The sequence below is a fragment of the Streptococcus panodentis genome, from assembly GCF_017884005.1.
In the GTDB taxonomy this organism is placed as follows: domain Bacteria; phylum Bacillota; class Bacilli; order Lactobacillales; family Streptococcaceae; genus Streptococcus; species Streptococcus panodentis.
Genome location: NZ_QFAY01000007.1, coordinates 1 through 104823, shown reverse-complemented (window position 1 = coordinate 104823; position 104823 = coordinate 1). Strand labels below are relative to the sequence as shown.

Below are 104823 nucleotides of genomic sequence, written 5' to 3'. Positions count from 1 at the left end.
TTTTATACGGTATCTTCCCGAAGATAGCTCCCTCTGTGGGTGAGGGCGCAGCCATCATGGGAGTCTGTCTCAGCCTCACTATTAGAAGCAAACTAAAAGACTATAAATCCGCATGTCAGAGGTTTCAGATAAGGGGAAGGCAGTTTCCGGTTTTCCTTAAGTCCGGGAGACTGTTTCAGCTGCGGATAAAAGATAGACTAAATAGCGGTACAAGTACATTTGGGAAAGGAAAGAGACAGAACATGGATAAAAAGAAAGAGCGGAAGCAGCGGATTTGGAAAGCTGGCCTCCTTCTGTGCTTGCTGGCGCTTGCAGGGATTTTGCTGTATATGGTCCAGTCAGACAGTTTTTCCTTTGCCTTGGGCAGCAAGGAGAAACAGCATCTTCGGATTGGAATTGTCAACCAGGATGAGGGCGGACAGCTGAATGGCACCCGCTATCAATTAGGTGAAGAGTTTGCCAGACTTCTGACTGGAAAAAAGGACAAGGAAGCCTCCTGGAGGGTCATGTCAAGAGATCAGGCAGAAAGCCGCTATCAGGACGACTCTCTGGAAGCAGTCATCTATGTTCCCAAAGACTTTTCCCGCAGTGTCCTGCAGCTGAACAGCTTTAACCCGGAGAAGGCAAAGATTTCCTATAAGGTAAAAAAATCTGTCAAAAAAGAAGAGAGCTTGGAAATGTCCCAGCAGGTTGGGGAGTACGTCCATGCCTTAAATCAGGAGATGATCCGCCTCTACTTTACAAGTGTTATCAACAATCTCGATGATGCTAAAAATCAGATGAGAACCATTGTTGGCGATGAGACAGATATCTACAATGCCCTGTCAACCTCCATTTATCAGCCGGCCAGTCAGGGCATTCAATCGCTGGATTCCCTGGCTTCGCTGGCCGACGGTATGAAGACCAGCCAGCAGGCTTTTGAGCAGTCAACAGCCAGTTTTAAGGATTCAACGGCTGGGCTGCTGAGACAGAATGCCGGCACTCTGTTTGACCAGTCGGGCTCCATTTTACAGGAGGAGCAAAACCTGTCGCGCATCATCCAGCACAATGCGCAGACGGCCAATGATGCCCTTAAGAAGCAGTATGCTAAGGACAAAGATGCCTATGTCAGTCTCTTCAATAACTTTTCTGCTTCTTTATATCTTTTCGGCCATCCCCAGAAAGAGGATGATAAAAATGAGACCAAGTCCCAGCTGCAGCTGCTGTCTCAGAGCGTGGCCGATTATAATGAAAAAATCAAGCATTATCAGAAGCGGCTGGAAGAGACCCAAAAAGAGCTGGAGGCAATCAGCAGTTCAGTTGCAGCTTCGCGGGAGCAAGTGGGTCAGAATTATTTTAACGGCCAGCAGATTGATACTTCTTCTCTCGGAGAGGATGAGGGAGCGATTTTAAAAGCTGTTGATGAAGGGGTGGATTTGGGCAGTGCTCGGCAGGCTTTGGCCCAGCAGGTTATCCATACGCTGTCAAATACGGATCAGCTGCCTGCTGACTACACCAGCCAAATCAACCGCACTCTGGCTTCTATCAGTGTCGACGCTGGGGATTATGCAGCTTTGTTTAGCAAGCTGCAGGCCATGGGAGCGCTGACAGACCAGCAAGTCAGTGACTATACTGCAAAACTGCATTTATTGGCTCAGTATGCCAGTGTGAAAGGAGTGACGACAGGGTCTCTGCCTGCTTATTCGGTCTTAAGTGCTGAAAATGACAAACTGCCAGCTGCGGAATCCAAAACCATTACCCTGGAACATGTCTATCCTGAGATGACATCAGAAGGAGAAGGCGGCGGCCATTACACTGCCACTCCGATTCGGGTGGCCAATGTGAGCAGCCAAGGTGCAGAAAATGCGGCTGTCAGTCCGAGCACAGACAGTATTTCAGAGCCGTCCACAGTTCAGTTTCAGCTTCAGTTCAGCCCGGTGTATGGGGTTAATACCATTGACTTTGAGATTGTGATTGGCAGGGAGAAAATCCCGCAGCAGTACACGTTCTTTTATGACGGCAGCAAGGAAAGCAATGCCTTGATTAAGGCGGATCTGCCTGCTATTTTTGCCCAGCTGTCTCGCATTGATACAGCCGCCACTAGCGTAAAAAATCTCTACGGCAGCCCGGATGCTTCCTATGATGTCAATGTTGCTGATCCATCCAGTGATTCCGTCGCCAGGATGTACGGCAATCTATTGCCGGCCTCCGTCGCCGATAAGCTGCACCAAGAGGATGTAGAGCAATACCGGCAGACCGGTATTGAGCTTTATGTGAAGCTCAGCAAAGAGGTCAATCAGCTTCGAAAAACCGCGGCCAGTCTGCCGCAGCTGCAGGAGGAAGATTTGCCGGCAAATTATTTTGCCAAAAATCTGACCGACCTGACCGACTGGTACCAAAAAGCTTCGGAGGAACTGAATAATCAGTATCAGCAGTGGAAAGACAAAGAGCCTGAACTTCTGGAAGTATCTCCTGATGATTCCGCTGATCAGTTGGACGGACATCGCCTCTATACACCAGCCGGTACCAGCAACCGGCTCTACCAAATCATAACCGGTCTGGCAAGCAACACCCAAACCGTCTCGGATACAGTCACCGGCAATGGAAATGCTGTCGGTTCGATGGATACCCAGTTTAGTAATCTGTCAGACCAAGCCAAGCGGGTCCAGGGGGATGTCAGCAAGGTCCATCAGGAGACTGCATCACTCATCAAAGATCAAGCCAAAAATATTGAAGATACGAATACCTTCAATCATCGTTTCCAGGGAGTCCTGGCCAATGCCCGCTCAAACGGCACTGACAACCAAGCGGTCTTGGACTTCCTGTCCAATCCGATTCAAGCTGAAAAAACAAAGCAGTCCAGCTTTTTCTCCACTGCCCCAATCTGGGTCTATCTGCTGCTGATCCTGCTGCTGACCAATACCGCGACAGCTATCGCTGTCAGACTGTCCGGCCGGAAAAAGCAAAAACTGCCAGAGGCCGATGAGGACCGCTTTGAGTAAGAAGCAGCATGTATGGGATGGCGCAGTCATTTAGTTTATCTTTTATTACTTTGTTAGCTAGCCTTGCTTTAACAACCCGGGGGAGTCTGTCCCACCGCCATCAGCCCTATTTTTAAGACTTCCTCACGGCCTTTTATCCGTAACCTCAAAGCAGTGCTTTGAGCGGCTCGCTGCCCTATCGTCCTGTCCGTTAAGTGATAGGCTGAAACTGTCCCCCGGACAGTTTCACTGCTAAAAGCAAACTAAAAGACTATAGCAGTGAATGACTGTAGCTTCCTAGCATTTTCTTGAGTACAAACATAAAAAAGCTCCGCCATTTCTGACGGGGCTTTTTCTTTCTATTCTATGCGGAGGAAGGGATTTGAACCCTCACACCCGATGGGCACATGCGCCTGAAGCATGCGTGTCTGCCGTTCCACCACCTCCGCTTGAGATTCTATTATACCCTATTTTTTTGAAAATGCCAATAGGGAATTCAAATATTTTTTCACAAAGTGAAAAGAAAGTTGCAGGAAGGCCGGTTTATGCAGGTCTAGACAAGGGAATGAAAGGCTGCCTCAGCCTCTTTGAGAGGCTAAAAGACGAATGAAAATGAGAGGAGTTTGCTTGGCCAGTATGATTCGTCACTTTCAGAGTCTGCCTCACTCGCTATCGAGTGTAAGTTTTCCCGGTTTGAGTATCCGGTGCCTGAAAAAGCGGAAAAAGAAAATTTCCTGAAAAATAATTCTATTGCCTTGCTATTGGGCAGAGCTTTTGTTATACTGGAAATAGTTATTTATTTAGGTTTAAAATAAAGGGAGTTACTGATGAAGTTGAAAAAATGGCTGATGATTTGTTTGCTGCCGCTTTTATTTGTCTTGGGAGCCGGTTATGCGCTGGCCGATGAAGGGGCTTTATTAAAAAACGCCATCACAGAGATTAAAATCTGGGACCATACAAACGGCCGGGAGGCAACCAAGGTCAATGATGCCTACAATCTGACGCAGGGCGGCAATTACCGCTATGAGCTGACCTTTGACCTCAGTGCTTATGATGGAAAGTTAAAGGATGGGGATCGTTTTATTTTTACAGTGCCCAATGGTGCCACCATTGCCAACGGAACGGCCTTTACCCTGACTGACAGCGAAACCAAGGTGGAACTGGGAGCTGCAAAAATGACTTCCAATGGTTCTGGCAAGGGCGGTATCATCACCGTTACGATTCAAAATTTGGAAGACTATAAGTCCAAAACAACTGCCAGCGGGGTCAAGGGAAGTTTCTTCTTTGATTTCCAGGCGACGACAGTAGGAGCCAATCAGGACTGGTCTTACAAATCGGATGAGACTCAAGGGGCTATGAGCCACAAGGTGACTGTCAATGAGCGCCGGCAGAGCAGCTTTTCAACGGCCGGTGAAAACTACGCTAAGGTTGGAGGCGTTATCGCTAAAAAACCTTATAACTCTGCTATTCTGGGCAAGAGCGGTGACTACTCGCATAATTGGACAGTGCGGGTCAACACCCAGCAAAAGACCTATAACTCCCCGATTGTCATCAAGGACACAATCCCAGACAGCAGTGCGCCGATGCAGTTTGTACCGGAGCAGCTGGTCCTGAGGCAGGGAGCATATAAGACCAGCCTGTCCAGTATTTCCGATGCTGTCATTTTGAAAAAAGATCAGGACTATACTGTCACCTATAATGACACCTATACAGAGTTCACGCTGACCATCAATCATCCAGACAATCATGCCTTTATGCTGACTTATATGACGACTTCTCCGGCGGATGGTTCGCTTGTAGCCAATACAGCTCAGATGGAAGTTAATAACGAAACACTGCCGTTTAGAGACGATCGGCCTAGTCAGAAGAGTTCGACAGTAGAGCGCAGCAGCCGGATTACCGAGGGCGGCGTCATTACTGCTGATATCAGCAACAGTCTGGTCCTCTACAAGCAGGATGCCAAGACTGGCCAGATGCTGGAGGGGGCTGTCTTTAAAGTAAGGACTCCGAGCGGTCGGGAAATTACTCTGCCGCCGACAGACGCCAACGGCCGGACTGCTACGGAAGCTTTCACTGCTGAAGAAATCAAGAAAGGCTCGTTCACTGTTGAAGAAGTGACGGCTCCGGAAGGCTATATCCGGGACAGCAAGCAAATGCAAGTGACCATCAAGTCTGATGGTGCAGTCAAGACGGTCAAGAATAGTCTGGATCCAAATGCCAGCAAAACCCTGACCATCAAAAAAATCTGGGATGACGCCGGCAATCAAGACGGCAAACGCCCGGCTTCGATTGCTGTGGACATTTACGCAGATGGTCAAAAGCTGGCTGATAAGACTGTCACCGTGACGGGAGACAGCACTGCTGCTGAATGGACAGCTCAGACGGCGGATTTGCCGATATTTGATGCCAATGGCAAGAAAATCACTTATACGATTGGCGAAGAGCAGGCCGCCGGTTACGAAGCGCCAGTGCTGGATCAGGAAAAGTACACGGTCACCAACAGCCGGACATCTGAAAAACTGACCATTAAAGCCAGCAAAACTTGGGACGATGCCAACAATCAGGACGGCAAACGTCCAAATCAAGTCACAGTGAAACTCTATAAAGAAGTCGGCGGTCAGAAGTCAGAAGCTGCCAGTCGGACTCTGACGGCAGCTGATCAATGGGCGACAGCCTTCACTGACTTGGACAAGTATGAAAAAGGCCAAGAAATCGTTTATTCTCTGGAAGAAGAAACCGTTGAACATTATCAATCTCAGGTAACAGGCAATGCTGCGGACGGTTTTGTGGTGACCAATAGCTACAAGCCAGAAACAGTCAAAATTTCTGGGCAGAAAATCTGGGATGATGCGGACAATCAGGACGGCAAGCGCCCTGACAAGGTGACGATTAAGATCTTGAAAGGTTCCGATATTGTCGATGTGCAGGAAGTGACAGCGGCACAGGACTGGAAGTACGAGTCCAATGCCCTGCCTAAGTACGCCGCCGGTCAAGAAATCACCTACACAGTCAGCGAAGAGGCTGTAGCCGGCTATACCAGCAAGGTAGCCGGCACAAACATCACCAATTCTTACACGCCAGAGACGGTCAAGATTTCCGGTCAGAAGAAGTGGGATGACGCGGATAACCAAGACGGCAAGCGTCCGGCTTCTGTTAAGGTTAAAATCCTGAATGGTGATACGGTTGTTGATGAGCAGGTTGTGACAGCTGCCAACGAATGGAAGTATGAGTCTAAGTCTCTGCCTAAGTATGCCGCCGGTCAAGAGATTGCTTATACCGTAAGTGAGGAATCCGTTCCGGGCTACACCAGCAAGGTGGACGGCAGCAACATCACCAACACCTATACGCCAGAGACGACGACTGTTTCGGGAAGCAAGACTTGGGATGACAATGACAACCAAGACGGCAAGCGTCCAGCTTCCATTACCGTCAATCTGCTGGCTGATGGTCAGAAAGTCCACAGTCAGACAGTCAGTGAGGCAGAAGGCTGGTCTTACAGCTTTGCCAACCTGCCGTCTTACAAAGAAGGCAGCCGCATCACCTATACGGTGACAGAGGAAGTGGTACCCGGCTATTCAACGACTCTCAACGGCTATAACCTGACGAACTCCTATACACCAGAAAAGACGGAAATTACAGTCAGCAAGACTTGGAATGACAGCGACAACCAAGACGGCAAACGTCCGACTAAGATCAACATCAAGCTGATGAAGACAGTCGGCGGTGTCAAGACAGAAGCGGCCAGCAAGGAAGTGACAGCTGCGGATCAGTGGCAAGCCAAATTTGAAAATCTGCCTGTCTATGAAAATGGTCAGAAGATTGATTATTCTATCGAAGAAGACGACGTCGCTGGCTATACCAAGGAAATCAAAGATTTCACCGTCACCAACACCTACACACCAGAGATGGTGAAGATTTCCGGCCAAAAGGTCTGGGATGATGCAGATGACCAAGACGGCAAGCGTCCAGCTTCTGTTAAGATCAAGGTGAAAAACGGTGCTGAGGTTGTGGATGAGATCGAAGTAACAGCCGCTGCTGACTGGAAGTTCACCTCCAAAGCACTTCCTAAGTATGCTGCCGGTCAAGAGATTGCCTACACCGTTACAGAAGAAGCGGTTGCGGAATATCAGACCAAGATTGACAACTTCACCATTACCAACTCCTACACACCTCAGACGACAGAATATGCAGTCACCAAGGTCTGGGACGATGCCAATAATCAAGACGGCAAGCGTCCGGCATCCATTACTGTACAGCTGTATCGCTCGGTCAATGGCCAGGCTCCAGTTGCTGTAGCAGGGACGACGCTGACCTTGACAGCTGCCAACCAGATAGATGACAATACTTGGAAAGCAAGCTTTACCAACCTGCCACAGTTTGATAAGGGACAGCAGATCACTTACTCTGTCCAAGAGGACGACGTGACAGCTGCCGCGCTGAAAGAAAAAGGCTACAGTCCAAAAGTAGAAGGGCAAACCATCACCAACTCTCATACACCAGAGCAGGTAAAGGTTTCCGGTCAGAAAGTCTGGAACGATGGAGATGATCAAGACGGCAAGCGTCCGACCTCTGTCAAAGTAAAAGTGATGGACGGTACCACTGTTGCAGACGAGTTGGAAGTGACAGCGGCTGCGGACTGGAAGTTTGAGTCCAAGGATTTGCCGAAGTACAGAAACGGTCAGGAAATTGCCTACACTCTCGCAGAAGAGGCCGTGGCACAGTACGAGACCAAGATTGACAGATTTACTGTAACCAATACCTATACTCCGGAAACGATCAAAATCTCTGGTCAAAAGGTCTGGGATGATGCCAATAATCAAGACGGCAAGCGTCCGACCTCTATCAAGGTCAAGATTTTGGATGGCGATACGGTTGTGGACGAGTTGGAAGTGACAGCGGCTGCGGACTGGAAGTTTGAGTCTAAGGATTTGCCTAAGAATAAAAAAGGCAAGAAGATCAACTACACCGTTCAGGAAGAAGTGACGGTTGCTGGCTACAGCAGCAGTCAGCAGCAGGGAGCAGACGGCACTTACACCTTGACCAATAGTTATCAGCCAGCGCTTGTTTCTGTAAAAGGAACGGCTGTATGGTCAGATGCTGACAATCAAGACAAGGTCCGTCCTTCACAGATCACGGTCCGTCTCTTGGCAGACGGCCAGCCGATCAAAGAATTGATCGTGTCAGAAGCCAATGGCTGGCAGTATGATTTTGCGGATCTTCCTAAGTACAAGGACGGTAAGGAAATTGTTTACAGCATTGCAGCGGACCCGATTGCTGGCTATGAACTGGCTGTCAATGGCACTCAGCTGACCCTGAGCCATGTTCCGTCCAAGAACTCTGGAGGCACTGCGAAGAAAAACATTCAGAAAGCAGAGGCAAGTCAGGGAGCAGCTGGCAAGCGTGCTCTTCCGAAGACAGGAGAAAAGCTTTCCTATCTGATCTCTCTTTTGGGCCTTCTTATCTTTGGTTTGGCCGGCGGACTCACAGCTAAAGCTAAGAGAAACTAACCATGGTTTCCGCCTGAGCGAAAACTAAAACGAGGAACTATACGAGCCTAATAAAAAGCAGCCATTTATGAGCAATGGCTGCTTTTTTATACTCAAAGAAAAATGAAGTTAACAAAGGAATCAGCAGTTGCCTTCAGCGTTTTTACCAGAACAGGGCGAGACGGAAACGCTTTTGCCTCAGCTTCCTTATCCTAAGCTCTCTGCATCGCTGAATATTTGGACTCGGGCTGTCGGAGCAAGCCGGGCTAAAAGACTATAAAAGGCAAACTGAATGACGATAACGATGTGCAGAGTTAACAACAGAAAGGAGATTAGGCCGCTGCGTCTAAACTTTCGTCCTCCTCTCTGCTTTTGAGGATAAAGATAGCCCAAAGCAGAGCCAGACTGAGAATCAGGAGTCCCGGAAGGCCGCCCTCAGGTCCAAATTTGCCGCCGGTAATTAGGGTGTTATCGGAGGTAGAGAAGTACATGAGTGAGGATTCACTGTCAAAGCCGCTGACGTGAAAGCCGTAAAGGTTTCCCTGCAGGAAGTTCCAGGCAAAGTGGAAACCGCAGGGACCCCAGAGGCTGCCGCGTTTGAGAGCATAGACGGCTGCGAAGAGACCGAAGATAACCAAGTGAATAGTGGACAGGACGGAGGCCCCATTGTTGTCCAAGTGGTAGTAGGAAAACATAGCCGATGAAATCAGCAGGGCCACGAAAAGATTGGTCTTGTTGGAGATAACTGGGAGCAGCCAGCCCCGGATGTAAATTTCTTCGGCAGAGGTCTGAATGATATAGCCGATGAGTACCAAAAGCCAGGAAATCAAGAAAGGACCGCTGAACTGGATGCGATCCAGTTTTGCAGCTCCCAATAGGAGAAAAATAAGCAACACACTGCTAATCATGACCGCGCCAACCAGCACCCCTTTGGCAAATTCTGACAGATTGCTCTTCTTAGGAAAGCCCATAGATTGGATAGGCCGTCTTTCCACAAATTTAACCCAGATAAAGAAAACCAGAATGGTGTAGCTGAAAGAGAAGAGATCCAGAATGTTCCACCAATCTGGAATTCCCAGATTAAAGCCCAGAAAGAAATGAGTTGAGGCAGTTCTGACAGGTCCCATCAGCTTCAGAATCAGGTGCAGGATAAAAGGTGCCAGAAACCAAGGCGTCAAAAATTTTCCCTGCCGTACACCGGCCACGAGAGGGTTGTTTTTAGAGAAAAACTTAGTGTCCATAAGCCGCCTCCTTATATGGATGATATGCTAGATTCACATCCTTTTCTCAAGTGATGCGGATGTCAGCGACTTCCTTTGGAGTTTCATGACCAGCTATTGAGTCCGGAGGCCAGCAGCTTCGCTCTGCTTAGCATTTCATCGCTGAGACAAGGCAGGAATCTTTTTGGTGCAGATATAGAATGGTTTTTGAAAAATTTTAGACTTTAGAATGGAAATAGCATCCGCAGTTTTGTATCCGCTTTCATTATAAAGCTTTTAAGGTATAATATCAATAGTATATGCGCGAAATCTCCGAAAACGTTTAAGGAGCCCTGTACGGAAACGAATGATGGTTTTCTCTTTTGCATTCATTGGGCAGTGAAGGGGGCTTGATTGCCTATGACGAACTGACTCAAGACGATGTTTCTTAACAAGTATGTTGTTTTCTGGACAGGCTCTGCTCCGCTGTTTGCTGTCAGTTGACAGAAAAACTGTCCTCTATGGATAAATCTCTCATCATAGCGGGAATATCCATGATACAAGCAAGCTAAATCTGATATTTTTTGTTATAATGAGTGTATTAACTTTTAAGGAGCAATCTTGCAAGGAACAATCATCAAGGCCTTGGCCGGCTTCTACTATGTGGAGTCAGACGGCCGGGTCTACCAGACCAGAGCCCGCGGGAATTTTCGTAAAAAAGGCCAGACCCCTTATGTAGGGGACCGAGTCGAATTTTCAGCAGACAAAGATTCAGAAGGCTATATCTTAAAAATAGCTGAGCGGAAAAACAGCTTGGTGCGGCCGCCGATTGTCAATATTGATCAGGCCGTTGTCATGATGAGTGCCAGAGAACCGGACTTCAATGCCAATCTTCTGGACCGCTTTTTAGTGCTGTTGGAGCACAAGCAGATCCACCCCATCATCTATCTCAGCAAGCTGGATTTGCTGGATGATCCCGGAGAGCTGGATCGCTATGTGCAGGTTTATCAGCAAATCGGCTATGCCGTTGTGACAAGCATAGCGGACCTCCTGCCCCTCTTGACCGGCAAGATAACGGTTTTCATGGGGCAGACAGGGGTCGGCAAGTCCACTCTGCTCAATAAGATGGCGCCTGACTTACAGCTGGAAACCGGAGAGATTTCTGAGAGTCTGGGCCGGGGGCGGCATACGACGCGGGCGGTCAGTTTTTACAGTCTCAACGGCGGCAAAATCGCGGATACACCGGGCTTTTCCTCGCTGGATTATGAGGTGGATACTGCTGAAGCCCTCAATCAGGTCTTTCCGGACATTGCTGAGATCAGCCAGAACTGCAAGTTCCGAACCTGCACCCACACGCATGAGCCGGCCTGCGCGGTCAAGCAGGCCCTTGGCGCCGGACAGATAGCAGCTTTCCGCTTTGATCATTACCTGCAGTTTCTCAGTGAGATTGAAAACCGCCGGGAGACCTACAAGAAGGTTGCCAAAAAGAACCCAAAATAAAGGAGAAAACATGAAATCATATAAAATCGCCCCTTCCATCCTCAGTGCAGACTATGCTAACTTTGAAGCAGAGCTGAAAAAGTTAGAAGCGACCGGTGCGGAGTATGCCCATATTGATATCATGGACGGTCATTTTGTGCCCAACATCAGCTTTGGTGCCGGTGTGGTAGCCAGCCTGCGTCCCCACAGCAAGCTGGTCTTTGACTGCCATCTCATGGTATCCAATCCTGAGCACCATATCGAAGAATTCGCCCGGGCCGGAGCCGATATTATCAGCATTCATGCTGAAGCGACACCGCATATCCACGGAGCCCTGCAGAAGATCCGGGCGGCCGGTGTCAAGGCCAGCGTGGTTCTCAACCCCGGTACCCCGGTGGAGGCTGTGAAAAATGTTCTCAATCTGGTTGATCAGGTGCTGGTCATGACGGTCAATCCCGGATTCGGAGGTCAGGCTTTCCTGCCTGAAACCATGGACAAAATCCGGGAGCTGGCGGTGCTGCGCGAGGTCAATCAGCTGGACTTTGATATTGAAGTAGACGGCGGTATTGATAACAAGACCATCAGCATTGCCAAGGAAGCCGGAGCCAATGTTTTTGTGGCTGGCAGCTATGTTTTCAAGGGGGACGTCAGCCATCAGGTCCAGACCCTGAGGGATGCCCTGCATGACTAGGATAGCTCTTTTTGCCGGCGGCCGTCTGGATGACTTCAGTCTGGATTTTGATGTACTGGTCGGTGTGGACCGCGGCAGTCTTTTCCTTCTGGAGCAAGGGGTCTGTCCTGATTTGGCGGTAGGAGATTTTGATTCGGTTTCTGAGCAGGAATTGCTAAGAATCAAGGCGGCGGCCAAGGAGGTCATTCAGGCTCAGCCTGAAAAAAATGATACGGACTTGGAATTGGCTGTGTTGGCATGTTTTGAGCGGTATCCAGATGCCAGCCTGACCATTTTCGGTGCCTTTGGCGGCCGTCTGGACCACGCGCTGGCCAATGTTTTTCTGCCCAGCAATGAAAAGATAGCTCCCTACATGCAGCAGCTGTCTCTCTTGGATGCGCAGAATCGGCTGACCTATGTTCCCCAGGGCAGGCATGAAATCAAACCGACCGCCGGCATGCGCTATCTGGCCTTTCTGCCGGCAGAGGATACGGTCCTCACCATTGAAGGAGCCAAATATCCGCTCAATGAACAGAACTTTTTTTTCAAAAAAGTCTATGCTTCTAACGAATTTATAGATGAGCCCCTTTTTTTGGAGGTGGCTTCCGGCTATGCAGTCGTCATTTACAGTAGAGACAGGAGCTGATATGGAAATTATCATCATTCTCCTCCTTTTGGCCAATCTTGCCCTGACCTTCTTCCTCTGGCAGAAGAGCGGTCAGCAGAGGGAGGAGCTAAAGCAGGTCTTGGACAGTCAGGCAGACAATCTGTCCGATCAGCTGGACTACCGTTTTGGGGAGGAAAGGCAGAGAAATCAGACAGTTCAAAAAGAACTGGAGCTGGCGCTGGGCGACCGTCTGACCGAGATGCGGACCGATCTGCATCACAATCTGACGGATCTCCGCTCGGACATCAGCGAGCATTTGACTAAAAATCGGGATAAAACCGATGAACGTATGCGGCAGATTCAGGAATCCAATGAACGGCGGCTGGAACAGATGCGGCAGACGGTGGAGGAGAAGCTGGAGAAGACCCTGCAGACCCGGCTGCAGACCTCTTTTGAGACAGTGTCCAGACAGCTGGAATCTGTCAACCGCGGCCTGGGGGAAATGCAGAGCGTGGCGCGTGATGTCGGGACCCTCAACAAAGTGCTTTCCAACACCAAAACCCGCGGTATTCTTGGCGAGCTGCAGCTGGGTCAGATTATCGAGGATATTATGACCCCCAGCCAGTATGAGCGGGAATTTGTGACAGCAGCGGGCTCCAGCGAGCGTGTGGAATATGCTATTAAGCTGCCGGGGCAGGTCGATCAGGACTATGTCTACCTGCCGATTGACTCTAAGTTTCCGCTGGCTGACTACTACCGTTTGGAGGATGCCTACGAGTCGGGCAGCAAGGAAGAGATTGATGCCTGCCGCAAGGCCCTTTTGGCCAGTGTCAAGCGTTTTGCCAAGGATATTAAGTCCAAATATCTGGCTCCGCCGGCTACGACTAATTTTGGTATTATGTTTCTGCCGACAGAAGGACTTTATTCCGAAGTGGTCCGCAATCCGGCATTTTTTGACAGCCTGCGGCGGGAGGAGCAGATTGTGGTGGCAGGGCCATCTACCCTGTCCGCCTTGCTCAATTCGCTGTCAGTCGGCTTCAAAACGCTCAATATCCAAAAAAGTGCGGATGACATCAGCAAGGTCTTGGGTTCTGTCAAGACTGAGTTTGGCAAATTCGGCGGCATCCTGGCCAAGGCCCAGAAGCATCTGCAGCATGCTTCCGGCAATATTGACGAACTGCTGACCCGCAGGACCGGCGCGATTGAACGAACCCTCCGCCATATTGAGCTGTCTGATGAGGACCTCAATCTAAACCTACTTGATTTTTCAGAAGAAAGGGATGACGATGAAAATTAATCAAATGAAAAAAGATGAATTGTTTGAAGGATTTTACCTGATTAAGTCAGCAGAAGTCCGTCAGACAAGGGCCGGAAAAAACTATCTGGCCTTCACTTTCCAAGACGATACAGGGGTTATTGAGGGGAAACTCTGGGATGCTCAGCCGCACAATGTGGAGGAATTCACAGCTGGGAAGGTCGTGCACATGCAGGGGCGCAGAGAAGTTTATAATAACACGCCTCAGGTCAACCAGCTGACCCTGCGCCTGCCCAAGGCCGGCGAGCCCAATGATCCGGCTGATTTTAAGGAAAAACCGCCGGTGGACCAAAAGGAAATCCGGGATTACTTATCACAGATGATTTTCAAAATTGAAAATCCCATCTGGCAGCGTCTGGTCCGGGCGCTTTACGGCAAGTACGACAAGGAGTTTTATTCCTATCCGGCTGCCAAGACCAACCACCATGCTTTTGAGTCGGGTCTGGCCTTTCATACAGCCACCATGGTCAAGCTGGCCGATGCTATCGGCGATATTTACCCTCAGCTCAATAAAAGTCTGCTTTTTGCCGGCATTATGCTGCATGATTTGGCCAAGGTCATTGAGCTCAGCGGTCCGGAAAATACAGAATATACCGTTCGCGGCAATCTGATTGGCCATATCGCCCTCATTGATGAAGAGCTGACCAAGGCTCTGACTGAGCTGAAGATAGACGACAGCAAAGAGGAAGTGATTGTGCTGCGGCATGTTCTGCTCAGCCACCATGGACTTTTGGAATACGGCAGCCCTGTCCGGCCTAAAATCATGGAGGCTGAAATCCTGCACATGATTGACAACCTGGACGCAGAAATGATGATGATGACCGCTGCCTTGGCTCTCGTAGAACCAGGGCAGATGAGTAATAAAATTTTTGCTTTGGAGGGCCGTTCCTTTTACAAGCCAAAATTTGAACAGTAAAATACGAAAAATGAGCATTGTTTATCAAATAATGTTCGTTTTTTTGATTCCAATATGGTATAATGGTAGAAAATAAATTAAATTGGTGAAGAAATGAAATTAAGAAGAAGTGAGCGCATGGTGGTTATTTCAAATTATTTGCTTAACCACCCTTATAAATTGACGAGTTTAAATACTTTCGCAGAAAAATATGAGTCTGCCAAATCCTCTATTTCAGAGGATATTGTCATCATCAAACGCGCTTTTGAAGAAATCGAAATCGGAACGATTGAAACGATTACAGGTGCCGGCGGCGGTGTTATCTTTACGCCGTCCATCTCAGACAGGGAAGCCAAGTCCATCGTTCAGAATCTCTGCAGTCAGCTGTCTGAAAGCGGCCGCATCCTGCCCGGAGGCTATATCTATCTGTCTGATTTGCTCAGTACGCCTTCCATTCTGAACAATATCGGACGGATTATCGCAAAAGCTTTCAGAAATCAGGAGATTGATGCGGTTATGACGGTGGCCACAAAGGGAGTGCCGCTGGCTAATGCCGTGGCCAATGTGCTCAATGTGCCTTTTGTTATTGTGCGCCGTGACCTGAAGATTACGGAAGGATCAACGGTCAGTGTCAACTACGTTTCCGGATCCAGCGGCGACCGAATTGAGAAAATGTTCCTTTCCAAGCGCAGTCTTAAAGCGGGCAGCCGTGTCCTGATTGTGGATGATTTCCTCAAAGGAGGCGGTACGGTCAATGGGATGATCAGCCTCTTATCAGAGTTTGATTCGGAGCTTGCCGGCGTAGCTGTCTTCGCTGACAATGCCCAGACCAACCGCGACCATTTAGATTATAAGTCCCTGCTGAAAGTGACCAACATTGATGTCAAGGCAAATACCATTGATGTGGAAGTGGGCAATATTTTTGATAAATAAGCAGGTCAGTTCCATGAAAGAAATGTTAAACCGATTTGACCGCAGTCCGCTCTGGCTGCGGCTGGGTATTCTCTCTGCCCTGTTAGCAGTATTGGTTGCAGGCATGGTTGTGGTCCGCCGGCAGTCGCAGACAGAAAGGAGCACCGTCCATTCGGCTGATACAGCCAGCTCGGCTAAGTCAGCGGCTTCCAGCAGCAGTCAGTCCGCTTCTGCCCAGCAGCGGGAAGTGGAAGAGGAGGAGCGTGCAGTTCTGGCAGCTGAGTCTGCAGTTCAGCAGCTGGAAGCAGTGCAGTCTGAAGAGCAGCTGACTCTGGCTCAGGAAGCTGTTGAGCAGGTCAGAGACGGAGTGAGCAGGGCCAAGTTACAGGCTCGTGTTCAGGCGGTGCAGCAGCGCTTGCTGGAACAGCAAGGGTCCGCAGCTGATTTGCAGATTAGCGAGCAGGAACCTGCCGAGACAGAGAATGCCTGGCCTCAAAGCGAGCAAAACTCGGCCGCGGTATCTCCGTAAGTCTTTTCATGCTCTTCGCGCCTCGCAACCAGCTGCCCTTGGTTTCAACTTGCTCCAACAGTCCGGGGGACTGTTGGAGGTTGGAGATAGCACAAACGCAGTTTGTGTCAAAACAGTCCGGGGGACTGTTGGAGGTTGGAGATAGCACAAACGCAGTTTGTGTCAAAACAGTCCGGGAGACTGTTGGAGGCGGTGGATAAGGAGTCTGCCCCAGCATCATCAGCCCTGATTCAGTACAGCGGCCTCTTTCGATTGGAAGATCATCCGCAAACTCATGCTCAATAAAAACCAAAGCGCAGATGAGGAAGCCAGCCGCAGACACTCCCAGCCGGATACTGATTTTCACTGCTGTTCACAGTAAAAAATATGAGGCTAGGACAAAAATCAGCAAGACGGAGTCTTCGATTTTTGCCCCACTCTCAAAAAATCTATTGACTTTAAGGTGCCGCCGTGTTACAATGATAGACGGTACTTTTTACTTTTGGTCTCTCAAAAGTGTACAGAGACGTGCTGACAAATGTTGCAAAAGTACACGCAGATGGCAGCTGTCACCAAGTGTGCCATCACCAAAATTAAAAAAATACAGGAGAATGTAGATGCCTACAATTAACCAATTGGTTCGCAAGCCGCGCAAATCAAAAGTAGAAAAATCTAAATCACCAGCTTTGAATGTTGGTTACAACAGCCACAAAAAAGTTCAAACAAACGTATCTTCACCGCAAAAACGCGGAGTTGCGACTCGTGTCGGAACCATGACGCCTAAGAAACCAAACTCAGCCCTTCGTAAGTTTGCCCGTGTACGTCTGAGCAACCTGATCGAAGTTACAGCATACATCCCAGGTATCGGACACAACCTGCAAGAGCACAGCGTGGTGCTTCTTCGCGGCGGACGTGTAAAAGACCTGCCAGGGGTACGTTACCATATCGTCCGCGGTGCGCTTGATACAGCAGGTGTGACCGACCGTAAGCAAGGCCGTTCTAAATACGGTACCAAGAAACCAAAAGCATAAGGAAAGGGGAGATAGATAAATGAGTCGTAAAAACCGTGCGCCAAAGCGCGAAGTATTGCCAGATCCGCTTTACAATTCAAAATTAGTTACTCGTCTGATCAACCGCGTTATGCTTGATGGTAAGCGTGGTACAGCATCTTCTATCGTATACGGAGCCTTTGATCAAATCAAAGAAGCTACTGGCAACGATGCACTGGAAGTATTCGAAACAGCCATGGAAAACATCATGCCTGTTTTGGAAGTGCGTGCCCGCCGTGTCGGTGGTTCAAACTACCAGGTCCCAGTTGAAGTTCGTCCAGAGCGTCGTACAACCCTTGGACTCCGTTGGTTGGTAACCATTGCCCGTCAGCGTGGTGAACACACAATGGTTGACCGTCTTGCCAAAGAAATCTTGGATGCATCTAACAACACCGGTGCAGCTGTCAAGAAACGTGAAGACACCCACCGTATGGCAGAAGCCAACCGTGCCTTCGCACACTTCCGTTGGTAATAAAATGATACTAAGAGCGGCAAAGGCCCAAGGCAAAAATAGGAAACTGATGCAGTGTTCCGTGAACACAAAGCAGTTTATCTTTTTTGCGCCGGGCCTCGCTCGGGTTCAAATCAATTAACTTAAGCTTTTAGCCCGAGTTCAATCATGATGCTGGGAACGGTAAGGATGCAAGGTGAAAATAGGAAACTGACGCAGTATTCGATGAATACAAGGAAGTTTATCTTTTTCACACAGCATCCCGTTCCAGCTCGAATCAGCTAACTTGAGCTTAATCAGCTCTTAGCGATCATTCAACTCATCACATGACTAGTTGAAACCAACACATAACATGAAAACATTGATAACGGGTAGGTCCTGCCTATCCGTTTTTTCTAAATAATGTTATAATAAATTGTAAAATAAATTAATAGGAGAATTAACCTCATGGCTCGCGAATTTTCACTTGAAAAAACTCGTAACATCGGTATCATGGCTCACGTCGATGCTGGTAAAACAACAACCACTGAACGTATCCTTTACTATACCGGTAAGATCCATAAAATCGGTGAAACCCACGAAGGTGCTTCACAGATGGACTGGATGGAACAAGAACAAGAGCGTGGTATCACCATCACATCTGCGGCAACAACAGCCCAATGGAAAGACTACCGCGTCAATATCATCGACACCCCAGGACACGTGGACTTCACTATCGAAGTACAGCGTTCCCTCCGTGTCCTTGACGGTGCGGTAACCGTTCTGGACTCTCAGTCAGGTGTTGAACCTCAGACTGAAACCGTTTGGCGCCAAGCGACGGAATACGGTGTTCCCCGGATTGTCTTTGCCAACAAGATGGATAAAATCGGTGCAGACTTCCTTTACTCAGTAAGCACGCTGCATGACCGTCTGCAGGCCAATGCTCATCCAATCCAACTGCCAATCGGTGCCGAAGATGACTTTACTGGTATCATTGACCTGGTAAAAATGAAAGCTGAAATCTATACCAATGACCTTGGTACAGATATTCAGGAAACAGACATTCCAGCTGACTACTTGGAGCAGGCTCAGGAATGGCGTGAAAAATTGGTGGAAGCTGTTGCTGAAACGGATGAAGAATTGATGATGAAGTACCTGGAAGGTGAAGAAATCACTGAAGAGGAACTGAAAGCCGGTATCCGCCGTGCAACCATCAATGTTGAGTTCTTCCCCGTTCTGGCCGGTTCTGCCTTCAAGAATAAAGGGGTTCAGCTCATGCTGGATGCAGTTATCGACTACCTGCCAAGCCCGCTGGATATCCCAGCTATCAAGGGTGTGAATCCAGATACGGATGAAGAAGAAACTCGCCCTGCGTCTGATGAGGAGCCATTTGCAGCGCTTGCCTTCAAGATTATGACAGACCCATTCGTTGGCCGTCTGACCTTCTTCCGCGTTTACTCAGGGGTTCTCAACAGCGGTTCCTATGTATTGAACACTTCTAAGGGCAAACGTGAGCGTATCGGACGGATTCTGCAAATGCACGCCAATAGCCGGAATGAAATTGATACTGTCTATTCAGGAGATATTGCTGCTGCCGTAGGTCTGAAAGATACGACAACCGGTGACTCCCTGACGGACGAAAAAGCGAAAATCATCCTTGAGTCAATCAACGTTCCAGAACCCGTTATCCAGCTCATGGTTGAGCCTAAGTCTAAGGCAGACCAAGACAAGATGGGGATTGCCCTGCAAAAACTGGCTGAAGAAGATCCTACCTTCCGCGTTGAAACCAACGTTGAAACAGGTGAAACAGTTATCTCTGGTATGGGTGAGCTTCACTTGGATGTCCTAGTTGACCGTATGCGCCGTGAGTTCAAGGTGGAAGCAAACGTAGGTGCGCCTCAGGTATCTTACCGTGAAACCTTCCGTGCTCAAACATCAGCTCGCGGATTCTTCAAGCGCCAGTCTGGTGGTAAAGGTCAGTTCGGTGATGTTTGGATTGAATTCACTCCAAATGAAGAAGGAAAAGGCTTCGAGTTTGAAAATGCCATCGTCGGTGGTGTGGTTCCGCGTGAATTTATCCCTGCCGTTGAAAAAGGTTTGATTGAGTCAATGGCCAACGGTGTCCTTGCCGGCTACCCAATCGTTGACGTCAAAGCGAAGCTGTATGACGGTTCTTACCACGATGTCGACTCATCTGAAACAGCCTTCAAGGTTGCGGCTTCACTCGCTCTGAAAGAAGCTGCGAAAACTGCACAGCCAGCTATCCTTGAGCCAATGATGCTGGTAACTATCACTGTTCCGGAAGAAAATCTGGGTGACGTTATGGGCCACGTAACAGCTCGCCGCGGACGCGTAGACGGTATGGAAGCACACGGCAACAGCCAAATCGTTCGTGCCTATGTACCGCTTGCTGAAATGTTCGGTTATGCGACGGTTCTGCGTTCTGCTTCACAAGGACGCGGTACCTTCATGATGGTCTTTGACCACTACGAAGATGTACCGAAGTCAGTACAGGAAGAAATTATCAAGAAAAACAAGGGTGAAGCATAAGAATTTGCCCAAGCAAAAAACGCTCGAAATTCGGGCGTTTTTTCTGTGGTTAAAATAAGAGGAATCAGGTATTGCTAGCTTTAAACTTCAGTAGATTCAGAGAGTTGGCCGGGTCAAAGTCTTCAACTGCTGTCAGGGAATCCTTGTCAAGAAGGTAGACCGTGTCGCAGATTTTAAAGACTTCGGATAGGTTGTGGGAGGTCAGCAGGATGATTTTGTCAGCGCTGTATGCTTTCAGCAGCTCGTAGGCCGCAAACCGTCGCAGCTCGTCAAGGCCGTCCAGCAGTTCATCTAGGATGATAAGGTCGCTGGGAAGAGCCAGGACATAGAGAAGGGCGAAGAGCTCTTTCATCCCCAGAGAATATTTGCCGATTTTTTTCTTTAAATAATCCGCTCCGCCCATTTTTTCTAAATTCTCCTGGAAGGCGGCTAGCTCCTCCGAGCTCAGGAGCTGCAGATAGTCCTGGGCCGACAGGTTCTTATCAAAGATATCCAGGCTGGGAATGTAGGCGACTTTTCCGCTTTGGATTTCCCCTCCGAATCCTTTGACTTCTCCGTTGATCAGGCTGAAGAGGGTGCTCTTGCCAATGCCGTTGGGGCCGATGATGCCATAAAGCCCCGGACCAGTCAGTTCAAAGTTTAAATTTTCAAAGATAGCAGTGGTGAGATTGTTTATCCTTAATTCGGTCATGCTTTCCCCTCCTTGCGATAGTAGAAGTTTTTATAGAGCTGATAGGAGGCCAGAGTAAAGATTAGGCTCAGACTAAGCAGGTAGAAAATCCCTATCAGAAAGGCATTATTGGGAAGGACAGCCGCGTCGTTGAGGAGCTGGCCGTAGCCCAGATATTCAAAGGGGAAAAACTGCTTAAGCGGCTGGAACCATTCCTCCTGAGCCAAGGTCAGAAAGCCAGTCAGGAAGACAATAATTAGGCCGATGACAACCAGGCTTTTCTTGAAAATGAGAGCCAGGAGTTGACCCAGGCTAGCCAGAAAAAGGAGGGCAACTAGAAAGAGAGCCAGCGTTTGCAGGACAATCTGCCAGATGGGGACAATGGTCCGGCCCAGCAAATAGGGATAGCTCCAGGTGCCGAAGCTGTCCAGCAGGCCCTTGGCTAGATAGAGGACAGCGAAGAGCAGGAGGGTGAATAGGAAGGTCACCAGAACAGGAACCAGCAATTTGATGAGCAGGTGCTTGAGCTTGCGGCCGCCCAGCAGCTGATAAAAACGAATCTGTGAGCTCTCAATCTCGCTGCTGAGGGAGTCAGCTATGAGGACAGTGAGGAGGACAAAGATGGTGGTAGAGGACAGCCAGCCTGTCATGATGTGACCGATGTTAAAGGCTGCTTCGCTTGTGCTATTAACCCTAAATCCAGGTATTCCGCCAACTGCCTTCACTGCTTCGCGGTAGCGGATACAGGCCTTCAGATTCTGATAGCTATCGGAATTCTTGTCTGTCATGGCTTCCAGCTGGACTAGTGCATCCTGATATTCTAGCTGGAAAGCTTTCTTCAGATCCTTCTTTTCTAAAGCAGCCAGTTCTTCTGACAGGAGCTTTTCTTTTTCTTGTTCTTGAATAAGCTGCTGCGAGATGGTTTGATCATCAGGATCAAGCTGGGCCTGATTTTGTAAATTTTTCACCGATTGCTTACTTTGCTGGAGCTGCTCTCTGATAAAAGTCAGATTGCTGTCAAAACTCTGCTTGTTTATTGTCGTTTGGTAAAAGGCAAACAAGCCTAAAAAGATAGCCGCCAGCAGAACTAAACAAATTTTATTTTTGGGACTGTTTAGAAATCGTTTGAGTTCAAAGTAAAAAAATGCCATGGTTTTACCTCGCAGATATTGGGACTCTGGAAAGAAAAATAAGGTCTGGGAAACTAGGCTAGGGATTTTCCGAGAGTCTCTCAGAAGTTTCTGGATAGTGGGTGTTATAATACTTTGTAGATTACCTATGTTTATTATAGCAAAACCCTAGAAATAGTAAAGTGTTTTCGTAAATAAAAATTAAAATAATTGAATTTTTATACAATCTTAAAAAATGGCTGAAAGGTCTATGTTTTCTGAAAAGGAATGAAAACTTTCGAAAGAAATGATGCCTTCTGTTAATCTTAATGAAATCAGTTGCAATTTCACTCAATTAAGTATATAATAGAAATGTTGAAAGGTGATTTGTAGCAACTCAAGTTACTATTTTCACATAAATTTTTTTGATTTTCATAAGGAGGAAATCACGAATGGTAGTTAAAGTTGGTATTAACGGTTTCGGACGTATCGGTCGTCTTGCTTTCCGTCGTATCCAAAACGTAGAAGGTGTTGAAGTGACCCGCATCAACGACCTGACAGACCCAGTGATGCTTGCACACTTGTTGAAATACGACACAACTCAAGGTCGTTTTGACGGAACTGTGGAAGTAAAAGAAGGCGGATTTGAAGTGAACGGCAAATTCGTGAAGGTTTCTGCTGAGCGTGACCCAGAACAAATCGACTGGGCTACTGACGGCGTAGAAATCGTTTTGGAAGCAACTGGTTTCTTTGCTAAGAAAGAAGCAGCTGAAAAACACCTTAAAGGCGGTGCTAAGAAGGTTGTTATCACTGCTCCTGGCGGAAACGACGTTAAAACAATCGTATTCAACACGAACCACGATGTTCTTGACGGTACTGAAACAGTTATCTCAGGTGCTTCATGTACGACAAACTGTTTGGCTCCAATGGCGAAAGCTCTTCAAGATAACTTCGGTGTTGTAGAAGGCTTGATGACAACTATCCACGCTTACACTGGTGACCAAATGATCCTTGACGGACCACACCGTGGTGGAGACCTTCGCCGTGCGCGTGCTGGTGCTGCTAACATCGTTCCTAACTCAACTGGTGCTGCCAAAGCTATCGGTTTGGTTATCCCAGAATTGAACGGTAAATTGGATGGTTCTGCTCAACGCGTTCCAACTCCAACAGGATCCGTTACTGAATTGGTTGCTGTTCTTGAAAAGAATGTAACTGTTGACGAAGTGAATGCAGCGATGAAAGCAGCTGCTAACGAATCATACGGTTACACTGAAGATCCAATCGTATCTTCAGACATCGTGGGTATGTCTTACGGTTCATTGTTCGACGCAACTCAAACTAAAGTGCTTGACGTTGACGGCAAACAATTGGTGAAAGTTGTTTCATGGTATGACAACGAAATGTCTTACACTGCACAGCTTGTTCGTACTCTTGAATACTTCGCGAAAATCGCTAAATAATTGAGAGTAGGGAGGTCCGATAAGGACCTCTTTTTTTGGTGGCTGAGAGAATAATTGACTAAAATAATAAGTTTTTTCTGAACAAATCTAATGGTTTCTGCTTGTTTGTAACCTTGCGTCATGAGATATAATGAGGGAGAGAGGAAGAACATGAAAAATAAAACATACAGCAGCGGTCAGGTGGCTGCTTTAACTGGTCTGACAATTCGCAGCATTCAATATTATGATCAAATCGGTCTTTTGCCATCGTCCGGCCGAACTGAAGGCGGCAGGCGTATTTATCAGGAAAGTGACTTGGTTCAGCTGGCTCAGATTATGATGTATAAAAAATTGGGCTTTTCTCTGACGAGTATTAAAAAGGAACTTTTGCTTTGTCAAAACAGTGAGGATCTGCTGGGGCTTTTGGAAAAACAAGCCTTTCATTTATTGAGTCAAATAGAGCAGCTAAATACTGCCTTTGCTACCATCCAAGCCATGTCAGAAGTGCTTGAATGGGGAGTGGAACCGTCTTTTGCTGCTCTTCTGAAGAGTCTGCAGTTTCTGCCTCAGGATTCTATCTTTAAGGATACTCATAATTTTTTCTCTGACCAAGACAGGAGCAGCTTGCAGCGGTCTTTTCAGGATGTGGAAGATGCCCAAGCCTTTTATCATAAGTGGAAGAAAATCATGATTGAAGCAGCAGTTTTTCAGGAGAGCGGTCTTACTGCTGATCATTTCTTAGTTCAGGAACTGGCTGAGAGATGGAGGCAGCTGACGGCATCTTTTGCTCAAGAGCATGGCGAAGAAGCAGTTGAAAAAATAAAGGCAATGGGACTGGAAAATCAGCTGACAGAAGATCAGACAGAACTGAACAGAGCCCAAGCTTTTCTGGAGGCAGCTTTGAGGCTTTATTTACAGAAGCAGGTTTAATTTACCTAAATGAGAAAGGGGGGCTGTGAAATGAAAAAAGCTGAAAAAAAGAAAGGCCGGCTTTGGAAGCAACTGTTTTTGTTCATCAGTCTTTCGGCTTGTTTCTATACTGTCAGAAGTCTCTTTTTTGCTATCCCGGAAGTCGGTCATTTTAAGACTAAAGCTGGTCAGGCTGCTTATCTGAAAAGCTATGAGCGAATTATGGAATCAATGCCAGTAAAAGCGCAGGTTCAGGATGTTGAAACATCTTGGGGGCTGGTCAGGGTTTACCGATGGTCAAATGAGACGGTTACTGATAAAACTCCGGTTCTTCTTTTTCCGGGGCACAGTTCCGGAGCGCCGATGTGGCAGGGGAATATCAGTTATCTGATGCTCCAGCACCCTGTTTATGCTTTTGATCCTTTAGGTGATGCGGGGAAGTCAAAACAGGCCCTTCCTTTGAAAAATATGCAAGATGTTGCTGATTATGTCAATGAAATGTTGGATCGGCTGGGGATTGAGAGGGTGCATCTGGTTGGCCATTCTTTTGGTGCTTCGTCAGCAGCTTATTTTGCTAATGATTATCCTGCAAGAGTAGCCTCGCTAGCTTTATTAGAGCCTGCCTTTGCCTTGAATTATCCTGATGTTTCCGTTTTTTTCTGGGGGACGGTCAGTTCGATTGAGCTGTTTCCAGAATCTTGGAGGAGTCAGGCCTTGGCGCAGATATCTGGTGAGGACGCCAGCGAGGTCCGTTCAGATGATGATATGGCCAAGATGATCAAGGCAGCGTCAAGTTTCTATTCAACTGAGCTGCCGACTCCCAGTCCGATTGATGAAGCAAGTTTGAAAGACTGGAAGTTTCCTGTTTATCTGGCTTTGGCAGAAAAATCTAAAATGACTGGGGATTCAACCATGAAACAGGCAAGAAAAATTCCAAGACTCACCATGAAAACCTGGCCCAATACCAGCCATTCACTGCCTATGGAAGTTCCTCAGGAACTTGCTCATGAATTACAGGTATTTTGGAAGCAGGCCGAAAGCAACTGAAAACTTCCATGTTTATTTGTAAAAAGAGGGCAAAAGCAGAGCCTGCAAACAGGAAATAAAATGGATATAGTGATTTTGCTATCCCTTTCACGCAAATTGTGATATAATTAGCATGTCAAAAAAATATTAAGGAGTCTATATTCATGGCAAAACTTACTGTTAAAGACGTTGATTTGAAAGGCAAGAAGGTCCTCGTTCGTGTTGACTTCAACGTACCTGTAAAAGACGGTGTGATTACCAATGATAACCGTATCACAGCGGCTCTTCCAACCATCAAATATATCCTTGAGCAGGGTGGACGTGCAGTGCTCTTCTCTCACTTGGGCCGTGTCAAAGAAGAAGCAGACAAAGAAGGCAAATCTCTGGCACCGGTAGCCGCTGATTTGGCAGCGAAATTGGGTCAAGATGTTGCTTTCATCCCAGGAGTAACCCGCGGGGCAGAATTGGAAGCAGCCATCAATGCCCTGGAAGACGGCCAAGTCCTCTTGGTGGAAAATACGCGCTTCGAAGATGTGGACGGCAAGAAAGAATCTAAAAATGAGCCTGAGCTTGGCAAATACTGGGCATCTCTGGGCGACGGTATCTTTGTAAACGATGCCTTCGGTACAGCTCACCGTGCGCACGCTTCAAACGTTGGTATTTCTGCTAATGTTGAAAAAGCGGTTGCTGGTTTCCTGCTGGAAAACGAAATTGCTTATATCCAAGAAGCGGTTGAAGCTCCAGAACGTCCATTTGTAGCCATCCTTGGTGGTTCAAAAGTATCTGACAAGATCGGTGTAATCGAAAACCTGCTTGAAAAAGCGGATAAAGTCCTGATCGGCGGCGGGATGACTTACACCTTCTACAAAGCTCAAGGTATCGAAATCGGTAACTCACTGGTCGAAGAAGACAAGCTGGATGTAGCCAAAGCTCTGCTTGAAAAAGCCAACGGCAAACTGATCCTTCCGGTTGACTCAAAAGAAGCTAATGCTTTTGCGGACTACACTGAAGTCAAAGATACTGAAGGCGAAGCAGTAGACCCAGGCTTCCTTGGTTTGGATATCGGTCCAAAATCAATCGCGAAATTTGACCAAGCGTTGACTGGTGCCAAGACAGTTGTCTGGAACGGACCGATGGGTGTCTTTGAAAATCCTGACTTCCAAGCTGGTACTATTGGTGTCATGGACGCTATCGTCAAACAGCCAGGCGTGAAATCTATCATTGGCGGCGGTGACTCAGCAGCTGCAGCCATCAACCTTGGACGTGCAGACAAGTTCTCATGGATCTCCACTGGTGGTGGTGCTTCAATGGAACTTCTTGAAGGTAAAGTTCTTCCAGGACTTGCAGCACTTACTGAGAAGTAATTTGAATATGGGAAAGGCGGTTAACCCGCTTTTTCTTTTATAGGAGAATACAAATGTATGCCATTATAGCAACTTTGGATAAGTTTTCACAAGAACAAGTTCGTTTAATCTGGCACAAGCTAAGTATCAATAATCTCTCAAACTATGCTTATGAAGTGGATAATAGAGAACCACACCTTACCTTGGCTTCTCTTGAAAGAATGGAATTGCCGGCTATCCAGCTTATCTTAAACAAATTAGCAAAACAATATTCAGTATTAGACTTGAACTTTAGTTCGATATCTTCCTTTTTAGGAAGCTCGATTGTTACACTCAATCCGGTTAAAACGCCAAAGATGACTGCTTTTCATGCAGAGTTACACGGAGAGATAGAAGTTTATGTATCAGAGTTCTCTCCTTATCTCCCCAATAACTGGGTTCCGCATGTGACCTTAGCTAATCGAATTGAGTATAAAAAATTGTCTCAAGTTTATCTTTTTTGTTTGGAACATTGCCCACCAATAACCGGTACAATAACTGGTCTAAAACTCATTGAAGTGGGAAATGATGGACAGGTAGAGGAATTATACGAAGCCTCTTTACTCTAAAAGATTCTTGTTTTTGAATCCCCATTGAGAAAAACGCCCTTCCAGGATTTGCGATGGCACTAACAGAAAATAGGCGATAAGTTGAAATCTTTGATTTCGTTGATGCACTCCCGCAAGATAGACTAGGCAGGTCAGGAGTATAAACGAAATGAACTGCCAATCATCACTGCGCCTTTCGACGAAAAGAGGCCGGGACAATAGTCCTTAGCCTCTTATTATAGTTCGTATTAAAATCATGACGCAGTAGCCGATTGAACTCTTCGTTCGCTTTTCAAGCTCGGAAGAGCTCCTAATCGGCCTTGCGGGGCTGGGACGACGAAATCGAGACTACGTCTACCGATTTCTGTCCCTCCGCCTTTTTAGTGCCGTCATTAGAAAATGATAGAGTTCGGCTTTTCGTTTTAGCTCCTATTTCAGCATCTGATTTTTAGACATAAGTTTACATAGTATAAACTTATGTCGGTTTAAGCCAGAAATAATGGGAAAAATCCCGAATTTCACTTGGAAAATTCCTAAAAAATTGTTAGTATAAATTGATTAGTAGTGACAAAAGATGCAAGGCTGCCTTGCTGCAGTCTTGTTGCTCATTGGAGAAGGAGAGGATTATGGAAAAGAAGGAAGTATTTAGTTTTCGGAAGAACCGGGCTGTCAAGAGTCTGTGCGGAGCAGTCTTAGGAGCGGTTCTGCTAATGGCTGGGACTGGCCAGCTGGCTGCGGCAGACGAGCGGTCTGCTTCGGCGGGCTCAGGGGATACAGAGCTTAATGCTGGAGGCAATGCTGCGACCAATCTAGCTGAGGAAGCGGGGGCTGCCAGTCAGGCGGCCCAGACCAGTCAAGATCAGGCCGGTCAGACTTCTGGCGGGATCAAGGTGACAGTGCCGGACCCTGCTCTGGAGAAGGCAGTCAAGGAAGCCCAAGAGGCCGGTGTGACACTTGTGGAGGACGAGGCTGCTGACAAGGGGACGGCCGCCAACTCCTCTGAAGTGGAGGAAAAGCGGGCGGAAATTACGGCTGACTATCAGGCCCAAACAGAAAAAATCAAGGCTGAGACAGCGGATTACCGACAGAAAATCGCAAACTATGAGGCGGAGCTTGCCCGTATCACCGCAGAAAACAAAGCGACAGAAGAAAGCTATCAAGCTGCTAAAAGGGCTTATGAGGCTGAAACTGCCCGTATTGCTGCGGAAAATGAAAAACTCAAGGCTGATTACCAGGCTGCCTTGCAGCAGTATGCAAAAGACCTAGCGCAAGTTCAGGAGGCAAATGCTGCCAAGGAGACGGCTTATCAAGCAGATCTGACAGCTTATCAGGCTGAGCTGGCTCGGGTACAGAAAGCAAACGCTGACGCTCGGACGGCTTATGAGACGGCCCTTGCGGCCTACCAGACAGATCTGGAAAGGATTCGCAAGGCCAATGCTGCAGCCAAGGCGGCCTATGAGACTGCTCTGGCAGAAAATCAGGCCAAAAATGCCCAAATTGAAGCGGATAATGCTGCCATCAGAGCTCAAAATGAGCAGGCTAAGGCGGCCTATGAAGCAGCGCTCAGCCAGTATGAGACTGACTTAACTGCAGTTCAGCAGGCCAATGCAGCTAATGAAGCAGCCTATCGTACAGCGGTAGCGAATTATGAAGCCGACTTGGCCCGCGTTCAGGCTGCTAACAAGGCAAAAGAGGAGCAATATGCCGCAGAGCAGGCTGCCTATCAGACCAAGCTGGCCCGCATCCAGGCAGAAAATCAGGCTAAAAAGGCAGCATATGACCAAAAACTAGCAGAAAATCAGGCCAAGAACGCCCAAATCACAGCTGCTAACCAAGAAATCCAAAGGCAGAATCAGGCAGCCCAGGCAGCCTATCAGGCCCAGCTGACCCAGTACAATGCTGATCTGGCAGCCTACAATGCCAAGCTGGCTAAATACCAGCAGGACAAGGCTAAATATGACGCGGAGCAGGCTCAGATTGCTGCTGATCTGGCTATTGCAGAAACCAAGAAAAATGAAGACGGCAACCTGAGCCGTCCAATGGCTCAAAGTCTGGTGTTCAAGTCAGAGCCCAATGCTCATCTGTCGCTGACGACGACGGCCGAATTCGTCAGCTATGCAGGCATGGAAGCAGCCGTGAAGAATACAGCAGAATTTTCCAAAAAACTCTTTCAGCTGGATAACTTCAAAGTGACAGATATTCAAAAAACGGCTTACCAGACCAGTCAGCAGGAAAGCTTTGGGACGGTTGGTCAGTATGCGGACTATAATTCCAATGTCACCAGCGGCAAGGGGCCGACCGAATGGTCTTCTGTCTTGCTGAGCCGTGGGCAGTCTGTCACAGCGACCTATACCAATCTTGAAGGGACCTATTATCGCGGGCGGAAAGTTTCTAAAATCGTCTACACCTATACACTGGATCCAAGCTCTCAATTCAAGAATGACAAGGCCTGGCTGGGGATTTTTAAGGATCCGACCATGGGAGTCTTTGCTTCGGCCTATACTGGCAATACGGAAGATGTCACCTCTCTCTTTGTCAAGACGGACTTTGTCTTTTATGATGAAAAGGGGCAGGCTATCAACTTTGACAAGGCCCTGATGTCTGTGGCCTCTCTTAATCGGGAAGCCAACTCCATCGAGATGGCCAAGGACTACACCGGAACCTTCAATAAAATTTCGGGTTCATCAATTGGTGAAAAAGATGGCCAGATCTATGCGACTGAGTCTGAGAACTTTAAAAAAGGAGTAGGCGGTTCTCGCTTTACCATGTACAAGAATAGCCAGGCAGACTCTGGCTGGGATACAGCAGATGCCCCAAACTCCTGGTATGGAGCCGGTGCTGTCGAAATCTCTGGTTCCTCTAACAGCATGACGATTGGGACCATTTCCTCTTCAGAAGTATTAGGCCAGCCTGCGGCTGCCGATCCGCGCCGGACCGATAAGTTAGCTCCTAAAAAGCCGAATATCTGGTTTGCTATTAACGGGAATGTCCGGGCCAATAATCTGCCCCTCATCACGATGGAAGAGCCGGAAGCGCCAGTCGCACCAACGGCTCCAGCAGCTCCCAAGGAAGAGGCAATCCAGTCATTGGAAGCGGCGCCAACAGCACCGACCCCGAAGACGTTGCCGACTCCGCCAGCGGCCCCAACCTATGAGACAGAGCCGCCAGCTCCAAGTCGGACACCGGACTCTCCTGAGCCCCAAAAACCGTCAGAGCCAATCTATGAAGTAGAAAAAATGCTTCGGCCGGCGTTGGCAGAGCCCGTTTATGAAAAGGAGCCAACCCCTCCGTCAGAGCCGGTCTATGAACCGGATCCGACAGCACCGACCCGGACGCCGGACTTGCCAGAGCCTCAGCAGCCGTCAGAGCCGATCTATGCTTCTCTGCCGACTTCGCCGATTGAGCCTGCGTATGAGCAAGAACCAGCCGCTCCGGCAGTACCAACCGTTCATTACCATTACAATCGCCTGCGGGTGCAGCTGCAGGTCAATAAAGCCTTCCAGCATGATCCAGATACTATTGCTGAGAAGACCTTGCCGGCCGGCAAACAGGCGCCTGCAGCCACGCTTCCTAAGACAGGAAGCAGCGAATCTGTCTACATGCCTTATCTGGGGATGGCTGCTCTGATTGGCGCTCTTGGTCTGGCAGGCTTGAAGCCTAAAGAAGACTGAAGATAAAATGAATCTGTCCCAGCTGGGCTTCAGAGGGGACTGAGCGAACGTTTCTAGCCGAGGGAAAAAAGGCTGGCAGAGTTTAGTGCATCCGGTATTCATAAAAAAGAAGACAGCAGGAAAAGTTCGGCTGTCTTTTGTTCTGTTTTAAAAGTCAAAAGCATTTGTAACATTTTTTAAATATAATTATAAGAAAGCTGACATGAAAATAAGGTATGATTTTTGTAACTAACATATACTAAATGATACGGAGAACATAGTTATGAAAAAAGCATTTGCTAAAACGACTCTTGGTTTGGCTTCGGCGGCCTTTTTTGCAGCAATCGGCACTCAGGCTGTCAGTGCGGATGCCTATGTTGTGCAGCAGGGGGACTCTTTTTTTGGAATTGCCAGTGCCCGCGGAATGGATCCCTATGAGCTGGCTGCGAAAAACGGAAAATCTATTTTTGACACCATCAATCCAGGGGACATTTTGGAGGTGGACGGTGCTGCTCAGACCTATGATCCATACAACAGCACAGTCTATAATGCTGTCAGCAATGCAGATGCGGTTTCTGATACCGAAGACGTTGTCTTAAATACTCCGACGGATTTTGGCAATTCTTATCCGATCGGTCAGTGTACTTGGGGCGTGAAAGAAATGGCCCCTTGGGCCAGCAACTGGTGGGGCAATGCCAATACTTGGGCAGTTAATGCCAGCAGTCAGGGTTATGCAACGGGCTCTGTTCCGACAGTTGGTTCTATCGCTGTCTGGGACGGCGGCGACTATGGTCACGTTGCCTATGTGACGGATGTTCAGAGTGACGGCACGATTCAAGTGCTGGAAGCCAACTACAACCGCCAAAAGCAAATCAATAACTACCGCGGCTACTTTAATCCCGATGAATTTTTGGGCAATGTCACTTACATTTATCCAAACTAAAGACGGCAAAAGATTTAGAGCATTCTCTAAGTCTTTTATTATTCCCAAAAAAGGGGAAAGGCTGGCCTGCAAATTGCAGAAACTGACAGGCCGCAGGCTTCTTTTGCCGGAAAATATGTTAGAATGGACATAGGCGTCGTTTGAAAGAAGGAGACGAATGGGTTATTTTAATAAATACAAGTTTGATAAGTCAAAATTTCGGCTGGGTATGCGTACCTTTAAAACTGGACTGGCTGTTTTCATCATTCTGCTGCTCTTTGGGCTTTTTGGCTGGAAAGGGCTGCAGATTGGCGCTTTGACAGCTGTTTTCAGTCTGCGTGAGGATTTTGACCAGAGCGTCCATTTCGGTACATCGCGCATCTTGGGCAACAGCATCGGCGGCTTTTATGCTTTGGTCTTTTTTCTGGTCAATAGCTTCTTTAGGGAGCAGTATTGGGTGACCCTCCTCATAGTGCCTGTCTGTACCATGCTGACCATTATGACCAATGTCGCTATGAACAATAAGGCAGGTGTCATCGGCGGTGTGTCGGCCATGCTCATTATTACCTTATCCATTCGGCCGGAAGATTCTATTTTATATGTTTTTGCTCGGATTTTTGAGACATTTATGGGAGTTTTTGTAGCTATTCTTGTCAACTCCGATATTGACAGGCTGCGAACTCTTTTGAAAGGAAAAAAATAAAATCCGTGTAAGAAAATGTGACATTATTTCTTGACATAAAATTTATTTCAGCTATAATAGTGCATAGAGAGGAATTAGAATGAAGGAAAAAGAGTTTCGCCGAAATATGGCAGTCTTCCCTATTGGCAGTGTAATGAAGCTGACGGATCTGACTGCGCGTCAAATCCGTTACTATGAGGATCAAAATCTGATTACCCCCCTTCGTAATGAGGGCAATCGCCGGATGTACTCCTTAAATGATATGGATCGGCTTCTGGAGATTAAGGATTATATTTCTGAGGGCTATAATATCGCTGCGATCAAGAGGAAATATGCTGAGCGCCAGGCGAAAACCCATAAAACAATCAGCGAAAAAGATGTCCGCCGTGCCCTGCACAATGACATTCTTCAGCAAGGTCGTTTTGCTTCTTCTCTGCCCACCTTTGGTCACATGCGTCGACCATAAGCCATTTTGTTTTTGAAATTACAAGGAGAACTCTCATGTCAATTACAGCAGCTGATATCCGTCGCGAAATTAAAGAGAAAAATGTTACCTTTATCCGCCTCATGTTTTCCGATATTCAGGGAACGATGAAAAATGTGGAAATTCCTGCAACGGAAGAACAGCTTGATAAGGTCCTGTCCAACAAAGCCATGTTTGACGGCTCTTCTATCGAAGGCTTTGTCCGTATCAATGAGTCAGATATGTATCTTTATCCTGACCTGAATACCTGGACGGTCTTTCCCTGGGGCGATGAGAACGGCAGCGTAGCAGGCCTGATCTGTGATGTCTATACGACGGAAGGCGAGCCTTTTCAGGGCGATCCGCGCAGCAACCTCAAGCGGGTCCTCAAGCATATGGAAGAGCTTGGTTTCAAGTCTTTCAACCTCGGTCCTGAACCTGAATTTTTCCTCTTTAAGCTGGATGAAAATGGAGATCCGACGCTGGAAGTCAATGACAAGGGCGGCTACTTTGACTTGGCACCGACAGACCTGGCTGATAATACCCGCCGGGAAATTGTCAATGTCCTGACTAAAATGGGCTTTGAAGTAGAGGCCAGCCACCATGAGGTAGCGGTCGGCCAGCATGAGATTGACTTTAAATATGACGAAGTTCTGCGGGCCTGTGATAAGATTCAGATTTTCAAACTGGTGGTCAAAACCATTGCCCGTAAGCACGGTCTGTATGCCACCTTTATGGCCAAGCCCAAGTTTGGTATTGCGGGATCTGGCATGCACTGCAACATGTCCCTCTTTGACCAAGACGGCAGCAATGCCTTCTTTGATCCAGAAGATCCAAGGGGCATGCAGCTGTCGCAAACAGCCTACTATTTCCTAGGCGGCTTGATCAAGCATGCTTACAACTATACGGCTATCATGAATCCGACGGTCAACTCATACAAACGCTTGGTTCCTGGCTATGAAGCGCCTGTCTACATTGCCTGGGCCGGCCGCAACCGTTCACCGCTGGTCCGCGTGCCGGCATCGCGCGGCATGGGGACCCGCCTGGAGCTGCGCTCAGTGGATCCGATGGCTAATCCTTACATGGCGATGGCAGTCCTGCTGGAAGTCGGACTGCATGGCATTGAAAATAAAATTGAAGCACCGGAACCGGTGGAAGAAAATATCTATGTCATGACGGCAGAAGAGCGTAAGGAAGCGGGCATTACAGACCTGCCGTCCACCCTGCACAATGCCATCAAGGCCCTGACAGAGGATGAGGTCGTCAAGGCAGCGCTCGGCAGCCACATCTACACCAGCTTTGTCGAAGCTAAGCGAATCGAGTGGGCCAGCTATGCGACCTTTGTTTCTCAATGGGAAGTGGATAATTATTTAGATCTTTATTAATTGTATAGAGCGGGGCTGAGGCCCTGCTTTTTTAGGAGGAGGATGCCGATGACAGACTATCAAGAATTTATCCAGCAGGTTTTCCAAGACCAATATCGGGAGCAGTTCGGAGTGGAGGATTTGGACCGACTTGAGCCTCAGGATCTTTATCTGAAGCGGGAAATAGACGGAGACTTGGCGGCCCTGCTCCATGCCCAGCAGGTGCTGGACAATATCCATGTCAAGGCCTTGGTGGTGGATAAAGAACATCAGAAAAAAGGTTTGGGAGCCAGTCTGCTGGCAGAATTAGAAGAAAAGGCTGCAGAAGCTGGAGTAACTAGCATTACCTTGTCCACTAAATCTTATCAGGCCAAGGATTTTTACATCAAGCAAGGCTATGAAATCTATGGCCAGCTGGAGGACGTACCGCAAAAGGGTGTGGTCAAGTATCATTTTGTTAAGAGATTGAGCGGTTTATAGTAGCCTGTCTGTTCGGAAACTTCACCTTGAGTCAGCTCGCCTTAGGTGGTCGGCACACAAGCAAGCGACTTGATCGCTTCATTGTTAAACGAAAAACCTAAGGTCTTTTCGTTTGCCTCGCTTCAAAGCTCCAGTAGAGCTTTGAAGCTCTGACTACAGCGGCGACTGACTCCGTATCATCACTTTCAACGGAACATAAAATTGACAAACTTTAGACGACCAAGTCTTTCTTTGCTCCTCAATGAAAGCAAAGAGAGAATAATCATTAATTTCCGAACAAGTCTAGCGAATAACAGGGGATTTCGAGTCCCCTGTTATAAACTATCATTGCATACATACAGAATGTATGTTATAATTAAATATAGAAAAGGAGAAAAAATGATAACGAGTTTATATCCAGTTTTGATGTGTGAAAATCTTGAGGCTACAGCCAACTTTTTTATAGAAAATTTTCAATTTCGGGAAACTTTCCGTTCGGATTGGTATATTAGTTTAAAGAATATCGAGAGTGATTTTGAGCTTGCTTTTATTGATAGTAAGCATGGGACAGTGCCACAAGCCTACCAGTCTAAGGCGAGTGGCCTAATCATCAATATCGAAGTTGACAATGTGGATTGTCTTTATGAAGAATTGCGTCAGCAAGAAGAAATGGAGTTCCTTCTTCCCATTAAGAGTGAAGATTTTGGTCAGCGCCATTTCATTGTGGAAGCGCCGGGTTCTATTTTAGTAGATATTATCCAAGTGATTCCGCCGAGTGAAGATTTTGTGGCGAATTATCTGGGAGGAGAAGATGAATAAAAAGCAGCTAGCTTCACAAGAAACTATCAGAAAGATTTTAAAACTGGCCCGGAAAAAATTTTCAAACAAGGGTTATACAGACACATCTTTAGAGGAAATTGTCGAAGAGCTGGGAATGACGAGAGGGGCCTTGTATCATCATTTTAAAAATAAAAAAGCTCTGTTTCTAGCTGTTTTAGAAGAGGTGCAGTCTGAACTTGGACAGCATGTTGAAGCCAGCGCTTTAAAGGTTAGTGACACTTGGCAGCAGTTGACCGAAGGCTGTTTAGCATTTGTGCTTTTTGCAAATCGGAAAGAAAACAGGCGAATTCTGCTGACTGACGGTCCAAATGTTGTTGAGTGGGAAGAATGGCGAGGCCAGGATGCAGAAAATTCTTTGTATCATCTCAAGGAACAGTTGGAGTTTCTGCAAAAAGAAGACAAGATAATTTCACTTGATCTTGATGTAATGGCGCATATGATTTCAGGTGCTCTAAACGACCTTGCCCTATATCTAGCTGCACAGAAAAATATACAGGAGGCAAACCTGCGTCTGGCTGTGGAGAGTCTTCTGAGAGGATTTGGGAAACATGGCTAAGAAAATAAAGGATTACTATGATTTGGCTTATGCTGAGGAATTGTCTCAAAAAATTCAGAAGGCAACTGCTGCTTTTGACCAACAGAGGTTTCTGGATTTGGTAAAGGACCAGTTGGAAGCTTTGGAATTTGGTCAGCGACAGGAGCTGCTGGCGTCCAGTATCAAAAAATCCTTGCCTCTGTCTTATCCGGAGTCTTTAGTAGTTTTTGAAGAGATTTTAGGAGCGGAACTTGAGGGGAGTTTAGGCATGTTTTCTGAAGGCTACTGGCTGTGGCCGATTGGTAAATATGTGGAGTTATTCGGCGGACAGGATTTTGAAGCAAGTGCAGCCTTCTGCAAAGAATTGACCAAACGCTTTACAGGAGAATTTTCCATGCGGCCGCTTTTGGCCAATTTCCCTAGTGAGACGATGGCTTTGCTGCTGGACTGGAGCAAGGATGAGAATAAGCGGGTTCGGCGTTTGGCCAGTGAGTGTATGCGCATCCGGCTGCCTTGGGCAAAAAAACTAACGATTGTGTTAGAATATTTTGAAACCTTTAAGACTATTTTGACGAATTTGAAGGATGAAGCAGATAAGACCATTCAAAAAAGCGTGGCCAATAATCTCAATGATTTATACAAGGAAGATGAGGATAAATTTGAAGAGATTATCAGCAGTTGGCAGAAGGAAGAAGTCAGTGCAGCCTGTGCCTGGATTATCAAACATGGCTCTCGAACCAAGAATAAGCAAAACAAATAAGCTCTGCCGCTGGGCAAAGCTTATTTATTTTATTCATTTTCTGCATCCGGTGTCAGAATCATCGGAATGATAATCGGTTCGCGCTCGGTACTTTCGTAGAGGAAAGGCCGCAGGGCGTTGACGATGGCGCCGTTGACGGACTGGATGCTGGCATCCTTGTTCTTGAGGGCAATGCGGATGGCATTGAAAAGCAGGCGCTGGCTCTGGCGAATGAGGTCTCCGGACTCGCGCATGTAGATAAAGCCGCGGCTGAGGATGTCTGGACCGGCCAGAATCATCTTGGACTTGAAGTCTACGGTTGCAACAGCCAGCACGACCCCGTCCTCTGACAGGTCCTTGCGGTCGCGCAGGACAGCAGCCCCGATTTCGCCGATACGGTTGCCGTCGACATAAATGTCCTGGGCGTTGAAGCTGCCGGCAATGCGGGCCGAATTGGCAGTCAGTGCCAGTACATCACCGTTGCTCATGATAAAGATATTGTCTTTAGGAACTCCGGTATCAACAGCCAAGCCGGCATGGACCTTCTGCATGCGGTATTCTCCATGGACGGGCATGAAGTATTTGGGTTTGATTAGACGGAGCATGAGTTTTTGCTCCTGCTGGCCGCCGTGACCGGAGGTGTGGATGTTGTTAATCTTGCCGTGGATGACATCGACGCCAGCCTCTGAGATGGTATTGATCAGCTTATTGACGCTGGTCGTATTGCCAGGAATAGGGCTGGAAGAGAAAATGACGGTATCTCCCGGCTGCAGCTGAACCTGGCGGTGGGTCCCATTGGCAATGCGGGACAGGGCTGCCATCGGCTCGCCCTGGCTTCCGGTACACAGGATCAAGACTTCGCCCGCAGGATAATCCTTGAGCTCATTTGGCTCGATAAAGGTATCTTTAGGGACCTTGATGTAGCCCAGCTCGATTCCGTTGACCATGGCTTTTTCCATGGAGCGGCCAAAGACAGCAATTTTGCGGCCGGTTTTAACGGCTGCTTCAGCTGCCTGCTGGAGGCGGAAGATATTGGAGGCAAAGGAGGCAAAGATAATCCGTCCGTGAATGCCTTCGATAATCTTCATAATGGACTGGCCGACCACTTTTTCGGAATTGGTAAAGGTCGGTACTTCAGCATTGGTCGAGTCAGATAGGAGACAGAGAACGCCTTCCTCGCCCAGAGCGGCCATGCGGTGCAGATCCGCCGGCTCACCAACCGGAGTAAAGTCAAACTTAAAGTCGCCGGTACAGACAATCTTGCCCTGAGGGGTATGGATGACAATCCCCAGCGGTTCCGGAATGGAGTGGGTGGTCCGGAAAAAGGTCGCCTTTAGATTTTTAAAGGTCAGTTCAGTATTTTGATTGATTTCATAGAGTTTGGCATCGCGCAGGAGACCGTGCTCTTCCAGCTTGCCGCGAATGAGGGCCAGTGCCAGCGGGCCGGCATAGATAGGGACATTGGCCTGCTTGAGCAGGAAAGGAATGCCGCCGATGTGGTCCTCGTGGCCGTGGGTGATGAGCACCGCCTTGATGCGGTCTATATTTTCTACGATATAAGAGTAGTCGGGAATGACATAGTCAATGCCCAGCAGGTCGTCTTCTGGGAATTTAATTCCGGCATCAACGATGATAATCTCATCCTGATACTCAATGCCGTAAGTGTTTTTTCCGATTTCGCCTAACCCACCAATCGCAAAAACGCCAACTTCTTCGGGTTTTAAGGTATATGCCATGGGTTAGAACTCCGTTAATTCAAAGGTGCCTGACTCTTTTTCATAGTCTAAGTGTTTGTCAGACAAAAGCTCGATAAATTCAATGTTATAAGGGGTATTTTCTTCGACTAGCTTGCGAGCCTGAATGCGGCCGGCAAGCTCACTGTCGGCATCCACTTCCAGATAGAGGGAGCGGGTCTTTTCCCGGCGCGGGCTGCGTTCTTTGGTTTCCTGATAAAAAACTTTGTAAATCATAAGATTCCTTTCTGTGATAAGGTCTAAAAAATAAAAGAAGGCAAGCGTTAGCGCATTTCTTCACATGATAAATTAAAAATGATAAATGGAAAGTGAGCGATTGCTGTGACTTCTGATAGGGCTTACTCAAATGAAGAGGCTAAAATGCTGTTTTAGCCTTGTATCTTATGGAAAAGTAAGCGTAATGAAATTGACCTGATGTTTAATTATTATTGTAATTATACCATAGAATGAGCTTAGGAAGCAAGTCGGGACGGTGAATTTCAGAGACGGTTTTTCAGCCAAAGCGGCTTGACAAAAAGAAAAATCAAGCGATGAACATTTGGTCACTTGATTTTGAGGGCTGCTTATTTGGCGAAATAGCCGTGCTTGCGGTACCAATCTACCACGTCAGCTAAGCTTTCTTCGAGAGGGCGATGCTGTCCGCCTAGCTCGCTCTCGGTTTTGGCAAAGCTAAAATTACTTTTGAGATATTCTTCGGCCATGAGATGAGCGAGCTCATTGGTAACCAAAATTGGTTTTTTGGTGAGCCGGTGGTAGAGCTCACTTGCTTGGGCATAGATTTTGACGAAAAGAGGGGAGATCTTGCGCTTGGGGGCGGGAACGCCAGTGATTTTTTCCAGTATTTGGTACAATTCTGTCATGGTCACTTGCCGTCCAACTGCCAGATAGCGCTCCTTTGAGCGTCCGTATTTCATGGCGCGGAGATGAATATCTGCTACATCTCTAGCATCCACCATATTATAGCTAGCCTTTAAGATACCTGGAAGTTTTTGCTCTACAAAATTGATAATCAGCTGCCCACTGGAGGTCGGACCAAGGTCTCTAGGACCCAACATTACACTCGGCAAGATAAAGCAACCGAAAACATCTGAATGCTTGTCCAAGAAATCACGAACGGCCTCTTCACTCAAAATCTTGCTGCGATAGTAATCAAAAGGAGTATCTTTTGAGCGAGACATGCTTTCATCGATTAGCTGATTGGCCTCACCTTCCAGTACGACACAGGAGGAAGTATGGACAAATTGGCGGATACCAGCCTCGTAAGCAGCTTCTAGGAGGTTATTTGTGCCTATAATATTAGTGTCGTAGAGCTCCTGCCAGTGCTTGCCGCCTTTATAATTATCGCGGAAAAAAGCAGCGGTATGAAAGAGGCTGTCGCAGCCTGCTAGATAGTCACGATAGCTTTCGGGCTCTAAAATATCCCCCTTGACAATCTGGATAGGCAGGTCGGCAAATTGTTTGCGCGCTTTTTCCTCGGAGCGAACGAGAGCGGTCACTTGAATGTTTTCTTTTAGCAGAGCACGCACGAGATTATTTCCTAAAAGACCGGTCGCACCAGTCACAAAAGCGTGGGTCATTGTTCTAGCTGGTTTTTGATTTGTAGGGTTTGGGGTCATCCGTTTTTCCTCCTTTTGCAAATAGATGATATATCATCTATTTAAGATTTTATATTTTTTAACTAAAATTGTCAACAATTTACCTAATCTAGTGTAAAATAGTATAGAAGTGATTTTTGAAAGGAGAGCAGCGTGGTAGCAGAAGGAATTCGATTTGGCTATTTGTTTAGAAGTGCAGAGAGCTTAGCGACGAGAGAATATGGGAAGTTGCTAGAGCCTTTGGGAATTACGCCCAATCAAAGCGAGGTCTTGCTCGTTTTGGGCGAACATGCTCCGCTGTCTCTCAAGGGCTTGGGGGAATCCCTGATTTGTGAGGAAAAAAGCCCTAGTCGCTTGGTGCAGGCTTTGATTAAAAAAGGCTTGGTCAAGAAGGAAATTTCTAGCAAGGACAAGCGCAGTTCTCGCTTGAGCTTGACTGCTGCTGGAGCGGATTTGCTGCCCAAGATTGCTGAGCAAGAAGCGATTTTTGGAAAATACTTGGCGCAGCAAGTGCCTAATTTGGAGGCTTTTAGCCAGATTTTAGAGGAATTTTTGGTAGATAGTTTCTACGAAGACAAATTAAAACGCCGCTCACTTTGGCGGCAAGAGGAAAAATAGAGGATAAGCATGAAGATTGCAGCTTTTGATACGTCAAGTAAGGCGCTGACGCTCGCGATTTTAGAGGACGAGACCTTGCTGGCGCAGATGACTTTAAATATAAAGAAAAACCACAGCATTACCCTGATGCCGGCTATTGATTTTCTGATGAATAGTCTGGACATGAAGCCGACGGATTTGGATCGTATCGTAGTTGCTCAGGGGCCAGGAAGCTACACAGGTCTGAGAATTGCGGTGGCGACAGCCAAGACGCTGGCTCATACGCTCCAGATTGAGCTGGTCGGGGTCTCCAGCCTTTTGGCCTTGGTGCCAGAGAGTACAGCGGGACTGGCCGTTCCCATCATGGATGCGCGCCGCAACAATGTCTATGCCGGCTTTTATCAGTCTGGACAGGCGGTACGGCCAGAGGGCCATCTGCCTTTTGCGGAGGTTTTGGCAATAGCTGGCGCTGCGGATCAGCCGGTGACCTTTGTCGGGGAAACGGCTGCCTTTGCGGAGCAGATCAGAGAGCAGCTGCCTCAGGCTGTCATCTGTCCAACTCTGCCGGATGCAGCTGCCATCGGGCGCCTGAGTCTGCAGCTGCCGGCCCAGTCTGTCCATGACTTTGTTCCTAACTATCTCAAGCGGGTAGAGGCTGAGGAAAACTGGCTGAAAACGCACGAAGCAGCCAAGGATTCCTACATCAAGCGCCTATGACGGAAATCAGGCAATGGGAGGGCGGTTCTGCTGCGGAAAGAGCGGAGTTGGCAGCAAGCCTTTATCAGATCTTGTCCGATGTCTATCAGGTCAGCCCTTGGTCAGCGGAGCAGCTGGAAAAGGATTTGTGCGCAGAAACGGCTCTGTATTTTCTGGCAGAGGAGGCGGGGGCGGTTATCGGATTTTTAGCGCTGCAAGTCACGGCCTTTGAGGCCGAAGTCCTGCAGATAGCTGTCAGACAGGCCTATCAGGGTCGGAAAATTGCTACGGCCCTCTTTGAGAATCTGCCGGCTGACAGGGATATTTTCCTTGAGGTGAGGGAGTCCAACTGCCCAGCTCTGCTATTTTACAAAAAGGAGAAATTTAAGGAAATCGCTCGGCGCAAGGGCTACTACCATGCGCCGGCAGAAGATGCGATTGTCATGAAAAGGGAAAGCCATGAAAGATAGATATATTTTAGCTTTTGAGACCTCCTGCGATGAGACCAGCGTGGCGGTTCTGAAGAATGAAAAGGAGCTCCTCAGCAATGTCATTGCCAGCCAGATAGAGAGCCACAGGCGCTTTGGCGGAGTGGTGCCGGAAGTGGCCAGCCGCCACCATGTGGAGGTGCTGACGGTCTGTATCGAGGAGGCCCTGCAGGAAGCGGGCATCAGGGAGCAGGATGTGACGGCTGTGGCCGTGACCTACGGCCCGGGTCTGGTCGGCGCTCTCTTGGTGGGACTGGCTGCAGCCAAGGCTTTCGCCTGGGCCCACGGTCTGCCGCTCATCCCAGTCAATCACATGGCCGGCCATCTCATGGCAGCCCAGTCTGTGGAGGAGCTGGAGTTTCCGCTTCTGGCCCTTCTGGTCAGCGGCGGTCATACCGAGCTGGTCTATGTCAGCCAAGCCGGTGATTACAAGATTGTCGGCGAAACCCGCGATGATGCAGTCGGGGAGGCCTATGACAAGGTCGGCCGGGTCATGGGGCTTGCCTATCCAGCTGGCCGGGAGATTGATCAGCTGGCTCATCAAGGACAGGATGTCTACGATTTTCCGCGGGCGATGATTAAGGAAGATAATCTGGAATTCTCCTTTTCCGGACTGAAATCAGCCTTCATCAATCTCTATCACAATGCTGAGCAGCGAGGCGAAACCCTGTCCAAGGCGGATCTGGCTGCCAGTTTTCAGGCGGCGGTCATGGATATTCTCATGGCCAAGACTAAGAAAGCGCTGGAAAAATATCCAGTCAAGACCCTGGTCGTGGCGGGCGGTGTTGCGGCCAATCAAGGCCTGAGAGAACGCTTGGCAGCTGAGATTCAGGATGTTAAGGTGATCATTCCGCCTCTGCGCCTTTGCGGTGACAATGCTGGGATGATTGCCTATGCCAGCGTCAGCGAGTGGAACAGGAAACAATTTGCCGGACTGGACCTAAATGCCAAGCCCAGCCTGGCCTTTGATACGCTAGAATAAAGGGGAATTATGCGCGGACAAACATTTAAGCAGGGGGCTCAGGCTGCTGTGCCGACGGCTCTGGGCTATATCAGTATCGGCCTGGCCTGCGGCATTATGGCGGCACCCTACATGAATCTTTTTGAAATGGCGCTGATGAGCCTCTTGGTTTATGCAGGCAGTGCTCAGTTTGCTATGATTGGGATGATTGCTCTGCAGGCGCCGGTTTTGGCCATTGCTCTGACGGTCTTTCTGATTAATATCCGCCATTTGCTGCTCTGCCTGCATGCATCGACTTTTTTTCGCAAGTCCAGTCTGGGAGAGAATATAGCCATTGGCAGCCTGCTGACTGATGAGACTTATGGGGTGCTGATGGGGGAGCAGCTGCATACGGAGCTGATTAGCGCTTCTTGGATGCAGGGTAATAATCTGCTCAGCTATGCGGCCTGGTTTTTAGGGACTGTTGCAGGGACGGCCTTAGGCGGCCTCCTGCCCAATCCGGAAAGCTTTGGTCTGGACTTTGCTCTGGTAGCCATGTTTATCGGGATTTTTTCTTCCCAGTTTGCACTGATGCTGCGCCGGGTCAGGATGAACAAGCTGTTTTTGGTCTTGAGCGTAGTGGGTCTGGCCTATCTGCTTCTCGCCATGCTGGTTCAACATTCGCTGGCGGTCCTCTTTGCGACCTTGCTGGGCTGTACGGTGGGGGTGCTGTTAGATGATAAGTAACTATATTTTGCTGGCTATTCTTTGCTCAGCCCTGGTGACTTGGATTCCGCGGGTTCTGCCCTTTATCTTGGTCAAGTACAAGGGTCTGCCCCCCTTGGCCGAGCGCTTTCTCAAATATCTGCCGGTTTCCATTATCTTTGCTCTCATCCTCTCCAGCGTAACCCAGACGCAGACCGGTCATTTTCCTGTTTTCAAATGGCTGGATTTGCTGGCAGTCTTTCCTACAGCCTATGTGGCATTTAGATATAAAAATCTGATTGGAACGGTCCTGTTTGGCGTGGTACTTGTGGCCTTGCTGCGGCTGGCTGCCCAGCTTTTGGGACTGTGACATCTGCTGACGAGGCCGGGACAGACTTCCATGATGGCTCCGTCCTCACCCGCAGAGGGGGTGTATCGTTTGAAAATATCGTATAAAAATCGGGAAGACAAACCCTTGTTATTTGTTTGGAGTTCTTTCCCGCTTCCTGTCCCACTGCCTGTTTGTTGTTTTCTAAGAATTATCTGAAAATATAAGAATTTGTGGTATAATAGAATTATCTACATCTCGGAGGTGAAAAAATGGCAGAAGCAGGACATACATTTCTCGCAAAATTGGGAAAAAAACGGCTCCGTCCCGGAGGCAGGAAAGCAACAGACTGGCTGATTGAGCAGGGACAGTTTTCCAGTGATAAGAAAGTGCTGGAAGTTGCCTGCAATATGGGGACCACCACGATTGAACTGGCTAAAAAGTACGGCTGCCGGATTACGGCGGTTGATCTGGACAAGGCGGCTCTCAATCAGGCGCGGGTCAATGGGGACAAGGCCGGAGTCGGCGAGCTGGTGACCTTTGAGCAGGCCAATGCCATGAAGCTGCCCTATGAGGACAGCAGCTTTGACATTGTCATCAATGAAGCGATGCTGACCATGCAGAGTGAAAAGGGAAAGAATAAGTGCCTGGATGAATACTATCGGGTGCTCAAGCCTGGCGGTGTCCTTCTGACCCATGATGTCATGCTCAAGCAAAAGGATGAGGCGGTGCGGGAGGAGCTGTCCCGGGCCATCAATGTCAATGTCGGTCCGCTGACGGAAGGTTCCTGGATCCAGCTGGCCCGTTCGCACAAGTTTGATCAGGTGGAAACCTTCGTCGGCAACATGACCCTTATGAGCCCGCGCGGCATGATTTATGACGAGGGGCTGGGCGGAACTCTGAAAATCATCCGCAATGCCCTCAAGAAAGAGAATCGCCCGCAGTTTGTCAAGATGTTTAAGATGTTTAAGAAAAATCAGGAGAAGCTGGGCTTTATTGCTATGGCATCCCGCAAATAAGTCTCAGCCGCTTTAGCAGCCCTAAGGCGGCTTTGACAATATTCCCAAAAACTTGACCCTCCCCTTAGGTCAGGGTCTATACTAGATGGACAAGGAGGTCGAATGTACTATATCAAAGAAGCAGCCCAGCTGTCAGGTGTCTCTGTCAAGACCCTGCACCACTATGATAAGCTTGGGCTTCTGAGCCCGCTCAAGTCAGAAAATGGCTATCGCCTATACAGCGAAGCCGATTTAGAGCGCCTGCAGATTATTTTATTTTATAAATATCTTGGATTTCCTTTAAAGGAAATAGCAGAGCTGCTTGCTCAAGAAGGGCAGGACTTATTGCCGCACCTGCTGAGACAGCTGCAGTCTTTGGAGCAGGAAAAGGAACGGTTGGATATCTTGATTTCCACTTTGCGAAAAACGATTCAAGCTCAAAAAGGGGAAAGAAAGATAACAACAGAAGAAAAATTTGCTGGCTTTACTTATGAAGCTCATCGAAGCTATCATGACCAAGCTGTGGAAAAATATGGGCAGGCTGTTGTGGATGAAGCTATCGGCAGACAAGCAGGCCAAGAGGAGCAGGTGACAGCAGCTTTTAATCGGATTTTTCGGAATCTGGCAAATAATCTGCAGCAAGGCCTGCCGGCAGCTGCCGAGACCAATCAGGAGCAGGCAGCCCAGCTCCTGCAGACGATTCGCCGCTATAGCTTTGACTGCTCGCTGGAGATTTTTGCGCAAATCGGCCGTGGCTATGCGGCCAATCCTGAGTTTAAAGAGAACATTGACCAATTCGGTGCCGGAACAGCCCGGTATACAGCAGATGTGATTGCGGTTTATGTGCAGAAGCAAGGAGAATAACAAAACCGGCGGAGATTTGCTCGCCGGTTTTGTATTATTTCAAATCATACTTCCAGTCGTCGCCGTCTTTGTAGTAGAAGAATTCACTTAAATCTTCTTCCAAAAAGACACGCAGCATATCAGACATATCATTGGTAGCTAGTTTTAAATTGGAAAGATTTTCAAACCTTTCCCACCAGACCTTTCCTTCGTCTGATGACCGCAGGATGCCAGAATAGTGCGTTGTTTTATAGAGCAGGACGACATAGCGAACCCCCTTGTCATCATACCAGTCTTTGATCCCGCACAGCTGAGGTTTGAAGATGGTCAGTCCCGTTTCTTCTTTGACTTCTCTGATAACCGCATCTGTAAAAGACTCGCCGCGCTCCACGTGCCGCCAGGGAAGGTAATGCCGGGCCAGTCCGGTTTCACTCGATCTTGGACGAGAACTTTTTCTCCGTCATAGATCATGCACATGTTGACAAATTCTGCCTTTTCCAGTCGTTTCATTTTTCTCCTTAATCGTGATATTACTTAGACAAGAGCTTCTCGATGACCTTTAATTTTCGCATGGTCAAATCCACGCCAAAGAGTTTCTCAAGATAGTTGGTGTTCAGCTTTTTGCGTTTTGCAGTTCGGGGAAGATAGAGGTAGAGGCAGTGATGGCCGATGCAAATCTCTTCTCCTCCATAATCCGGCAGGAGTTTTTCCAAAGGCAGGTTTTGAATGGAATTTTGATATAAAATAACGTGCACACGGTCATAAAGGTAATGTTTTTCTATGAAAGGATTTTCGTCAGCCATTTTTTCAAGGTCCCTCTTGGTTTTGATAACCATTTTCAAATCAGCTCCAATTTGGTCTTTGATGAGGCGATGGACAAGATGTCGGATCTCTTCTACTGGAAGTGGGCTGTCAAGTAAAATATTGCCGCTTTGGATATAGGTTCTGACTTTTTCAAAGCCAGCTTCTGTTAAAATTTCAACTAGATAAGCCATTTTCGGGATGGCGTTTTTTCCGCTTGGGGTGACCCCGCGCAGTAAGATAATATATTCCATTTTGCCCTCTCTTTTCTAATAATGGCTGGACCCTGCCACCCAGCCGGTGCAGAGAGCAGCGGTGATATTGAAGCCGCCGGTATGGGCATTGATGTCCAGCACTTCGCCGGCAAAGCAGAGGCCGGGAACCAGTTTGCTCTCCAGCGTTTTAGGGTTGATTTCTTTGAGACTGACGCCGCCCTTGGTGACAAAGGACTTGGCCAGAGACATCTTGCCGGTGACGGGAATGGGCAGGGCCTTCATCTGGCTGAGAAGGGCTTCTTTCTCTTTGGGACTGAGCTGTTTGGTTTTTTCGGGGAATGGCTGTGCGATAAAGTCTGCTAAGCGCTCGGGCAGCAGGATTTTCAGACTGTTTTTGAGCGACTTTTCCCGCTTGCTGTCTAAGAATGCTGCCACTTCCTCCTGATCCATCTGAGGGAGAAAATCCAGATAGATGGTTTCACCGCCCTTGACAAAGCTGGACAGGCGCAGGGCCGCCGGTCCCGACAGGCCAAAGTGGGTAAAGAGCAGGTCGTGGGTGATGGTGTGCGCACCGCAGCGGAGAGTCACATCGTCCAGCGAAATCCCTTGGAGAGCCTTGTGGGGAAAGTCGGTCAGGAGAGGGCTTTCAGCTGCTTCCAAGTCTGTCACGGTATGCCTGAAATGGCGGGCAATCTCATGGCCGAAGCCCGTGGAGCCGGTCGAGGGATAGGACTTGCCGCCAGTCGTCACGATGAGCTTATCGCAGGTCCATATGGAGTCTGTGGATTTGACGGTGAAGGTTTCCCCAGTCTTTTTGACTGAGACAATCTCGGTGTTGATCTGGACAGTCCCGCCCAGCTGGGCGATTTTCTTTTCCAGCGCTTCGATGATGGTGCGGGATTTGTCTGTGGCTGGAAAGACTCGGCCGTGGTCCTCGACTTTGAGCTGGACACCGTTGTCGGTGAAAAAACTGATAATATCGTGGTTGTCAAACTGGGAGAAGACGCTGTAGAGAAAGCGGCCGTTGCCGGGAATGCCGGCCATAAGGTCGTCCAAAGTCCCGTTATTGGTGACATTGCAGCGGCCGCCGCCTGTTCCGGCCAGCTTTTTGCCCAGCCGCTTATTTTTCTCAAGGAGCAGGGTTTTCTGTCCGTAGAAGGAGCTGGAAATAGCGGCCATCATACCGGACGGGCCGCCGCCGATGACGATGGTATCAAAATGGTTTTGCATGATGTTCCTTTGCTGTTGACTCTTCAAGAGTAAGATTTGATTTTTGGGGATGCTGTATTTTTTTCTGAGAGAAGCCTTCTGGCTCTGCGAATGATTCATATTCATAGTCAATGAACATCGGCATCAGATGAGGCAGGAGCAGACAGGGAGGGCAGAAATCTGTTTGTCGTGCTGCGGGGTATCCTGCAGGCTTTTCTCTGCCTGCTGCCCCTGACGCCATCGTTTCAATCCCTTGCCGGGCAGCGCCGGAATCACTCAAAGTCCTGCTTTGCCGTTGTGAATCAAGCTTCCGCAGGGAAGTGTCTCCAAGGCTCTGCTCCCTGTCTCATTGTACCATAAAAAAGAGAGCCGCAGTGGCCAAATCCTTGAAAAACAAGGAAAATTTGACAGTCAAGGCTTGATATGATAAGATTTATTTATCTATAACTAGAAAAAGTTTTCGAGGAAATTATGGCAATAGAAAAGACAGTCAGTGAGCTGGCCGAGATTCTCGGTGTCAGCCGTCAGGCGATTAACAACCGTGTCAAGGCCCTGCCGGAAGAAGATACGCAGAAAAATGAAAAAGGCGTAACGGTTGTGACCCGCAGCGGTTTGATTAAGCTGGAAGAGATTTATAAAAAAACCATTTTTGAAGATGAGCCGGTCAGCGAAGATGTCAAGCAGCGGGAGCTGATGGAAATCTTGGTGGACGAGAAAAATGCAGAAATTGTCCGTCTCTATGAGCAGCTGAAGTCCAAGGACAGTCAGCTGGCTAAGAAAGATGAGCAGCTGCGCATCAAGGATGTGCAGATTGCGGAGAAGGACAAGCAGCTGGACCAGCAGCAGCAGCTGACAGCCAAGGCCATGAATGAGCGTGAAACCCTGCTGTTGGAATTGGACGAAGCCAAAGAAAAGGTGCAGGAGCAGGAAAGCAAAGGCTTTTGGGCACGTTTATTTGGTAAATAAAGAAAATCTCAGTTGATAAGGCAGCTGAGATTTATTTGTAGGTAAAGAAATGAAGAAAGAACGGATTGCGGCGAATATTAATCTTCTGGGCCAATTCTGCGGCCGCAGGGATCTGCCGGAGCTCAGTCAGTCGGCCCTGCAGGACACATATGGCTTTGCTCAGGCGGATGTCTTTGTGCTTTTCGGCGGCAGTGTCCTGGCCGGCGGAGATGTGCTGGCAGCTGCTATCAGGGCTGAAGTGGCCAGGACTTATATCATCGTCGGCGGAGCAGGACATACGACCGACGGGCTGCGGCAGAAAGCAGCAGCGGAGCTTCCCCGGCTTGTCGTCAGAGGTCTGTCTGAAGCCGAGATTTTTGCAGCCTATCTCAAGGAAAAGCACCATGCAGCAGCGGATTATCTGGAATGCCAGTCCACCAACTGCGGCAATAATATCACCTATCTTCTGGAACTGTTGGAAAAGAAAAGCATTGACTGCCGGTCCATCATTCTCTGTCAGGATGCGACGATGCAGGCCCGCATGGAAGCAACGCTGCGAAAGCATGCAAGGGCGGATACCGTCATCATCAACTATGCTGCCTATAGGGCCCAGACGGTGACAGAGGGGCAGCAGCTGGTCTTTGCTCAGGAGATTCGCGGCATGTGGGAATTGGAGCGTTATATCAGCCTGCTCATGGGAGAAATTCCCCGTCTGCGGGATGACAAGAATGGCTACGGTCCCCGCGGCAAGAATTATCTGGTCCATGTGACTATACCGGCGGCCGTAGAGCAGGCATTTGCTGAGCTCACAGAGACATACGGCGGGCTGATCAGAAAGGCCGATCCTCTCTATGCTTCCAAAGAAAATAAAGGAATACAATGACATCACAAAGACTGGGAATTCTGAGGTTGTACCGCAACCTTGACAAAATATTGGTGCTCTTTTTCATGGTTTTCATGTTCATGGAGTCTGTCTGGGTGCCCGTTAATTCGTTTGCAGCTGAAGGGCTGCTCCGACAGACTGGCTATCTCTTTTTCTCTTACAATAATGCCGTCAGAGTCCTGACCTCTAACTGGCTGGTCACGCTGGGCTTCGTCAGCCTGTTTGCCGCCAATCTGTTTACTGCCTACTTTCAGATTGGGCTGATTTTTCTGGGGCTTCGCAATCTCTTGGATAAGCAGGAGCGCAGTGTCTTTCAGTTTCTGGGAAAAACGCTGCGGGACAGCTGGTCCTTGATCCGCTATGCCCGGCCCGGAAAGGTGGTCTTTATCGCACTCTATACGGGCTTTCTCTTCCCTTTCCTGCGTCAGATTTTGAAGATTTATTATCTGAACAAACTTTTAATCCCAGAATTTATCGTGACCTATCTCAAGACAGAGGTCTGGATGAAGTGGCTGATTTACGGGCTGATTTTTCTGCTCTTTGTGGCAGCGGTCCGCCTCATGTTTGCCCTGCCCAAGCTCTTTTTTGAGCATGCTGGCCTGCGTGACGCCTTGCGCTATAGTTTGGGGAAAACGAAGAAGCGCGTGATGTACTATACCTGGAAACTTGCTTGGCTGCTGATCAAGAGTTTCCTTCTCTTCACTCTCATCAGCCTGCCCATTCTGCTGCTGCAGCAGTATATGGATAGTCAGTCCAATAGCATTGCTTTTGCCAGCGCTCTGGTCAACTATGTCCTGATTAAACTGGCTTATTATATCATGCTGGCTTACTTTTTGATCAAATTTGCAGCCTTTCTGACCGACAGCAGCCTATCTGAATACAGGCACCGAAAAGGCCTGCCTCTCATGCGTTGGTTTGTCCTGCTGACGACCGGTGCCATTTTTGCTGTGGAAGGTTTTTTCTATATTAATTTTCCGCTGGAAACCATTCCTGTCACCATTTCCCACCGTGGGGTTTCGCAGGCCAATGGAGTCCAAAATACGGTAGAATCGCTGGAAAAAACGGCCCTGCTCAAGCCGGATTATATTGAAATGGATGTTCAGGAAACAGCGGACGGTCAGTTTGTCATGATGCACGATGCTAATCTGCAGGCCTTGGCCGGAGTCAATGCTCGGCCTCAGGAGCTGACCTTGGAGGAGCTGACGTCTCTGGATATTTCCGAAAACGGCCATACAGCCAAGATTTCCAGCTTTGATGCTTATCTGAAGCGGGCCAATCAGCTGGGGCAGCGGCTTCTGATTGAGATCAAGACCAGTAAGCTTGATTCGGCGGATATGATGGATCGTTTCTTGAAGCTTTATGCAGCCAATATCAAGATTTACGGCCACCAGATTCAGTCGCTGGATTACCGGGTAATTGATAAGACGGTTACCTATGATGCGGCGATACCGACCTTCTTTATCCTGCCTTACAACACCATTTTCCCCAGAACCAAGGCTTCCGGCTATACCATGGAATACTCTACGCTGGATGAAAATTTTGTCAATAAGCTGTGGACGACAGATAAGCTGCTCTACGACTGGACAATCAATGATGAGGACAGTATTGCCAAATCCTTCCGTCTGGGAGTGGACGGTATGATTACGGATAATCTGGAGCTGGTCCAGACCTCCATCAAAGAGCTGCAGAACAACCCCAAGTACACCGTTCTGCTCATGAATAAAGCGGCGGATCTGCTGAATTTTTCATAAGATATCGCCATTTAGCTTATCTTTTATGACTTTGTCAACTCGCCTTGCTCCAACAGTCCATAAGGACTGTTGGAGGCTGGAGATAAAGGGAACGCAGTTCCCAGCTTTCGTTCAGCCCGAACCTAGAAACGAGATAATGAGGTAGAAAAGTTGTGGATTTTGAACAGCTCGCTGCCCTATCGTCCTGTACGTTAAGCGATAGGCTGAAACTGTCCCACCGCCACTGCTAAAAGCAAAGGAAAAGACTATAAAAGAGACTGAGAAATCCCAGTCTCTTTTGAATTGGATTAAAAAGGGAGTTTGCCGGCGAAAGCGCCCATTTTTTTCTGAGTCGCTTCATCAATCTGAGCCAGTGCGTGGTTCAGAGCCTGAGCCGTCATCTCTGATAGAGTTTCCAGATCTTCAGGATCGACGACAGCTGGGTTGAAATCAATACTGACCACCTTCTTATCACCAGTCAGCTTGGCAAGGACTAAATCTTGGGCAGACTTGCCGGTGAATTCAGTTGCAGCCAGCTCTGCCTGACCTTTTTCCATTTGCTTTTGAAGCTTTTGAGCCTGCTTCATCATGCTTTGCATGTTCATCATCGTAAAAATCTCCTTATTGTTTGCTTGAACAACCTATTCTACCATATTTGCTGGGGCAATTCCAGTCTGGACTTTTCTAAGTCAACGGTCAGCTGGTAGTCCGTTTTGTCGCGGACGGTATGCTCAAAGTCAGTGGTATAGAGAACCAGACGGAGCTGGTCTCCCTTTTTCAGCCGGTAGATGGTCGGCTGCAGGTCAAAGGCGCATTCCAGCCATTGGTCAGGAGTGACCTCTTCAACCGTCAGCAGGTCTGTCCGATTTTGCAGGTTGAGAAAGCCTTTGGTGATGACCCGGTGGGGTGTTTCGGTAAAGGGCAGTTCAGCCAGATTGTCCAGCATGTAGTAGCGGCCGTTGTCCATCACTCTGGGAGCAAGGACAGTCGGAAGAGGCGTCAGCCGCTTGGCAGCTCCGACATCCAGAAGCTGAGCTGAAATCAAGCCCTTGTCGCTGCTGGATTTGAGACGGAGCGTCAGCTGGCTGGCTCCATTGAGGAGGAGATCGTCTTCTAAGGTCCAGTCCAGTGTGATTTGGTTGACCTTTCCCTCAAAAAGCTCAGTTTTAAAGGTTTGGTAACTCTTGGCAAAGCGCTGATAGTCTGCTTCTGGATACTGGTTTTGAATAACTTGGCAGTCTTGGCCCAGCTGGAACTGGCGTTTCTGCTCTTGTCCACCAAAATCTTCCAGCGTCTGCCAGCTTTGGGCTTGGCTATTGTCCTGCCAGATGACCGGCGGCAGCTCGAAGTCTGATTCGCAGCCCAGGAGTTTTTTAGACAGGAGGGCGTTCATGGATTCACGAAAGTCGATAGACTGCCAGTTGTTCATGTAAACATGGGCGCCGTTATGGAAAAAGAGGTGTTTTTTGAGACCAGCCGGCAGGGCATGAAACATCCTATAGACGTGGAGGGGCTTGACATTCCAGTCCTGGGAACCGTGGGTAAAGACCACCTCGGCCTTCACCTTATCAGCGTTGATAAGGTAGTTGCGATCATGCCAGAATTGATTGTAGTCCCCGCTTTCACGGTCCAAGTCTCTGCGCTCCTGCTCTAAGCTTTCCTGATAGGCGGCATTGTGGCGGAGGTAGTCTCCGGCCCGCAGATTGCGGGAGTAGGTCAGCTCGGTCAGGGACTCAAAGTCTTCGCCCGGATAGCCGCCGGGGCTGGTCACCAGCCCGTTTTCGCGGTAGTAGTTGTACCAAGACGAAATGCCGGCTTCGGCAATGATGACCTTCAGGCCTTCCACGCCGGTGGTGGCCAGCCCGTTGGACATGGTGCCCAAGTAGGAAATGCCGGTCGTCGCCGCTTTGCCATTGGACCAGACGGCTTTAATCGTCCTCTGGCGTGTGTGGTCGGTGAAAGCCCGGCAGCGGCCATTGAGCCAGTCAATGACATTCTTATAAGCTTCAATCTGCTGGTAATCGCCGTTGGTCATGAGCCCTTCTGAATCCTTGGTGCCGACACCGGATACGTAGAGATTGGCAAAGCCGCGCGGCAGCAGATAGTCATTGAGGGTGTAGGTGCCGATATGGCCCAGTTTTTCCTCGGCTTCCGCCGCCTCTTCTCCTTCCCAGTCCTGCTCGGATTGGATAGTTTTGAGCTCAGGATCGCGGACGGCAATTTTCCTCGGGTTTTTCTTGGACAGATTGACATTCATATTATGGAGGGCCTTGTCGCTGGCGGGGTCATTGGTGCCCTGATGGTAGGGAGAGGCTGTCATCACAGCTGGGATTGTTCCGGCATAGCGGGGCCGGATAATGCTGACTTTGATCAGATCGGGCCGACCGTCCTGGTCGGTATCCACGCGTGATTCGACATAGACCACCTCGCGGATGGCATCGTGGCTGGAAAAGGTCGCTAGGCTCTTGCCGTTGAAGTAATGGTAAGCGTTGTCCTCTGGAATCAGCCCTTGGCTGACCAGTTTATCGACCAGCAGATTGCCGCTTGCGGTGCGGGTGCTAAGCAGCTGATAGAGGTTTTCCAGCAGACTGCCGTAAGTAATCGGAAAGGCCGTGTCCTGCCGGAACTGCTCGGCATCTTCAAAGTCGACAAAGGGTGAAAACTCCAGCAGCTGAAAGGCGACCATGTAGAAAACTTCTGCGGTCAGTTCTCGGTCAGAGCGGAAGAAGTCCAGCAGGTCCGTCTCCTTATCGGCTGCCCAGGCCCGAAGCGGATAGTCTGTATTTTTATAAGTAAAAAAGACGGTGCGGAGAAAATTTTCCAGATTTTCTTTATGGGAAAGCGACGGCTTCAGCTCAAAGCCCAGCAGAGCCATTTCTTTCCGCATTTTTTCTGTATCGACTTTTGTATAACTATACTGATTAAAACGCATATTTTTCCCTCTTTTTCTTATTTTTATTAAAAATGACCTTTACATTATCCATTATACTTGATAAAATAGACTTTGTCTAAAAATATTTTAAGGAGTATCAACAAATGGATTTCGAATGGGCAGTCAAATATGCCACAGAATTTTTGGGTACGGCCATCCTCATTATCTTGGGAAACGGTGCTGTAGCCAACGTTGAATTGAAAGGAACCAAGGGGCATCAGAGCGGCTGGCTGGTTATTGCTGTCGGCTACGGAATGGGTGTAATGATTCCGGCTTTGATGTTTGGCAATGTCTCAGGCAATCACATCAACCCTGCCTTCACTTTGGGCTTGGCTGTCAGCGGCTACTTCCCATGGACTCAGGTTGCGCCTTATATTGCGGCACAGCTTCTGGGTGCCATCTTTGGTCAGGCGCTGGTCGTAGCGACTCACCGTCCTTACTACCTGAAAACGGAGAATCCTAATAACATTTTGGGTACTTTCTCTACAATTTCCAGCTTGGATCATGGAACGCCTGAGTCCCGCAAGGCAGCTATGATAAACGGATTTGTCAATGAATTTGTCGGCTCCTTCGTTCTTTTCTTTGCGGCGCTCGGCTTGACCAAGCATTACTTTGGTGCAGAAGCGCTCCAATACATGAAGCAGCTGGCTGCTCAGTCAGGTCAGACAGCTGATTTTACCGATTTGGCAGTCAAGGCCCAATTAGCTCCGCACACAGCGGCAGGTCTTTCAGTGGCCCACTTGGCTTTGGGCTTCCTGGTGATGGCACTGGTGACTTCGCTGGGCGGACCGACCGGACCAGGTCTCAACCCGGCTCGGGACTTAGGACCTCGTATCCTGCACTTCCTTCTTCCTCAGTCAGTTCTTGGCAAGCACAAGGGCGACTCAAAATGGTGGTATTCTTGGGTACCGGTTGTGGCACCAATCCTTGCGGGGATTACAGCTGTCTTGCTTTACAAGGCCATCTACGGATTATAATGACAAAAGGGCTGGGGATTCTCAGCTCCTTTTCTACTGCTCTTGACGAAACTAGCTCAAAGCCTCTGGGGGAGGTTTTGAGGCTGCAGATGAAGCTTCCGTGAGGAAGTGTCTGCCAGTAAGGGGCGCAGTTGAGTCCTAGAGCAGTGGATGCAGTTTTGTCTGCAGGGACAGACAGTAAACCTTGAAGAAAGTTAGCAGTTAGTTATGGAAATGAATCTATCAAAGCTCCGCAAAATCAGCCGCTGGAGAACCTTGCTGTTTGGTTTTTTAGCAGTTGCTTTCGGGCTGATTATTATCGTCAACGGAGTGAATTTTACGAAAGTTGCTATTGATTTGCTGATGTCTTATTTCTTTCTTGTGGGTCTGGTCAATTTATTTCTCCACTTCATTGTGGGGAAAAAAGAAGTCCCGGTGATACCTGAAATCGTCCGCATTGTGCTAGCCAATCTGATTGGCCTGCTGAACCGTCTCAGCAGTCTTCCCGTTGATATTGTCATCATTATTTTGGGGATTTATCAGCTGGCAACAGCAGCTGTCTATGGCATTACTTACTATCTCTATCGAAAAAATCAGTCCAAGGGAGCTCTGCGTTTTCTCTTGGATACGGTTCTTTACGGTCTCATCGGCCTAGCGACAGTTTTCTCTCCTTCAGTCAATGGGCAGGTTCAGTTTTTCTTTTTGGGAATGTATCTGGTCATGCTGGGATTTTCCAATATTCGGGACGGGCTTTTTTTCGACAATGACCGTGAAAGAACCCAGCTCCGGCGGCATATCCGCATCAATCTGCCGATTATTCTGGCAGCTTTTATACCGGCTGAAAATCTTGACCAATTCAACCGCTTTATCCGGGGGCAGAATGTGCATGAGCCGACGCAAACTGTTTACAGTCTTGTTAAAGATGAGAAAAAGACGGCTGACTTGGAGGTCTTGGTCCACACATCAAAGGAGAGTCTGTTCGGGGCTATCGGCCATGTTGACATCTGTTATCAGGGGCAGGTCATTTCCTATGGCAGCTATGATGTCTTTTCAGAACGCTGCAAGGGGATGATTGGCGACGGCGTGCTTTTTAAGGTCAGCAAAGATGACTATATTGAGCTTTGCAAGAAGGAGAGCAAGAAAACTCTCTTTGGCTATTCTCTGTCGCTGACAGAGCAGGAGAGGGAGGCGGTGGAGAAACGTCTGGCCCAAATCGATCAATGGCTGATAGAATGGGAACCGCCGGCTGATTTGAAAGACGGCAGACATACCTATGCTTACAAACTGAGACATGAGCTGGGAGCGCGGCTCTATAAGTTTACAACCAGCCGCTTTAAGACCTACTTTGTCATGTCGACTAACTGCTGCCTGCTGGCCGACTCGATTATCGGTCAGGCCGGCACCGACATGTTAGATATTCGGGGCATTATCGCACCAGGGACCTATCAGTCTTATCTGCAGTATGAGTTTGAATCTGCCAATGACTTGGTCATCGCCCGCACAGTTTACCAATAAAAGCAGGCAAAAATTGTTTGAGAAATTGTTGATTTGCGCATAATTTCTTGTCAAATTGATTAAAATCCATTACAATTAAATGGTTTGGAGGAATTTATGAGTGTGAATCAAATTGTGAGAATAATCCCTGTATTGAAAGTAAACAATCGAAACCTGAATCAGGATTTCTATAAAAAAGTGCTGGGCATGAAGACGCTTTTGGAAGAGTCCGCCCACCTGTCTCTGGGGGATCTGACCAAAACGGAAAAGCTGGTCCTGGAAGAATCACCCAGCATGCGGTCGCGCCGGGTCAAGGGACCTAAGAAATTAGCCCGAATCGTTATCAGAGTGGAGAAGCCTGAGGAAATTGAGGGCCTGCTGGCTCAAAAACCAGATCTTGTCCAGCTTTACCGCGGCTCTAAATCTTATGCTTTTGAAGCAGTGTCTCCGGAGGGGCACGCCTTTTTGCTGCATGCTGAGGATGATTTGGCTGATCTGCGCCCTGTAAGGGCAGTGCCGGATTTTCAGCAGCCGGAGGGCTTTGCCGGCCTCAGCTGCTTTGAAGTAGAGACGGTAGAGCTCCATGTGCCGGATCAGGCCGAAACGGAGCGCTTCTATCGGAAGCTTGTCAATGCGCTGGATTTTCTGTCCTTCACGGCTGCAGCCGGACAAGACCTGCAGGCTGACAGCACCCATACTTGGGATATAGCGATGATCAAAGCTCAGGTCAAGGACTTGGATACTGCTGCGCTCAGGGAAATACTGACGGATCAAGAGGTTTTTGTTCCTAAGTCTGACAAATTTCTGCTTAGTCAGGACCCTAGCAAGATTGAGCTGTGGTTTGAAGCATGACTGTAGACGGCATTCTTGACAAAATCAAAGAACAGCTGGCAGCAGGAGTTTACCCCGGGGCCAGTCTGGCTCTCTACAGTGACGGTCAGTGGCAGGAGCACTGCTTTGGTCTGGCTGATCCGGAGAAAGGCAGGCCTGTTCAGGAGGACTTGGTCTATGATCTGGCCAGTGTCAGCAAGGTGGTCGGAGTCGGGACTCTGGCGGCCTTTTTGACTGATGAAGGGCGGCTGGATATTGACCGGCCGCTACGTGCTTATTACCCGGCCTTCCATGATGAGCGGGTGACAGTCAGGCAGCTGCTGACCCATACTTCGGGGCTGGATCCTTTTATTCCCAATCGTGATCAGCTGACAGCTGCCGAGTTGAAAGCGGCGCTCCATCATCTGACAGTGCTTGAAGATAAGAGCTTCCGCTATACAGATGTGAATTTTCTGCTTTTGGGCTTTCTGCTGGAGGAAGTCTATGGTCGGCCCCTGGACCAGATTTTCCGGAGTCAGATTTTCCAGCCTTGGGGGATGGCGGAGACGGGCTTTGGACCGATTGCAGGAGCTGTGCCAACGGTAAGAGGAGTCAAGGGAGGTCTGGTGCACGACCCTAAGGCGCGTGTCCTGGGCCGGCATGCCGGCAGCGCTGGTCTTTTTTCGACTGTCAGGGATCTGGAAATCTTTCTGGAGCATTATCTGCAGGATGATTTTGCGGAAAAGCTGAGTCAAAATTTTGCCTTGGACCCCGGCAAGACCCGCAGTCTGGCCTGGAATCTGGATGGAGACTGGCTGGACCATACCGGCTACACGGGCACCTTTATCATGTACAATCGCGCCGAGCAAAAGGCGGTCATTTTCCTCTCCAACCGGACCTATGAAAAAGACGAGCGGGCCCAGTGGATTTTGGACCGCAATGAAGTGATGGAGATGATAAGAAGGGAACTGTAAGGGGCTCCGGCTGCAAGGCCAGGAGTTTTCTCATGCTCACCGATATCAATATCGGTCTCTGGTCCCAGTGATTTTCTCTATTAAAAATCGCTTTTTTGGCCAAAGTATATTAAAATAAGATAGAGAGAATCTACAGATAAGAGAAGATGATGACAAAAGCAATCGGTGTCGGCAAGGCACACAGTAAAATTATTTTAATGGGCGAGCATTCGGTGGTCTATGGCTATCCGGCCCTGGCCCTGCCCCTCAATAACATCGAAGTTACCTGCCGGGTGCTGCCTTCTGATCGGGCCTGGACCCTCTATGCCGAGGACACGCTGTCCATGGCTGTCTTTGCCTGTCTGGAACATCTGGGCCGGCAGGGAGCTAAGATTCGCTGTCAGGTGGAGTCTATGGTCCCTGAGAAGAGGGGGATGGGGTCGTCCGCTGCGGTCAGCATAGCGGCCATCCGGGCGGTTTTTGATTATTTTGAGGAAAATCTGGATGACCAGACTCTGGAAATCCTAGCCAACCGGGCTGAGATGATTGCCCATATGAATCCCAGCGGCCTGGATGCCAAGACCTGTCTCAGCGACGTGGCTATTAAGTTTATCCGCAACTTTGGCTTCAGTGAGATTAAGCTGAATCTGGATGCGTTTCTGCTGATTGCAGATACGGGTATTCACGGCCATACCCGCGAAGCCATCCGAGCGGTCGAAAGTCAGGGTCAAAAGGCTCTGCCTTTGCTGCAGGAGCTGGGCAATCTGACTAAAATTGTCGAAAAAGCCATTACCATCAAGGATTTGCTGACCATGGGGCAGGCCATGACCAGAGCGCATGAGAAGCTGGCCCAGCTGGGCGTGTCCTGCCAGAAGGCGGATGATTTGGTGGCTTTGGCTGTGGAAAATGAAGCGCTGGGCGCTAAAATGAGCGGCGGCGGCCTGGGCGGCTGCGTCATTGCACTTGTCAAAGAAAAAGACCAGGCGGAATCCTTAGCCGCCTTATTGAAAGAGAAAGGGGCTATCAACACATGGATCGAAAGCCTGTAAGTGTCAAATCTTATGCCAATATTGCCATTGTCAAATATTGGGGCAAGGCTGATGCTGAAAAAATGATTCCCGCAACCAGCAGCATTTCGCTGACGCTGGAAAATATGTATACTGAGACGCAGCTGAGTCCCTTGCCGGATACAGCAGTAAGGGATGAATTTTACATCGACGGTCAGCTGCAAAGTCCGGCTGAACATGCCAAAATCAGCCGGATTATTGACCGTTTCCGGACAGAGCCGACAGACTGGGTCAGGATTGACACCAGCAACAACATGCCGACTGCAGCGGGTCTGTCTTCCAGCTCCAGCGGTCTGTCAGCCCTGGTCAAGGCCTGCAATGCCTACTTTGAGACCGGCTATGATACAGAGGAACTGGCTCAGCTGGCTAAGTTTGCCTCGGGTTCCTCGGCCCGTTCCTTTTTTGGCCCTCTGGCAGCCTGGGATAAGGACAGCGGCGCTATTTATCCAGTCCAGACAGACTTGAAACTGGCCATGATTATGCTGGTCCTCCACGATGAGAAAAAGCCTATTTCCAGCCGCAGTGGCATGGAGCTCTGTGCTGCGACTTCTACCAACTTTGCTGACTGGATGGCCCAGTCAGCCTTGGATTATCAGGCCATGCTGGGCTATTTAAGAGACAATGATTTTGCTAAAGTCGGACAGCTGACCGAGGAAAATGCTCTTAGGATGCATGCCACGACAGAGAAAGCCTATCCGCCCTTTTCTTATCTGACGGAGGCGTCCTACCAAGCCATGGAGGCTGTCAGAAGGCTGCGTGAGCAGGGCGAACGCTGTTACTTTACCATGGATGCCGGCCCCAATGTTAAGGTTCTCTGCCTAGAGGAAGACCTAGACCATCTGGTTGCTATTTTTGAGAAGGATTACCGACTGATCGTCTCCAAAACAAAGGAGCTGCCAGATGAAGACTAGGGCGAGCGTTCAAACCTGCGGTAAACTCTATCTGGCGGGGGAATATGCAGTGCTGACGGCTGGTCAGCCAGCCATTATCAAGGCTGTTCCCATCTATATGACAGGAAAAATCCAGACAGCCTCTGCCTATCGCTTGGCGTCAGATATGTTTGAGCACAGCGCTAGCCTAGAGCCGGATTCTGACTATGCCCTGATACAGGAGACGGTGGCCGCTATGAATGCCTATCTGCTGACCTTGAGCTGTGAGCCCCGGCCATTTTCGCTGGCCATCAGCGGCAAGATGGAAAGGGAGGGCAGGAAGTTCGGGATTGGCTCCAGCGGCAGCGTCGTAGTTTTGACCCTCAAGGCCATGGCGGCACTCTATGAGCTGGACTTAGCACCTGAGCGGCTCTTCAAGCTGGCTTCCTACGTTCTCCTCAAGCGGGGGGATAACGGATCCATGGGCGATCTGGCCTGCATTGCCTACGAAGACTTGATCTACTATCGGTCTTTTGACCGTGCTGCTGTCAGCCGGCGGATGGAAAGTCTTGAGCTGCAGCAGCTGCTGGCAGAGGATTGGGGCTTTGAAATCCGCCGGATCAAACCTCGTTTGTCTATGGATTTTCTGGTCGGCTGGACCAAGCAGCCGGCGATTTCCAAGGACTTGGTCAATCAAGTCAAGTCGGCGATTTCTGAGTCCTTTTTGACAGGCAGCCGGGCGCAGGTCGATGCCTTGGAACAGGCTTTGCTGGCAGGAGACAAGGCTGCGGTTCAGTCCAGTCTGGAACAGGCTAGTCAGCTCTTAGAAGCGCTGAGCCCAGCGATTTACACGGACAAGCTGAAGGTCTTAAAGGAAGCAGCTTCTGGCTTGAACTGTGTGGCCAAGAGCAGCGGTGCCGGCGGCGGGGACTGCGGCATTGCCCTTAGCTTCGATACTGCTTCCAGCGATCAGCTGATTCGAGCTTGGCAGGCAGCCGGCATTGAGCTACTATACAGAGAAAGGATGGGCCGTGATGAGCCAAAATCGCAAGGATGACCATATTACGTACGCCTTGGAACAGCGCCTAGCTTACAACAGCTTTGATGAGATGGAGCTGATTCACCGCTCCCTGCCCAAGTATGATTTGGCGGAGATTGACCTGTCCACTCATTTTGCCGGCCGTGACTGGGAATTTCCCTTTTATATCAATGCCATGACCGGCGGCAGCCCAAAAGGCGGTCAAGTCAATGAGAAACTGGCTCAGGTGGCAGAGAGCTGCGGTCTTCTCTTTGTGACAGGATCCTATAGCGCTGCTTTGAAGAATCCTTCTGATACTTCCTATCAGGTGGCAGCTGGACGGCCAGATCTGCTGCTGGCGACCAATATCGGCTTGGACAAGCCTTATCAGGCAGCCCAGCAGACGGTGGCCGAGCTGCAGCCGCTTTTCCTGCAGGTGCATGTCAATCTCATGCAGGAGCTCCTCATGCCGGAAGGCGAGCGGGAGTTTCGCTCTTGGCGGCAGCATTTGGCAGACTATGGACAGCAGCTGGATTTGCCCCTGATTCTCAAAGAAGTCGGCTTTGGTATGGATCGTTCTACTGTGGAGGAGGCCCGTTCTTTAGGGATTCAGACCTTTGATATTTCCGGCCGGGGCGGCACCAGCTTTGCCTATATCGAGAATCAGCGGGGCGGCAATCGTACCTATCTCAATGACTGGGGCCAGTCCACCCTTCAAAGTTTGCTGGCGCTTCAGCCCCTGCGCGATGAGGTAGAGCTGCTGGCCAGCGGCGGCGTCCGTCACCCGCTTGATATCATCAAAGCCTTGGTCTTGGGAGCCAAGGCTGTCGGTCTCTCGCGCACCATGCTGGAGCTGGTCGAGCATCGCTCGGTGGCAGAAGTCATTGACATTGTGGAAGGCTGGAAAGCAGATCTGCGCCTCATCATGTGCGCCCTGTCCTGCCGAAACTTGCAAGAATTAAAGAATGTTCCCTATCTGCTCTATGGACGGCTGCGAGAAGGCCAGGAGCAGATGAGATAAAAATGATGAATGCATACAAAAAAGGCCTGAGCAAGGCCTTTTTATTGATTCTGTTTTCGTAAGTCAGCGAGTATTTCCTGAGCAGTAGCTAGGTTGAAGTTCTTAGTAGCTGTCAGGTGGCTGACCAAGGCTGGGATTTCTTCTTCTTTGGCTCCCGCCTGCAGAGCCAGCGACTTGGCCTGCAGCTTCATGTGACCGGCCTGAATACCAGTGCTGACCAGCGCTTTGATGGCAGCGAAGTTTTGGGCTAAGCCGACTGAGACGATCAGGGCAGCCAGTTCCTTAGCCCGAGGCTGTCCCAGCAGGTCCAAGCTAGCTGCGACGGCAGGATTGAGGCCAATCGATCCCCCCTTGGTTGCAACGGGCATGGGCAGAGTCAGCTGGCCATGCAGCTGGCGCTTGTCTGGATCGGCTGTCCAAGCAGAGAGACCGCGATAGCTTCCTTCTCTGCTGGCATAGGCGTGAGCGCCGGCTTCGACAGCCCGCCAGTCATTGCCCGTAGCCAGAACGACGGCATCGATGCCGTTGAAGATCCCTTTATTATGGGTGGCTGCGCGGTAAGGGTCGGCCTGAGCAAGCTTGCTGGCCAGCTGCATCTTGTCGGCCAGAAGGGCTGCCTCTGCCCTGTCACGGCTGAGAAAGCGGTAGTCAATCACACAGCGGGCTGTCACGAGGCTGTCTGTCGCATAGTTGGACAGGATAGCCATCAGGCTCTTGCCGCCAGTCAGCTCTTCTAGGGGAAGGGTAAGAGACTCCAGCATGGTGTTGAGCATATTGGCGCCCATAGCCTCCTGCGTGTCCACAGACAGATAGAAAATGAGAAAATCATCCTTTTGCTCCAGCCAGAGGTCTCTAGCACCGCCGCCGCGAGCGACGATGGATGGGTAGGCTTGGTCAGCTCTTGCCAGCAGGTCAGCCTTTTTTTGGAGCACAGATTGGGCAGCCAGATCAGCATCCTCTATCTGATAGAGGGCAATCTGCCCAATCATCTGGCGTTTGTGAACCTCAGTCTCAAAGCCGCCCGAACGCTTGATGATCTTGGCTGCAAAGCTGGCTGCTGCCACCACAGATGGCTCCTCTGTCACAAAAGGAACTTGGTAGCATCTGCCATCTACGAGAAAGTCAGGTACCAGAGAGTAAGGCAGAGCCAGTGTAGCCAGCACATTTTCACTCATCTGGTTGGCCGTTTCCAGAGGCAGGGTCCGCTGCTCAGCCAACGGCTGCCAATATTCCTGCTGGAGCAGTCCGCTTTCTTTCAGCAGCTGCAGCCGCTCAGCGGGAGATTTTTTGGAAAATCCAGTCCAGTTTCCGTTCATGATGATTTTTCAACCTTACTGTACTTGCGCTGGTGCTCTGCAATTTCCGTCAGAGCAAAGGTTTGATTTTCGTAGCCAGAGAAGCTGGCATTGCCCGCCTCATCCAGCTGAGCTTCTGCAAAGAAGAGCTGCTCATAGTCTGCGACAGAAAGAGGCTGGCGCAGATTCAGCTCCTCCAAGCGTGTCTGCGATAGCTGCTCTTCATAGCCTGGGACCAAATCAGCGCTGAAAATCTCCGCTACTGCCCCGCTGCCGTAGCTAAAGAGGGCAATCTTATCACCGGCCTTGAGCTGGTCGGAATTTTCTAAGAGAGACAGGAGCCCCAGAAAGAGGGAGCCGGTATAAATATTGCCGACTTTTTGGCTGTAGAGGATGGATGCCTCAAAGTTGTCCTTGAGCTGATCTTGCTGCGCTTGTGGCAGACTCTTATCCATGATTTTATTGAGGCCCTTGAGAGCTAGTTTTGGATAAGGCAGGTGGAAGCAGAAAGCAGCAAAGTCTTTGAGGCTCAGACCTTGGCGTTTCTGGTACTCGGCCCAAGTCGTTTTCAGGCTGTCCAGATACTGCTGGGTTGAGTAAATCCCGTTGACATAAGGGGTTGCGGAGTAATTTGGGCGCCAAAAATCCATGACGTCACGGGTTTGGGCCACATTGTCATCATTGAAGGCCAGAATTCGGGGATTGCGGCTCAGGAGCATGGCAATAGCACCAGCCCCTTGGGTCGGCTCGCCTGGCGTATGAGCGCCGTACTTGGCAATGTCACTGGCAAGGACCAGTACCTTGCTGTCAGGGTATTTTTCGATGTGGAGTTTGGCATAGTCTAGGGCAGCAGTTGCTCCATAACAGGCTTCTTTGATTTCAAAGCTGCGGGCGAAAGGCTGGATGTCCAGAAGTCCGTGGATAAACACAGCAGATGCCTTGCTCTGGTCGATGCCCGACTCAGTCGCCACAATGACCATGTCAATCTTTTTTCTGTCTTCTGCTGTCAGAATAGAGTCTGCAGCGGCTGCTCCCAAGGTCACCATGTCCTCGGTCAGAGGAGCGATGCTCAGTTCTTTCAGCAGGAGTCCCTTGCTGAGCTTATCTGGGTCAATTCCGCGCTCCTCAGCCAAATCCTTTAGTTTTAACACATAATTGCTGGTTGCAAAACCGATTTTATCGATTCCGATTGTCATCATAAAGACCTCTTTTAAATCCTTTTTATCCCCAGTAGAACAGCCGCACAGCTTCTTTCTGCAGCCAGTGCAGACTCAAAAGACAAAAGCTGAGAATGCTCAAAGAAAAGTTGATTTTCAAAGAGCCGCAGGCGCTTTTCTAGGGTATGAACTAGTATAATCTTTTAGTTTACTTTTAGTAGTGCAACTGTCCGGGAGACAGTTGCAGACTATCGCTTAACATACAGGACGATAGGGCAGCGAGCTGCTCCAAACCTCCAGTGGAGGTTTAGAAGTGGCAAATAAAGCTTCCGCTAGGAAGTGTCAAAAAGCTCCAGTGGAGGTTTGGAGGTGGCAGATAGAGCTTCCGTGAGGAAGTCTCAAAAGTAGGGCAAGGCCAGCTAACAAAGTACTAAACGATAAACTAAATGACGATATATTCTGCAATCTATTTTACCACACTTAGAAATAAAACTCTTACAAAAAACATCTGGGGCCCGCTAAATCAGCCCTGAGATGTATTTCATTCTGAAGCAGGCAGGGTTCCCTATCGGCAGAGCTTCCAAATGAAATAAAAACAGCAGGTTTTCCGAAGCTGCTGAAAGACTCCGATGATGAATAGTTGATATAGCCTTTTCCTTTGCTTTTAGCAGTGAAACTGTCCGAGGGGGCAGTTTCAGTCTATCGCTTAACATACAGGACGATAGGGCAGCGAGCTGAGCAGCGTCAAGAGTTTTTTACCAAAACAAAGCGAGACTGAAGGACTTTTATACGGTATCTTCCAAAAGATCCATCCCTCTGTGGGTGAGGGCGCAGCCATCATGGGAGTCTGTCTCAGCCTCGTGGCAGGTAGAGTTTCCGTGAGGAAGTCTCAAAAGCAGGGCAAGGCCAGCTAACAAAGTAATAAAAAATCGACTAAATGACAATACTCGAAGAAAATCGCAGATGACAAGGCAAACCAATGCAGAGAGAATGGGAGTCCGTCAAAGTGTTTAGCACAGCCATCTCGGTCTTCAAAGAGTACTGATAAGCAAAAACGAATAATGACGGCAGGCTGCAGCATTTCGTCATTATTCGATTTCTCTTTTGAGTCATTCTTATTGGCAGCTGTTTGAAGAGCGCAGTTTTTCAGCTGTCTTGGTTTTCCTGCTGTTTTTTCAAGGCCGGCCTGTTTCTGCGGTAGGTGAAGTGATGGTAGATTTTGAGCACAACGGTGCCGCTGGCCATGCCGATGGAAATGACCAGGGCCAGAATGACCACCAGAGTGGCATTGACAATCGCTTGATTGTAATCGCCCGTGACAAAAAAAGCGGTCGTCCGATAGGAAATATAACCAGGAACGAGGGGAGCTAAAATAGCCAGAATAAAGACCACGGCAGGTGTCTTATAGAGAATGCTGAGAATCTGACTGCAGCAGGAGCCGATGATGGCAGCCACAAAAGTGGCAATAATCACGTTGGTCGGCTCCTTGAGCAGGAGGTAGAGCAGCCAAGTAAACATTCCCAGAACACCGCCTGGCAGCAGCATCTGGCGCTGCACATTTAAAACGATTAGAAAGGTAACGATGGCAAGCAAACTTGCCAATGCTTGAAGTAAAAAAGTCAGTAGCGTCATAGTTTTATTTCATTAAAAGAAGGGCAACGGAAGTGCCTGCACCCAAAGCCAGCGTGATGAGGAGGGACTCAAAGAGCTTGCTCATGCCAGAGTTGATATGGCTGGTCATGATATCCCGTACAGAATTGGTCAGAGCAATCCCCGGTACAAAAGGCATGACCGAGCCGGCGATAATCAGATCAGCGCTAGTAGGAAAACCGGAATAGCGGACCCAGATCTGAGCTAAAAGGCCAAAAATAAAGGCACCGGCAAAGGTCGAGACAAAAGGGATCCGCACATACTTTTCTGTATAAAGATAGGAAATGAAGCCAAAGAAGGTGGCCAGAGCAGCCCCCAAGGCATCATAGAAGTTTCCGCCGAACATGATGGAAAAGAAAGGCGCGCTGAGGGTGGCTGCCAGAGTCAGCTGCTGATTGCTGTAAGGCAGGCGCTTACTTTTGAGGCGGTTCAGCTCCTCGAATGCCTCCTGCAGACTGATTAGGCCGCTGACCAGCTGACGGGAAACCTGATTGACCTCACATACTTTTTCGATATTGTAGTTGGTTCGCAGGTTGCGCTTCATGCGGGAGACATTGGTATTTTCAACCGAAAAGAAAATAGCGACCGGCATGGCCAGAGCATTGCAGTCCATGATGCCCTGTGAGTGGGCAATGCGGATCATGGTATCCTCTACCCGATATATCTCAGACCCGCTCTGCAGGAGCAAGGTTCCGGCCAGCATAATGACATCCACTGCCAGATTAAATTCTTTTGAATCTTCCTTAAAGTTTTTCTCCGTCATTTTCCCAATCCTTTTTTTGAACCTGTCCTTAATGGAGTGCGGCCTGGCGATACTGATATAGTTTGAAGCCTATCATCTATAAGCCGATAAAACACAGGTCCTTGGTCTAGCAATATCCCTATTATACCATAAAGAGCTTCCATTCATACTCTTTGAAAAAACAAATTTTGGCAGCGGGGTCTTCATATGATGAAACGGACCGCCAGACAAGGAGCCCGCTCAAAAGGCCACTCCGCTGGGGTTTTTGAACATAAAAAGAGGCTGGGACTGGAAACTCAACATTAAATATTTGAGTTCTGTCCCGCCGCCTTTTAAATGGTGTATAGGCTGTTGATTAGCTGAGAGCGTCGTCCATAGAAAGCACTTCGTGGAAGACACGTTGGGTCAATTCAGTTTTTTGTTCTGGTGTCAGGTACTTGGTGTTGACACAGTAGCCAGAGATCCGAACGATAACGTCTTCGCCGCTCATGATCTTTTCATAAACATCCTTGAGGTCCATGACGTTCAAGTTAACGTGCTGACCGCCGTTTTCGAAGTAACCATCCAGGATTGTTACCAAGTTGTCTACTTGTTCATCACGAGTTTTACCCAGAGCACGAGGTGATACTTGTGTAGTCAGGGAGATACCGTCAGCTGCGTAGCTGAAGTCCAGACTGGCAAGTGAGTTCAAGTTTTGCAGCCAGCCACCTTTTGCTTTGTTAGATGGGTTGGCACCTGGTGAGAAGAATTCCAGTTTAGACAGGTTCACGCTGCCATCTTCGTTGAGGTAGACACCTTTGTGGACTGGTGAGTTACCCGTTTGCTTAGAGTAAGCCACGTTAGATGTGATGGTCAGAAGTGATACAGTTGCTTCAGCATTCTTGTAGAGTTTGTGGCTGCGCAGACGAGTCGTGTAAGCTTCAACCAACCATTCAGCCAGTTCGTTTGAGCGAGGATCATCTTCACCCCAACGTGGGTATTCTCCGATTGTTTCATAGTCGTAGATATAGCCGTTTTCGTCGCGGATTGGCTTAACAGTTGCGTACTTGATAGCAGACAATGTATCAACCGTATTGGCAAATCCACAGATACCAAATCCCATGTTGGCACGTTGGTAAGTTGGCAGGAAGGCCATTTGAACCGCTTCGTAGTTGTACTTGTCAGTCATGTAGTGGATGATGTTCAAAGCATCAACATAAGTATCTGTCAGCCAGTCCAGAGATTTTTCAAAGTTGGCTTTTACAGATTCAAATTCCAGCACTTCGTCACGAATCGGATCGATGTCAAAGACCTTGTAGTCTTTGTGTACATCATCGTAACCGCCGTTGAGACCGGTCAGAAGGGCTTTCAGCACATTTACGCGGGCACCAAAGTATTGGATGTTGTGGCGTTGTTCTTCATTTTCAGGGTCAAGCGGAGACACACAGCAGGAGATACAGCTCATTTCGCCATAGCCATCTTTAGCCATTGTAGTCACACCTTCGTATTGGATAGAAGAGTGCTTGTGGCTCATGTGCATACAGTAGCGGCGGAAGGAGTATGGCAGCTTGTCAGTCCAAAGAACGGTCAAGTTTGGCTCTGGTGAGTTGCCGATGTTGTCCAAAGTGTTGAGGAAACGATAGTCCATCTTGGTAACACGGTGACGGCCGTCGTTACCCATACCTGCCATAGAAGTAGTGATAAAGGTTGGGTCACCAGAGTAGAGCTGGTCGTAAGCTTTGGTACGAGCAAACTTCACTGTACGAAGTTTCATAACGAAATCATCAACAAATTCTTGGATTTCTGATTCAGTGTAAGTACCGCGGGCCAAGTCACGTTCAGCGTAGATGTCAAGAACGATAGGCACACGTCCGAGGGAAGTAGCAGCACCGTTGATGACACGGCAGACAGCCATGAAGGCGATGTTGGTCCATTGAATCGCTTCTTTAACGTCAAAGGCAGGACGGCGAACATCAACTCCGTAAAGGTCGCCCAGTTTCACCACTTCACCAAGTGCTTGGTATTGCAGGTTGATTTCTTCACGCAGACGGATAGTTTCTTCGTCAATCTCAGTCAAACCGTTCCAGTCGCGGACTTTTTCGGCCATGAGGTAGTCAGCTCCATAAAGGGCCAGACGTGCGTAAACCCCGATGATACGGCCGCGTGAGTAGGCATCTGGAAGACCGGTTACAGTGTGGGCGTGGCGAGCACGGCGGATGTTAGAAGTGTAAGCACGGAAGATACCGTCATTTACGGTTGTCACATACTTTGTAAAGATTTCATGAACAGCAGGGTCTGGTTCGTATCCATTTTCTTTCAAAGTCGTTTCAGCCATGCGGATACCGCCTTTTGGCATGAAGTTCAATTTGAAGAGTTCGTCGTTTTGGATACCGTAAATCAGTTCGTTGTCCTTGTCAATGTAACCAGCGTCAATACCAGCGATAGATGCCGGACGGGTGTCCATTGGGAAACGGGTTTCTTCATAGTGGGCCTTGGTTTCTTCTACGATTTTTTTGATATGCAGAGAACGTTCAGTCGGGCCGGCCAAGAAGCTTTCGTCTCCGTCGTAAGGCGTGTAGTTGGCCTGTACGAAGCGCGAAACGCTGGCTTTCTCTTTCCAGTCTTCCCCCTTGAAGCCTTCCCAAGCTTTATCAAAAATATCTTGAGCTTCAACAACTGTTTTTACAACCATTTGATTTTCCTCTTTATTCTAGCAACAAAATCTGTTACATTTATAAGTAAAGTATACCATATGGTAATCGGTTTCACAAAGCATTTTCAGGGAAAAGACTGACTTTCTTTTATAATACAGAAAAAGAAAAGTTGCAGATGTGTACTATATATTTGAAAAAGAAAATCATTCTTAAACACTTTGGAAAAATGAGTAAAAAAGTTATAATAAAAGTAAGCTAATTGTGATTTAACTCCGGCTGGGAGGAGAAAGGATTTTTCAAAGTTTTTTAGAAATAATCTCAACTGTTTCAGAGGAATCGGGAAACTTTGTAAAAGGAGGAGCCATGCTGATTTTTCCGCTGATCAATGACACATCCAGAAAAATCATCCACATTGATATGGATGCCTTTTTTGCTGCCATTGAGGAGCGGGACAATCCCAAGCTCAAGGGGCATCCGGTCATTATCGGCAGTGACCCGCGTCTGACTGGGGGCCGCGGTGTTGTTTCGACCTGCAACTATGAAGCCCGAAAGTTCGGAGTGCACTCGGCTATGAGCTCCAAGGAAGCCTATGAGCGCTGTCCCCAGGGGATTTTCATTTCGGGGAATTATGAGAAGTACCAGTCGGTCGGCCAAGAGATTCGTCAGATTTTCAGGCGTTACACAGATCTGATTGAACCCATGAGCATTGATGAGGCCTATCTGGATGTGACAGAAAACAAACTGGGGCTCATATCAGCCGTCAAAATCGCCAAGCTGATCCAGTACGATATATGGAATGAACTGCAGCTGACGGCTTCAGCGGGCGTTTCTTATAATAAGTTTCTGGCCAAGATTGCCAGTGATTATGAAAAACCGCACGGTCTGACCGTCATCCTGCCGGAGGAGGCTGAGGATTTTCTGTCCAAGATGGACATTGCCAAGTTTCACGGTGTCGGCAAGAAAAGTGTGGAAAAACTGCATGACATGGGGGTTTATACCGGGGCGGACCTCCTAGAGATACCGGAGATGACCCTGATTGACCGCTTCGGCCGCTTCGGCTTTGACCTTTACCGCAAGGTGCGCGGCATCAGCAATTCTCCGGTCAAGCCCAACCGCATCCGCAAGTCCATCGGCAAGGAACGGACCTATGCCAAGCTCCTCTACAGTGAGGAGGATATCAAGAAGGAGCTGACCCGGCTGGCAGCCAAGGTGGCCCTCAGTCTGGACAAGCATGAGAAGGCCGGCAGGACCGTGGTCCTCAAAATCCGCTATGCTGACTTTTCCACTCTGACCAAGAGACGGACCCTGGAGCTAGCAACACGGGATGCCGACTTAATCGAACGCGTAGCTCATGAAATTTACGACAGCCTGGAGGAGCAGCCCAGAGGTGTCCGCCTGCTGGGGGTGACGGTGACGGGATTTAGCTAAAAAGATAAAGTTTGGTTTTTGGCCAAGCTTTTTTCTGTTAGACGGGGCCGTCTGGTGAAATGGTAAAAATTTTTCCAGAAAATACTGGACAAAGTATTTTTGGTCTGCTATACTAGAGACAAATAAAAAAGACCGACCGGTCGGTCATTAAAAATAAAAGGAGGAAAATCATGCAAAAAACTAAAGCAACTGTAGATGAAAAGACCAGAGACTATCTGAGCAGGCAAAAGCAGCTGCTGGCCCGTCAGAAAGAGAAACAAAAAGACTTTCTCAAGGAAGAAGCAGCGAAACGAAAGGCTTTCCTGCAGAGGATGCAGGAGGGTGAGAATGGCATACGCTATTCTAAGTGGGGAGTCAAAGCTGGATATGCTGTCCTTGCTGGTGGCTTGCTGACTTCTGTCTTTAGCCCTTGGCGAGGACTGGGCATCATGGCAGTAGGCGGTCTGAGTGTGGCTTCCAACCTCTGGAATATCAGACGCCTGCAAGATAAGAAAAGGGGGGATTGAATGAAAGAAGAGTCTAAATACTGGCGGTGGGACAGAAATCGGTAGACGTAGTCTCGATTTCGTCGTCCCAGCCCCGCAAGGCCGATTAGGAGCTCTTCCGAGCTTGAAAAGCGAACGAAGAGTTCAATCGGCTACTGCGTCATGATTTTAATACGAACTATAATAAGAGGCTAAGGACTATTGTCCCGGCCTCGTCTGCCTGCTCTAGCTTAGTTTTGGAGCAGAAAACGCAAAGAGTTTATTTTTTTGAAACAAAACAAACCGTCTGGTCGGATTTTAAAAATCTGCGTTTCAAAACAGGCAATCATCTGAAAGACTGAAAGTAAAGGATGCTTTTGTCCAGTTTTCGGATGACTTTTCACTATTCTACATTTGATAAGGAGTTATCGTATGAACAAACAAACACATGTAGAGCCAGAGACAAGGCATATCCTGCCCTTTCTGGCCTGGACTTTTGGCATTAGCTGGGGATCCTTTCTGATTCTGTATATTTTAACCGCCCTGAAGCTGACCAGCGTATCTGAGCCTTTGGGCTTTGCTCTCAATATCATCTATGGCTTCGGACCGACCTTGGGAACTTTTATCAGCCTCAAAATTTCCCATCCCAAGAAGATGCTGGACTTTATCTTCTCCCATGCCAAAGGCTGGTGGATTTACATGCTGGTCTTCTGTCTGGTTCGGGTTTTGACCCTTTTTATCGCCAATCCAGCCTTGCCGCCTTTGAATGCCATTCTGATGTTTCCCCTGGGCTGGCTCTTTATCACTTTTGCCGGCGGCGGCAATGAAGAACTGGGCTGGCGGGGCCTCCTGCAGCCAGCTCTGGAGAAAAAGTTTTCCTTCCCTCTGGCAGCTGTCATCACGGCTCTGGTCTGGGTGGCCTGGCATCTGCCCCTCTGGCTGATTCCGGGAACGAGTCAAAGTCAGGTTTCTTTGCCCTTCTATGTCTCCTTTGGTATCTTGCTCAGTTTCTGTCTGGCAGTTCTCTACAAGCAGACGGCCTCTGTCTTTGCCTGCATGGTCTTTCACGGCTGCATTAACTTTGCTCAGGCGACGATTGTCGGCAGTGCTACAAATGGCGGAAGGTATCTCAGCTTCCAGGCTGCTAATCTGGTCATGACCGCTCTGCTGGTCGGCTGGTGGTATTGGAAGGGCAACCGGAAAGGAGTTCAGAAAGATGCAGGCTAAAAATCTTGGCAATCGCTCTTCTGCCAAAGAAAAAGGAGTAATCATATGAAAACACAAACACATGTTGGGCCAGAACCCAAGCATATTTGGCCTTACTTAGCTTGGACCTTTGGTATTAGCTGGGGTGCCTGCCTGATTCTGTATATTTTAGCCGCCCTGAAGCTGACCAGCGTGGCTGAGCCTTTGGGCTTTGCTCTCTTTTTCATCGCTGGCTCCGGACCGACCTTAGGAGCTTTAATCAGCCTCAAAATTTCTCATCCTAAGAAGATGCTGGACTTTATCTTCTCCCATGCCAAAGGCTGGTGGATTTATATGCTGGCCTTCTGTCTGGTTCGGGTTTTGACCCTTTTTATCGCCAATCCTGTATTACCGCCGCTCAATGCCGTTCTGATGTTTCCTCTGGGCTGGACCTATGTCACCTTTTTTGGAGGCGGGAACGAAGAGCTGGGCTGGCGGGGCCTCCTGCAGCCGGCTCTGGAGAAAAAATTCTCCTTCCCTCTGGCAACTGTCATCACGGCTCTGGTCTGGGTGGCCTGGCATCTGCCCCTCTGGCTGATTCAGGGAACGATTCAAAGTCAGGTTTCTTTGCTCTTCTATCTCTCCTTTGGTATCTTGCTCAGTTTCTGTCTGGCGGCTCTCTACAAGCAGACGGCCTCTGTCTTTGCCTGCATGGTCTTTCACGGCTGCAATAACTTTGCTCAGGTGACGATTGTCGGCAGTGCTATAAATGGCGGAAGGTATCTCAGCTTCCAGGCTGCTAATCTGGTCATGACCGCTCTGCTGGTCGGCTGGTGGTATTGGAAGGGCAACCGGAAAGGAGTTCAGAAAGATGCAGGCTAAAAATCTTGGCAATCGCTCTTCTGCCAAAGAAAAAGGAGTAATCATATGGAAACACAAACACATGTAGAGCCAGAGACAAGGCATATCCTGCCCTTTCTGGCCTGGACTTTTGGCATCAGCTGGTCTGCCTGGCTGGCTTCGGCTTTCCTGAGGATTCCTATTATTTCCCAGGTCCTAACCATCGCTGGTGTTTTTGGCCCGGCCATTGGAGCCAAACTGGTCTTAGGAAAATCGTTCAAGGAGCTCTTGGCTTCTATCGGATCGGCCCGAAAAAGGACTTGGGTCCATCTCTTGATTTTTACAATTCTTTACACCCTTTCCATAGTCTTTTGGAGCCCGCTCCTGCCTGGTTTTAGCCCCCTCAGGATTGCTCTGCTTTTTCTCATGACGACTCTTCTGACAGGCGGCAATGAAGAGATTGGCTGGCAGGGCTTCCTGCAGCCGACTCTGGAAAGACTTCTGCCCTTTCCCTTAGCGACTGGAACAACTGGCTTAATCTGGGCTGTCTGGCATCTGCCTCTCTTCTTTACACCCGGCAGCAGTCAGGCAGGGGTCTCTTTTCTGGTCTTTACAGCCGCTTGCCTGCTCGGCCGCTTCTGGCTGGCGGCTCTTTACAAGGTCAGTCAGTCCATTCTCTACTGTGTCCTCTTTCATGGACTTATCAATACCATTGGCGAGGGCATCTTTGTGGGCAAGGGGACGGAAAATCCGCTCTTTTTCCTAGGCTATATCTTGATGGCGGCTTACAGTATCTATCTTTGGTATCAAAGGGATCAGCAAGACAAGGCTTAAAGATATTTTTATAATTTTGTATTTCTCCGGCTTTTTTGGTAGAATAAAGCTATATTAGAAACAAAGGGGAACAGAATGGCGCAGCGAAAAGACAAATCCCAGGCCATGAGAGAAAAAATTTTAAATACAGCAGCCCAGCTCTTTATCCATAAGGGGTCCGAAAAGACCAGTATGCAGGATATTGCTCAGACGGCGGGCATCTCCAAGGGGGCTATCTATCATCATTTCAAGTCAAAAGATGAGATTGTCTTTGCGGTGATGAGGAGCCGGCAGGAGATGATGGAAGAAGAGATAAAGCAGTGGCTCAAGGCTACGGAAAATCTGACTGGCAGAGAGCAGCTGCAGACCATCCTCAAGAATAATATGGGAAGTCAGACAGCCCGGGCCATAGATGGCATTTTGGGTGAGTATGAGAAGGACGCGGGCTTTATTTTGACCATGATGCGGGACAATCTGCGGATAGGCGCCTCTGTGGTCAGTGACATTATCAAAAAAGGGATGGCAGATGGCTCCCTTCAGACCCAGTATCCGGAAGAGGCTGCAGAAGTTTTTCTACTGCTGGTGAACTTCTGGATGCATGGGGCCGTTTTTGAAAGTGAGCCCGAAAGACTGCCGGAACGCTTCCATTTTCTGCAGTTTATGATGACCTCGATCGGTCTGGATATCTTTGATGATGAGCTCATGCAGCTTTTTAGTCAGAAAAGCAAGCATTAAAAAAGGCGCTGGAACAGAACTAAAAAATTTAATTCTGTCCAGGCCTTTTTGTTTATGTTTTGAATACACTGTGGATATCTTCTTCGGTCAGGCCGATTAGGGGGTCGATTTTCAGGAAATTTTCTTCTGTCAAGACATAGTTTTCCACAGCTTTTTCCACCCTATCCACAGGAGTGTGGATAAGTTCCTGAGGGGATTCCACGTCTTCAAATCGCTCAACCAGATAGGTTTTGCGGGCGGTGCCGGTGTTTTTGACGGCATAGTCAAAGGCAGCTTTTTCCCCAAGCAGGATCAGCTTGCTCTTGGCCCTAGTGATAGCGGTGTAGACCAGGTTGCGCTGCAGCATGCGGTGGCTGCTGCGGGTGATGGGCAGGATGACGACGGGAAATTCACTGCCCTGAGACTTGTGAATACTCATAGCATAGGCCAGACGGATCTTGTACCACTCGCTGCGCTGGTAGACCAGCTCGTTGCCGTCAAAGTTAATGGTCAGCTCGTCCTGCTTGGAGTCGGTGTACTTGGCTGGCAGTAGGTCGGTGATATAGCCCAGGTCGCCGTTAAAGACATTGCTTTCGGCATCATTGACCAAGTGAATGACTCGGTCGCCCTGCCGGTACTGGCAGTCGGGAGCCTCAAAGGTCAGCTCGTCTTTCTCAGCAGGATTGATGAGATTTTGCATAAGGCTGTTGATCTGGTCAATGCCGGCCTGGCCCCGGTACATAGGGGCCAATACCTGAACGTCCTGAGCTGGGATGCCGCTGCGAATGGCTGCACTGGCAATCTTTTCAATCATGGGAGCGATATGCTCACTTCTAGCTTCGAAATAGGAACGGTCCGCCTTTTTCTCGGTAAAGTCAGCCGGCAGCCGGCCTTTTTGGATCTGGCTGGCCAGTGTGACAATAGTCGAGTCATCGCTCTGCCGGTAGATGGTTTCCAGCTTGGTCTGGGGCAGGCGGGGCACCTGCAGCAAATCCGCCAGCACCTGTCCGGGACTGACAGAGGGGAGCTGTTCGGCATCTCCGACCAGGAGCAGCTTGGTATCGGAGGAGATGTTGCTAAAGAGCTGGTTGGCCAGCCAGGTGTCTACCATGGAACATTCGTCCACGATGACAAAGTCTGCATCCAGAGATTCGTCCAGATGGCTGGTATCATCATCACCGGTCATGCCCAGATGACGGTGAATGGTGGCACTGGGCAGGCCGGTCAGTTCATTCATGCGCCGGGCAGCCCGGCCAGTCGGTGCTGCCAAGAGGATGGGCAGGTCCTGCTTTTTGCGCCGGTCCAGTCCATGCAGCAGACTGTAAACAGCGATGATTCCGTTGATAACAGTGGTTTTTCCGGTTCCGGGTCCGCCAGTTAAGATAAAAACTTTGTGTTTGATGGCATCGCTGACTGCTTTTTTCTGGGTAGCATCATAGCTGATACCAAATTCCTCCTCAACTTGGGCAATGGCAGCAGTGATTTTTTCATCGCCAAAGCTATTTTGCTCCCCGTTTTCCAGCAGGCGGGCCAGATTGCCGGCAATGCCTTCCTCAGCAAAGTACAGGCTGTTGTCAAAAATCTTGGTGTCAACATGCTGTACCTTGTCTTCCTCAATCAGCCGAGTCAGCTCATCAGCGACCAGACTGGGATCCAGTTCGACCTGACGGGAGCTTTCTAAAAGTTCAATGGTGCGGTCCAAGAGGTCGCGGGCTTCTACATAGGTATCGCCCCTTTCCATGGACTGGGTCAGGAGGGTGTGGATGAGGCCGGCCCGGAAACGCTCGGCTGCATCGCTTTCGATTCCCAGCTTCTGGGCCAGCTGGTCGGCGATTTTAAAGCCGACTCCCTGAATGTCTTCTACCAGTCGGTAGGGCTCCTTTTCTACGATTTGCAGCGTTTCTTCCTTGTATGCGTCCTGAATCTGAAAGGCCAGCTTATTGGGAATGCCATAGGCCGCCAGCTTGGCCAGGACCAGCTCGGTGCCGTAGTTCTGTCTGAGCTTGCTGACAAAGGCCTCCCGGTTTTTAGCGGACAGGCCGCTGATCTGAGTCAGTTTTTCAGGCTGGGCCAAGATTTTGTCAATGGTCTCCTCGCCGTAGAGCTCCACGATTTTCTGGGCGGTCTTGGTCCCGATGCCCTTGAAGTGGTCACTGGCAAAATATTTGACCAGGCCCTTGCTGCTTGGCTTGGCCCGCTCATACCGGCTGATTTTCAGCTGCTGGCCGTACTTGGGATGCTGGACCAGACTGCCCCAGAAGGTGTAGTCCTCCCCTTCCATGACATCCGCCATTGAGCCGGTGACAATGATTTCAAAATCGTCAAACTCCTCGGCATCCGTATCCTCAATATCTAAGAGCAGGATGCGAAAAAAATTGCTGGGATTCTCAAAAATAATGCGTTCAATCGTTCCTGAAAAGTAAAATTCCATCATGTCTTCCCTGTTTAAAAAGGAACCCAGCTGAAGAGTCAGCTGAGTTCGGTATGCTTAGTAGGTCTTGAAGGGCAGCAGCGGCCAGAAGCGGAATTTGGCTTCGCCTTGGATCTGGCTGGCGCTGAAAGTACCGACCTGGCGGCTGTCTTTGGAAACAATCCGGTCATCTCCCAGCAGCAGGTACTGGTCGTCCGACAGGGTGATGCTGAAAACTGGGCTGCCATCCTTATCCACTGTAAAGGCCTGAGCCTGCTGGGCCAGCTTTCTGAAAAATTCCCCATTGTCATCGTAGTCCTCGCCTGTGTAGGTCGACTGCAGCTTGTCTTTTTTAAAGGCCTTTATATATTCTGCCAGATAAGGCTCGTCGGTTTTTACTCCATTGATGTAGAGAGTGTCATTCTCATACTGGATGGTCTCGCCCGGAAGGCCGATGACCCGCTTGACAATTTCTTTGGTCGTGCCGCTGTCATCCGTCTCAGAAGCCACGACAATATCAAAACGGTCGATGCTTTGGTGTTTCAGCACCAGCAGGTATTCTCCGTCGGCCAGAGTCGGGTCCATGGAGTGGCCGTCTACCTTAACAGGGGACCAGAGGAAGATTCGCGACAGGATAATCGTCGCGATTAAAAAGGCAAAGAGGCCCCATTCTTTGAGAATGTTAATGGCAGTATTTGATTTTTTCATAAGTTACCTTTCTAGGAGTTTGTGAGCTTTTTCAGTGTTTTTAAAGTGGAGTTTGGCTGCATGCTGCAGGCCAGCCATACCGTAGGCTTGGAGAATCTGGCTGGCGATGCGGTCGCTCTTGCTGCCAGCGCCGCTGGGCAGGGTATAGCCCAGTTCCTGACTGAGATTTTCCAGATTTTCCAGAAAAAGGTCGCGGGCGATAATCGAGCTGACTGCAACGGCCAAGAACTTTCCTTCGGCCTTTTCAATCAGGCTGACAGGATTGGGAAAATGATTTTTTTCCTGCTTGAGGTATTTTCCGTAGTTTTGCTGGCTGGTAAAGGCATCGATGACGATTTTTTCGGGTTGTAGGCCTTTTTGCAGGAGCAGATAGATAGCCTGATTGTGCAGGGCCACCTTGACAGAGACAGCGTTATAGCCGGAAGCGATGACCTGATTGTATTTCTCTGGCGATAGCAGAAGGGCCTGATGGGCAATCCGGTCTTTTAAGATCGGTGCCAGCTGGCGGATTTTCGTATCGGTCAGGGTTTTGGAATCCCCGACTCCCAGACTGCGCAGAAAGTCATGCTGATCTGGACTGACAAAGGAAGCAGTGACTGCTAAGCCGCCGAAGTAGGAACCATTGCCGACCTCATCGCTGCCGATAAGGGGCATCTGCTGAGAAGAATCATTTGTTTTTTCAGTCTTATAGCCAAAAAAAGCCGCATAGTGACTGGCTTTTTGGCCCTGAAACAGGACTTTGCCGGAAGTGTAAACACTGACTGTCGCCTGGTTCAGTTTGAACAGGTATTGAATATAAGGGTTATTGCTGGGAGCCAAGGAAGCCTGATATTTCCTGACAAAAGCCTGAATATCCTGCTCTTTGGGACTGAGGGTCATACTTTCCATACTCCCTATTGTACCATAAAAAGAAACAGGAGAAAGGGATAAGGGTGCAATATTGAAGAAAAATGGCGCAGCCTCCTGTTCAGGCGGTTTTTATCGCCTGCCTTTTCTCATCCTGTGCCAGCAGGGTATTTTATCACTGACAAAATCCGTCTTTTTTGTTATAATACAATGAGGTGATTCTATGGCAAATTTAAATCGATATAAGTTTACCTTTGGTAACAAAACACTGACCTTAACGACGGAGCATGACAATTTATTCATGGAAGAAGTTGAGCGGGTTGCAAAAGAGAAATACAATATTATAAAAGAGCAGATGCCGGCAGCGGATGATGAGGTCTTAGCCATTCTTCTGGCCGTCAACAGTCTGTCTACTCAGCTGAGCCGCGAGATTGAATTTGATGACAAGGAAAAGGAACTGGAAGATTTTCGTCGTAAAACGCTCAATGAATTAAGAGAAAAATCGGCTAAATAAGGAGAAATAATGCTTTCGTTTGTTATTTTACTAATTTTAGCCTGGAGCTTTTACATTGGCTATTCGCGGGGGATTGTGCTGCAGGGCTACTATGCTCTGGCGACGGTCGTTGCGATGCTGGCGGCCAGTCAGGTTTATAAGGAGCTGGCTGGAAAAATCAGCCTGTGGATTCCGTATGCCAGTGCGACCGAGGGTTCTTCAACCTACTTTTTCCCCAGCTCACAGCTCTTCCATCTGGACAAGGTTTTTTATGCCGGTCTGGCCTATCTCTTTGTCTTTACAGCAGTCTATGTTTTGGCGCGTTTTTTTGGGATTTTTGCGAATCTGATTCCCTATCCTAACAAGCTGGACACACATTGGTACAATGTGGGCAGCGGTGTGATAGCTGTCTGCATCACGGTTTTTGTTCTGCAGATGTGCCTGACAATTTTGGCGACAGTGCCTTTGGCTGTGATTCAGGACCGGCTCAACGGCAGTTTCATGGTCCGCTTGATTGTCAGCTATGCGCCTGTGACAACCGACCTATTGAAACATCTGTGGGTGACAAGTATTATCGGGTAAAAACTCAGTTGCTTTGCTAACTGGGTTCTTTTTCACTGGAAATGATAGAAAGAATATGAACAGAAAAATTTTAGATATTTTAGAATTTAGCAAAATCAAGGAGCTTTTCGCTCCCTATCTGCTGACTGAGCAGGGGCGGCTGGAGCTGGACCTGCTGCTGCCGACCGGCAAGAAAGAGACCATCGCTGCTGCTTTTTTGGAAATGGACGATATGAGCCGGCTTTTTGTCCACTATCCGCATTTTAACCTAGCAGCCACTCAGGATATCACAGCTCTGACCAAACGCCTGGAGCTGGACGGCGACCTCAATATTGAGGAATTTCTGGCCCTCAAGCGCGTGCTGGCTGTGACACAGGAGCTGAAATCTTTTTATGAAGAGTTGGAAAATGTCCAGCTGGTGAAGCTGGACCGCCTCTTTGACAATCTGGCAGCCTTTCCCCGCCTGCAGGGCAGCCTTCAGGCCATCAATGACGGCGGCTTTATCGAGAGCTTTGCCAGTGACAATCTGGCCCGCATCCGGCGCAAGATTCAGGAAAATGAAGCACAGGTACGGGATCTTCTGCAGGAGCTTCTCAAGACCAAAGGCCATATGCTGGCGGACCAAGTAGTGGCCAGCCGTAACGGCCGCAACGTGCTGCCGGTAAAAAATACCTACCGCAACCGGATTGCCGGTGTAGTTCATGATATTTCTGCCAGCGGCAGCACCGTCTATATCGAGCCTCGGGCAGTGGTCAATCTTAATGAGGAGATTAGCAATGGCAGGGCAGATGAGCGCTATGAAATGCTGCGGATTCTGCAGGAGCTCTCGGACAGGGTGCGGCCCCATGCCGCTGCTATTGCCAATAACGCTTGGATTATCGGGCATTTGGATCTGATCAGAAGCAAGATTCGCTTTATGCAGGAGACGGGTGCGGTGATAGCAGAGCTGTCAGACAGGCAGGACATCCAGCTGCTCAGTGTTCGCCATCCGCTTATTGAAAAGCCGGTGGCCAATGACCTGCATTTCGGTCCTGATCTGACTGAGATTGTGATCACAGGTCCCAATACAGGCGGCAAGACCATTATGCTGAAGACACTGGGCCTGACTCAGCTCATGGCCCAGTCAGGCCTGCCGATACTGGCCGACAAGGGCAGCCGGGTGGGGATTTTCAGCCAAATCTTTGCAGACATCGGCGACGAGCAGTCTATTGAGCAGAGCCTGTCTACTTTTTCCAGTCATATGACCAATATTGTGGCGATTCTGGAGCGGGTGGATACAGACTCTCTGGTGCTCCTGGACGAGCTGGGAGCAGGGACTGACCCGCAGGAGGGAGCAGCTTTGGCCATTGCTGTATTGGAAGATCTGCGCCTGCGCAGCATTAAGACTATGGCCACGACTCACTATCCGGAGCTCAAGGCCTATGGCATCGAGACCGACTGGGTGCAGAATGCCAGTATGGAGTTTGATACGGAGAGCCTGCGGCCGACTTATCGCTTTATGCAAGGGGTTCCCGGGCGCTCCAATGCCTTTGAGATTGCCAGAAGACTGGGACTGGCGGACCTGATTGTCCGCCATGCTCAGGAACTGACGGATACAGACAGGGATGTCAACCAGATTATCGAGCGGCTGGAAGCTCAGGCTCTGGAAAGCCGCAAGCGATTGGATAACATCCGTGAGGTGGAGCAGGAAAATCTCAAGTTCAACCGGGCGCTGAAAAAACTTTACAACGAATTGAACCGAGAAAAGGAAACCGAGCTCAATAAGGCTCGGCTGGAAGCCCAGGAAATCGTGGATGTGGCTCTTGCTGAGAGCGACAGCATTCTCAAGAATCTCCATGCCAAATCCAGCCTGAAGCCGCATGAAATCATTGAAGCCAAGGGGCAGCTCAAGAAGCTGGCACCAGAAACGGTGGACCTGTCCAAAAATAAGGTTTTGAAAAAGGCCAAGAAAGACCGAGCGCCCAAAGTCGGAGATGATATTATTGTGACAGCTTACGGACAGAGAGGGACACTGACAGCCCAGCTCAAGGACGGCCGTTGGGAAGCTCAGGTCGGCTTGATTAAGATGACCCTGCGGGCGGACGAATTTGACCTGCTGAAGGCTGAAAAGGAAGCGCAGGCCAAGTCCAGACAGGTCAATGTAATCAAGCGGACTTCGGGAGCCGGCCCCAGCGCCAGACTGGATCTGCGCGGCAAGCGCTATGAGGAGGCGATGGAGGAGCTGGATGCCTTTATCGATCAGGCCCTGCTCAATAACATGGCCCAAGTCGATATTATCCACGGTATCGGGACCGGCGTCATCCGCGAAGGCGTGACCAAATACCTCCGCCGCAACAAGCACGTCAAGTCCTTTGGCTATGCTCCTCAGAATGCTGGCGGCAGCGGTGCGACCATTGTGGTGTTTAAATAGACTTGTTTGTTGTTTGGAAACGCCGTCTTGAGCCAGTTCACCTGAGGCGGCCGGCACGTCAGCAATTGACTTCGCCGCTTCATTGCTCATATTCAATCAAAACCGAAATCAGCCTGAGAGCGGGAAAGAACTCCGGATAAATCAAAAGGGTTTGTCTTCTCACCCCCCTGCGCCCCTGCACAGCTGATTCGCTCAAGAAGAACCGATAAAAAATGGCCAGTCTGGCCATTTTTTGTTATAATGTAAGCGTATGAAACAGCTGCATTTGGATGCGGATTTTGCCGGCTGAGCCTTGCCTGCTCCTGTCAGTCCAGACAGGGGACAGGGCTGTGAAATCTTCTTCCGTTTCTGAGCTTTGCCTGTTCAGACAATGGCTGCGCCCTGTGAGCCTGATATTCAAAGAAAATCTGGTTTTGACAAGGCAGAGCGATGCAGGCAGAACTGGCGTTCAGCAAAGAGCTGTAAAGGTTCAGACGCTGAAAAGTATAGGCGGCAGGTCCTTTCTGGATGCAGGCTTGAAGAATGGAGGTTCAAATATATGAGGCTAACACATTCATCTGATTCCTGTACGACCATTTTGGTTGGCAAAAAAGCCAGCTATGATGGCTCAACGATTGTTGCTCGTACAGAAGATTCACAAAACGGAGTATTTACTCCTAAGAAATTTATCGTGGTCAATCCGGAAGACCAGCCGCGCCATTACCAGTCAGTGCTGTCGGCTTTTGAGCTGGACTTGCCGGAAGAGCCTGTCCGCTATACAGCAGTGCCGGATGCCGTGCCTAAGGAAGGTATCTGGGGAGCAGCGGGCATCAACGCCTATAATGTCGCTGTCAGTGCGACAGAGACCATCACCACCAACAGCCGGGTGCTGGGGGCGGATCCTCTGGTACCGGAAGGTATTGGCGAAGAAGATATTGTAACCTTGGTTTTGCCTTATATCAAGACAGCTCGGGAAGGGGTTCTGCGTCTGGGCAGTCTTTTGGAACAACATGGTACTTATGAGTCCAACGGTATTGCCATCTCAGATGTGGATGAAATCTGGTGGCTGGAAACGGTTGGCGGCCATCACTGGATGGCTCGCAGAGTGCCAGACGATGCCTATGTGACCAATCCCAATCAACTGGGCAGCGATCGGTTTGAGTTTGACAATCCAGAGCATTTTCTCTGCCATCCTCATCTGAAGGAGTTTGTCAGGGAAAATCACCTCAATCTCAATTATTCTGATGAAGCCTTCAATCCGCGCTATGCCTTTGGCAGTCAGAAAGACAAGGACCGCCACTACAATACGCCGCGGGCCTGGTTTATGCAGAAATTCCTCAATCCGGAAGCGGAACAGGATCCTCGCTCTTTCTTTCTCCCATGGTGCCGCAAGCCTTACCGCAAGATTAGCATTGAAGATGTTAACTATGTTCTCAGCAGCCATTATCAGGACACGGATTTTGACCCTTACGGGACAGAAGGAAATCCGCAAAGCAGACGGACTTTCCGGACCGTTGGGATCAATCGTACCAGCCAGACTGCTATCCTGCAGCTGCGGCCTGACCGTCCGCAGGAGACGACCGGCATTCAATGGATAGCGTATGGCTCCATGCCCTTCAATACGGCTGTGCCTTTCTTTACTCAGGTTTCCAAGACGCCGGATTACTTTGCCAATGCCACAGACAAGGTCTCTACGGACTCCTTCTACTGGAGCAACCGTCTTATTGCTGCTTTGGCCGATGCTCACTTCAGCAGCCATGTGGGCGATTTGGATGACTACCAAGAAGAGACTCTGGCTTGGGGCCATGAGATGATTGGCCGGGCAGATCGGGCACTGGCGAGTGGACAGGCAGTTGATTTTGAAGCTGAAAATCAAGCTCTGAGCGATAAGGTTCAGGAAGCGACAGACAGCTTGCTGGACAAGGTGCTGTTAGATGCCAGCAATCTCATGACCAACCATTTTTCACTGAGTGACTGATGGCAGTAGTCAGGCCATGCCAGTATTTGCAAATGCAGCGGCTGGACCTTCTGAAAACAGCCATGGCGTAGCAAATAGTTTAAAAAATTTCTTTTTTAGTGTAGAATATTGTCAATAAATGAAATAGAGCAGTGTTCCACTGTTAAAGGAGAAAAACATGGTAGCAGCAGTTACAGACGCGAATTTTGCAGAAGAAACAAAGGATGGTCTTGTTCTGATTGACTTTTGGGCAACCTGGTGCGGTCCCTGCCGCATGCAGGCACCGATTTTGGAACAGCTGGCTGAAGAAGTCAGCCAAGATGAGCTGAAAATCCTCAAAATGGATGTGGATGAAAATCCAAACACAGCTCGTGAATTTGGCATTATGTCTATTCCGACCCTTCTTTTTAAGAAGGACGGCCAAGTAGTCAAGCAGGTGGCTGGTGTTCATACCAAGGACCAGATCAAAGCCATTGTTGCAGGATTAAGCTGATGAAGAGGGCTTGGAGCTCTCTTCTTTTTCTGTCTGCATTGCTGATGTGCTGGATGCGGTCTGCCGCCATTTCTGATCCAAATTAGGGTCTAAAAACTTGCAAAAGCTATCTTGTCCGCTTAAAAAAACAAAGATGACGGTATACTCTTCGGCCATCTCTTCAAACTAGGTCCGCTCTAATCATCCCTCAGACAGTTAGAGTCAGTGCGAAGCTTGGTTTTGATTTTCAAAGAGTATTAGATTCTACCTCTCTTTGTGGTATAATAGAGCTAGCACTTGAAGGAAAGGGATTTTTCTATTGAATAATGTACTGAACCGCTATTGGCAGCAGTTTGACTGGTCCGGTCTGGCAGATCAGCTTTTCTCCAAACTGGTGTCGCTGCTTTTACTGCTGCTGCTCTTTTATATCGCTAAGAAGCTGCTGCATGTTTTGGTTGCCAAGGTTATCGCTCCGTCACTGAAACTGTCCAAGCAGGATATTGCCCGGCAGAAGACCATCACCCGTCTGATTGAAAATCTGCTCAACTACGCTCTTTATTTTCTGTTGATTTATTGGATTCTGTCTATTTTGGGACTGCCGGTCTCCAGTCTTCTGGCTGGAGCTGGGATTGCCGGGGTCGCAATCGGCATGGGGGCTCAGGGCTTTCTGTCGGACTTGGTCAATGGTTTCTTTATCCTCTTGGAGCGCCAGCTGGATGTGGGAGACAATGTCCGTCTGACCAATGGTTCTATCAATATTGCCGGCACAGTCGTCAGCGTGGGGATTCGGACAACGCAGGTGCGGGATGCTGATGGGGCGCTCCACTATGTGCCTAACCGCAATATCACAGTTGTCAGCAATCTTTCCCGCGGCGACATGCGGGTCTTGATTGATATTCCGATTTATGCCCAGACAGATTTGGATGAGATTTACCGCATTATTTCTAAGGTTAATGATGAAGCAGTTCCGGAACATCCGGAAATTCTCAAAAGCCCTAATATTCTCGGGCCGCAGATGGCCTCGAACGGGCAATTCAACTTTCGCATCAGCATGACGGTCCAAAGCGGTATGCAGACGTCTATCTACCATATTTTTTACCGTCTTTATCATGAGGCGCTTTTAAAAGAGGGGATTGAACTGCCTACACTGGGGCCGGTAAGCAAAAGCAAATAACGAACAGATTAGAAGAGGTAATTATGAATCAGCAAACCCAGCAAGAAATTGTCACTGATGACGGTCTTGTCTATCGCCTAAAACGTCCGCTCCACAAGCAAACCCTGTTTTGGACGACTCTCGTATCGGGCATTGTTATCTTTCTTTTGTCCCTGCTCAGCCTTCTCTTGGTCGTGACCGCCATTGGTCTGGTGGAGGAAAATGACCACCTCAAGGAGCTGACGGGCTATCACCATTCTTCCTTGGACAGCTACTCGGCTTACCCTTTTGAAAAGAAGGTTGAATTTTCTGACGGCCTCAGAGTAACGGTCCATTCGGCAGAAGCCGACAGCAGGCGCGTTATGAGCGATGAGTCGACTGGAGTGGCTGTTGTCGTATCGCTGACCCTTGAAAATACTTCCCGAAAGCCGATACTGGTCAGTCCTTATGATTTCAGCCTGTATGACAGGAAAGAGAATGTCTATGTACTGGACGGTTCCACCTTTGACAATGCCCAGATTGGCATGAATCTGGCACCAGGAAAATCCACCAGTTTCGACTTGATCTTTGATGGCGAGGACGGCGATGAAGCTGCCTACACCGTGGTCTATGAGAATGCCAAATGGGTCAAGGAACCATCCAATAAAAAGAATAAAGACTAATGATTCTGCAAATCAAAACAGCCGGCGTTTCACATTTCCAAATCATTGAAACGCTTTCGTATCTGATGAAAGGAGCCAGGCATGAAAGAATATAGCAGCAGGCAGGAGCTGATAGACAGCATTGAGGAGAAGCTGGGTAAGTATTTGGCCGAGTTTGAGGACATTCCTGAGGATTTGAAGCATGTCCGGGCAGAAGGGGTAGACAAGACCCCCTCGGAAAATCTCTCCTATCAGCTGGGATGGGTCAACCTTCTCCTAGACTGGGAGCAGCAGGAACTGGCCGGCCAGCAGGTGGAAACACCGGCCCCCGGCTACAAGTGGAACAATCTAGGCGGCCTCTATCAGTCTTTTTATGAGACATACGGCGGCTTGTCTTTGGCCGAGCAGGCCGAGCAGCTAAAGGCTGCAGCAGGGCAGGTCTGTACTTGGCTTGCGACCCTGTCTGATCAGGAATTTTTCGAGCCAGAGCAGCGAGCCTGGGCCACCACCAAGGCCCGCTGGCCCCTCTGGAAATGGGTTCATATCAATACCGTAGCCCCTTTCACCAACTTCCGGACCCAAATCCGCAAGTGGAAACGGCTGACGCTTAACTGAAAAAAACAGGACAAGGCTTGAAGAAAAACTTCGGGTCTTGTTTTTTTCTTGACACTGACCTTAGGGGAGGGTATATACTAGTGAAAAACAGAAATGGAGATCATAATGCACATCAATCTCATTCGCTCGGATCAGGTTTATCAGGAGCTGCTCAATCTACCCTTGGAAAAAAGAGAAGGCTGTTTTCGGGCCAGACTGTTAGCACCCTTTGCCCCTAAATATCAAAGGCAGCACATCCCCTTGAAAGCGAAGCAAGCCGGCGGCTTTGATGCCATGACCTTACTTGGTTTTATGAACCAAATGCCGGGAAATTTGACGGAAAAAGACAGGCCGGCTGTGGAGGCTATCAGCTCAGACCGGCTTTGGCAAGATTGTCAGGAGACTATCCAGAGGGCTATCGGCCTCTTTGAACAGGCGGGCTATAATTTAGAAGTTCAGGATTATCATTTCACTATCTTATTGGGCAATCCAGAGAGCCGGATGCTGCAGCTCAATCAAGGCTACAGCGGCGACGGTGGGATTCCGGGCTATCTCATGCTCAGTCTGCTGCCCAATGACTATACTTTGCCGCGTATGCAGGCAGCGCTGGCGCATGAGTGCAACCACAATGTCCGCTTCCAGTTTATCAAATGGAACCAGCAGACGACCTTGGCAGATTGGGTCGTCAGTGAAGGCTTGGCCGAATCTTTTGCTGCGGAGCTCTATGGCGAGGAGCTCATCGGACCTTGGGTCACTTCGACGAGTCCAGAGCAGCTAGAGGAAATCAAGCCCATCATCTCCAGCCAGCTTCAGCTGACGGGCATGATGGAGATGTCGCCTTATCTTTATGGTGATGAAATTGCAGAGCTGCAAGGCCAGCTGCCAGTCGGCCTGCCTTATGCTGCGGGCTATGCTTATGGCTATCATCTGATACAAGCCTATCTGAAAAAGACTGGCAAGAGCATTATTGAGGCCACAGTAACGCCGACAGAAGAAATTTTAGAGGCGACTAAAGACTTTTGGAAATGACACATTTTTGCTTGAAAATCTACCAGAACCTGATATAATGTAGGTGATTTCTGGAGGTATCAGTATGCATTATAAAAGAGTAGAATTGAAAGTCACAAATCAAGGTATCCATGAGCGCAAAATTTTTCAAGGTGTTAAGATTTTCAGCCGCAGCAAGCTGTCCAAAGATCAGAAAAGTATTCTAACGCAGAAGGTTTACCTGACACCGAAGCAAAACATTGTTTACTATCAACGCACAGATGTCAACTATGAGCAGAACTGGCATCATAAGAAGGATTATTATGAACTAACTTATGGCCAGTTGGACAGAGAAACTGTCTTTAAGGTTTGTCAAGATTTTGACGAACTAAGCCCTTTTCTGGAGAATGAGCTTCTTGAGAAGCTAAAAGAAAAGCAGGCAGCAGGCAAATTTTTTGAAAAATTAGATATATAAAAATCCGGCTGCTTTGATAAGCAGTCGGATTTCTTTAGATTCGTGTTAAATGGTAATTGAATCTTCTCTTTTTTAAGTTTCTTTGAAGTCGATAAAAACAAGACAGTTTTCATCAAAAGATAGTCGTTAAACAAAAATATAGATAACTGTGCCACGTCGTCTATGTTGACATCTTTGAAAAATGAGCGTATAATCAAGAAAAATGATTGAGTGCTCACTCAATTCGTGAATAAACAAAGGAGCTCATGAAATGGTTGTTCAAGCAATACAGTATAGTCGTTTCGGTGATGAAGAAGTGCTAGATTTGGTGAACATTAAATCTGATGTTTTGGAAGTGAATCAAGTTAGGGTAGAAGTTTATGCAGTTGGTTTAAATCCTATTGATTATAAGACTTTTGAGGGGGCAAAGCCTCTCCGTTTTCTATCTTTTATGACGAAACTAAAGCAGCCAAGTCGTTGGTTTGAGTCAAAATCATCTCTTTTTCCAAGAGGTGTTGGTCGGGATTTTGCTGGAGTTATCACAGAAATCGGTGAAGGAGTAAGTCGGTTTGCGGTAGGTGATAAGGTTTTTGGAACAATGATCAGTGACCCTGGATTGGGAACCAAGAGGGGAGCTTTGGCAACAGAAGTTTGTGTCAATGAATCGGAAATTGTGTTGAAACCAGAGATGATTAATATGAATCATGCTGCTACTATGGGGGTAGCCTCTCTAACAGTGGGAGGTGCTTTTAGAAAAATTGAGTTAAGTTCTAAAGATGTTGTAGTTATTTCAGCAGCGGCAGGTGGTATTGGAAGTATTGCAGTACAGTATGCAGTTGCTAAGGGTGCAACAGTTATCGGAATTGCAAGTAAGAAAAATTCAGAATATCTGAAGTCTTTAGGTGCTATACCAGTAGCTTACGAAGAGAACATCCAGAATGCTCTTCTATCAGCAAGTCCAAAGCCAATTACAAAATTCTTGGATTGCTATGGAAGTGATTACGTTAAGTTAGCTTTTAGTCTAGGTTTGAAGGGGAGTGAGATCGGAACGCTAGTACCTTCACCATATGTTATGATAAGAGGAGCTCAGTTCACAGGTCCGAGACATTCCACATATGATGATTTTAAAGTTCTAGCGGAAATGGTCTCAGATGGGAAGGTTCGGCTGAATATTGATCAGGTTTATGATTTTTCTCTAAAGTCAGTTAGAGAGGCATATCGTAGTCTGAAGTTGGGACACGCTCGAGGTAAGAAAGTCGTAAAAGTAAGAGGGTAGCAGGGAGGTGCCAGCAATGGAAAGTTTAGAACAAAAGTATGCCCAGACATTAGAAAATAGCAATTTGAGTTTAAAACAACGTCAAGTACTGTTATCAAGTTTAAAGTTATTTTCAGAAATTGGTTTTGAAAATACAACAGCAAGCCTTATTGCCAAGGAGGCTGGAGTTTCAGAAGGGACCGTTTTTAGTTACTTTAAAACCAAGGAAGGAATATTAGAAGCTATTCTGTCGACTTTTCTCGAACAAGTTATTCCAGATGTGATTGCTGATTTTTCTGAGAAGAAATTTACAGCAAACCAAGAGAGTTTTCCAGTGTTTTTGAGAAGCATAGTTCGAGATAGACTAGTTTTCATTCAGGAGAATCACATGCAAGTTAAAATTCTCTTGAGTCGTTCTTTTATTGATAAAACTATTTCTGACCAGTTAGGGAATGTTATTGTTCACTCTATCATTAAGCCAATTAGTCCAGTTCTGAATCAGTTTAAAGAAAATGGTGTTATCCGAGATTGGTCAAATGAAAGAATTGTTCGTTATATTCTAGCCTTGAGTCTTTCTTATGTTATTCCAATGATGTTAAATGATAAGGAAGATGTGAACATAGATGAAGCAGTAAACGAAATTGTTGACTGCCTATCTTCTGCCTTAGTAGAAGTAAAATAAATCTTGATTTTTAAGCTTACTATTAAAAATAGTGAGCTTTTTTAAAACCAATATAAAAATCCCCAATCGGAGTGATTGAGGATTGAAAAATAAATTGAAACAATAGCTTAACTATCATGGCCTTGGCTACATTTTTAAAAGTTGTTTTAGCTGTCTTGAGGAGCTTGATACTGATGTCCTCGAGTCGACCATAGTATACTGCCATCTATTCATCTGATAAGAGGGATTTTATCATCCAGATATTCATAGCTGGGTGGCCGGCGGCGTTAGAAAGTGGTTCTTGCAGTGCTGTAAAACCATAGTGCTGATAGATGGCCACGGCCGTAGCCAGTTCAGTAGAGGTTTCTAGATAAAGCTGTTCATAACCAGCTAGGCGGGCTTCCTGAAATATCCGCTTTATCAACCTGCTGGAATAACCTTTGCCACGGCTATTTTTAGTGACATACAGTTTTTGTAATTCAGCAATCTTATCGGACACAGGTGCAAAGCCACCGCAGCCAACCAGCTGATCTTCATCTTCCAGAACAAAGTAAGCTGCTCTCTCTTGCTGTTGATAGTAGTCGGCCAAATGATCTAGATGAGAATCAAAGTAGACAGTTCCTGGTTTGTCAAGCCCGAATTCTTCTAGGCTAGCTCGAATGAGCTGCGCTACAGCTAAATTGTCTCTCACTTCCATTGGCCGCAAGTTCATGATTTGTCCTCCGATAGGATGTATCAATTAATTAAACAATACCTTGTGCAATCATAGCGTTTGCTACGTTTTCGAAGGCAGCGATATTTGCTCCTGCAAGGTAGTCTTTGCCAAGACCGTATGTTTCAGCAGTTGTTTTAGCTGTGTTGAAGATGTTGGTCATGATGTCTTTGAGGCGTCCATCAACTTCTTCACGGGTCCATGACAGACGTAGGCTGTTTTGGCTCATTTCCAGAGCGGATACGGCAACCCCGCCGGCATTGGCAGCTTTGGCAGGACCGTAGTAGACACCGTTTTCCTTGTAGACAGCGATAGCATCCAGGTCGCTCGGCATGTTAGCCCCTTCTGCCACACAGAAGACACCTTGAGCGACCAGGCGTTTTGCAGCGTCACCGTTGATTTCGTTTTGAGTCGCACATGGCAGAGCAATGTCGTATTTCTCTGCATAAGTCCAGACAGACCCTTCGTGGTAAGCAGCCGTTGCTTTTTCAGCAGCGTATTCAGTCAAGCGGGCACGGCGTTTTTCTTTAACATCCACAAGGAGGTCAAAGTCGATTCCGTTTTCATCAATGATGTAGCCGTTTGAGTCAGAGACGGAGATAACGGTTGCTCCAAGCTCGGTTGCTTTTTGCAGGGCGTATTGGGCAACATTACCAGAGCCGGAAATGACCACTTTCTTGCCGGCAAAGCTTTGGCCGTTGGCTTTGAGCATTTCCTCAGCATAGTAGACCAGACCGTAGCCAGTTGCTTCCGGACGGATCAGGCTGCCGCCGAAGCCAAGCGGTTTACCGGTCAGGACGCCGGCATCGAACTGTTTCAAACGCTTGTATTGGCCGTAGAGGTAGCCGATTTCGCGTCCGCCGACACCGATATCACCGGCCGGTACATCCAGAGATGGGCCGATATGCTTTTGCAGCTCTGTCATGAAGCTTTGGCAGAAGCGCATCACTTCAGCATCCGTCTTGCCTTTTGGATCAAAGTCAGATCCGCCTTTACCACCGCCGATAGGAAGTCCGGTCAGGACGTTTTTAAAGATTTGCTCAAATCCGAGGAATTTCAAGATCCCTTGGTTTACAGTTGGGTGGAAACGAAGTCCGCCTTTATAAGGACCAACTGCTGAGTTAAATTGTACGCGGTAACCACGGTTGACTTGTACGTTACCTTCGCGGTCGACCCAAGGGACACGGAAGCTGATGACGCGCTCAGGCTCAGTGATGCGGCCCAAGATGTTTTCTTCGATGTATTCCGGGTGCTTTTCAAAAACCGGTTCCAAAGTGTTGAAGAATTCTTCAACCGCCTGCAGGAATTCAGCCTCGTGGCCGTTGCGGGCCTTAACAGTTTCAAAAGTGCTTTGGATATATTCTTTAGCAGTTGTCATAGGGTTCTCCTTTTAGTGAATAGTCAGCCCAAAAGCAAGGCTCAGGGCGGGTTTGCAATGGTAAAATAGATAGGAAGATTCTAAAAAAATCCATGTCATATTTTATTACATGGACCATTATAGCAGACTTTTTCTTTCTTGTAAAGAAAAAAGTTGAATTTTCTAAAAATTTCCACAATTCCGCTTTCTGAAAAGTTTCAGAAAGCGGATAAGCACGGGCTTTGGCAGATTCCAAATTTATTGGACAGGAGCTGCCTGCTGGCCGAACGATGAGCATTCACATCAAGCGGCGAATGGAAAGTCTGGCTGGAAGTGCCGGCGGCGCAGCCAGCAGGATAGGCTGCACCAGCCTCTGTGCCCGTAACCTTCCTTTTGCGCTCTGTTCTTTTTGGATTCGGGCTGAAAAGGGGGGCAGACTGTTGGAGTTCATGCTGCTTGAATTTACAATAGAAAGAGAATGAGGCTGTTAAAAAAAGCGATTCAGTGATATAATATAGATGATACAAGATGATAACTGTATTCATAGCCTAGGCTGAAAGCCTTCTTACAGAAAAAAGGAGTTTGACTATCATGACATCAACGAAGACCCGTATTGCCGGATTTGACTTTGACAACTGCCTCATGAATGCGGCTGGAGTAGCCTGTATGACAATCGCAGAGCTGGAAGCCGTCAAAGACTCTGCGGCCGGAACTTTTGTGACTAAGACGGCGACTTTGGACTTCCGTGCTGGCAATCCGGAGCCCCGCTATCAGGATGTGCCGCTGGGCTCCATCAACTCCATGGGCCTGCCCAATCAAGGATTGGATTATTATCTGGATTACTTGCTGGAACTGCAGGAAAGAGAGCCAAGCCGCACCTTCTTTCTCTCGCTGGTCGGCATGTCGCCCGAGGAAACCCATACTATTCTGAAGAAAGTTGAGGCCAGTGATTTTCAAGGCATCACCGAGCTCAATCTCTCCTGTCCCAATGTCCCCGGCAAACCGCAGATTGCCTATGATTTTGAGACGACAGAAAGGATTTTAAAGGAAGTCTTCGCCTATTTCACCAAGCCGCTGGGCATCAAGCTGCCGCCTTACTTTGACATCGTGCACTTTGATCAGGCAGCTGCTGTTTTCAATCAATTCCCGCTGGCCTTTGTCAACTGTGTCAACTCCATTGGAAACGGCCTTTATATTGAGGATGAGTCAGTGGTGATTCGGCCGAAAAATGGCTTCGGCGGCATTGGGGGCCAGTACATCAAGCCGACCGCTCTGGCCAATGTCCATGCCTTTTACCAACGCCTGAATCCGGAAATCCAAATCATCGGAACCGGCGGTGTCCTGACCGGCCGCGATGCCTTTGAGCATATCCTCTGCGGAGCCAGCATGGTGCAGGTGGGGACTACCCTTCATAAAGAAGGCGTGGCAGCCTTTGAGCGGATCACCGCAGAACTCAAGGCTATTATGGAAGAAAAAGGCTATGAAAGCCTGGAAGATTTCCGAGGAAAATTGCAGTATATTGAGGAGTAATCTCCTATATAAGAGTCGTTGTGATTTGAAATAAAGAATATGGCTGGGTTGATGGTCATTAGGACCCAGCTTTTTCATATCAATTTGAAGAAAGTTCTAATCAAATTGCTATAATTTCGACACCTTTTATGAGAGAATAGACGCAAAGAAATGAGGTGTTTTTATGGCAGAAATCTACTTGGCTGGCGGCTGCTTCTGGGGCTTGGAAGAGTATTTTTCCCGCATTGAGGGTGTGGAGGAGACGACGGTGGGCTATGCCAATGGGCAGGTGGAGTCGACCAATTACCAGCTGATTCATCAGACGGACCATGCCGAGACGGTACAGGTCATCTATGATGAAAAGCGGGTCAGTCTGCGGGACATTCTGCTCTATTATTTCCGGGTCATTGATCCGCTGTCTGTCAACAAGCAAGGCCATGATGTCGGCCGCCAGTACCGGACCGGCCTTTACTATACAGATGAAGCGGATCGGCCTGTCCTAGAGCAGGTCTGTGCGGAGCAGGAAAAGCAGCTGGGGCAAAAGATTGCTGTTGAGCTGGAGCCTCTGCGCCACTATATTCTGGCCGAGGGCTACCATCAGGACTATCTCAAGAAAAACCCTGGCGGTTACTGTCATATCAATGTCAATGATGCTTACCAGCCCTTGGTCGATCCAGGTCAATACGAGAAGCCTACAGATGCGGAACTAAAAGATCAGCTGACGCAAGAGCAGTATCAGGTGACTCAGAATAGTGCGACAGAACGGCCTTTCCAAAATGCCTATTTTGATTCGTTTGAGCAAGGGATTTATGTGGACATCACGACTGGCGAGCCGCTCTTTTTCGCCGCTGACAAGTTTGAATCCGGCTGCGGCTGGCCGAGTTTTACTCGGCCCATTGCCAGAGAAGTCATCCGTTATTATGAGGACAGGAGCCATGGCATGGAGCGTATCGAAGTGCGCAGCCGGTCTGGCCATGCCCATCTGGGTCATGTCTTTACCGACGGTCCGGCCGACCAAGGCGGCCTGCGCTACTGCATCAACTCAGCCGCTCTGCGCTTTGTTCCCAAGGAAGAAATGGAAAATGAAGGCTATGGCTATCTGCTCCGCTATATGAACGGAGATTGAAGAAAGCTCTCTTTTTGAGATTTCTTCAATCTTTTTTTAGAAAATCCTCAAACAAATGTTTTGTCAGGCAATCAAGAACAAAAAGTCTTGCACTATTGCCGCAGGCTTGTTATAATAGCTAAAATCTCTTGAAAGTAAGAGTTGGGAAAGTAGGGGAAATGCAATGAAAGCTTTTAAAAATGTCAATCTGGTGACCTGCGACAGTGATTTTCATGTCTATCGGGAAGGGCTTTTAGTAATAGAGGGCGGCCGCATTGTTTACTGCGGCGGCTACAAGCCTGACTGGGAAGCGAAATGTCAAGATGTGGTGGACTATGAGGGGGCCTGGCTCATGCCGGGGCTGGTTAATTGTCATACGCACTCAGCTATGACGGGTCTGCGCGGTATTCGGGATGACAGCAATCTGCACGAATGGCTGGAAGACTATATCTGGCCGGCCGAAAGCCAGTTCACTCCTGAAATGACGACCAAGGCTGTCAAGTTTGCCTTGGCAGAAATGCTGCAGTCAGGCACGACGACCTTTAATGATATGTACAATCCCAATGGAGTCGAAATCAGTCAGATTTATCAGGCGGTTAAGGAATCCGGCATGCGCTGCTATTTTTCGCCGACCCTCTTTAGCTCAGAGAAGGAGACCGCTCAGGAAACGCTGGCTCGGACACGATCCATTATCGAAGCCATCCTTTCCTATCAGGATGACCGCTTTCGGGTTATGGTGGCGCCGCATTCACCTTATACCTGTGACCGGGACTTGCTTAAAGGAAGTGGGGATTTGGCTCGTGAGCTGGGGCTGAAGCTGCATATCCATGTAGCTGAAACGGAGGAAGAAAACCGGATTGTTTTGGAAACGCAGGGCAAGCGGCCTCTGGCCTTTCTCAAAGACTTGGGCTATCTGGATCAGCCGGCGATTTTCGCTCATGGGGTGGAATTTACAGAGCGGGATATTGCTGTCTTGGCTGATTCGCAGGTCAGCATCGCCCACAATCCTATCAGCAATCTCAAGCTGGCCTCCGGTGTGGCACCGGTTGTTGATCTGATCGCAGCCGGCATTTCTGTCGGACTGGCTACGGACTCGGTAGCGTCCAACAATAATCTGGATATGTTTGAGGAGGGACGGACGGCAGCTCTGCTGCAAAAGATGCGGAGCAGGGACGCGACTTCTTTCACGCTTGAGCAGGCTCTTAAGGCGATGACGATCGAGGGGGCCAAGGCTCTTGATATGGCGGATCAGATTGGCAGTCTGGAACAGGGCAAGCAGGCTGACTTTCTGGTCATTCAGCCCCGAGGCAGGCTGCACCTCTATCCGCTGGAAAATATGCTGTCGCATCTTCTGTATGCGGCCAAAGGCAGCGATGTGAAAGATGTCTACATTGCCGGCCGGCAGCTTGTCAAAGACGGCCAGGTTCTGACAGTGGATGTGGAACATTTGCTATAATCAGTGTTCCTTCTGATGAAAGCCCGCACAACATCAGGAGGCGGAGACAAAAAAGTTTCAGTTAGAAGAAGGATTGGTTCTGATGAAGCTCCAGTCCTTTTTCTTTTAGACTTGTTCGGAAACCGTGTGCTGAGCCAGTTTGCTTTAAGCGGTCGGCACACCAGCAACCGACTCCGTCGGTTCATTGCGAAAGTGGCTGTCTCAGCCTCTGTGAGCAGCCTGCAGCGAGCTACTGCCCGGTTGCTGCTTGATTTTCATTGAGTATGACTAGGAACCGTTGGGCTGAGTTTTTCCTATGAAATTTTTAGGATTATTTTTTAGTTTTTGTTGCGAAAGCGCTTGCAAAAATATTTTAATCTGCTATACTGGTTTTATGGATTGTTACTGGTTGGGCAGGCAAAACCTAAACAAATACGAGATAAAAAGCGGCAGTCTGCTTTCTATTTAGTGTGTGTTTAGGTTTTTTCTATGGAAAAAATAATCGCTTTTAAGGTTTGTCACATTTTAAAGGAGGGTTTCTTATGAACTCAAGATACTTAAAGCTGTCGGCGGTTGCTGCTGTTGCTGCTTTGGCAGCGGCCTGCGGCAGCCGGCCGCGTACTTCAAATGCTATTGACAATATCAGCATCGGCATTCAGGGCTATGAGTTTGGTCCTGCGGTGTCCAAGGTGATTTTGAATTTGAAAGAACCGGTCAGCTCTCTGGATACCTCTAAGGCCAAGCTGTTGACAGCGGGAGTTGAGCGCGCTATCAGCAAGAGCTATCTATCCGATGCAGAGGGGAAGGCCGTCAAGGAAGGACAGAGCAGCGACTATGCGACTCTTGAGCTGCAGGTGAACTACAGCTTTGAGGATCCGTCTGGCAATGCGTCGCCCTTCCACTACAATCTGAGCACTCTTATGAATGAATGGGCCCCAAGCTATCCGGTTTCAGTGAACAATCTAGTAGTCGATCATCAGCAGGCCCTGTCCAAAGAAGCTGATGCTATCAACCATCGGGTCTCTGCTGAGCTAGCGGCCTTTACTAAACGTGACAGCTATTCCGGCAGCTACACCAATCCTCTGACTCAGCAGAAGGAAAAATTGACCCTGAACTATGCGGCCTATGAGCCTAAACAGCTGAAAAAGGGAGCCAAGAATCCGCTCCTCATCTGGCTGCACGGCCAAGGTGAGGGCGGTACGGATACGGACATTACCCTCTTAGGCAATGAAGTAACGGCTCTGGTTCGCGATGACATTCAGCAGCATTTCACAGCGGCTGACGACCGAAAGGAGAGCGGCGCTTATGTGCTGGCGGTCCAAACCCCGACCTACTGGATGGACGAAGGCGACGGGACGAATGGAGCGGGGGCTGGAGTGTCCCGCTATACTGAAATCCTCATGGATACCATCAAGGCCTATGTCCAGTCCAATCCGGACATAGACAGCAGCCGCATTTATCTGGCTGGCTGCTCCAACGGCGGCTATATGACCCTCAATCTGGCTCTGCATTATCCGGACTACTTTGCAGCGCTGGTGCCTCAGGCGACGGCCTACTCTTACTACAGTTTTGAGCGCAATCCGGATGGGACCTATAAAAAGACGGCAGACCAGACGGCCGGATCTGCTGGCTTTGTCAAGGACGGCGGCCTGTATTTTGATGAAGAAAAAATCAAGACCCTGTCTGCCCTGCCCATCTGGTTTGTCCATGCAGCCAATGACCAGATTGTCCAACCGTCTGACTACGCCCTGCCGGTTTACAAAGCCTTAGTGGACAGCGGCGCAGACAACAAATGGTTTTCCTACTATGAGAGCGTCCCAAGTGCAGATGTTGACGGTGTTGACTATTTAGGGCACTGGTCTTGGATTTATTTCTTTAATGATCAGGTAGGCGGCGTTCAGGATGTAGAAAAAGTAAAAAACAGCCCTGCCCTGACGGGGTTTGCAGCCAGCAATGCGGAAAAGGGCGGTCCAGCTGCAGCGACAGTGGGCGGTCAGTCCTACACAAATGTCTTTGACTGGTTAAATAGCCAGCATAAATAAGCAGGAGGAATAAAATGAACAGAAAGTACGCTATGATCTGGATGGGGCTTGCGGCTTTGTCAGCAATTCTGCTCTTGGGCTGCAGTCAGACCAGCCAGCGGCAGGAGAAGCCCCAGTCAGCTGCAAAGCCAGACAAAGCTCGGACAGTCATCACGACAGACGGTGAAGTGGATGATATGGACTCCATGATTCGCTATTTTTACTATGCCAATGAAATGCAGCTGGAGGGGATTGTCCTTACCAGCTCGACCTACCACTATGCCGGTGACAGCAGCAAGGGCATCGAGCCCTATCGCTGGACGGGCACGGACTGGATCTACCAGATGCTGGATGCCTATGAGAAAATCCAGCCCAACCTGGCCAAGCATGCCGAAGGTTTCCCAACAGCCGACAGCATCCGCAAAAATACCAAAATCGGCAATATCAAAAATGTCGGTGAAATGGATGAGGTGACAGAGGGATCGGAATTTCTCAAAGACCTTTTTCTCAATGATGATGACAGACCTCTCTATGTCCAGACCTGGGGCGGGACCAATACGACTGCCCGGGCCCTCAAGTCCATCGAAGAAGCGTACAAGGACAAGTCCAACTGGAAGGATATTCAGGCTAAAATTTATAAAAAGCTGATTCTCTATATCATCTTGGATCAGGATAACAGCTATAAGGCCTACATCCAAAAATCCTGGCCGGACCTGCAGGTCATCAACGACCAGTCCAATTTCTGGCATTTTGCCTATGCCTGGAAGATGCACAGTGTCGAACTCAATACCTATCTGCAGGGGGACTGGAACCGGGAAAATATCCAGAAAGACCACGGTCCCCTGCTGGCTAGGTATGCTCTCATGGGTGACGGCAAGGTGGTGCCCGGTGAGCTAGATGAGGAGCAGCGGGGCAGTGAGGCCTATCTGGCTAAAAATCCTCAGTATCAGAAATATGACTTTATCTCTGAAGGAGATTCACCGTCTTATTTCTATCTCTTTAACAACGGCCTTCAGGACATCAAGCAGCCGACTTACGGCGGCTGGGGCGGCCGTTTCGGTCTGGTCAATGACAAGCTTTATCAAAACACCGTTTTAGACTACAATCCCTACTCCAAGCGCTTTGAGGCGGAATACACCCTGACGCGCTGGTTTGATGATATTCAGCGGGATTTTGCGGCGCGTGCCGACTGGGGCATTGCGGACAGGTATGAGGATGCCAATCATGCGCCGACCGCCAGTGTCAAGGAAGGCAGCCAGCTGACTGCCAAGGCTGGCGACAAGATTAGCCTGACTGGCCAGGGCAGCGATCCGGATAAGAATAAACTGACCTACAAGTGGTGGCGCTATTTCGAGGCCGACAGCTATCAGGAATACCAGGGTACTTCCAAGCCTGTCTCCGATAAGGACAGGAATGAAGGCGGTCTCCAGCTCAGCCTCTACCGAGAACTGGACAAGGGCGAAGTGGTGGATCCCGTCAAGCTGACCGGAGCTGATACAGAGACGGTCTCCTTTACCATTCCCAAGGACGCCAAGAAGGGTGATACCTTCCATATGATTCTGGAAGTGCAGGATGACGGTGCCCATCAGCTGAAAGGCTACCAGCGGGTAGTGATTATGGTGGACTAGGAAGTTTGAATTTTTAAAGAAAAGGAGCAAATCATGAAAGTCAAGAAAATCAGCAGCCTCCTGCTGCTGCTGACGGTCCTGTCTGTAATCTTGGTATCCTGCGGTCAGAGCCAGTCCAAGGAAAGTACAGATCGGACAGTCCGTCAGACAGCCTACGGAGCCGTCAAAGGTGGAGAGAAGGACGGCGTCCTGACCTGGAAAGGGGTTCCCTATGGCGGGGAGACCTCAGGGGAAAATCGTTTCAAGGCGCCCGCAGATCCTGAAAAATGGAGCGGCGAGCGGGATGCGACCAAGTCCGGCCAAGTAGCCCTGCAGTCCTCTGCGGATGGGGTTATCGGCAGTGAAGATGCCCTCAATCTGGACATTTACCGGCCTGATTCTGACAAGGAAAAGCTGCCAGTCCTGGTCTACATCCATGGCGGCAACAATCAGACCGGCAAGTCTGAGGAAATCTCAGGTGCTTCCTTTGTCAAAACGCATGATGCCATTTTTGTATCAGTCAACTATCGTCTGGGCGTTTTGGGCTTCAATCCGCTGCCGGCTCTCAAGACTGGCAGTGATGAGGAAAATTCCGGCAACTACAGTCTTTTGGACATTGCCAAGTCTCTGGACTGGATTCGGGAAAATATCGAGGAATTTGGCGGCGACAGCCAAAATGTGACCGTATCAGGCTTTTCAGCCGGCGGCCGGGATGTCATGGCCATGCTGATTTCTTCTATTTTCAAAGGGAAATTTGACAAGGCTGTCTCCTTCAGCGGCGGGATGACTGTGGCAGACGAAGCAAAGAGTCAGCAGGTCTTTGCGGAGGCCCTGGCACCGCTGGCTGTGGAAGACGGCAAGAAGGGTGATTTGGAGGAGGCCAAGGCCTGGCTCCTAAGCAGGGACAGTGCTGTCAGGGATTACCTGCAGGACTTGGACGCAAAGCGCTTGGCGCCTCTCATGGGCAATGCCGGCATCCGTATGAGCGTTTTCCCCCATCTCTATATGGACGGTGCCGTCCTGCCCAAGGAAGGCTTCGACACGAAAAATTACAATCAGGTCCCTCTGCTCATGCTGACGGGGGAAACTGAATTTTCTCTCTTTGCCTACTATGACAAATACTTTGCCCAGGCCCAGGCAGCCAAGACCATGGACCAGGAGCCGGCAGCCAGTGACTATGCTTTTGTCAATACCTATGGCGGCCAGTTCTACAGTCTTTTCAATGTTCAGGAGTCGGCTGAGAAAATGGCTCCATCTTATAAAGCCTCCATCTATTCGGCGGAGATTCGATTTGGGGAAGATGCTGCAGTGGTCGGTTCGCCTATGTCGACCTTCGGTTCCTACCATGGCGTCTTTGTGCCGCTCTTGGACCGGGATAATCAAAACTACCAGCAGCTGGTTGGTCAGGCTTATGCGTCTAAAGGAGCTCAGGAACTGTCCCAGCTCTTCCAAGATTATCTCTATCAGTTTATCTCAACAGGCAATCCTAACGGCAAAAATCTGCCCCGCTGGCAGGAATGGACGGCAGCCGGAGAGGCGCCGACCCTTTATCTGGATGCGACCAAGGAGCAGGCCAGTGCCCAGATGGGCAAAAAGGACTACAACTATACAGATGTGCTGGAGCAAATAGCGGCTGATACGAGCATCAGTCAAGAGCGTAAGGAGCAGCTGCTGACCCAAGTCCTCAATGGCCGCTGGTTCAGCTACGGACTGGATGAAAAATACGGCAACCTGTCGGACTTTGATAAGAGATAGTATGTGAAGGTTGAGAGAAATCTCAGCCTTTTTAAAAATAATTTCAGAAACCGCTTGCATCTTTTGGAAATTGTGCTATACTTAGTTTATGGATTGTTACTGGTCAGGCAGGCAAAACCTAAGCAAATACGAAATAAAAAGCAGTTTTTGTGCTTTTCTATTTGGTGTATGCTTAGGTTTTTTCTATGCCTCTTAGCGAGGCGAATCCTTAGGATGAGGCTGAGCTTAGAGGCATTGATGCCTAGCCGCAGAGCGGCGTGGGTACTCTTGCTCTTAACGAAACAAGTCCGGAGGATGTCTGGCGGTGGGACAGAACTAAATTTTTAAAAATTTAGTTCCCTTCCCTCTTTTGTTTCTAAGCTCAGGCTGAAAAGGTCTCCCAGACCTTTTCACTCCCAGCCCCGCGAGGATGATTAGGAGCTTTTTGGAGTCTAAAAGACGAACAAAAAGTCCAATCAGCTACCGCGCCAAAAGTTTTTTACCAAAACAAAGCGAGACTGAAAGACTTTTGTCTCAGCCTCAAGGTTGCGGATAAAACTTCCGTTAGGAAGTATCGTTGAGGCTCAGAGCTATTGATGCCAGCGCAGCGAGCTGCTATGTCTCTTAAGACATCAAGATCCTGCCTGACCGGATAAAAATATAAGGAGGTCCATGATGGCTAAAGACTATACAGAATTAGCTCAGGATATTGTAGCCCATGTCGGCGGCAAGGACAATATTAGCAAATTGGTACACTGTGTGACACGCTTGCGTTTTTCTTTGAAGGACGAATCCAAGGCGGACACGGATTATCTGATGAAGCGCGACGGTGTCGTGACGGTGGTCAAGGCTGGCGGCCAGTATCAGGTCGTGATTGGCAACCATGTGCCGGATGTCTATGAAACTGTGCTCAAAGTGACTGGTATTTCAGGCGAAGGCAGCATTGATGCTAATGAGGGCGATGTTATTGAGGGCAATCTTTTTGATCGCTTTATCGCTCTGGTGTCAGGTCTCTTCCAGCCTATGCTGGGGACCTTGTCAGCGGCTGGTATGATTAAGGGTGTAGTGGCTATTCTGGCAGCTGCAGGAGTAGCAAAAACAGATGGCGCTTATGTCGTTCTCAATGCAGCTGGGGATGGTCTTTTCCAATTTCTTCCTTTGATTTTGGCTATTACAGCTGCTAAGCGTTTCAAGATGAATCAGTTTACAGCTTTGGCTATCGGCTTTGCCCTGGTTTATCCCAATATCGCAGCCAGCTTTGCAGCAGATAAGCCTCTGTACACTCTCTTTGCTGGGACGCCGATTGAATCACCGATTAATGCGACCTTCTTTGGCATTCCGATTATTTTCCCTGCATCCAGCTATCTTTCAACGGTCCTTCCGGTGATTGCAGCTGTCTGGGCCGGGGCCAAGATTGAAAAAGGCTTTAAGCAAATTATTCCAGATGTTGTAAAAGTCTTTATCGTACCATTCTTTACTCTGTTGATTACAGTGCCATTGGCTTTCCTTATTATTGGTCCGGTCATGACCTGGGCTTCAGATTTGGTTGGGGCACTCTTTACAGGCATCTATGGTTTCAGTCCGATTCTTTACGGTCTTGTCTTGGGAGCTCTCTGGCAGGTCTTGGTCATGTTTGGTCTTCACTGGGGCTTGGTGCCGCTGGCTATTTTAGAACTGCAGAAGGGTCCAGGGGTCATCCTTGTTGCCTCTATCGCTATCTGTTTTGCTCAGGCAGGATCCTTGCTCAATATCATGATGCGCAGCAAGGAAGATAAGGTTCGTCAGCTTTCTATTCCAGCTTTCATCTCAGCTCTTTTTGGTGTGACAGAGCCGGCTATTTACGGTATCACTCTGCCGATGCGGATGCCTTTCATCATGACCTGTATTTCCGGTGCGCTGACCGGTGCTTATCTGGCCTTCTTTGATGTAAAAATGCAGGTGATGGGAGGGATGGGACTCTTTGCCATTCCATCCTTTATCGAAGCTGGCAACAGCATGACTTTGATTCACTTCCTCATTGCAATTGTGCTCAACTTCGTACTGGGCTTTGGCTTGACCCAGCTCGTCAAAATTCCAAATCTTTTTGGCGATTCATCTGAAATGAGGCTGAGACAAAAAGTTTCAACTCATGAAAAAGGGATAAGGTCGGTTTAAGATCTTATCCTTTTTCTAGTTTTGAGCCATTTTCTTGCTCAGT

Annotated in this window: 91 protein-coding genes, 1 tRNA gene and 3 pseudogenes; 73 read left to right on the top strand and 22 right to left on the bottom strand. The window is 48.8% G+C overall.

All coding sequences use genetic code 11. The features are described 5' to 3' along the window. Positions 1–242: 242 nt before the first annotated feature. A complete protein-coding gene (esaA, locus tag DHL47_RS04690; RefSeq protein ID WP_209551070.1) occupies positions 243–2981 on the top strand; it encodes a type VII secretion protein EsaA in 2739 nt (912 codons plus the stop codon). A gap of 346 nt (positions 2982–3327) precedes the next feature. Here the strand turns inward: esaA and DHL47_RS04685 are convergent. After that, positions 3328–3409, bottom strand: a tRNA-Leu gene (locus DHL47_RS04685). Positions 3410–3583: 174 nt separating this feature from the next. On the opposite strand from DHL47_RS04685, the gene DHL47_RS04680 reads away from it, so the two are divergent. Both DHL47_RS04680 and DHL47_RS04675 read left to right on the top strand, forming a co-directional pair. Further along, positions 3584–3775: a hypothetical protein gene (locus DHL47_RS04680; RefSeq protein ID WP_209551069.1), complete on the top strand. Its 192-nt coding sequence runs from the start codon at positions 3584–3586 to the stop codon at positions 3773–3775. Between the two features lie 12 nt (positions 3776–3787). Beyond that, entirely contained in the window at positions 3788–8467 is a 4680-nt protein-coding gene (locus tag DHL47_RS04675; RefSeq protein ID WP_209551068.1) for a Cna B-type domain-containing protein, read from the top strand. A gap of 311 nt (positions 8468–8778) precedes the next feature. Here the strand turns inward: DHL47_RS04675 and DHL47_RS04670 are convergent, their stop codons facing one another. Further along, positions 8779–9687 carry a CPBP family intramembrane glutamic endopeptidase gene (locus DHL47_RS04670; RefSeq protein ID WP_209551067.1) on the bottom strand — a complete coding sequence of 303 codons (909 nt, stop codon included), beginning with the start codon at positions 9685–9687 and terminating at the stop codon, positions 8779–8781. A 579-nt stretch (positions 9688–10266) separates the two neighbouring features. On the opposite strand from DHL47_RS04670, the gene rsgA reads away from it, so the two are divergent. The 10 genes from rsgA to fusA all read left to right on the top strand — a co-directional run bounded on the left by rsgA (position 10267) and on the right by fusA (position 20060). Further along, complete coding sequence (gene rsgA, locus DHL47_RS04665) at positions 10267–11145, top strand: ribosome small subunit-dependent GTPase A (RefSeq protein ID WP_209551066.1); 879 nt, start codon at positions 10267–10269, stop codon at positions 11143–11145. A 10-nt stretch (positions 11146–11155) separates the two neighbouring features. Next, positions 11156–11815 (top strand): ribulose-phosphate 3-epimerase, encoded by a 660-nt coding sequence (gene rpe / locus DHL47_RS04660; RefSeq protein ID WP_209551065.1) that lies wholly within the window; start codon positions 11156–11158, stop codon positions 11813–11815. Beyond that, positions 11808–12440 carry a thiamine diphosphokinase gene (locus DHL47_RS04655; protein ID WP_209551064.1) on the top strand — a complete coding sequence of 211 codons (633 nt, stop codon included), beginning with the start codon at positions 11808–11810 and terminating at the stop codon, positions 12438–12440. The genes rpe and DHL47_RS04655 overlap by 8 nt, the downstream gene beginning before the upstream one ends. Before the next feature lies 1 nt (position 12441). Beyond that, positions 12442–13698 (top strand): DNA recombination protein RmuC, encoded by a 1257-nt coding sequence (locus DHL47_RS04650; RefSeq protein ID WP_209551063.1) that lies wholly within the window; start codon positions 12442–12444, stop codon positions 13696–13698. Beyond that, a complete protein-coding gene (locus DHL47_RS04645) occupies positions 13688–14632 on the top strand; it encodes a 3'-5' exoribonuclease YhaM family protein (RefSeq protein ID WP_128834752.1) in 945 nt (314 codons plus the stop codon). Before DHL47_RS04650 ends, DHL47_RS04645 begins: the two co-directional genes overlap by 11 nt. A 93-nt stretch (positions 14633–14725) precedes the next feature. Next, on the top strand, positions 14726–15544 hold the full coding sequence (gene purR / locus DHL47_RS04640) for a pur operon repressor (protein ID WP_128834750.1): 819 nt from the start codon (positions 14726–14728) through the stop codon (positions 15542–15544). A 13-nt stretch (positions 15545–15557) separates the two neighbouring features. Next, entirely contained in the window at positions 15558–16052 is a 495-nt protein-coding gene (locus DHL47_RS04635; RefSeq protein WP_209551062.1) for a hypothetical protein, read from the top strand. Positions 16053–16648: 596 nt separating this feature from the next. Then, positions 16649–17062, top strand: coding sequence for a 30S ribosomal protein S12 (gene rpsL, locus DHL47_RS04630; RefSeq protein ID WP_002893867.1), 414 nt, complete (start codon positions 16649–16651; stop codon positions 17060–17062). 19 nt (positions 17063–17081) lie between these two features. Next, positions 17082–17552, top strand: a complete 471-nt coding sequence (gene rpsG / locus DHL47_RS04625) for a 30S ribosomal protein S7 (RefSeq protein WP_128834744.1) — start codon at positions 17082–17084, stop codon at positions 17550–17552. 426 nt (positions 17553–17978) lie between these two features. Then, positions 17979–20060: an elongation factor G gene (fusA, locus tag DHL47_RS04620; RefSeq protein WP_128834742.1), complete on the top strand. Its 2082-nt coding sequence runs from the start codon at positions 17979–17981 to the stop codon at positions 20058–20060. A gap of 64 nt (positions 20061–20124) precedes the next feature. Here fusA and DHL47_RS04615 read toward each other — a convergent pair whose 3' ends face one another. Together DHL47_RS04615 and DHL47_RS04610 are read right to left on the bottom strand one after the other, a co-directional pair. Then, complete coding sequence (locus DHL47_RS04615) at positions 20125–20751, bottom strand: ATP-binding cassette domain-containing protein (protein ID WP_209551061.1); 627 nt, start codon at positions 20749–20751, stop codon at positions 20125–20127. Continuing rightward, the gene (locus DHL47_RS04610; RefSeq protein WP_209551060.1) at positions 20748–21881 is read right to left on the bottom strand and encodes an ABC transporter permease; all 1134 of its coding nucleotides are present in this window, start codon (positions 21879–21881) and stop codon (positions 20748–20750) included. The genes DHL47_RS04615 and DHL47_RS04610 overlap by 4 nt, the downstream gene beginning before the upstream one ends. Positions 21882–22291: 410 nt before the next feature. Between DHL47_RS04610 and gap the strand changes: the two genes are divergently transcribed. The 15 genes and pseudogenes from gap to DHL47_RS04540 all read left to right on the top strand — a co-directional run bounded on the left by gap (position 22292) and on the right by DHL47_RS04540 (position 36818). Then, on the top strand, positions 22292–23299 hold the full coding sequence (gene gap / locus DHL47_RS04605; RefSeq protein WP_061422198.1) for a type I glyceraldehyde-3-phosphate dehydrogenase: 1008 nt from the start codon (positions 22292–22294) through the stop codon (positions 23297–23299). A gap of 150 nt (positions 23300–23449) precedes the next feature. Then, positions 23450–24208: a MerR family transcriptional regulator gene (locus DHL47_RS04600; protein ID WP_209551059.1), complete on the top strand. Its 759-nt coding sequence runs from the start codon at positions 23450–23452 to the stop codon at positions 24206–24208. 30 nt (positions 24209–24238) lie between these two features. Further along, positions 24239–25234 (top strand): alpha/beta fold hydrolase, encoded by a 996-nt coding sequence (locus DHL47_RS04595; RefSeq protein WP_209551058.1) that lies wholly within the window; start codon positions 24239–24241, stop codon positions 25232–25234. Positions 25235–25377: 143 nt separating this feature from the next. Continuing rightward, a complete protein-coding gene (locus DHL47_RS04590; protein WP_209551057.1) occupies positions 25378–26577 on the top strand; it encodes a phosphoglycerate kinase in 1200 nt (399 codons plus the stop codon). 53 nt (positions 26578–26630) lie between these two features. Beyond that, positions 26631–27164, top strand: coding sequence for a 2'-5' RNA ligase family protein (locus DHL47_RS04585; protein WP_209551056.1), 534 nt, complete (start codon positions 26631–26633; stop codon positions 27162–27164). Positions 27165–27769: 605 nt separating this feature from the next. After that, positions 27770–30370, top strand: a pseudogene (locus DHL47_RS04580) (GbpC/Spa domain-containing protein); the annotation flags it as partial. A gap of 9 nt (positions 30371–30379) precedes the next feature. Beyond that, complete coding sequence (locus DHL47_RS13615; RefSeq protein ID WP_420853830.1) at positions 30380–30814, top strand: LPXTG cell wall anchor domain-containing protein; 435 nt, start codon at positions 30380–30382, stop codon at positions 30812–30814. A gap of 262 nt (positions 30815–31076) precedes the next feature. Further along, positions 31077–31736 (top strand): COG3942 and LysM peptidoglycan-binding domain-containing protein, encoded by a 660-nt coding sequence (locus DHL47_RS04575; protein WP_209551054.1) that lies wholly within the window; start codon positions 31077–31079, stop codon positions 31734–31736. A gap of 157 nt (positions 31737–31893) precedes the next feature. After that, positions 31894–32418: an FUSC family protein gene (locus DHL47_RS04570; protein WP_209551053.1), complete on the top strand. Its 525-nt coding sequence runs from the start codon at positions 31894–31896 to the stop codon at positions 32416–32418. Between the two features lie 79 nt (positions 32419–32497). After that, positions 32498–32863, top strand: a complete 366-nt coding sequence (locus DHL47_RS04565; protein ID WP_128834728.1) for a MerR family transcriptional regulator — start codon at positions 32498–32500, stop codon at positions 32861–32863. A gap of 35 nt (positions 32864–32898) precedes the next feature. Next, the gene (locus DHL47_RS04560) at positions 32899–34245 is read left to right on the top strand and encodes a glutamine synthetase family protein (RefSeq protein WP_128834726.1); all 1347 of its coding nucleotides are present in this window, start codon (positions 32899–32901) and stop codon (positions 34243–34245) included. A 48-nt stretch (positions 34246–34293) separates the two neighbouring features. Next, positions 34294–34704 (top strand): GNAT family N-acetyltransferase, encoded by a 411-nt coding sequence (locus DHL47_RS04555; protein WP_209551052.1) that lies wholly within the window; start codon positions 34294–34296, stop codon positions 34702–34704. A gap of 378 nt (positions 34705–35082) precedes the next feature. Then, positions 35083–35502, top strand: coding sequence for a VOC family protein (locus tag DHL47_RS04550; RefSeq protein ID WP_209551051.1), 420 nt, complete (start codon positions 35083–35085; stop codon positions 35500–35502). Further along, a complete protein-coding gene (locus tag DHL47_RS04545; RefSeq protein WP_209551050.1) occupies positions 35495–36079 on the top strand; it encodes a TetR/AcrR family transcriptional regulator in 585 nt (194 codons plus the stop codon). The genes DHL47_RS04550 and DHL47_RS04545 overlap by 8 nt, the downstream gene beginning before the upstream one ends. Further along, the gene (locus tag DHL47_RS04540; RefSeq protein WP_209551049.1) at positions 36072–36818 is read left to right on the top strand and encodes a DNA alkylation repair protein; all 747 of its coding nucleotides are present in this window, start codon (positions 36072–36074) and stop codon (positions 36816–36818) included. The genes DHL47_RS04545 and DHL47_RS04540 overlap by 8 nt, the downstream gene beginning before the upstream one ends. Positions 36819–36847: 29 nt before the next feature. Here DHL47_RS04540 and rnjA read toward each other — a convergent pair whose 3' ends face one another. From rnjA to DHL47_RS04525, 3 genes are all read right to left on the bottom strand, one after another. Then, positions 36848–38533, bottom strand: coding sequence for a ribonuclease J1 (gene rnjA, locus DHL47_RS04535; RefSeq protein WP_128834717.1), 1686 nt, complete (start codon positions 38531–38533; stop codon positions 36848–36850). 3 nt (positions 38534–38536) lie between these two features. Continuing rightward, positions 38537–38767, bottom strand: a complete 231-nt coding sequence (locus tag DHL47_RS04530; protein WP_128834715.1) for a DNA-dependent RNA polymerase subunit epsilon — start codon at positions 38765–38767, stop codon at positions 38537–38539. A gap of 347 nt (positions 38768–39114) precedes the next feature. After that, positions 39115–40167 (bottom strand): SDR family oxidoreductase, encoded by a 1053-nt coding sequence (locus DHL47_RS04525; RefSeq protein ID WP_002903702.1) that lies wholly within the window; start codon positions 40165–40167, stop codon positions 39115–39117. 132 nt (positions 40168–40299) lie between these two features. Here DHL47_RS04525 and DHL47_RS04520 point away from each other — a divergent pair, with 132 nt between their 5' ends. From DHL47_RS04520 to DHL47_RS04485, 8 genes are all read left to right on the top strand, one after another. Beyond that, entirely contained in the window at positions 40300–40764 is a 465-nt protein-coding gene (locus tag DHL47_RS04520) for a MarR family winged helix-turn-helix transcriptional regulator (RefSeq protein WP_209551048.1), read from the top strand. A gap of 9 nt (positions 40765–40773) precedes the next feature. Continuing rightward, positions 40774–41460 carry a tRNA (adenosine(37)-N6)-threonylcarbamoyltransferase complex dimerization subunit type 1 TsaB gene (gene tsaB / locus DHL47_RS04515; protein WP_209551047.1) on the top strand — a complete coding sequence of 229 codons (687 nt, stop codon included), beginning with the start codon at positions 40774–40776 and terminating at the stop codon, positions 41458–41460. After that, positions 41457–41909, top strand: a complete 453-nt coding sequence (gene rimI, locus DHL47_RS04510; protein WP_209551046.1) for a ribosomal protein S18-alanine N-acetyltransferase — start codon at positions 41457–41459, stop codon at positions 41907–41909. Before tsaB ends, rimI begins: the two co-directional genes overlap by 4 nt. Next, entirely contained in the window at positions 41899–42909 is a 1011-nt protein-coding gene (tsaD, locus tag DHL47_RS04505) for a tRNA (adenosine(37)-N6)-threonylcarbamoyltransferase complex transferase subunit TsaD (protein ID WP_209551045.1), read from the top strand. Before rimI ends, tsaD begins: the two co-directional genes overlap by 11 nt. A 9-nt stretch (positions 42910–42918) precedes the next feature. Next, entirely contained in the window at positions 42919–43614 is a 696-nt protein-coding gene (locus tag DHL47_RS04500) for an AzlC family ABC transporter permease (protein WP_128834703.1), read from the top strand. Continuing rightward, positions 43604–43942: an AzlD domain-containing protein gene (locus DHL47_RS04495; RefSeq protein WP_209551044.1), complete on the top strand. Its 339-nt coding sequence runs from the start codon at positions 43604–43606 to the stop codon at positions 43940–43942. Before DHL47_RS04500 ends, DHL47_RS04495 begins: the two co-directional genes overlap by 11 nt. 230 nt (positions 43943–44172) lie before the next feature. Continuing rightward, entirely contained in the window at positions 44173–44919 is a 747-nt protein-coding gene (locus tag DHL47_RS04490; protein ID WP_209551043.1) for a class I SAM-dependent methyltransferase, read from the top strand. Positions 44920–45021: 102 nt separating this feature from the next. Further along, positions 45022–45762, top strand: a complete 741-nt coding sequence (locus DHL47_RS04485; RefSeq protein ID WP_209551042.1) for a MerR family transcriptional regulator — start codon at positions 45022–45024, stop codon at positions 45760–45762. A 34-nt stretch (positions 45763–45796) separates the two neighbouring features. On the opposite strand, the pseudogene DHL47_RS04480 reads toward DHL47_RS04485, so the two are convergent. The 3 genes and pseudogenes from DHL47_RS04480 to aao form a co-directional block, all read right to left on the bottom strand. Next, positions 45797–46251: pseudogene (locus DHL47_RS04480) on the bottom strand (NUDIX domain-containing protein). A gap of 20 nt (positions 46252–46271) precedes the next feature. Then, entirely contained in the window at positions 46272–46796 is a 525-nt protein-coding gene (locus tag DHL47_RS04475) for a DUF1697 domain-containing protein (RefSeq protein ID WP_209551041.1), read from the bottom strand. A 15-nt stretch (positions 46797–46811) separates the two neighbouring features. Then, positions 46812–47987 (bottom strand): aminoacetone oxidase, encoded by a 1176-nt coding sequence (gene aao, locus DHL47_RS04470; protein WP_209551040.1) that lies wholly within the window; start codon positions 47985–47987, stop codon positions 46812–46814. Positions 47988–48437: 450 nt separating this feature from the next. Between aao and DHL47_RS04465 the strand changes: the two genes are divergently transcribed. Genes DHL47_RS04465 through DHL47_RS04455 form a run of 3 tightly spaced genes read left to right on the top strand, consistent with a single transcriptional unit; the run spans position 48438 to position 51545 of the window. Continuing rightward, positions 48438–48932, top strand: coding sequence for a DUF536 domain-containing protein (locus DHL47_RS04465; RefSeq protein ID WP_128834689.1), 495 nt, complete (start codon positions 48438–48440; stop codon positions 48930–48932). Positions 48933–48981: 49 nt separating this feature from the next. Next, positions 48982–49794, top strand: coding sequence for an ElyC/SanA/YdcF family protein (locus DHL47_RS04460; RefSeq protein WP_209551039.1), 813 nt, complete (start codon positions 48982–48984; stop codon positions 49792–49794). Beyond that, positions 49791–51545: a glycerophosphoryl diester phosphodiesterase membrane domain-containing protein gene (locus tag DHL47_RS04455; RefSeq protein ID WP_209551038.1), complete on the top strand. Its 1755-nt coding sequence runs from the start codon at positions 49791–49793 to the stop codon at positions 51543–51545. The genes DHL47_RS04460 and DHL47_RS04455 overlap by 4 nt, the downstream gene beginning before the upstream one ends. A gap of 287 nt (positions 51546–51832) precedes the next feature. Here DHL47_RS04455 and DHL47_RS04450 read toward each other — a convergent pair whose 3' ends face one another. Both DHL47_RS04450 and DHL47_RS04445 read right to left on the bottom strand, forming a co-directional pair. Further along, the gene (locus DHL47_RS04450) at positions 51833–52132 is read right to left on the bottom strand and encodes a YbaB/EbfC family nucleoid-associated protein (RefSeq protein ID WP_128834683.1); all 300 of its coding nucleotides are present in this window, start codon (positions 52130–52132) and stop codon (positions 51833–51835) included. A 38-nt stretch (positions 52133–52170) separates the two neighbouring features. After that, positions 52171–54456: a Xaa-Pro dipeptidyl-peptidase gene (locus DHL47_RS04445; RefSeq protein WP_209551037.1), complete on the bottom strand. Its 2286-nt coding sequence runs from the start codon at positions 54454–54456 to the stop codon at positions 52171–52173. Between the two features lie 104 nt (positions 54457–54560). Between DHL47_RS04445 and gla the strand changes: the two genes are divergently transcribed. The 8 genes from gla to fni all read left to right on the top strand — a co-directional run bounded on the left by gla (position 54561) and on the right by fni (position 62644). Beyond that, entirely contained in the window at positions 54561–55433 is an 873-nt protein-coding gene (gla, locus tag DHL47_RS04440; RefSeq protein ID WP_128834679.1) for an aquaglyceroporin Gla, read from the top strand. A gap of 207 nt (positions 55434–55640) precedes the next feature. Beyond that, on the top strand, positions 55641–56927 hold the full coding sequence (locus tag DHL47_RS04435; RefSeq protein ID WP_209551036.1) for a DUF308 domain-containing protein: 1287 nt from the start codon (positions 55641–55643) through the stop codon (positions 56925–56927). A gap of 96 nt (positions 56928–57023) precedes the next feature. Beyond that, complete coding sequence (locus tag DHL47_RS04430) at positions 57024–57758, top strand: CppA N-terminal domain-containing protein (protein WP_209551035.1); 735 nt, start codon at positions 57024–57026, stop codon at positions 57756–57758. Continuing rightward, positions 57755–58690, top strand: a complete 936-nt coding sequence (locus DHL47_RS04425; RefSeq protein WP_209551034.1) for a serine hydrolase domain-containing protein — start codon at positions 57755–57757, stop codon at positions 58688–58690. The genes DHL47_RS04430 and DHL47_RS04425 overlap by 4 nt, the downstream gene beginning before the upstream one ends. A 149-nt stretch (positions 58691–58839) precedes the next feature. Next, positions 58840–59718, top strand: coding sequence for a mevalonate kinase (mvk, locus tag DHL47_RS04420; RefSeq protein ID WP_209551073.1), 879 nt, complete (start codon positions 58840–58842; stop codon positions 59716–59718). Then, a complete protein-coding gene (gene mvaD / locus DHL47_RS04415; RefSeq protein ID WP_209551033.1) occupies positions 59700–60647 on the top strand; it encodes a diphosphomevalonate decarboxylase in 948 nt (315 codons plus the stop codon). Before mvk ends, mvaD begins: the two co-directional genes overlap by 19 nt. Continuing rightward, entirely contained in the window at positions 60637–61662 is a 1026-nt protein-coding gene (locus DHL47_RS04410) for a phosphomevalonate kinase (RefSeq protein WP_209551032.1), read from the top strand. The genes mvaD and DHL47_RS04410 overlap by 11 nt, the downstream gene beginning before the upstream one ends. Beyond that, positions 61640–62644, top strand: coding sequence for a type 2 isopentenyl-diphosphate Delta-isomerase (gene fni / locus DHL47_RS04405; RefSeq protein WP_209551031.1), 1005 nt, complete (start codon positions 61640–61642; stop codon positions 62642–62644). Before DHL47_RS04410 ends, fni begins: the two co-directional genes overlap by 23 nt. 41 nt (positions 62645–62685) lie before the next feature. Here the strand turns inward: fni and DHL47_RS04400 are convergent, their stop codons facing one another. The 5 genes from DHL47_RS04400 to pflB all read right to left on the bottom strand — a co-directional run bounded on the left by DHL47_RS04400 (position 62686) and on the right by pflB (position 70159). After that, positions 62686–63960 carry a hydroxymethylglutaryl-CoA reductase, degradative gene (locus tag DHL47_RS04400; RefSeq protein ID WP_209551030.1) on the bottom strand — a complete coding sequence of 425 codons (1275 nt, stop codon included), beginning with the start codon at positions 63958–63960 and terminating at the stop codon, positions 62686–62688. Beyond that, positions 63957–65135, bottom strand: coding sequence for a hydroxymethylglutaryl-CoA synthase (locus DHL47_RS04395; RefSeq protein WP_209551072.1), 1179 nt, complete (start codon positions 65133–65135; stop codon positions 63957–63959). Before DHL47_RS04395 ends, DHL47_RS04400 begins: the two co-directional genes overlap by 4 nt. Before the next feature lie 1107 nt (positions 65136–66242). Beyond that, the gene (locus DHL47_RS04390; RefSeq protein WP_128834664.1) at positions 66243–66728 is read right to left on the bottom strand and encodes a threonine/serine exporter family protein; all 486 of its coding nucleotides are present in this window, start codon (positions 66726–66728) and stop codon (positions 66243–66245) included. 4 nt (positions 66729–66732) lie between these two features. Beyond that, positions 66733–67509 (bottom strand): threonine/serine exporter family protein, encoded by a 777-nt coding sequence (locus tag DHL47_RS04385; RefSeq protein ID WP_128834662.1) that lies wholly within the window; start codon positions 67507–67509, stop codon positions 66733–66735. A 334-nt stretch (positions 67510–67843) separates the two neighbouring features. Beyond that, entirely contained in the window at positions 67844–70159 is a 2316-nt protein-coding gene (gene pflB / locus DHL47_RS04380; protein ID WP_128834660.1) for a formate C-acetyltransferase, read from the bottom strand. Between the two features lie 325 nt (positions 70160–70484). Between pflB and dinB the strand changes: the two genes are divergently transcribed. The 6 genes from dinB (at position 70485) to DHL47_RS04350 (ending at position 75586) form a co-directional block, all read left to right on the top strand. Next, positions 70485–71549, top strand: coding sequence for a DNA polymerase IV (gene dinB, locus DHL47_RS04375; protein WP_209551029.1), 1065 nt, complete (start codon positions 70485–70487; stop codon positions 71547–71549). 170 nt (positions 71550–71719) lie between these two features. Beyond that, positions 71720–72055 carry a hypothetical protein gene (locus DHL47_RS04370; RefSeq protein WP_209551028.1) on the top strand — a complete coding sequence of 112 codons (336 nt, stop codon included), beginning with the start codon at positions 71720–71722 and terminating at the stop codon, positions 72053–72055. Between the two features lie 390 nt (positions 72056–72445). Then, positions 72446–73240 (top strand): CPBP family intramembrane glutamic endopeptidase, encoded by a 795-nt coding sequence (locus DHL47_RS04365; protein ID WP_128834654.1) that lies wholly within the window; start codon positions 72446–72448, stop codon positions 73238–73240. A 45-nt stretch (positions 73241–73285) separates the two neighbouring features. After that, positions 73286–74080: a CPBP family intramembrane glutamic endopeptidase gene (locus tag DHL47_RS04360; RefSeq protein WP_209551027.1), complete on the top strand. Its 795-nt coding sequence runs from the start codon at positions 73286–73288 to the stop codon at positions 74078–74080. Positions 74081–74125: 45 nt separating this feature from the next. Continuing rightward, entirely contained in the window at positions 74126–74872 is a 747-nt protein-coding gene (locus tag DHL47_RS04355) for a CPBP family intramembrane glutamic endopeptidase (RefSeq protein WP_209551026.1), read from the top strand. 75 nt (positions 74873–74947) lie between these two features. Then, on the top strand, positions 74948–75586 hold the full coding sequence (locus DHL47_RS04350) for a TetR/AcrR family transcriptional regulator (RefSeq protein ID WP_209551025.1): 639 nt from the start codon (positions 74948–74950) through the stop codon (positions 75584–75586). Between the two features lie 52 nt (positions 75587–75638). On the opposite strand, the gene recD2 is transcribed toward DHL47_RS04350, so the two are convergent. The 3 genes from recD2 to rnhC are packed head-to-tail and all read right to left on the bottom strand — an operon-like array spanning position 75639 to position 79571. Beyond that, positions 75639–77996, bottom strand: a complete 2358-nt coding sequence (gene recD2 / locus DHL47_RS04345; RefSeq protein WP_209551071.1) for an SF1B family DNA helicase RecD2 — start codon at positions 77994–77996, stop codon at positions 75639–75641. A gap of 57 nt (positions 77997–78053) precedes the next feature. Beyond that, positions 78054–78683 carry a signal peptidase I gene (gene lepB / locus DHL47_RS04340; protein WP_128834647.1) on the bottom strand — a complete coding sequence of 210 codons (630 nt, stop codon included), beginning with the start codon at positions 78681–78683 and terminating at the stop codon, positions 78054–78056. 3 nt (positions 78684–78686) lie between these two features. Next, the gene (rnhC, locus tag DHL47_RS04335) at positions 78687–79571 is read right to left on the bottom strand and encodes a ribonuclease HIII (RefSeq protein WP_209551024.1); all 885 of its coding nucleotides are present in this window, start codon (positions 79569–79571) and stop codon (positions 78687–78689) included. Between the two features lie 181 nt (positions 79572–79752). Here rnhC and DHL47_RS04330 point away from each other — a divergent pair, with 181 nt between their 5' ends. From DHL47_RS04330 to DHL47_RS04275, 12 genes are all read left to right on the top strand, one after another. Then, positions 79753–80043 carry a hypothetical protein gene (locus DHL47_RS04330; RefSeq protein WP_128834642.1) on the top strand — a complete coding sequence of 97 codons (291 nt, stop codon included), beginning with the start codon at positions 79753–79755 and terminating at the stop codon, positions 80041–80043. 9 nt (positions 80044–80052) lie between these two features. Then, a complete protein-coding gene (locus DHL47_RS04325) occupies positions 80053–80604 on the top strand; it encodes a CvpA family protein (protein WP_128834640.1) in 552 nt (183 codons plus the stop codon). A gap of 55 nt (positions 80605–80659) precedes the next feature. Continuing rightward, the gene (locus DHL47_RS04320) at positions 80660–82993 is read left to right on the top strand and encodes an endonuclease MutS2 (protein WP_209551023.1); all 2334 of its coding nucleotides are present in this window, start codon (positions 80660–80662) and stop codon (positions 82991–82993) included. 538 nt (positions 82994–83531) lie between these two features. Beyond that, positions 83532–84950 carry a C69 family dipeptidase gene (locus DHL47_RS04315; RefSeq protein WP_209551022.1) on the top strand — a complete coding sequence of 473 codons (1419 nt, stop codon included), beginning with the start codon at positions 83532–83534 and terminating at the stop codon, positions 84948–84950. A gap of 157 nt (positions 84951–85107) precedes the next feature. Further along, positions 85108–85422 carry a thioredoxin gene (gene trxA, locus DHL47_RS04310; protein WP_128834635.1) on the top strand — a complete coding sequence of 105 codons (315 nt, stop codon included), beginning with the start codon at positions 85108–85110 and terminating at the stop codon, positions 85420–85422. A 289-nt stretch (positions 85423–85711) separates the two neighbouring features. Then, positions 85712–86575, top strand: a complete 864-nt coding sequence (locus DHL47_RS04305) for a mechanosensitive ion channel family protein (protein ID WP_128834632.1) — start codon at positions 85712–85714, stop codon at positions 86573–86575. A gap of 23 nt (positions 86576–86598) precedes the next feature. Continuing rightward, positions 86599–87216 carry a DUF4352 domain-containing protein gene (locus DHL47_RS04300; RefSeq protein WP_209551021.1) on the top strand — a complete coding sequence of 206 codons (618 nt, stop codon included), beginning with the start codon at positions 86599–86601 and terminating at the stop codon, positions 87214–87216. An 81-nt stretch (positions 87217–87297) separates the two neighbouring features. Next, entirely contained in the window at positions 87298–87810 is a 513-nt protein-coding gene (locus tag DHL47_RS04295; RefSeq protein ID WP_209551020.1) for a ClbS/DfsB family four-helix bundle protein, read from the top strand. 105 nt (positions 87811–87915) lie between these two features. Beyond that, on the top strand, positions 87916–88818 hold the full coding sequence (locus DHL47_RS04290; protein ID WP_209551019.1) for a DUF2268 domain-containing putative Zn-dependent protease: 903 nt from the start codon (positions 87916–87918) through the stop codon (positions 88816–88818). 64 nt (positions 88819–88882) lie between these two features. Beyond that, positions 88883–89251, top strand: a complete 369-nt coding sequence (locus DHL47_RS04285) for an EXLDI protein (protein WP_209551018.1) — start codon at positions 88883–88885, stop codon at positions 89249–89251. A gap of 250 nt (positions 89252–89501) precedes the next feature. Further along, positions 89502–90506: an NADP-dependent oxidoreductase gene (locus DHL47_RS04280; RefSeq protein ID WP_128834624.1), complete on the top strand. Its 1005-nt coding sequence runs from the start codon at positions 89502–89504 to the stop codon at positions 90504–90506. Between the two features lie 16 nt (positions 90507–90522). Beyond that, entirely contained in the window at positions 90523–91167 is a 645-nt protein-coding gene (locus DHL47_RS04275) for a TetR/AcrR family transcriptional regulator (RefSeq protein WP_209551017.1), read from the top strand. Between the two features lie 205 nt (positions 91168–91372). Here the strand turns inward: DHL47_RS04275 and DHL47_RS04270 are convergent, their stop codons facing one another. Next, positions 91373–91858, bottom strand: a complete 486-nt coding sequence (locus tag DHL47_RS04270; protein WP_209551016.1) for a GNAT family N-acetyltransferase — start codon at positions 91856–91858, stop codon at positions 91373–91375. Between the two features lie 31 nt (positions 91859–91889). Next, a complete protein-coding gene (gdhA, locus tag DHL47_RS04265; RefSeq protein WP_209551015.1) occupies positions 91890–93236 on the bottom strand; it encodes an NADP-specific glutamate dehydrogenase in 1347 nt (448 codons plus the stop codon). Positions 93237–93457: 221 nt separating this feature from the next. On the opposite strand from gdhA, the gene DHL47_RS04260 reads away from it, so the two are divergent. The 8 genes and pseudogenes from DHL47_RS04260 to DHL47_RS04225 all read left to right on the top strand — a co-directional run. Next, the gene (locus tag DHL47_RS04260) at positions 93458–93697 is read left to right on the top strand and encodes a hypothetical protein (RefSeq protein ID WP_209551014.1); all 240 of its coding nucleotides are present in this window, start codon (positions 93458–93460) and stop codon (positions 93695–93697) included. A 109-nt stretch (positions 93698–93806) separates the two neighbouring features. After that, positions 93807–94745 carry a dihydroorotate oxidase gene (locus tag DHL47_RS04255; protein WP_209551013.1) on the top strand — a complete coding sequence of 313 codons (939 nt, stop codon included), beginning with the start codon at positions 93807–93809 and terminating at the stop codon, positions 94743–94745. Between the two features lie 163 nt (positions 94746–94908). Next, on the top strand, positions 94909–95850 hold the full coding sequence (gene msrB, locus DHL47_RS04250; protein WP_209551012.1) for a peptide-methionine (R)-S-oxide reductase MsrB: 942 nt from the start codon (positions 94909–94911) through the stop codon (positions 95848–95850). 163 nt (positions 95851–96013) lie between these two features. Beyond that, positions 96014–97285: a TRZ/ATZ family protein gene (locus DHL47_RS04245; protein ID WP_209551011.1), complete on the top strand. Its 1272-nt coding sequence runs from the start codon at positions 96014–96016 to the stop codon at positions 97283–97285. A gap of 521 nt (positions 97286–97806) precedes the next feature. Further along, complete coding sequence (locus DHL47_RS04240) at positions 97807–99306, top strand: prolyl oligopeptidase family serine peptidase (RefSeq protein ID WP_209551010.1); 1500 nt, start codon at positions 97807–97809, stop codon at positions 99304–99306. 14 nt (positions 99307–99320) lie between these two features. Next, positions 99321–100913 (top strand): DUF1593 domain-containing protein, encoded by a 1593-nt coding sequence (locus DHL47_RS04235; protein WP_209551009.1) that lies wholly within the window; start codon positions 99321–99323, stop codon positions 100911–100913. A gap of 33 nt (positions 100914–100946) precedes the next feature. Further along, positions 100947–102647, top strand: a complete 1701-nt coding sequence (locus DHL47_RS04230) for a carboxylesterase family protein (protein ID WP_209551008.1) — start codon at positions 100947–100949, stop codon at positions 102645–102647. Between the two features lie 654 nt (positions 102648–103301). Further along, a pseudogene (locus DHL47_RS04225) lies at positions 103302–104717 on the top strand (PTS transporter subunit EIIC); the annotation flags it as partial. Positions 104718–104823 lie beyond the last annotated feature (106 nt).

Bases quoted from the DNA above. Each gene is read 5' to 3' on its own strand.
- tsaB (WP_209551047.1), top strand. From the start codon at position 40,774: ATGAAGATTGCAGCTTTTGATACGTCAAGTAAGGCGCTGACGCTCGCG.
- rpsL (WP_002893867.1), top strand. From the start codon at position 16,649: ATGCCTACAATTAACCAATTGGTTCGCAAGCCGCGCAAATCAAAAGTA.
- DHL47_RS04550 (WP_209551051.1), top strand. From the start codon at position 35,083: ATGATAACGAGTTTATATCCAGTTTTGATGTGTGAAAATCTTGAGGCT.
- DHL47_RS04425 (WP_209551034.1), top strand. From the start codon at position 57,755: ATGACTGTAGACGGCATTCTTGACAAAATCAAAGAACAGCTGGCAGCA.
- DHL47_RS04330 (WP_128834642.1), top strand. From the start codon at position 79,753: ATGGCAAATTTAAATCGATATAAGTTTACCTTTGGTAACAAAACACTG.
- DHL47_RS04445 (WP_209551037.1), bottom strand. From the start codon at position 54,456: ATGCGTTTTAATCAGTATAGTTATACAAAAGTCGATACAGAAAAAATG.
- gap (WP_061422198.1), top strand. From the start codon at position 22,292: ATGGTAGTTAAAGTTGGTATTAACGGTTTCGGACGTATCGGTCGTCTT.
- DHL47_RS04560 (WP_128834726.1), top strand. From the start codon at position 32,899: ATGTCAATTACAGCAGCTGATATCCGTCGCGAAATTAAAGAGAAAAAT.
- fni (WP_209551031.1), top strand. From the start codon at position 61,640: ATGAGCCAAAATCGCAAGGATGACCATATTACGTACGCCTTGGAACAG.
- DHL47_RS04325 (WP_128834640.1), top strand. From the start codon at position 80,053: ATGCTTTCGTTTGTTATTTTACTAATTTTAGCCTGGAGCTTTTACATT.
- DHL47_RS04285 (WP_209551018.1), top strand. From the start codon at position 88,883: ATGCATTATAAAAGAGTAGAATTGAAAGTCACAAATCAAGGTATCCAT.
- gla (WP_128834679.1), top strand. From the start codon at position 54,561: ATGGATTTCGAATGGGCAGTCAAATATGCCACAGAATTTTTGGGTACG.
- purR (WP_128834750.1), top strand. From the start codon at position 14,726: ATGAAATTAAGAAGAAGTGAGCGCATGGTGGTTATTTCAAATTATTTG.
- DHL47_RS04595 (WP_209551058.1), top strand. From the start codon at position 24,239: ATGAAAAAAGCTGAAAAAAAGAAAGGCCGGCTTTGGAAGCAACTGTTT.
- DHL47_RS04315 (WP_209551022.1), top strand. From the start codon at position 83,532: ATGAGGCTAACACATTCATCTGATTCCTGTACGACCATTTTGGTTGGC.
- DHL47_RS04545 (WP_209551050.1), top strand. From the start codon at position 35,495: ATGAATAAAAAGCAGCTAGCTTCACAAGAAACTATCAGAAAGATTTTA.
- DHL47_RS04585 (WP_209551056.1), top strand. From the start codon at position 26,631: ATGTATGCCATTATAGCAACTTTGGATAAGTTTTCACAAGAACAAGTT.
- DHL47_RS04235 (WP_209551009.1), top strand. From the start codon at position 99,321: ATGAACAGAAAGTACGCTATGATCTGGATGGGGCTTGCGGCTTTGTCA.
- DHL47_RS04450 (WP_128834683.1), bottom strand. From the start codon at position 52,132: ATGATGAACATGCAAAGCATGATGAAGCAGGCTCAAAAGCTTCAAAAG.
- DHL47_RS04655 (WP_209551064.1), top strand. From the start codon at position 11,808: ATGACTAGGATAGCTCTTTTTGCCGGCGGCCGTCTGGATGACTTCAGT.
- lepB (WP_128834647.1), bottom strand. From the start codon at position 78,683: ATGAAAAAATCAAATACTGCCATTAACATTCTCAAAGAATGGGGCCTC.
- rpsG (WP_128834744.1), top strand. From the start codon at position 17,082: ATGAGTCGTAAAAACCGTGCGCCAAAGCGCGAAGTATTGCCAGATCCG.
- DHL47_RS04675 (WP_209551068.1), top strand. From the start codon at position 3,788: ATGAAGTTGAAAAAATGGCTGATGATTTGTTTGCTGCCGCTTTTATTT.
- msrB (WP_209551012.1), top strand. From the start codon at position 94,909: ATGGCAGAAATCTACTTGGCTGGCGGCTGCTTCTGGGGCTTGGAAGAG.
- tsaD (WP_209551045.1), top strand. From the start codon at position 41,899: ATGAAAGATAGATATATTTTAGCTTTTGAGACCTCCTGCGATGAGACC.
- DHL47_RS04385 (WP_128834662.1), bottom strand. From the start codon at position 67,509: ATGACGGAGAAAAACTTTAAGGAAGATTCAAAAGAATTTAATCTGGCA.
- DHL47_RS04635 (WP_209551062.1), top strand. From the start codon at position 15,558: ATGAAAGAAATGTTAAACCGATTTGACCGCAGTCCGCTCTGGCTGCGG.
- DHL47_RS04600 (WP_209551059.1), top strand. From the start codon at position 23,450: ATGAAAAATAAAACATACAGCAGCGGTCAGGTGGCTGCTTTAACTGGT.
- gdhA (WP_209551015.1), bottom strand. From the start codon at position 93,236: ATGACAACTGCTAAAGAATATATCCAAAGCACTTTTGAAACTGTTAAG.
- DHL47_RS04295 (WP_209551020.1), top strand. From the start codon at position 87,298: ATGAAAGAATATAGCAGCAGGCAGGAGCTGATAGACAGCATTGAGGAG.
- DHL47_RS04230 (WP_209551008.1), top strand. From the start codon at position 100,947: ATGAAAGTCAAGAAAATCAGCAGCCTCCTGCTGCTGCTGACGGTCCTG.
- DHL47_RS04290 (WP_209551019.1), top strand. From the start codon at position 87,916: ATGCACATCAATCTCATTCGCTCGGATCAGGTTTATCAGGAGCTGCTC.
- DHL47_RS04280 (WP_128834624.1), top strand. From the start codon at position 89,502: ATGGTTGTTCAAGCAATACAGTATAGTCGTTTCGGTGATGAAGAAGTG.
- DHL47_RS04485 (WP_209551042.1), top strand. From the start codon at position 45,022: ATGTACTATATCAAAGAAGCAGCCCAGCTGTCAGGTGTCTCTGTCAAG.
- DHL47_RS04410 (WP_209551032.1), top strand. From the start codon at position 60,637: ATGAAGACTAGGGCGAGCGTTCAAACCTGCGGTAAACTCTATCTGGCG.
- DHL47_RS04395 (WP_209551072.1), bottom strand. From the start codon at position 65,135: ATGACAATCGGAATCGATAAAATCGGTTTTGCAACCAGCAATTATGTG.
- rnhC (WP_209551024.1), bottom strand. From the start codon at position 79,571: ATGGAAAGTATGACCCTCAGTCCCAAAGAGCAGGATATTCAGGCTTTT.
- DHL47_RS04650 (WP_209551063.1), top strand. From the start codon at position 12,442: ATGGAAATTATCATCATTCTCCTCCTTTTGGCCAATCTTGCCCTGACC.
- DHL47_RS04355 (WP_209551026.1), top strand. From the start codon at position 74,126: ATGGAAACACAAACACATGTAGAGCCAGAGACAAGGCATATCCTGCCC.
- dinB (WP_209551029.1), top strand. From the start codon at position 70,485: ATGCTGATTTTTCCGCTGATCAATGACACATCCAGAAAAATCATCCAC.
- DHL47_RS04390 (WP_128834664.1), bottom strand. From the start codon at position 66,728: ATGACGCTACTGACTTTTTTACTTCAAGCATTGGCAAGTTTGCTTGCC.
- DHL47_RS04370 (WP_209551028.1), top strand. From the start codon at position 71,720: ATGCAAAAAACTAAAGCAACTGTAGATGAAAAGACCAGAGACTATCTG.
- DHL47_RS04555 (WP_209551052.1), top strand. From the start codon at position 34,294: ATGACAGACTATCAAGAATTTATCCAGCAGGTTTTCCAAGACCAATAT.
- DHL47_RS04530 (WP_128834715.1), bottom strand. From the start codon at position 38,767: ATGATTTACAAAGTTTTTTATCAGGAAACCAAAGAACGCAGCCCGCGC.
- DHL47_RS04575 (WP_209551054.1), top strand. From the start codon at position 31,077: ATGAAAAAAGCATTTGCTAAAACGACTCTTGGTTTGGCTTCGGCGGCC.
- DHL47_RS04540 (WP_209551049.1), top strand. From the start codon at position 36,072: ATGGCTAAGAAAATAAAGGATTACTATGATTTGGCTTATGCTGAGGAA.
- esaA (WP_209551070.1), top strand. From the start codon at position 243: ATGGATAAAAAGAAAGAGCGGAAGCAGCGGATTTGGAAAGCTGGCCTC.
- DHL47_RS04490 (WP_209551043.1), top strand. From the start codon at position 44,173: ATGGCAGAAGCAGGACATACATTTCTCGCAAAATTGGGAAAAAAACGG.
- DHL47_RS04495 (WP_209551044.1), top strand. From the start codon at position 43,604: ATGATAAGTAACTATATTTTGCTGGCTATTCTTTGCTCAGCCCTGGTG.
- rpe (WP_209551065.1), top strand. From the start codon at position 11,156: ATGAAATCATATAAAATCGCCCCTTCCATCCTCAGTGCAGACTATGCT.
- DHL47_RS04460 (WP_209551039.1), top strand. From the start codon at position 48,982: ATGAAGAAAGAACGGATTGCGGCGAATATTAATCTTCTGGGCCAATTC.
- DHL47_RS04525 (WP_002903702.1), bottom strand. From the start codon at position 40,167: ATGACCCCAAACCCTACAAATCAAAAACCAGCTAGAACAATGACCCAC.
- DHL47_RS04245 (WP_209551011.1), top strand. From the start codon at position 96,014: ATGAAAGCTTTTAAAAATGTCAATCTGGTGACCTGCGACAGTGATTTT.
- DHL47_RS04645 (WP_128834752.1), top strand. From the start codon at position 13,688: ATGAAAATTAATCAAATGAAAAAAGATGAATTGTTTGAAGGATTTTAC.
- trxA (WP_128834635.1), top strand. From the start codon at position 85,108: ATGGTAGCAGCAGTTACAGACGCGAATTTTGCAGAAGAAACAAAGGAT.
- DHL47_RS04500 (WP_128834703.1), top strand. From the start codon at position 42,919: ATGCGCGGACAAACATTTAAGCAGGGGGCTCAGGCTGCTGTGCCGACG.
- aao (WP_209551040.1), bottom strand. From the start codon at position 47,987: ATGCAAAACCATTTTGATACCATCGTCATCGGCGGCGGCCCGTCCGGT.
- fusA (WP_128834742.1), top strand. From the start codon at position 17,979: ATGGCTCGCGAATTTTCACTTGAAAAAACTCGTAACATCGGTATCATG.
- DHL47_RS04475 (WP_209551041.1), bottom strand. From the start codon at position 46,796: ATGGAATATATTATCTTACTGCGCGGGGTCACCCCAAGCGGAAAAAAC.
- rimI (WP_209551046.1), top strand. From the start codon at position 41,457: ATGACGGAAATCAGGCAATGGGAGGGCGGTTCTGCTGCGGAAAGAGCG.
- DHL47_RS04240 (WP_209551010.1), top strand. From the start codon at position 97,807: ATGAACTCAAGATACTTAAAGCTGTCGGCGGTTGCTGCTGTTGCTGCT.
- DHL47_RS04615 (WP_209551061.1), bottom strand. From the start codon at position 20,751: ATGACCGAATTAAGGATAAACAATCTCACCACTGCTATCTTTGAAAAT.
- DHL47_RS04455 (WP_209551038.1), top strand. From the start codon at position 49,791: ATGACATCACAAAGACTGGGAATTCTGAGGTTGTACCGCAACCTTGAC.
- pflB (WP_128834660.1), bottom strand. From the start codon at position 70,159: ATGGTTGTAAAAACAGTTGTTGAAGCTCAAGATATTTTTGATAAAGCT.
- DHL47_RS04565 (WP_128834728.1), top strand. From the start codon at position 32,498: ATGAAGGAAAAAGAGTTTCGCCGAAATATGGCAGTCTTCCCTATTGGC.
- DHL47_RS04320 (WP_209551023.1), top strand. From the start codon at position 80,660: ATGAACAGAAAAATTTTAGATATTTTAGAATTTAGCAAAATCAAGGAG.
- DHL47_RS04275 (WP_209551017.1), top strand. From the start codon at position 90,523: ATGGAAAGTTTAGAACAAAAGTATGCCCAGACATTAGAAAATAGCAAT.
- DHL47_RS04465 (WP_128834689.1), top strand. From the start codon at position 48,438: ATGGCAATAGAAAAGACAGTCAGTGAGCTGGCCGAGATTCTCGGTGTC.
- DHL47_RS04670 (WP_209551067.1), bottom strand. From the start codon at position 9,687: ATGGACACTAAGTTTTTCTCTAAAAACAACCCTCTCGTGGCCGGTGTA.
- DHL47_RS04400 (WP_209551030.1), bottom strand. From the start codon at position 63,960: ATGAACGGAAACTGGACTGGATTTTCCAAAAAATCTCCCGCTGAGCGG.
- DHL47_RS04590 (WP_209551057.1), top strand. From the start codon at position 25,378: ATGGCAAAACTTACTGTTAAAGACGTTGATTTGAAAGGCAAGAAGGTC.
- DHL47_RS13615 (WP_420853830.1), top strand. From the start codon at position 30,380: ATGCTTCGGCCGGCGTTGGCAGAGCCCGTTTATGAAAAGGAGCCAACC.
- DHL47_RS04365 (WP_128834654.1), top strand. From the start codon at position 72,446: ATGAACAAACAAACACATGTAGAGCCAGAGACAAGGCATATCCTGCCC.
- mvk (WP_209551073.1), top strand. From the start codon at position 58,840: ATGACAAAAGCAATCGGTGTCGGCAAGGCACACAGTAAAATTATTTTA.
- DHL47_RS04350 (WP_209551025.1), top strand. From the start codon at position 74,948: ATGGCGCAGCGAAAAGACAAATCCCAGGCCATGAGAGAAAAAATTTTA.
- rnjA (WP_128834717.1), bottom strand. From the start codon at position 38,533: ATGGCATATACCTTAAAACCCGAAGAAGTTGGCGTTTTTGCGATTGGT.
- DHL47_RS04270 (WP_209551016.1), bottom strand. From the start codon at position 91,858: ATGAACTTGCGGCCAATGGAAGTGAGAGACAATTTAGCTGTAGCGCAG.
- DHL47_RS04570 (WP_209551053.1), top strand. From the start codon at position 31,894: ATGGGTTATTTTAATAAATACAAGTTTGATAAGTCAAAATTTCGGCTG.
- DHL47_RS04255 (WP_209551013.1), top strand. From the start codon at position 93,807: ATGACATCAACGAAGACCCGTATTGCCGGATTTGACTTTGACAACTGC.
- recD2 (WP_209551071.1), bottom strand. From the start codon at position 77,996: ATGGAATTTTACTTTTCAGGAACGATTGAACGCATTATTTTTGAGAAT.
- DHL47_RS04360 (WP_209551027.1), top strand. From the start codon at position 73,286: ATGAAAACACAAACACATGTTGGGCCAGAACCCAAGCATATTTGGCCT.
- DHL47_RS04300 (WP_209551021.1), top strand. From the start codon at position 86,599: ATGAATCAGCAAACCCAGCAAGAAATTGTCACTGATGACGGTCTTGTC.
- DHL47_RS04435 (WP_209551036.1), top strand. From the start codon at position 55,641: ATGGAAATGAATCTATCAAAGCTCCGCAAAATCAGCCGCTGGAGAACC.
- DHL47_RS04430 (WP_209551035.1), top strand. From the start codon at position 57,024: ATGAGTGTGAATCAAATTGTGAGAATAATCCCTGTATTGAAAGTAAAC.
- DHL47_RS04610 (WP_209551060.1), bottom strand. From the start codon at position 21,881: ATGGCATTTTTTTACTTTGAACTCAAACGATTTCTAAACAGTCCCAAA.
- mvaD (WP_209551033.1), top strand. From the start codon at position 59,700: ATGGATCGAAAGCCTGTAAGTGTCAAATCTTATGCCAATATTGCCATT.